Source organism: Lacrimispora sp. 38-1 (genome assembly GCF_049890855.1).
Classification (GTDB): Bacteria; Bacillota; Clostridia; order Lachnospirales; family Lachnospiraceae; genus Lacrimispora.
The window spans coordinates 114,218-229,560 of sequence record NZ_JBANEW010000027.1 but is presented as its reverse complement, the minus strand read 5'-3'; the positions used below and the strand labels follow the sequence as shown (position 1 = coordinate 229,560).

The window sequence follows — 115,343 nt, the reverse complement described above, 5'->3', positions numbered from 1 at the left end:
ATCTAGATATTTGATCGACAGATTGATCTATGTAATATAAAATGATACTAAAACTACAAATGTAAACTATTTTCTCTTATATTCTATTACAATGACGTTTCAGTCAAAAGCCTTTAAGCTTTAATTCCTCTGCATAATGACAGGCCACATAGTGGTCTCCTCCCATGTTTTTAAATTCCGGAACCTCCTGTCTGCACCGTTCCTTACAGTAACGGCACCGGGTATGAAAACAGCACCCCTCCGGTATGTTGGAAGGATTGGGAATCTCCCCTTCCAGCCTGATCCGTTCCCGTGTTACTGACGGATCTGCAACTAATACAGAGGACATGAGCGCTTCCGTATAAGGATGGAGGGGATGTTCAAACAGTCCATCCGTCTGACCAAACTCCACCATCTTTCCAAGATACATGACTCCCACCTTATCTGATATATGCTCTACCACAGACAAATCATGGCTGATGAATAAATAGGTTAAATGCATCTCCTTCTGAAGATCTTTTAACAGATTTATAACCTGCGCCTGAATGGATACGTCAAGGGCAGAAACGGCTTCATCACATACAATCAGCCTGGGATTTAAAATAAGAGCTCTGGCAATTCCGATTCTCTGCCTCTGCCCTCCGGAAAATGCATGAGGATACCTGTTTAAATAGCTTACATCCAGTCCTACCTTCCCTGCAATTTTCTTCACCTTCTCTTCCATTTCCTTAACGGACATTCCCCTGTGATTCGCTTTTAATGGTTCTTTGATAATATCCAGAACCGTCATTCTTGGATCCAGGGAAGAATAGGGATTCTGAAAGATCATCTGCAGATCCTTTCGGATTTCTTTCAATTCCTTTTTATTCATCCAGAGCACATCGTATTTTTTATTCTCAGTTCCGTAATACGTTACTGAACCGCCTGTTGCGGGAATTGCCCGTAAAATACACCGGCCCAGGGTGGTTTTTCCGCATCCGGATTCCCCTACAATTCCAACGGTCTCTCCCTCCATTACATCAAAGCTTACGTCTGAAACCGCATGTACCTTAACGCCTTTTGATATAAAATCCTTTTTAATGCCGCGCACTTCCAGTATTTTGCCAGCCATCACTGCACCTCCTGTTCCTCTCCTGGTATTGTATCCGGAATGCCTAAGGCAAAGCACGCTGCCTGATGATCTCCTCCCTGAGGCATAAGAGATGGTTCCTTTAAATCGCAGACACCCTTGATCCGTTTGCTGCACCGGTCATAAAAACCGCAGCGTTCCGGCAGATTCATGGCCGGAGGCACGGTTCCTTCAATGGAATACAGCCGTTCCCTCTTTGGCCCGCCTATTTTATGTACAGAGCCTATCAGTCCCTTTGTATAGGGATGTCTGGGATTTTCAAAGATCTCCCTGACTGTTGCTGTTTCAACAATTCTGCCAAGATACATGACAGCAACCCGGTCACACAACTGTGCCACAGTGCCCAGGTCATGGGTGATAAATATAATTGCCATACCCATATCCTTTTGAAGCTCCTTCATCAATTCCAGGATCTGGGCCTGTATGGTCACATCGAGAGCTGTTGTAGGTTCATCTGCAATCAGCAGCCTTGGATTGCAAACCAGTGCCATGGCAATTAATGCACGCTGCAGCATGCCTCCGGAAAATTCATGGGGATACTGGTCATAGCGTTTTTCCGGATCGGCAATCCCCACCTTTTTCATCATTTCTAAGGAAATTTTCTTTGATTTGATTTTATCTTTTACAATATGAAGCCTGGTGCATTCATTGATCTGATCCCCAATGGTATACATGGGGGAGAAGGCAATCATGGGTTCCTGAAATATCATGGAGATTTCTTTGCCTCTGATTCCCCGGATTTCCTTTCCGGCTGGTTTAAGAGATAGCAGATCTGTCTCTTTATTTTCCTGTGAATAATACAATATACTTCCTTCACTTTTGCATTTACGGTCATTGATTCCTAATATAGCCTTGCTGGTAAGGCTCTTTCCGCAGCCGGATTCCCCTACAAGCCCCAGAGTCTCTCCTTTTGCTACTGACACATTAATCCCCCGAACCGGCTTTAATATGCCCTCATCCATTTTAATACTGACGCTTAATTCCTTTATTTCCAGAATTGTATCTGATTCTCTCATCTATGTTCCTGCATCCTTTCCCGTTATTCTTTATTTGTAAGGATCTGCCGCATCTCTGAGACCGTCACCTAAAAAGTTAAATGCCAGCACGGTAATGATTACCGCTGCAAGAGGAATCAGCCTCCATGGGTACTGTGCAATGCTTGTAATATCCTGGGTTTCCTTAAGAAGAACTCCCCAGCTGGTGGCCGGAGAACGCATTCCCAGACCCAGAAAGCTCATGGATGTTTCGCCGATAATCATATCCGGAATTCCCAGAGTCAGGTTAACAATGAGATAGCTCATAAATCCGGGAACCATATGCTTTAAGATGATGGTTCCCGTGCTCACCCCTGCAAGCTGGGCAGCCATGATATAATCTTCATCTCTCATGGAGATAAATTTTCCTCTCACGATTCTTGCCAGACCGGTCCATGAAAGAAACGAGATAATAACTGTAATGTATAAATACATCCGGGCGACTGGGATATCGGCAGGAATTGCCGCAGATAATGCCATCCATAAGGGGATTGTGGGGAGAGAAGAAATCACTTCAATGATTCTCTGAATCACGTTATCCACAAAACCTCCGAAATAACCGGAAACTGCCCCCAGTAAAATCCCCAGAAAAAAGCTGATCAGGGTTCCTGCAAATGGTATGGTTAAGGATACCTGACTTCCGATCACAATTCTGGAAAATAAGTCATTTCCAAGGTTATCTCCGCCAAACAGCATGATCTTGCCATCTGTGCCTCCATGCTCCCCTTTCACGCCGAACAGATGAGTATCTGACGGGATCACCCCAAAAAGACGGTAAGATCCGCCCTTCACAAAAAAGTGCAGGTAATATTTTTCAGAAGTATCCTCTTTCCACTGGCGTTTAAAGGTTTCACGGCTGACAGAATATTCCCTTCGATACACGAAAGGCCTGCCCGGTTTTCCGTTCTCATCGGTCCAGTGAAGCTTTGACGGGGTGGAATTTTTGTATTTGCTGTCGTAATCCTCCAACGAGTAGGGAGCGATAAAATTGGCGAACAGCATGGTTATGTATAACACAGCGAGAACTGCCAGGCTGAACTTCGCCAGCTTATGCTTCATCAGCTTTCTTCCCATTAAAGTCCATTGGGAGGCCAGATAATAGTCTTCTTTTTTCATATTTAATTCCTCTTTTCAAAACGGATTCTGGGATCCAGCCAGGCCAGTACTATGTCGCTGATCAGCGTCCCGATTACCACTAATATCGCCTGCACCAACAGAATCGTACCTGCCAGATACATATCCTGACATTTTAATGCGTCGTACAGAACCGGCCCCTGAATGGCCAGATTCATGACAATTGCCGATATGGTAGATCCGGAAAATACGCTGGACAGAGATCCGGAAAGGCCGCTGACCACCGGATTTAATGCAACTCTCAGGCAATATTTGTAAATGATGGTGCGTTCTGATACTCCTTTTGCCCTGGCAGTGAGCACATATTGTCTGGTCATCTCATCAAGCATCTGTGCCCTCACCGTGCGGATAATTCCGCAGGTCCCTGATGTACCGATTACAATGGTGGGGATCACCATACGTTTTAAAAATTCTCCCAGATTATAAAGATGAACTCCGTTTTGCAGCATTTCATTGGAAAACAGTCCCAGCAGAGGATCTCCCGTCCACTGAAAGGATAAATACATTAAAATAATGGCCAGCAGGAAATTGGGTGTGGCCATACCTAAAAATCCAATTGCAGTAAACAGATAATCACCTGCAGAATATTGGTGTACCGCACTGTAAATGCCAATTGGAACCGAAACCAGATAGGTAAAAAGCAAAATAGTGACTGATACAGTCAAAGTAAGCGGAAGCCTGTCCATGATAACGCTCCACACCGGTCTGGAATAGGCAAAGGAATACCCGAAATCCCCGTGAGTTATGATTTTTGCCATCCAGCTGAAATATTGAAGATACCAGGGTTTGTCAAGACCATAATACTCCTTAAGTTTAAGAATATCCTGAGAGGAGAAGGATTCTCCCTGTGCAGTCATCTGGGCAATGTAGCTGCTTACATAATCTCCGGCAGGCAGCTGTATAATGAAAAAAATCACCGCTGACACAATTAATACTGTGGGAATAAGCAGTAAGAGCCTGTTCCTTAAATACTTTGCCATAAAAATAGTTCTCCCTTTCTTTTCTCGTTCAGACCTTCAAAAAGGACTGCCATCCTTATGAACAGCAGTCCAAACCAGGTGTTTTGTTATTTCTCAAAATAACACTGGTAAATATGCGCAAGGCCAAGTCCTCTGTATTCATCACAGAATATGCTTTCCTCAGGGAAATTCTTCAGCTTTTTATCTGCGACGATCAGCGTAGTGGGGGAACTCATATAACCAAGAATCCAGAGATTATCCTGATGCAGCTTCATCATTTCCAGGGCGATTTCTTTTCTCTTGTCTGTATTTACTTCAGAGTTCAGCTTTGTATACAGTTCGCACAGCTTCTTTAAATCTCCGGTGGGCTCTTCCCCTTCTTTTCCGCCGCTTACCTGCCAGGCACCGGTTTTTCCGTACCAGGCAGCATAATAGGTTCTCATGGGAACAATGGTATCCGGTCTTAACATGATGTTGACACACTCCGCAGGTGCAACCGGTCCAAGAACCACTTCATAATCATTGCTTGCAATATTATTATTGAATAAATCCAGAGCAACGGGTTTAAAGGTTGTCTTAACTCCTGCCGCATCAAAATATTTCTTTAATATCTGATAGGAAGCATCTGCACCGGAATCCGTAGAGGTTGTGATATTTAACACCAGATCTTTTCCGCCTGCAAAATCATAATAACCATCACTTCCCATTACAAGACCCAGACCCTCCAGAAGTTTCTTTGCTTCATCCACATTATAATCTGTCCATTTTTCTGTCCATTCCTTTGAGGCGCCCAGTGTGCCCTCAGGAGGAGCCGCCTGCTGCGGCTCAGAAATGCCGTTTGTTAAAAGAGATGCGACTTCCTTCCTGTCCACGCAGACTGATAATGCCTGTCTGAACTCCTTTGACTGGAACAGAGTTTTTAAATCAGCATCATTTACTGTCTGGTTTAACTGCAGCTGCGTGTCGCCGGAAGCCCATAAAGCATTGTGCCACTGATCAATCACATATCCTGCTTTGTCCTCATTTTCTTTTATCGTCTCAATATCTTTCCAGGCAATATCCGTTGTCAGCGTCACGTCTCCTGACAATACTTTAATCAATGCCTGATCGTTATCCGCAATTTTGGTATATTCGATTTTATCTATGTAGGGAAGCTGATTATTCTCCTGATCCACCTTCCAGTAGTACGGATTTCTTAAAAATTCATAGTAATCTCCCTCCACATTATTCTTACCTGTTTCTGTGGAAAGAACATAGGGATTTAAAGTTGGTTCTCCAGGTACATTCCAGAAACCATATCCGGTTGCTTTTAACATGGCAGTTGTGTCTGAATATCCCATTTCTGCTGCTTTTTTTGCTGCCGCTTCTTCTCCGATGAATTCAGGCATAATCGTCATCTGATAATGAGCCGGTGTAAAGAACCACTTTGCGTCAATGCAAAGCTGTTCAATAAAATTGGCCTTGGGATAATCAAAGGTAACTGTAAAGGTCTGATCATCCACCTTTTCAACCTTTGCCTTTGTATCCTCTCCTGTCTGTGGATTAACGGCACGAAAGCATCCCCACAATGACTTGCCGAATGTTTCCGGCAGACATAAATGATTATAGAAGAATACACAGTCCTCTGCTGTAAAATCCACACCATCAGACCATTTCATTCCTTTTCTTAAATAAATGGTATAAACAGTGGCATCCTCATTTACATCGTATCCCATTGCCACATTTGGTTCCACAGAACCATCTTCTTTAAACCGGAACAGTCCCTCTTCTATGAGCTTTCCGGTGCTCCATCCTGCTTTTGTAAGCGGAATTTTTATAGAACCGCCATAGCTTCCCACAGATGGAACCTGCTCTGTAAAGACCTGGCCTTCCCCTGGTATTCTTTCTTCAACAGCTTTTAAGGTGCCTGCCGAAACCATATCCTTTGTCATGGGTGATTCGCTGAACCCTTTATTTGGATCAGCCTGACCGGAAGCTGCCGCAGTTGTCTCCTGTCCGGTAGTTTCTGTTTCGGTCTGCACTGCCGGGCTGTCTGCATTTTTTTTGCCGCAGCCTGCTGCAGTAACCATCACTGCCATCAATAATGCCATCGTTAATATTTTCTTTTTCATGTCTTCCTCCAACGGATCCTATTTCTGTTGAATTGCAATCAAACATTAAAAAAATAGCAGGAAATCCACGGTTTCGCAAAGGATCTCTTGCTGTTTTTCATTTTTGTCTGTGCATAATTTGCGCTTTTTTGAAGGTTTTACCGGGGTTTTACAATGGCTTTACGTGCTCTGTGTGCGCCTGTGCTATGATAACTTTATATTAAAAACAGGAGTCATCGATGGAAACTTTAGAATATGGAATCTTTTATGAAAAAAATTTTAAGATCGGATCGCTGGAAAATGAAACTGTAAATTTTTATTTTTTCGACTACGATGACAGACATGCTTCCATTAATATGGATTTTCAGCATACCCATCCGTATTTTGAGATATTTATCCTTTTAGACAAAAAAGCGGTTCATTTTATTGAAGGGCGGCCTTTTCAGCTGCAGTTCGGGGATATCGTCCTGATCAGACCGGAACGTCTGCATAAAACGGAATATCCTGCAGGAAGAGATTATAAACGTCTGGTAATTAATTTTAATTACCTTTATAAAGAGGAAGAATTTCAGCCATATTATGAACAGATACTTTCTGTCTTCCACCAGGAGGTTCCCGTCTTCCGATTCGACCAAATTGAACGGGAGAAATTATTCTGGCCTCTCAATTCCCTGTTTCTGTCGGTCCATAATCAGGAAGATGCTCTTGACCTTGCGGCTTTTTATAAACTATTTGATTTTTTACGCACTCTTTATGTATCCAGGGATGGGAATATTTATGTCAACCAGATTGAATTAACCAAAGCAGAAAAAAAAATATATAATGCGGCTGCTTACATACACTCCCACTTTCAGGATAACGTGACCTTAACCGGGGTAGCCGGACATTTTAACATTCACCCCTGCTACTTATCACATAAATTTAAAGAGATAAACGGGTTTACGGTCCATGATTATATCACCATGACCCGCTTAAGCAATGCCAGGCATTTGCTTGCAGGGGAAGAACAAAGTATTACGGAAATTGCATTTTCCTGTGGATTTAAAAGCATTTCCCAGTTTAACCGCTCTTTTCAGAAATTCGTTCAGACCACTCCCTCCGATTACAGAAAAAAGCACCGGCTGCTAAAGCCTCCAGTGTGAGCGCACTGGTAAAAACTGTTTTTCACCCTTGTCTTACTGTATTTCCGTAAAATATCTGGTATAATTATAACAGCATTTTAACAACCAGTATAAGGGGGAAGCTTATGTCCAGTGCTATGTTTTTCAGTCTTCTATTAAATATCGGTCTTTTGGTCCTGATCGCAACTGTGCTGACCAAAATCCCCATCGTCCGGAACATGCTCCTTTATGATAAACATTCGGCCGGCTGCGGGATTATGCTTGCACTGATATTCGGCTCAATCAGCATCATATCAACTTACACGGGCGTCCGTGCCCAGGGAGCCATCGTCAACACCAGGGTAATCGGAGTGTTGGCTGCTGGTCTTTTAGGCGGTCCTTATGTGGGAATGGGTGCTGCACTGATCGGAGGAATCCACCGTTATCTGTTTGATATTGGAGGCTTTACCGCGGCAGCCTGTGCTGTCTCCACCCTGGTTGAAGGTGTTGCAGGCTCCTTATTCTCCAGCCGGTTTAAGGCAGGAAAAATAGGAAGTACCGGAGTCTTTATTCTTACATTTTTTGTGGAATTCCTTCAGATGGTGATTATCCTTCTCATTTCACGGCCATTTCCTGCAGCAGTCCAGCTTGTAAAGCTGATCTCACTTCCAATGATGACCATGAACGCGCTGGGAATGCTGGTATTTCTCGGTACATTTAATATGGTATTTTTAGAGGAGGACAGCCAGTTTGCTGAGCGGATGCGCCTGGCTCTTGGAATCGTGGAGCAAAGTCTTCCACATCTTCACAAGGGCTTACACAGCACCCGGGATATGCAGGCTGCTGCTGAAATTATCTTCCAGTCCGCCAGCTGCTCTGCCATCTTAATTACTGATACGGAAAAAATTCTGGGTATGAAAACAAATCCCGAATTAATGGATATGAAAACGGATTCTGTCCTTCCTCCCATCCTGGCCTCCACCCACGACCGGAAGCCAACCATTTTTCATTACGCAGGAAAAGGCGATCCGCTGTATTCCATTCTAAAAAACCATATCATTGTGGCAGCTCCCATCATAGAGATGAATCAGGTCACCGGGAGTCTGACCATGGTTATAAAAAAACACTGGCAGCAGTCCCAGTCCGACTTAAATTTTGCTTCGGAGCTGGCCAGACTTTTTTCTACCCAGTTTGAGCTGTCCGAACTGGAGTACCAGAAAAAATTACGGCGCAAAGCAGAATTAAAAGCGCTGCAGTCCCAGGTCAATCCCCACTTCCTGTATAATTCACTCAACACCATCTCCTACGTCTGCCGTGAAAATCCCGACAGAGCAAGAGACCTTCTCCTCACCCTGTCTTCGTATTACCGCCAGACTCTGGAGCATAACGCCTATATGCATACACTGGAAACAGAGCTTCATCATGTTACCAGCTATCTGGAACTGGAAAAAGCAAGATTCGAAGAGAAGCTTCATACAGAGATTAAGACCGGTGAAAAAATGAACTGTCTGATTCCTGCTTTCATTCTTCAGCCGCTGGTGGAAAATGCAGTCCGCTATGGCTTTGACAAAAATGGAAACCGTTATGTATCGATCTGTGCCTGTATGGAAGGAGAATTCATAAAAATCTCCGTTTCAGACAAAGGCTCCGGCATTCCTGAAACGATCATACACCAGCTTTATAACGGGGAACATTACGGCGGAGTAGGACTGGAAAATGTCCATAAACGGTTAAAAAGCATTTATGGACAGGAGCATGGACTTCATATCCAAAGCTCCGATTCCGGTTCCGACATCTTTTTTACCATCCCACCCGCTCCTGAATCCAGATATGAAGAGGAATATGCTGCTGCCCGGGAAAAAGATGTCTTAAAGGAGAACAGGAGGATTTACCTATGAAAATTGCAGTCATTGATGATGAACGCCCGGCACGAAAAGAACTGATACATCAGATATTATCAATCCTCCCTGACAGCGAAATCATGGAAGGAGACAGCGGCAGTTGTGCACTGGAACTGTTTGGACAACATCTTTTTGATATTCTCTTCCTTGATATCAGCTTAAATGATATGGAGGGAACAACACTGGCGGCGGCAGCCAGGAGAATGCTGCCTCACGCCCAGATCGTCTTTGCCACCGCATTTTCCCAGTATGCAGTCCAGGCATTTGAGCTGGGAGTGAATAACTATATTTTAAAACCATTTGATCCGGAACGGTTACGCCGGATTCTTGAAAAATGCAGACAGGATCTGGATCATTCTACCAAAAATAAGTTTTCCTTCCCTGCACATAAGCTTCCCATTAATGTCAGCAGAACCATTATACTTCTTGATATCAGACAGATCGTCTACGTAGAAACCTGCTGCCGGAGCTGCATAATCCATACAGTTACCAGGGATTATACGGAAAACCAGCTGCTGGGCGAATATGAGAAACGTCTATCTTCTTATGATTTTTACCGGATTCACAAAAGCTATCTGATTAATTTAAATTATATATGTGAAATGTTTCCATGGGCCAATAACAGTATGGCAGTTAAAATGCAGGGGTTCGAGAAAGAGATTCTTCCCGTAGGAAGAGAAAAAATCAAACAGCTCCGGCAGATCATTGGTGTTTAGCTGCTGTTTATGCATAAATACCTGCTTTTCATCCATTTTTCATTTATTATTGTGCACATTTCATTATAATTGATGGTGATGAGATGTTTTATCAATAATAGGAGGTAGGTATATGATAAGTTTCTTTCTATGTCTGTTACTTCTGGTTGCAGGGTTTTTCTTCTACAGCAGAATTGCAGAAAAAGTTTTCGGCCCCGATGACAGAGAAACACCGGCTCTTTCCATGACGGATGGCAGCGACTACGTTCCCATGGGGACCCCCCGGATCTTTTTGATCCAGCTGCTTAATATTGCAGGCCTTGGTCCCATCTTCGGAGCACTTGCCGGAGCCTGCTGGGGGCCAAGCGTATTTTTGTGGATCACCTTCGGAACTTTATTAGGCGGCGGTGTACACGATTACATGATTGGCATGATGTCCATGCGGCATAAGGGAGCCAGTGTATCAGAGCTGACCGGTTCCTATCTGGGCACTGCCATGAAGCAGATCATGCGTGTATTTTCAGTGGTTCTTCTTGTATTGGTTGGCGTGACCTTTTCTACCGGCCCGGCAAACCTTTTAGCCATGCTGACGCCCCATGTCTTAAACTCCAGATTCTGGCTGGCAGTTGTTCTGATCTACTATTTTATTGCAACCTTTGTTCCCATTGATAAGGTGATTGGAAAAATCTATCCTTTCTTTGGAGTCTGCCTGATTGTGATGGCATTGGGCGTTGGCGGTGCGATCCTGTTTAAAGGGTATCATATTCCGGAAATCACACTTTCCAATCTCCACCCTGCCGGAACACCGATCTGGCCTACCATGTTTATATCCGTTGCCTGCGGTGCCATATCCGGATTCCATGCCACCCAGTCCCCTTTAATGGCCCGCTGTCTTACGAATGAAGCGGACGGCCGGAAGGTGTTTTACGGTGCCATGGTTGCAGAAGGTGTCATCGCACTCATCTGGGCCGCTGCAGGAGTTGCCTTTTATGACGGAACCGGCGGTCTTTTAACCGCACTTGGAAATGGACAATCCAGCGTTGTTTACGAAATCTGCTTTAAGCTTCTGGGGCCCGTTGGTGCCGTTATTGCAATGATCGGAGTCATCGCATGCCCCATCTCTTCCGCAGATACGGCTTACCGGAGTGCACGTCTGACTTTGGCAGACTGGTTTAAACTTGACCAGAAACCGGTGAAAAACCGGCTGCTCCTTACCATACCGCTTCTGGCAGTTGGTTCTGTTCTGACCCAGTTTGATGTTCAGATCGTATGGAGATACTTCTCCTGGAGCAACCAGACACTGGCAATGATCGCGTTATGGACTGCAAGCGTCTATTTATACCGGAAAAAACGCTTTTACTGGATCACAGTGCTTCCTGCGACCTTTATGTCCGCTGTCTCCTGTACCTATATACTGATGGCAAAAGAGGGACTGCAGATTTCCACCAAAATTGCTTATCCAATCGGAATTCTTTTTGCAGCTGTCTGCTTTGGTACCTTTTACTATACCTCCGTTCTGGGAAAAGGCAGCCATGCCGGCGCTTCAGCCTGTGAGACGGAGTATGCTGCCGCAAAATCAGATTAAACATATAAATGAATGGAACTGCCGAGTGTTGGGCAGTTCCATTCATTTATTCTCTCATTGCTTTATTGCACAGGGAGCAGTTTGCGCAGTCAGAAGGACTGCAGTGCATACCGGGCCGTACAAAAGGTTCTATGGTAAATCCGCATGATTCCAGATTATATCTTTCATTTTCAATCATCACTTCGCCTGATTCCTGGAAAAACGCCACTTTCATTCCCGATACGGTGAGGATCTCATCGTAGAGCGGATGGGGTTTTATATGAGGAGAATATTTTTTCATCACTCCTTCCTCTGTCTGAACATAGATGGAGTGATCACAGGTAATAAGAGCCTTTATCTCTCCATTTTCCGTGAAAGACAGAGAATTGCTGTCTGCATTGATTCCGATCTGGTCCGGGTCATAAGCGGTTATCCTTCCGATTGGCGTCGATAACAGAACAGGCTCTGCCGGTTCTATTGATTTTAAACTCCCCGACTCAAATAAGGACAGCCCCACCTTTGTTTCCATAATTCCCGCAGGAGTCTGTATGGAAGCCTTTTCTCCCGGAAATAAGGTGATGCTTCTAATATCACCGCTTTTATAAAAACACAGACCATTGATCATTGCCTGAAATTCGGTAAAACCCAGATCAAAGGTCAGGGAAATGTTAAGCTCCCGCTCATCTTCCTCCGTCCAGAAACCGCTTATCTGCCCATCGAGGATAAATACCCGGTGAATCTCACCGGTGGGATAAAATTTAATCAGCTCAACCGGAAGCTCCCCAATGGGAGTAAGAACCTCCTGCTGCTCTTCCAGTGCCACACTGATCACCATTCCCTGCCTGTCAAACTCCACAGACGGTTTCTTTTTTCTTCTTCCGTTTTCCGTATAGGCCGGAATCAGCTCTCCTGCCTGGGTGACGATCATATTTTTTTCCGACAGGCTCACTCCTGAAAGCTCTCCGCTTGGATGACAGAGAAAGGAGTCCACTCCACCCAGGATTCCATAAGGAGTCTGAAGTGTCCGTGCGTCTAAAACCATATAATTTTGCATTGCTTTCACCTCCTGCTAACACTGTTTTCTGGTTACCGTTATATGTACTCCGCCCTCCCGCGGACGGACCTTTTTTTCATAGGCCGCATCTGTTTCCAGCCACGGGGGAATGTGGGCACATACAAGCTGCAATTCGAGAAATGGAATATTGGAAAGAAACGGCAAAAGTGCTTTTTTCGAAGAAATCTCCGGGCAATCTTTTTGAAGCTGCGCCAGGTCCAGAAAGTAGATTCCAGGCGTCTGCGTTTCCACAGGTCCGGCATTCTTAATCATCTCTTCTTTCCTTCTTCGCTTTTCATCACTTTCTTCCATATCCATTACCATTCCGTCAAATGTGTCCTGATCCGCTATTTCTGCGCAAAAGATGCAGCATCCCTTTTGGTTGAATACCGAAAAGGGGATTCCTGATAGTTCTCTGCACAGAACTGCTTTTGCATCCTCTGTGAGAGCCAGGACAGCTTCCGTTTCTTTTCTTAGTTCCTCAACTGTATTTCCTTTTATGGCGGAAAAGGGAGAGGTCCGCACCACCTGCCACTGTGCCCCCTCTTTTTTGAAAATTTCCACCAGATTACACTGCAAAAAAGGAACCAGTTCCTGATTTTTGCTGATCACCGCTATTTTTTCCACCTGCCTGCTCCTCCTTCACCCACATGGATCAGTTTTGCAAGAAACTCCTCCAGCTCAAGCCTTGCATCTTCTTCGTCAATATTTTTTTTCTCGGATAAAAGGGCGGTCAGTTCCCCCACTCCTGCCCCCCTCTCCAGGCTGTTCCATAAGAAGATACAGGTTTCATTTACCGATGGCAGACCGTCTAAGGAACCGTTCTGGCTGTCTCTTTCATCAAAAATGCAGAATTCTCCTCCAAGTTCCATTAATGCGAATCCAGGCTTCAGCTTTACTTTCCTGATGTTCATGTCAGCTCCTTAACCTTTCTATATCCACACCGCTTTTTATCAGCTCTAAGTCTTCTCTGTCATATCCGGTACTCACCATGACGGCTCCGGTTGTCAGCCACATGACAATCAGCCCGCAGATCTTCTGAATCATCAGGATAAGCAGATATGCGCTGATTTCCTCTTTTTTAAAGCTTTGCTTCATGGACTCTGTCAGGAACCTTTCTGCTTCTGATCCGGCTGGAAAGCTGTTTAAATCATCTTTTTTTAATACTCCATACTGCTTCACCGTCTGATAATAGGCCACTGCAGATTCGATTCTTCTTTTCTCTTCCTTCGCCTGGACTACGGTGTATCCGCCTGCATAGATCACAGGCGCACAGCCCATTAATCCTGCAATTCTTTCTCTCAGCTTCTGCTTATCATAATAATTGGTTTTCGGATCGCAGATGCGATCTTCTATTCCTTCAATCCGTCTGCAAATCCGGCTGTTATCCGTATTTCCCTCCATAATCGTATAGGAACCGGCAGCTGTCACCGCTTTTGCCCGCCCCAGCATGGCAGGAGAAACTTCTTCCATTCTGCATGGATAAATACCGTCAAAAACCACTGTATCCGTGTACACCGCAGCGTCCTCTAAAAGATCCTCTTTTCTCCTGCCCATTCCCGGCGCCTTCATGGCTCTTACATGAATGCGGTTCTGTTTCACATTTGTATTAAGTAGGGTCAGGGCTTCCCCCTCTATTCCGTCAGCCAGAATGAATAAATTCTGCTGTCCGGTCTTTTGAAGAAGCGGGTAGAGGCTTGAAAAGGAAGTGATGGGGGTTTTTACAATCAGAACAAGGGCATCCGATACCGTTCCTTCTGCCCCCACTGTCAAACCTCCATCAAGACGCATACCTCTGGTAATTTCCAGCCTTGTTTCCCCAGACATGGAATCTTTTACAACCACTTCCCCCACTTTTGATCCATCAACAACCATTTGGGCAGTCTCCCGGTCTTTGGTGATCGCTTCAACCAGATCTGTTTTTGCATCTGACAGGGGAATCGCTTTTTCACGAACAAATACTTCCAGGGTATTTGCAGCTGCTTTCAGCTCTCTGGCGAGAAGTACCGGACTGATTCCTGATGCTGATTTTCTTTCACAATAGGCCAAAAGCTCTGCAGTCAGACGTGCTGACTCCCCGGTTCCGCAGCCTGCATTCTGATTAATCTCACCGAAGGCTTCCGCCGCCAGACGGATTCCCTGGTTGAAAAATAAATCCGTTCCCTCAAGCTTTCCAGCCACCTCAGCGGCAGAAAAACTGTAAGTTCCGTTTACCAGCACCTGTCCTTCTAAGGAGAGAACGCGGCAGAGACTTAAAATTCCTTCCGCCAGTTTTTCTCTGCCATCTTCAAATTTAATCTTGCGAATCATTCTTCTTCCCTCCATTCATTATGGAATTTAAAAGATTTTCCCCTTTTTTGATGTCCGCACTGCTGACACTTAAATCAAATTTACGGGCTGCACTATGGACAAATTCATAGAGGTTGCAGTTGCCGGCACGCTCTCCGATTCCAAGCAGCGTTCCATCCACCATATCGGCCCCTGCCAGTGCCATGACCATGGAATTGGCCACTGCCATTCCAAAGTCATTATGTTCATGAACCTCAATCATGATTCCTGTCTGCTTTATATCCCGCACCAGCTCCCCTGCCCGTCTGGGAAACAACACCCCAACCGTATCTGCCAGACGAATGGTCTCCACTCCCTTCTGTTTCATCAGACGGATTAAAGAGACTAAAAATGCCACATCTGCCCTTGATGCATCTTCCAAACCTACCGTAATGGGTATGTTATAGTTTCTGGCAACTTCCATACATTCCTGAAGGGAATTTTCAATCCATTTTTTATTTTTTCCTAACTTATTATAAATTTGCGCATAGGACACAGGCGTCCCGATATGAATTAAGTCCGGTTTCTGCCTGGCTGATTCTTCTACATTCCCAGGGTTTAATTTAGACCATAGGGAGATGGCTGCCTGCTTTTTCTTTTTCATGATTTCGCTGATATAATGAACGCCCTCTGTACCCACGTCATAAATCCCCGCTTCAATTTCAGAAACACCGATGCTGTCAAGAAACAAAGCCAGACGCACCTTGTCAGAAGGAGAGAATACGACACCCGGACACTGTTCACCATCCCGAAGAGTGGTATCAACTATTTTGATTCGCCTTTTCATACTTATCACACTCACTCATAATTGTTAAAAACTCTTCATCAGTTACTTCTCCGCCCTTTTTAATGCTGAGCCGTTTTACCATTTCCAGAATATGCTCCACCGGATAACAGTCTTCCATATGGTACTGCTTCAGCTTATACCGAATGGACGTACCCCCGGAATGCTTTCCCAGGATCACCTTTCTTGATGCTCCCACAAGTTCCGGAGGAAAAGATTCGTAATTGGATGGTTTTTTCAAAACTCCATCCACATGCAGCCCGGATTCAATATAAAAGATCTTTCTTCCGATAACAGGTGTATGACCTGGTATCTGTGTATTTGTCATGGCTTCAAAGATGTTGCGTAAGTCGGCCAGCTTCTCAAAGCTGTTGTTGGGTTTATAGCGTTCCACCACTCTCATGGCCAGAATCACCTGCTCGGTGGCAGCCTTGTTGCCGATACCGGTAAAAGTGGTCATCACAATTCCGTTATGGTGATTTTGTAAGTAATCCGCCGCAATGGCAGAAGCACAATAGCAGGAGTTTTCCGGATACAGGATGGGAGAAGCCTGGATTAAAAGCTTCAGCCCCCGTTCATAAATATCGCGGCTTTCATAGATGAGTAAATCGTCCAGTCCCGTAAGCCTTAAATTAATGTCTGGTCTTGCACTTTCCAGCCCTTTTAACTCTGATACATCATTGACCTGAATATTGCGTATATACTTTCCAGTCCCATCGCAAAAAGAGGAAAGAAAGAAATGAATTCCGGGATATTTCCCGCTTTCCGATGGACTTGGAAGTTCCATATACCAGGTGATTCCCTGTGGTAAGTCGCCCTGCATCAGCTGGTAAACTTTTGGAGTTAACACAGCTCCCCATACGCAAAGACTTTCTAACGTCCGGGCAAACTCAAAAATAAGCTCCTTTTTTAACGGATATTCCTCCAGCATAGTCAGTGTGGCATCAATGATTTTAATCAACAGCAAACCCTCCTTTTTTCCGTGCTCCCTTCCGTGTCATAACAGGTACTAGATCATTAAATCACGAACCGGTTTCCCCCCTTCAAAATGTTCATCAAAGATGCGTTCCACATCGTCCACGGATACATTGCCGTACCAGACTCCTTCCGGATAAACCACCACAACAGGGCCCTTGTCACAGATTCCAAAGCATCCGGTATTGTTTATTACCACCTCTCCCGACAACTCCCTGTCTTCAATCTCCTGCATAAAAGCCTGGATTAAGTCAACCGCTCCTTTCTGAAAACACATCCCTTTTTGTGTTCCGTTGATTCTGCAGCTTGTGCAGATAAATACATGATATTTTGGCTGTACCATTTTTCTCCTCCTCTTACATGGCTTCCGCCGCTTTTTTTACCGCATCTTCAATCATGTCATAGGTATTCACCGGCTTGATCCCCAGCTTTGCCAGCTTTTTGGTTGGCTCCATGCCGATGCGCATGGCAATGACTCCGTTGCAGCCGTTTAAAGCTGCTATAATCCGTTCTATTTTATCCTCTTTTTCCCCGCATTCCTCTTCCCCCTGACAATACTGTTCCACATTTCGTTTTCCTGCAAACCGTACTTCCCCGTTCCGGTAGTCATATAAATAAAATTCCTTTGCATGACCGAAGTGGGTATCAACTACGACTCCGCTTTTGGAAGCGACTGCAAACCGGTAGCTTTTTGGAACAGGAACAAAAACCTGCTTTTCCTCCGCCAGGAATCCTTTTAATTGTATGGATTTATCATCCGTTAACGTTCCAACCGCATCTGCCCGGCAGTGCTGGCAGTGATACATCTGGGGCATGATCTCTTCACACTGCTTTCTGATCTCATTTAGCTGCTTGTTTGAAACAGGCTCCACATGCTCCAGTGCGCTTCCCTTTACCGGAATCATCTGCATAATATTGGTGATAAAGCAGCCCAGTGATTTCACCGTCTTTACCACCTCCGGTACATGACTGTCATTGATGCCCTTCACTGTTACGATATTGACTTTTACCAATATTTCATTGGCAATTAAAAGCCTGATTCCAGCAAGCTGGTTTGCCACCATGAGAGCGCCTGCCGCGTCGCCGGTGTATTCCCTGCCCATGAACCGGATATACTGATACATCTGTCCGCTGATATGAGGATCCACGGCGTTCATGGTTACTGTTACATGGGAAACCCCCAGTTCCTTTAGTTCCCTGGCATACTGGGGAAGCTTCAGTCCATTGGTAGAAAGGCAGAAGGTCACTTCCGGATTCTGCTTCCTGATGAGCTCAAAGACTTTTTTCACATTCTCCCAGTTTTCCAGTGCTTCTCCCGGTCCGGCTATTCCCACTACAGTTAAGTTCGGCATTTTTTCCTTAACTGACAGATACCGCTCAAACGCTTCCTCAGGCGATAAAATGGAAGAAGTGACTCCGGGACGGCTTTCATTTGGACAGTCGAATTTTCTCACACAGTAGCCGCATTGAACGTTGCAGGCAGGGGCTACCGGAAGATGAATTCTGGCAAACTGATGCGCCTGGCAGTTATAGCAGGGATGCTCCCTTGTCTTGCGTTTCATGATCTCTTCTGCAGACTCCGGCTCCTTTTTTTGATCAATGGCTGTTCCTTTGTAATAACTATCATATAAGGTCTCACGGAATGTGGTTTCAACGGTATCAATCAGCTGGTTTGCAATCTCATCCATATATTCCACAGAGCCCTCATAGCCCAGCGTCTTTAACCTCTGGCCGCCCACATGGTCATGAATGGGAAAGCCTCTGCGGACCAGGGGAAGATGTAAATCCTCTGCAATACGCCTGCCGTCAGAACTGCCTGCAAGGATATTGACCTTATAGGTAAGAACCATATCCTCAATATCCTTAAAATCTGCTTTATCTGCAATTTTATACTCATCCACCAGATAAAGACCGGCAAGTTTTTCAATCTCCGGTCTGATCAGTCCGTCAAGCTCCGGACTTGCCGATCCTGCTGCACAGACTACCGGCATAATTCCGCATTCACACATCATGCGCACTGTGGAATATACCAGATCCGGCTCCCCAAATACTGCGGCTCTCCCTGAAGAATGGTATTTGTGGGAATCAATCATGGCATCTAAGTAGCGCCCTCTCTCTTTTTTCAGCTCCTCTGGAATTTCATTTCCGGAAATACGGGACAGCGCATTTAAAAAAGTATCTGTATCTCTTAATCCCGTCGGCAGAGACAGCCGTTCATAAGGAACTCCATATGTTTCAGACAGATATTCTCCCACGGAATTCTTATGGTGAAATGCGGTTAATTCCATAGTAAATCTTGCTCCCCCCATCTGTTTTAGCCGGGCCAGGTCCGTTCCCTCATGAGGAAGACGGTTATAACGGGGATCGTGGGCACCATCTAAATTATCAGATAAGTCTGGCAGGAGAATGGCATCGATTCCAAAGAGAGAGAAAATCCTCTTTAGATATCTGGTATCTGCCGGACTGATGGGCGCTGTAATTACATTTACCAGATTATTCTTTTTAGTGTCCATTTTAATAGAAGAAACAATGGCAGAAAGAGCTGCGAAATACCCCTCATACTGGCTTCCGCCGTATCCGGGGGAATGGCAGGGAATCAGCGTAATGTCCCCGTACCCCGGATTTTCTTCCAGAAAGGACTGAAGTATTCCCGGAACGTCCTCTCCGATGGTCTCCGCCAGACAGGTAGTCATGACACCGATAATTTCCGGGTGGTAAAGCTCAATCAGATTTTTTAATCCCTTTTTCAGATTTTCACTGCCGCCATAAACCGTCCCCTGCTCTGTCAGGGATGAGGAAGCGATATCCACCGGTTCATTGTAGTGAGTCGCCATATGACGGCGGATGTAGGTTGCACACCCCTGAGAACCGTGAAGGATTGTCATACAGTTCTTCAGGCCGTAAAAAGCAGTTGCGCTGCCCATTGGCATACACATTTTGCAGGGATTGATATTTAGATTCACCAGAGGTTTTACTTCACTTTTCATCGTCACTCCGCCTTTCTGTCAGCTGATATAGCCCCATACCGGACTGTTTATGCTTTTATTGATTTCCATGGTGAAATTGACCACCCCTTCAAAACCAGCCAACGGGAACTTTCTTTCATGGTTGTGATCACAGAATGCAATCCCCAGCTTATAGGCAAGAGGTCTTTCCTTTACACCTCCCACCAGAATATCCGCTCCCTTTTCTTTCATAAAGGTTTCTAACTCTGCTGGATTGGCATCGTCCAGAATAATGGTGTCAGATTTTACCAGACTCTCAATCACTTCATAATCTTCCTTTTTCCCTGTCTGGGTTCCAACCACTACCGTTTCCATCCCCATAGCCTGAAACTGGCGGATGAGAGAGATCGCCTTAAATCCCCCTCCCACGTAGATAGCAGCTTTTTTTCCCTCCAGGTTTTTCCGGTACCGGCTTAAGAAGTTTTCCAGCTCCTCCCCCTTCTTTTTGCAAAATTCCACTGCCTTTTTTCTTGCCAGTTCATTTCCAAGTGCCTCAGCGGTCCTGATTAAGGAAGTGGTGGTATCCTCGATACCGAAGAAACTGACCTTTATAAAGGGAATGCCGAATTCTTCCTCCATCCGGTTTGCCAGATAGGTGCTGGAGCCTGCACACTGGACAATATTTAATGCAGCCTTCGGCGCTTCAATCATATCCTCATAGCAGGTGTCACCGGTAAAACCGGAGATCACATCAATCCCGATCTCCCTGAAATAATTTTTGATGATCCACATTTCTCCTGCCAGATTAAAATCCCCTAATATGTTAATGGCAGCCCTCTTCTCTTCACTTTTATGGGGCAGAAGCACGTTCATAATCGCATCACATGCCATCCGGTAGCCGGTGGATTTATTACCGGAGAAGCCGGGAGACTTTACAGGAACCACAGGAATGTGGTACTGCTCTGATTTCATCTTACACAGGGCCTCCACATCGTCTCCGATCACGCCGACAATGCAGGTTGCATAGATAAATATCAGCTTTACGTTATCTTCCTTCTCCATCAGCTCATCGACTGCTGCCTCAAGCTTTCTGATTCCGCCAAATATAATATCTGTTTCCTGCAAATCCGTAGAAAAGCTGTTTCTGTAAATATCCTCCCCGCTTGTTAAGGACCCCCTGATATCCCAGGTATAGCTGGAACATCCGATAGGACCGTGAACGATATGGTAAGCATCGGTAATGGGATTTAAAACAACTCTGGCTCCGCAGTATACACAGGCCCGCTGCGATACGGAACCGGATACACTGTTGCTGTCACATGAAATTTGGCCCCCCTGGCCACTGCACCCGTCTTTTACAACAATGGAACTTCTCCTGGCGTCCAATATATTCCTGCTGCTGTTCTCCGTTTCCATGATCATACTCCTTTCAAAGACCCGCCAATTTAAACAGAAATAGGGAGGGGTCGGTTCCCTCCCTGGTTCCATTTTCTTTCTGATTTACATCACTACATCAAAATCTTCGTCAGCCGCATCCCGGTCCTGCCGGTCCATCATGGCGTCTACGATCTTTTCCGTATACCGGATTGCACCTGCATATCCCACAGTCGCCTGTATAGGGTTTCCGTAGCGGTCCAGTACAGGAAATCCCATCCGCACCAGCGGAATATCTTCTGCTTTTGCGATCTGTTTCCCATAGCTGGAGCCTAAAAGAAGATCTACCGGCTCATTTTTAATCAGCTGATGGAGATAAAACAAATCCGTATCTGCCTTCACCACATATTCGCTTTCATCCACCCCATACTGATCCATCAGCTCTTTGATCTCTTTCTCCCAGTGAGCTTTCGGTGTACCGGTTATGATGTATTTGGGACTCATGCCCAGTTCCAGGCATAAGGCGGTAAAGCCGTACACAATGTCAGGATCTCCGTAGATGGCAGCTTTTTTCTTATATACATACTGATGGGAATCCAGCATTAAATCCACCAGTCTGCCCCGCTCATCCTCCAGCTCCTTTGGAACCTCTATCTTTGTAAATTTCTGAAGTTCCAGTATGTACTGATCTGTCAGCTTAACGCCTACAGGGACCGGAATATTGGAGAAAGGAACTTTATATTCCTTTTTTAAATGCTCCGATGGCTCCAGTGAACAGTAGATTCCCATGGAAATCAGCTTTTCACAATCTCCCAGCGCCGCAATATCTTTGGCTTTGGTTCCTGCATTATCATGGAAATACTCGTTTTTTCCATCCATGGGGTGATCTAATGTTCCGTCATGATCAGGAAAATAAATATATTCCGCACCCATCAGTCCTGCAATCCGTTTTAATTCCCTGTCATCTCCGGGATTGACCCAGCCGGGGAAAATGGCTACTTTTCCATTGGGCGTTCCGGTTTTCTTTGTCATATACTTCATGAATCCGATCATCATGTTGGAAAATCCCTGAATATGGGAACCTTCATAGGAAGGTGTACTGGCATAAAGGACTGTTTTACCCTCCGGCACTTCCATATCCAGTATATAGGAACCAACGTCATCACCAATTGTCTCAGAAAGACAGGTGGTATGAATGGCCATAATATCCGGTTTATAAATATCAAAGACGTTCTTCACTGCTGTGGTAATATTGCTGCGTCCTCCGAATACGGATGCACCCTCTGTAAAGGAGCTTGAAGAAGCAATGGCAGGCTCTTTAAAATGCCGGCTTAACACCGTTCTGTGATAGGAACAGCACCCCTGGGATCCATGGGAATGGGGCATGCACTTTTCGGCACCCAGAGCGCAGAACATTGCTCCTACCGGTTCACAGGTCTTACAGGGATTGATGGTCATGTGGCGGTTTTCCATAATTTCTTTTGGTGTTAATTCAAGCATCAGCCGGCACCTCCTAACGTTCCTTCTAACATCGGCATGGTTTTCCACGGTGGTTTTACCAGTGACCAGGCATTTGTATAAAGACTCATGGTTATATCTCTTCCAAAATTCACTGCTCCCCGAAAGCCTGCATACGGTCCGGAGTAATCATAGGAATGCATCTGACGGGACACTACTCCTCCATGCTGTATGGCATATTTATCTTTAATTCCGGAAAAGAAAATATCTGGTTTATACTCTTCAATCAGCTGGTCTGTTTCAAACATGTTGTAGTCATCCACCACCATGTAGCCTTCTTTCATATCTTTTATCATTCCGCTATAGGTATCCAGTTCCACGCCTTCCTTCCGCAGAACTTCCAACTCTTCCACAGAGTATCTGTCATCATACCCTACGGCTCTCTCCACCGTAATCTCCTCGATGTTTTTAGAGTCGGCATCTGCTTTGATCTGAGGAATAATCTCCCGCCCCTCATAATCATCCCGGTGGGCAAATTCATAGCCTGCAATGGTTGTTTCCATGCCAAAATCCCTTAATAGCATCTGATAATGATGAGAGCGGGAGCCTCCTACAAAGATTCCGGCTGTTTTTCCCTTTAATTTGGATTTGTAGTACTCCATATCCTCACTGATTTCCGCCAGCTCCTCTGCAATCACTTCTTCCGTTCGTCTGGTAAGCTCCGGATCATTGAAATATTTTGCCATCATTCGCAGAGATTTGGAAGTCGCTCCTACTCCGATAAAATTCACCTTCAGCCAGTCAACTCCATATTTTGTTTTCATCATTTCCGCTATGTAATTAATAGACCGGTGGCACATAACAAGATTCAAATCTGCCAGATGGGAATTTTTCAGGGTCTGATAAGATCCATCACCGGTAAACACGGAAACCACTTCATAACCAATCTTTTTAAGGATCCGTTCCTGTTCCCAGCCATCACCTCCGATGTTGTACTCACCTAAGATATTTACACTGTATTTTCCCTTAGGCGCCTCTTCCCCTTTTCCGATTACATAACGCATCAGTCCGTTGTTAGCAATGTGGTGACCGGAAGACTGGGAAACTCCCTTATATCCCTCACAGGAATAGCCAATAGCTGTAATGCCGTATTTTTCTTCCACTCTTCTTGCCACAGCCTGCACATCATCACCAATCAGACCGATGGGACAGGTAGAGCAGATAAAAATACACTTGGGATGGAACAGCTGCATAATCTCATCGATTCCAGCTTCCAGCTTCTTCTCGCCTCCAAATACAATATCCGAAGCTCTCATATCCGTGCAAAAAGAATAAGGTACAAAATTTTGCTCGCCTTCATAGGATGGTTTTGCTTTATTCCTTCTGGTTCCCCAGGAATAGAAGGCACAGCCAATGGGGCCGTGTGTAATAACGACGGAATCCTTCACTGGTCCAACCACAACGCCTTTACATCCTGCATAGCAGCAGCCTCTTGCAGTGATAATTCCCGGTATCGCCCTGGTATTAGCTGCAATCTCATCCGGATTTTCACCAAATTCCAGCTGAGTGATGTGACTTTTTCTATTTTTAAATACTCTGGATGAATATTTATCCAGTAATAAATCTCGTTCCTTTGACATCTCCCTCACCTCCTGTCAATATGCCTCTTTTGTGCGTTCACCGCTTCTGACGGTGTAAGCCTCATTGATCGGCAGCACAAATATTTTTCCGTCGCCGGGATTTCCTGTCTGGTTTGTTTTAATCAGTATATCCACCACATCCTTCACCTGCTGATCTTCTACAATCAGGGTGACCAGCCGTTTTGGAATCCAGCGGAAGGACTCTGTTAAATACTCTCCTTTGGGAGACATGGGAAGCTCTCCTGTTTCCAGAACCAGGGATAAAAGCTCCGGATCAATCCGTTTCTTTCCTCTTCCTAATACCGGCCTGCAGGTCAATGCAGGGAATCCGCCTTCTGCCAGAGCTTTCTTCGTGGGGTTTATTTTATTTACCCGGATAAATGCCATTACCTCTTTCATAGCAATCGTTCCTCCTAAAGTCCCTGCTTACCTGTACTGATCGTATAGGCATCCTCTACCGGAGATACAAAGATACGTCCATCTCCATAATTTCCCTCTCCAGTTCTGGCGGTTCTCATAATCACTCTCACCAGATCATCCTTATCTTCATCATTACAGAAAAATAACAGCATCTCTTTAGGAATCTCATCGTAATGGACATCTCCCACCGTGATTCCTTTTTGTTTACCCCGTCCATATACATCCATCTTGGTCACTGCCTGAAATCCCGCTTCTGAGGCTTCCTTCATAACATAATCCGCTTTTTCCGGCCTGATAATCGCTCTCACCAATAACATAATATTTTCTCCTCTCCCTGACCGCTTAGTCCATCACTCCGTACTGCATTAAAATTTCTTCCAGTTCGTCAATCTTCATGGGGTTCGGAATGACAAACATTTCATTGGAATCCACTTTTCTTGCCAGAGTACGGTATTCATCTGCCTGAGGTTCATCCGGGGAAAAATCGATAACGGTTCTTTTTCTGATCTCTGCTCTCTGCACCGCATTGTCACGAGGCACAAAATGAATCATCTGGGTGCCGATTTTCGCAGCCACAGCCTCTACAAGATCCTGCTCCTTATCTACTTTTCTGGAGTTGCAGATGAGACCTCCAAGCCGGACCCCGCCGGTTTTTGCATACTTGGTAATTCCTTTGGAAATGTTATTTGCTGCATAAAGCGCCATCATCTCGCCAGAGCATACAATATAAATTTCCTGTGCCTTTCCCTCGCGGATCGGCATTGCAAAACCTCCGCACACGACGTCGCCAAGTACATCATAAAATACATAATCCAGATCGTCGGTATAGGCTCCCAGCTGTTCCAGCAGGTTAATAGAAGTGATGATTCCGCGGCCTGCACAGCCCACACCTGGCTCCGGTCCGCCGGATTCCACTCCTTTGATTTTGCCGTAGCCTTCCTTTAAAACCGCATCCAGCTCAATGTCGTCGCCTTCATCACGAAGAGTATCAAGAACCGTCTTCTGCGCCAGACCGCCTAAAACCAGTCTGGTGGAATCCGCTTTGGGATCGCATCCCACAATCATAATGTGCTTTCCCATCTCTGCCAGACCTGCCGTTAAATTCTGAGTCGTTGTGGATTTACCGATACCGCCTTTTCCATAGATCGCAACCTGTCTCATAACCAATTCCTCCTTACATAAAAGAAGAGGCGGAAGGCAGATCTCTCACAGATCCTGCCATTCCACCTCTTTGTGAATAGAAAATGAAAAAGTAACCTTAAAGTTTTGTCGACGACTTAGGTTGCTATCACTATATATGTTTTCACCATTGAATTCAATACAACACAATGCACAAATATAAATCTTTAAATCTTTTATTTACAGTATTTTATACAAACTAATGCTTGTTATCTAAAAATTATTCCATCTAAAAAAATAACAGCCTGCCAGTCTGCCGCTGTAATAATGAAAAGGAGCCGAATTACCGGCCCCCTCCTCGATTCTGTCTTATGAATCAATTCCTACCATAACAGAAGTTGCCTTTATGATTGCATATGCATCTGACCCAACTTCCAGCTTTAAATCATTTACTGCTGCCATGGAAATCGTGGCAGATATAAAATTACCCCCTCCGATGTCAATGGTCACAATTGCATTCACTGCACCGGACTCAATTTCTACGACCTTCCCTTTTAACTGATTTCTGGCACTTATTTTCATATGACCATCCTCCCTCTCAATCGTATTATTTTTATTCATAATAATTATTCTCCTCCTATTTGTCAATCTATTTCATGAATACCTAATAAAATTAAGACAAAAGTAAAAGATCTTCCTTGGGGAATTTTAAATATAATGGGATTGTCTCCATTTCTTCCGCTTCGTATTCTTTCTTTTCCCTGATCCACCAGATTTTGGCTGATGACAGTCTGGAAGCGTTCTGAACTAAATATTGCCACTGAAAGGTTGTATGGGCACTTCCTGCAAAAGAAATTTTCATTGTATTTTCTTCCTCAGGATTGTCAACTGCCACCAGATTGTGACCTCTGATCCCGATATAGTGAATGGAATCACCAATCGGTTCGCCTGTTTTCAGTCTTATGTCCCACTCCTGTGCATAGAGTTCATATTCACTGATTCGTTCTATCGGTGAAATATTTTTGCAGCCAGTCAGTCTTGCAGCCTCCACTTTTAATGGTTTCCGAAATATATCCTTTGTAAGCCCTTTTACTACACTTTCTCCATTTGACAACAGTATCATATGGTCACAGAACCGGTAAATCTCGTCTCTGGAATGAGAAACAAACAGCACATCTCCGTTAAATTCTTTTAACAGTTCCAGCATTTCAAGCTGAAGGGTATCTTTTAAAAATCCATCCAATGCTGAAAATGGTTCATCGAGCAAAATCATTTCCGGTTTACATAAAAGCATCCGTGCCAGCGCCACACGCTGCTGCTGGCCTCCGGACAGCTGGGAAGGAAGACGTTTTTCCAGACCCTGAAGCTGAAAACGCTCTATCTGCTCAAAAACCGGAATCCGCTTTTCCTTCTCCTTACCTGTCAGGGAAATTTTTAAATTTTCCTCCACAGTCATGGTGGGAAACAGTGCATAGTTCTGAAACAGATATCCGACATGACGTTCTCTTGCCGGCAGATTGATGCCTTTTTCCGAATCAAAAAGCACCCTTCCATTGTGAACGATCCTGCCGCTGTCCGGCTTTTCAATGCCTGCCACACATTTTAAAGTCATGCTTTTTCCGCAGCCGGAAGCCCCTAATATTCCCATGCATCCGCCGTCTGTTTCCAATTCCACGTCCAGATGAAAGCCGTGGAATTTTTTTATAATCCTTGCCTCCAGCGCCATGTCAGGCCCACCCGCTTCCATTTTTTATATTTTTTCCGGATATTATGTTCATAGCAGCGACGATAAAGAAAGATAACAAAATAATAACCACTACCCAGAATCCTGCTGTGTCCCAGTTCCCCGCAGTCACTTCCGTAGCAATGGCAACTGACACGGTTCTTGTCTTACCCAGTATATTTCCTGCCAGCATGGTGGTCGCTCCGTACTCTCCTATGGCTCTCGCGAAGGAAAGCACCGTACCGGATGCCAGTCCCGGGGCTGCTATGGGGACCACGATTTTCCAGAAAATTCTGCTCTCCGACAGCCCCAGAGTCCTTCCTGCCTGTATCATGGTTACATCTACCTGTTCAAACGCGGCTCTGGCATTGCGGTACATAAGAGGAAAGGCTATGACAAATGCCGCCATAACGCATCCCGGCCATGTCTGTACCAGCTTGATATCAAAGTTTTCCAGAAGATATCTTCCAAATGGTCTGCGCAGGCTGAAGATCAGAAGGAGAAAAAAGCCTGCCACAGTTGGAGGCAGCACAAGGGGGAGTGTGAGAATCCCGTCCGCAATGGCTTTTGCCGTATTATTCAGCTTCATAATCTGCCTCGCTGCACCGATTCCCAAAAAGAAGGTCAGTACAGTAGCCACAATTCCTGTTTTCAAAGAGAGATAGAGAGGACTCCAGTCGATGGTTTTCAGTAATTCCCCCAATGCATTTCACCTCCTTCTTACTGTTGTTTTATTCTGTATATTTAGCAAATCCTGCATCTGTAAAGAGCTTCATTACACTCTCATCGCTGGTTAAATAATCCTTAAATTCTGCTGCTGCTTTTTTCTGGTCCTCACTGGCTTCCTTGTCCTTGATTAAACCTACCGGATAGACAGCCGGATCAATCTTTGCTTTATCCGCTTCTGCTATAATCTCCACTTTGTCCGGCATGGAAGCGGCGTCTGTGGCATAAACCACACCTACCTCATTGCTTCCTTCTGCAACTGCTGTTAAAACTGCGGTGACATTGGCGCCTTCATTAATTTCCATCTTCATAACCTGGTCCAGGATCCCCATATTAGTGAAAAGCGTTCTGGCATACTGTCCAACCGGCACATCCTCTCCTGCAAGTGCAAGACTGGAAGCTGACGTAATATTTTCGAATCCGGTAACTGTCGTCTTTCCGCCCTTTGGCTTAATAAGAACCACTTTATTCATGAGAAGGCTTGTGTCAGACCCTTCCTCTACGAAACCTCCGTCTTTTAACGCATTCATCTGCTTGGGTGCTGCAGAAAAGAAAATATCGCACTGGGCGCCTTCCTCAATCTGTTTCTGAAGCGTACCTGAACTGTCCGCATTGTAAATGATAGTTACTCCCGGGTGTGCGCTTTCATAATTTTCCTTGATTTTTTCCATGGTGTTTTTCAGACTTGCTGCAATAAATACATACACATCAACAGCCTTTGCTTCCTCTGCCTTAGTGGTTTGAACAGCAGTCGTGGTTTCCTCCGCCGTTTTTGATGACTCTGGCTCTGCCGCCGCAGACTGGGAAGCTGGAACCGTTTTCTGGCCTGCCTGACTGCAGCCTGAAAGCAGTCCTCCAATCAATGACACCGCCATCATAATCTTCAGTAATTTTTTTCCTTTTTTCATTTTTTTCCTCCTATTTTTAGACGGAGCAATCCACAAAGGCTGCTCCTGATTCTTTGGTACCCTGTTTTATTTTGTTTTGTTCTGTTTCGATCTGTTTTGTTATGATTAGTTTATTTTATATGATCCATAATTAAAAGTCAATATCCCTATATCTTCAGATTATTTCTTTATTTTCACATAAAATTAATTAATTTTTTCAACATACAAACCATTACGATTGATTGACAAAAAATAAACCATGTTATAACATAAGTAATAATGAGAACAGGGGAAAAGAGGATATGACATGGAAAAAATTTACAGACCCCAGGAAGTGGCGGATCAGCTTAAAATTAAGAAGGCAACCGTATACGAACTAATTAAGCGGGGAGAATTAAAATCTGCAAAAGTGGGCAAGCAGATACGGATCAGCCAGGATCAGCTGGATGAATATTTAACAAGAACAAATCAGACGGGACAACCCGCAGGTCTTACTGATGCGCTGCCTCCTGTCATGGACATTCCACGTTTTTCGGCCGACCAGGCCAGCAGGCAGATGGATTACCTTCTTCACACAAACGGACTTATTATAAACAGCCAGGAATCCAGAACTGTTGAACTGCTCCGCAGCCTGTTAAGCCAGAGAGAAAACAGCCTGCCCCTCCTTCATTCCTATATGAACGATTACAACAGCCTGTATTCCCTTTATTATGAAAAAACGCATATGGCACTCACCTGTTTTTGTTTTCGGCAGTTTGAGGAGCGGATCGGCCAGATCAGCCATTTTCTTCCCGGGAAAGAAGCTGCAGTCATCCATATCTGTACATTAAAAACTGGCTTTTTTGTTCAAAAGGGAAACCCGAAAAAAATAAACAGCTTAAAAGATTTATGCCGCTCCGATATCAGATTTTTAAACCGTGAAAAGGGAAACGGCTTACGGATTTATTTAGACCGGCTTCTGACAGAACAAAAAACAGACAGGTCCTTCATCCCGGGTTACGGTGATGAAAGCCTGTCCCATATGTCTTCTGCCAATACAGTTGCCTCCGGACTTGCTGATATCAGCATGGGAGATTTTTCCCATCTGTCTGCATATCCACAGCTGGATTTCATCCCGTTGACTAAGGCCTCCATGGATCTGGTTATTCTTAAGTCCGCTATGGAACAGCCTTATTTTACTTCCATCCTTGAGACAGTCAATTCCAGAGAGTTTCAGGACAGTCTCCTGCATTTTAACGGCTATGATACCCTTCATACAGGAGAAGTCCACTTTACCAGTCCTTAAATTTTTCCAGCCTCTCTTATACGGAAAATCACAAAAAACGTACCTCCGACGGCACACAGCAGCCCGCCACAGAGCATGGCAAAGGAAAGATCCGCTGCTGCCGCCTTCCCAAAGATCAGGTTGGTCCCTGTCCCGCAGGCCTCGCCGATTACCGCATAGATGCTAAGAACCGTGGCCCGGTCAGAAGAAGTGACCCGTCGGTTTTGCAGCTCTGCCTTTAATGGAGTAAACAGACAGGAGGCAAGTCTGAGAAGAATGATGCATAAAACGGAAATGACACCGCTATTCGTACTGGAAAGAATCAGACAGGAGATACTGCCGCAAAAAAACAGGACGATAGAAAAAGGAAGAATCCCCATTTTCCTGTTCAGCCGAAAAGACCACATGCCACCCGCCATGCCTGACAGGGTAACTACGATATAAACTAAGCCCATTGTCTTTGGCTCCATCCCGCATTTTACATACTGCAGCTGGTTTAAAAATACAGTAATTGTCTGGTTCGTTTCCTCAAGGAGTGTAATCCCCACCATACCAACAAGAAAATACCGGTCTTTTACCACGTCGAGAAAGGTATGAAAAAAATGCTTTCTGCTTTTTTTCTCTTTCTCCGGCTCCTTTACTTCTTTTAATCCAAAAACAAGAACAGCTGCAACACCATAAGCAGCCATGGTGAGAAATCCTGCCAGCCTGTAATTATCTCCAATGAAAATGGAATAGGAAAGGGAGGCAGCAAGAAGCCCTGCCATGCCGAAAGACTGATAAACACCAAATGTCTGCTGGCTTTCTCCTTCCCGGCTGGAAAGATAGAGTATGCTGGTATCACAGCCTGACATCCCGGCCATCACCACACTGAGCAGCACCCTCTCAAGCAAAAATCCTCCGAACCCATCCGCTCTCCAGAATACCGCCTTGGAAATAAAATAAACGGCACAGGTAATAATCATGGTCTTTCTGTACCCGATTCGGTCCGCAACCATTCCCCAGGGCACCTCCAGGGCAATGCAAAGAGCCAGGGAAATGCTCTCAATTACAGTAATCTCAAACACACTGACACCTGCTGCCTGTCTGTAAAGAGTCGCTACAGGTCCATAAAATACCAGTCCCTGTAAAAAGGAAATGGCATAAAGTAAATATATATTCTGTCTATATTTCATATTTTCTCCAATGATCTAAAATTAGTAGTATAATAGGCATCAAAAATAAGCTCTGTTTCAAACAGCGCTTTTTTAATCCGATATAAATATCAACTTTTTCTACGTGGGATCATATGATGAGAAAATAGATAATGGCATAAATCTGCCCTCCGGGTTCAGTGAAGAATTATTTCAGTCAGTATATCATGAAACCGGACTTCTGTAAAGATGAGACAAACTGTTAGTAACAATTGACAGTGTTATTAAAGAGGAGTAAGATAAATTTTGTTGATCTTACATAAATATAAGGAGGGGTTAGTATGGATTACAGATTTTTATTGAATCTCACAATTATTCTTTTAAGCACTAAGGTTTTAGGTCTTGTGACCAGAAAATTTCATATGCCTCAGGTGGTGGGTGCGCTGTTAGCCGGGGTCATTATGGGTCCTGCCGTGACAGGCACGCTGCATGAAACCGAATTTCTAGACAAACTGGCTGAAATCGGTGTGATTGTTCTCATGTTCTGTGCCGGTCTGGAGACGGATACAAAGGAATTAAAAAAGAGCGGTAAATCAGCGTTTATCATCGCTCTGATTGGTGTCATTGTGCCTCTGTTCGGGGGTTTTGCAGTAGCTTACTTTTTTAACCGCCCAGGAATGATCTCATCAGACGCTTCCTGTTCTCTGTTTCTTCAGAATATGTTTATCGGAGTCATTCTCACTGCGACTTCTGTAAGTATTACGGCAGAAACCTTAAAAGAAATCGGAAAAATAAAAACCCACTCGGGCAATGCCATACTGGGAGCTGCCATAATCGATGATGTGCTTGGTATTATCGCACTCACCGTCATCACCAGCACAACCGATCCAAACGTCAATCTGTTTGCTGTCTTATTAAAAATCGCTGCATTCTTTGTCTTTTCTGCCATTGGCGGTGTTCTGATCTATAAAGCATATTCCCGTTGGAGCAACAACGCGGAACGGGGCCTCCAGCGCCATGCCATAGCTGCCTTCTCTCTCTGTCTTCTTATGTCTTACATAGCGGAACACTTTTTCGGTGTAGCCGATATTACAGGGGCCTATATCGCCGGAGTCATTATATCCAACACACAGAAATCCCAGTTTTTAACTTCAAAATTTGACACTCTGTCCTATCTTCTGCTTTCACCGGTATTCTTTGCAAGCATTGGTCTTAAAGTGGAACTTCCTCCCATGACCCCTGCCATCGTTCTCTTTGCAGTTCTATTAACCCTCACTGCCATATTAACCAAAGTGATTGGCTGTGGTGTCGGTGCAAAACTCTGCGGTTATAAAAATTATCAAAGCATTCGGATTGGAGTTGGAATGATCTCCAGAGGTGAAGTCGCGCTTATTGTCGCTGGAAAAGGACAGCAGCTTGGACTCCTTAGCGGAGATTTTCTTGGACCAGTCGTTCTTGTTGTCATTATTACCACCATTATCACTCCCATTATATTAAAACCTGTCTTCCGTCTCGGACCCTCTGTCCCCTTTGCAGAAACCAGACTGGGAGAAAACTACGAGGAGGTTTCAAAGTACAGGTGAATTCTTACCGGTTTTGTTGACACTTAGGCTTTATGCTCTTATAATATATGTATTACACTTGTAAGAACAGGAGATTGAGTATGAGCCACCTTCCGCAAATTTCTGAAGCAGAATATGAAGTGATGAAGGTACTTTGGAGGTACGCTCCAATTAACACCAACGAGGTAACCGAAAAACTGACACAGACAACTGACTGGAATCCCAAGACGATTCACACCCTGTTAAAAAGGCTGGTGCAAAAGGGGGCTGTCACTTACACGAAAGAGAGCCGTGTATTCATTTATACTCCTCTTATTAAAGAGAACGACTATCTGAAGAAGGAAAACAGCCACTTTTTAAACCGGTTCTACAATGGCAGGATATCCGGCATGGTTACTAATTACATCAACAGCAATCATATATCTGACGAGGACTTAGCTGAACTGAAAAAGCTTCTTTTTAAAGATCATGAGGAGGAATCATAATGATGCTTTTTTCACTTATGACCCGTCTTATGTTAAACAGCGTTGTCATAATCACAATAGCCGGAGTCATCCTGCTGATGAAAAAGTTTCTTAAAAATCATCTTACCTGGAAAGCCCAATACAGAATCTGGTATTTACTGCTTTTTGTACTGATCTTTCCATTTCTTCCCTCTTTCATGATTTCTGCAGTTCATGGACTGGGGCTGTTTGGGAGGCTTGGAGACGGCATATCTCCAATAAAAACAGCTGCATCAGCCTCACCTTATGATGCTGACGTTTCCGGTATTATAGAAGACTTCTCAATATCCGTAAGCCGCAGGGCTGTCCTTCATTTTCCTTCCTTTCTGCCGTATATATGGGGACTTGGGATAGGTGTTATGTCAGTCCTGAATATTATTTCCGGATTTAAAATCAGACAAATCGCGAAGGCTTCTCTTCCTCTGCAAAACAGACAGATCAGACAGCTGTTTGACAACTGCCGGCGTGAGCTTGGAATAAAGAAGGATATTCCGGTATACAGCAGCGCATATTTAAATTCACCCATAGCTGCCGGCTTTATAAAACCGGTAATCATCATTCCCATTCATATGCTGTCAGAATTAACAGAGAAAGAAATGCGCTACATTTTTCTTCATGAGCTGTCGCATATTAAACGCGGAGATCTTTTCATTATCCGGCTGATGGCCCTCGCTCAAACTCTGTACTGGTATCACCCGGCAGTATGGTTCGGGCTAAAAGAGATGAGAAAGGATCAGGAAATTGCCTGTGATTTATCGGTGCTTTCCATGTTAGAAGAGAACAGCTATCTGGATTATGGCAGAACACTGATTCGTTTCGCTGAAAATATGTCCAGACGCCTCTCTACCGCTGCCCAGATCGCAGGCTCTGAAAAAGAAATCCGCAGGAGAATCCTCTGCATTGCTGCCTACCGGAAAGAATCCGGATGGGTTCGGTGGAAAAGCCGTTTTATTCTGGCCATTGCCGCTTCACTGCTGCTTGCCATTTTGCCCGTCACGTCTGCAGCTGCATCCGGCGGATCTTCTTATTCTTTTCATCCGGAACACGTAAATCAGCTGGATTTAGATTCTTATTTCCACGGATATGAAGGAAGCTTTGTCCTGTATGGAGTCAATTCCAATCAATACTATATTTACAATCAGGAAGGGGCAGCAACACGGATTTCCCCTGATTCCACCTATAAGATTTACAGTGCGCTGTGCGCTCTGGAACATGGAATCATTACCCCCGGTTCCTCATACATAAAGTGGGATAAAACCCCCTACCCCTTTCAAGACTGGAATAAGGACCAGACCCTTAATACCGCTATGAATCACTCTGTTAACTGGTATTTTAAATCTCTTGATGAAAAAAACGGCATATCTGCCTTAAAAGACTGCATGATGCGCCTGGAATACGGAAATCAGGATTTATCCGGAGGACTTGGAAGCTATTGGCTGGAATCTTCTCTTAAAATCTCCCCGGCAGAGCAGGTGGAACTCTTAACCCGCCTTTCCCAGGGAACGCTTCCTTTTAAACCGGATCATATAAAAGCAGTGGAAGATTCCATTTACCTTTCCGCCAGCCAGGGGGTCTCTTTATATGGGAAAACCGGAACCGGAACCATAGACGGTCAAAACATCAACGGCTGGTTTATCGGTTTTGCAAAATCCAGCAGTGAGACCTATGTGTTCTCTGCCAACATTCATAACGGCAGTTCCGCCAACGGACGTACAGCCGCAGCGATTACACTGGATATCTTAAATGACCGGAATATCTACATACAGTAAAACAGAGCTTAAGAATGGAGAAGTTTCTCCTGCCTTAAGCTCTGTCTTTTTATCTACTGTACTGGAAGATAGGAATCAAGTATCAGTTTATCCTTTCGCACTACATACCCGCTTCCGCCCCGGTTTTTCACATCCTCCACCATGCTGATAAGAAGCAGTGGCGATTTTGTATCCGGATCTGCGGTAAATACGGAAAACCAGCCAAGCTCCGTTCCCGTGGTATCCCCTTTGGAGGCCTTGATCTCCGCAGTTCCGGTCTTTCCTGCAAGCTTAATGTCAGATCTCATTATTGTATGACCGGTACCGTGTTCCGAGCTGACAACCTGAATCAAATCCTCACGGACCAGACTGGCATTCTCAGCAGAGCAGGCTCCCTGAAGCCATACGTTCGGTGCAGCATTCTGTTCCGCCTTAAGAACAGGCTGAATGACATTCCCTTCATTGGTAAACATCGTATAAAGGGCAGCCAGATGTACCGGATTCACAAGCATCTGTCCCTGGCCATAGCCGCTGTCAGCCAGCTGCACTTCTGACTCAATCCGGTCTGAATTGGAATACTGGGACTGGGCAACGGAAATCTCAAACGGTAAGGGCTGGTTAAATCCCAGCTTATCAAGTCCTGCCATAAAATCATCGTAGCCAATCTTTAAGGCCGCCTTTGCAAAATAAATATTATTGGAATATATAAAAGCATTTTCCAGATTGAGCGGACTGCTGTCATGAAGAGTGGTTACGTAATAATTCCCCCAGCTTTCATCCTTTCTCCAGCTTAATCCTGTGCTTCCATAATCTTCATTGGGATCAATGGCACCGCTTCCCAGTCCGACTACAGCAGTAATTGGCTTAAAGGAGGACCCTGGAGCAAACTTCTGACGGAACCGGTTATATAGAGGTTTTCTTTCATCGTTATTTAAAGAATCCCATTTATCTGCCGGCATACCCAGTATAAAATCATTGTCATCGTAGGAGGGAGTGCTCACAAGGGCCAGGATTTCTCCTGTGTGGGGATTCATGGCGACGCTGCAGCTTTTATCTTCCTGGAAAGCATCATAAATAGTGCTCTGAAGCGCGCTGTCAATGGTAAGTGTAATATCCGCTCCGTCCGTTCTCGGTTTTACCGCAAGCTTTTTCTTACTATTTCCTGACGCATCTGCAATGAATATGGTACGGCCGTTTGTTCCCTTTAATTCCTTTTCATACAGCCCTTCCATACCGCTTTTTCCAATGACGCTGTCTGTTAAGTAATCTTCTCCCTTATGCTTTTCCAGATCCTCTGACGTCACATTCTGGACGTATCCGATCAGATGGGCTCCTTTTTCCCCCAGCGGGTAAGAGCGCACGGAGGTGTCTGTAATCAGCACTCCGGGAATGGTCAGAAGCTGGTCCTGAAGCTCTTTGTTCTTTTTGTCTTCTTCACTGGCATGTTCCGACTGAAGTTTAAAGTCATCCGCCTTCTTTAAGGTTTTCAGCGGAACAAAGGAATCTTCCTTTACCCAGCCTGCAGACAGTTTTTTTTGTATGTTCTCCGGAGATATGGAAAGCAGTTCTCCCAGCTTTTCCACATCCTTGCCCGAATCCTGGCTCATTTTCCCCGGAACCAGACCAACAGAGGAGGCAGTTCCCTTTCCAGCCAGCAAAAAACCGTTCCGGTCATAAATATTTCCTCTTTCAGCTTTATCCGTTACTACTTTAACTTTATCGGTTTTAGTAAGCTCCGGAAATATCATGCTGTCATTCCATTCCAGTTTATAGCCGGCTTTTTTCTCTTTTTTAAAAACCGCCTGATTGGAAAAACTGATTTCACCTGCCAGACTGTTTAAACTCATCTGATAAGTGACTGCCGCTTCCTCATCTTTTAAGTCTACGCCTGTTATCTCAGCCTTGATATCCTCTGCTTCAATTCCTTCGTAAATGTTCTTATTTCTGGCAGTAAAATCCTCCAGACTGATATTTAGCTGGCTCTGCTGGTCAAGCATACCGTACATAGTCCCGTAATCTGCATTTTGTAAGCTGGAAACATACTCTGTAAGAAGTGCATCCGGCTTCTTTTTTGACTGATCCTTCTTATTCTCATACCGGAGAAATAAGATTCCTCCGGCCAGACCGGTCACCAGTATCAATAAGGTGCAGACAGTGCTGAATACAAATCGTTTCATTCTCCGACTCATTCCATTCCTCCTTTAATCCGTACGAAGGTTATTGGATACACCGGAAGCCGTACCGGTCAGAATATTTGCGGTATCTTCCAGATGGAAATAATAATTAAAAATATTTTTTCCCACACCTACCACATTACCGGAGCTGTATCCGTTTGCAATTCTCACAGTTATGGCAATCTGAGGATTGACAAGGGGCGCATATCCAATAAACAGGCCATGGTTGGGTTTTGTTTTTGACTCCTCTGCCGTACCGGTTTTTCCTGCCGCATCTATCTTTATATCTTTTAAGGTCGCATTGGATTTTACCAGCTCGTTCATACCTTTTGCCACATCATTCCATACAAATTCCGGTAAGTTAACCGTACTGCTTAAGGTAGGGGCAAAGGATTTCACCACCGTACCGTCTCCATCTGTAATCTTGCCGATCATGGACAGCTGATAGCTTTGTCCGTGATTTGCCAGAGTAGCCGTATAGCGGGCGATCTGGGAAGTAGTATAGTTATGGGTTCCCTGCCCAATGGAGGATGGAATCGCATACTGATCGGTCACATGAGGTTTCGCCTCCCCGATCTCAATTCCGGTATTTTTATCCAGATCCAGAAGCTGAGCATATTTAATTAAGCTGCCCAGTCCCTTATCTTCTGAAAAGCTTCCGTCTGCACCTGTTCCCAGCCTGTAAGTGATCTCCGACAGATATACATTACAGGAATTCTTCAGTGCATCCGCACTGGAAGAGATCACCCCGTGACCGGCACGCTTCCAGCACCGCAGAGGCGGCTCTACCTTATCAAATGCGCCGGTACATAAAACGCTGGTATCCGTCTGAATGACTCCTTCCGTTAATCCGGCAATTACTGTAACCGGTTTAAAGGTGGAACCGGGAGCCGTCAGCTGGCTGGTGGCCCGGTTGAAAAGAGGAAGGGATAAATCCTGTTCCAGCTGCTGGTAATAGGAGGTGTCCATCTGGTTCGCCAGCCGGTTATTATCATAGCCCGGATAGCTGACGCAGGCAATCACCTCTCCGTTCTGGGGATTTACCACAACTGCTGAACCGGAACATGGATTTAAAGCCAGCTGGGCCGGTGTAATCTCCAGATTTGTGATTTTCTTACGGATAAACTGCCAGGCACTTAACTGGCCATTCATCAGAAGGGGATAATCCGGATCATCCTTGGAAAGAACTCCCTGCTCATAAAGCAGCTGTTCCGTCTCCTTTCCGCTTAAGGATCCCTCCCCGATCATCGCCTGATAAATTTTCTGTTCAAACTCCCGGTTTTCCGTTATATCCTTCAGCATCTTTTCTTCTGCAAGACGCTCTGCATCCTGGATCTCCGTATACTTTTCATTGTTTTCCAGACGGCTTAGATCCATATGGCCTGCAGCGATGGATTCAGTCAGATACTGCCTCAGGCTCTTTTCCTTCCAGTCCCAGGTTCCGCTACCGTTCAATAGAAACTGGTCTTTCCGAGCCTGACTGACCAGGAAATCCAGATATCCCTGCACTTCCGGGCCAAGTGCCTGATAAGCAGCGCCGGTCGTATCGAAGGCAGCGGAAAGCTGACTGATCACTGCTTCCTTTTTCCGCTTAAAATCTCCGTATACCTTTTTTTCCAGATCCGATGCATTCTCTTCTTTTAACCGTTCCGTATCGATAACATGATTTTGAATCAGTGCATAGTAAACTTCGTCAGAGGAGATGCGGATCTGGGATGCATCGGCAGCTTTAGGCATCTCAGCCCTTCTGGTTTCCACCATATTAGCCAGAAGGATTCCCGCAATCTGCTGTTTTAACATCTGATATACCGCATCCTGCAATCCCTTGTCCACTGTCAGATAAACATCCTTGCCGGTGCCCGGACTGCTGGTGATAACCGGTTCTGTCTTGGGATTTCCAACCACGTCTGTATAGAATTCCTGGGTTCCGTCCTGTCCCCGCAGCCATTCCTCCATGGATTTTTCAATCCCGCTTTTGCCGATCACCGACTGATTGGAGTAAATACTATTGTTGTCACCAAGTGCCTCAAGCTCATCAGCTGATATTCCGCCTGTATATCCAAGTATGGAAGACATACTTTCTCCGCCATAGTACACCCGGATGCTGCTGTTCTCCACATCGGCTCCCTGGAGACTGTGCTTTTGCTCCATCACACCTACCATGGCTTTGTCTGATACATCAGAGGCCACAAGATAGGGTAAGTATTTCCGATAGGAATTTAAAGACAGACCGTAACGGATGTTGGCGACCTGTAAGATCTCCTTTGAGCTCATCGTCTCAGGCAGTCCGTACTTCTTTTGCTCCTCTTCCGGATAGGACGAGTCAATCATGAATTTGTTCTTTCCGCAAAGATCCTCCATGAGTTCTGCGGCTGTCTTCTGTGACTGCTCTTCTGTTAAATCCGTAACCTGGCTCTTTCCATAAAAATCTGCCTTAAACCTGCTCAGCTTCCAGCCGTCCACCGTATACTCATAGTTTCCTTCCTCATTCACCGTGATGGGAAGACTGACATTTAACTTATCCTCATCTCCTACAAGGCCAATGAGCTGATAGGCAATTCCGTTTAATGTTTTCTGCTTCTCCTTCTGATTCTTATAATTCCCGGAATCTTCCAGAGTGATGTTATAGGAAAGACGGTTGGATGCCAGAAGCGTTCCATTCCTGTCATAGATGTTCCCTCTGTTGCCGGGAAGCCTCTGTGTCTTCATAATGGAGGTGATAAATTCCTCCTGACTGGCTGCTCCCTCCATGATCTGTAAATGATATAACCGTACGATCAGTGCCGATAATAAAAATCCAAAAAACATTCCCAATATCAATAATCTGGGAATCTGAAAGGAAATGTCTGGAAAGCTCTTATTCTTAAATAAATGACTGCGGCGCATAATTCTCCTTATTCTTACGCTTGTAATATTTATAATATGAAAGGAACAGGGACCCCTTTTAAAACCTCCCTGCAGACTGCTAAATTACTACGTATGTAAGATTTGATTATACACCGGATTGTTTAAGATGTAAACCGTTTTTTCATCTTAATGCCATCTGAAGCCGCTCCATCTCATAGAATTCCCCTTTTAACTCCATCAGTGTTTCATAACTTCCCTCTTCCCTGATTTTTCCCTGGTCTAAAACCACGATCCGGTCTGCTCCTCTTACCGTTGAAAGCCTGTGGGCAACAATAAATGTAGTTCTGCCTTTAATCAGCCGGTCGAGAGCATCCTGAATCTCCTTTTCCGAAATCGTATCAAGTGCCGAGGTTGCTTCATCCAGTATAATCACCCGGGGATCTCTGATAATTGCTCTCGCTATGGAAATTCTCTGTCTCTGACCGCCGCTTAAATTGGCACCGTGTTCTCCAATCATGGTATCCAGCCCTTTGGGAAGTCTGGCAATGACTGATTTTAAGTTTGCGGCTTCTACCGCATGATTCACCGCTTCATCCGGTACATTTAAAAGTCCATACGTAATATTTTCCCTTACAGTACCAGTAAAGAGAACCGGAGACTGGGGCACTACCGAGATAAATCTCCGGTAGCTTCTTAAATTGATGTCACTCATATCCGTTCCGTCGATGAAAAGCCTTCCGCTGCCGGGTGTGATAAAGCCAATCAGCAGATTCAATATGGTAGTCTTTCCCGAGCCGGATTCTCCAACCAGCGCAATGGTCTCCCCTTCCTTTACTATCAGATCAATTCCCGAAAGAACCTGCTCACTGGAACCTTTATAGGAAAACTCAACCTGCTGAAAGGTGAAACTGCCCTTTAATTCCTTCAGCTCTAACTTTCCCTCATTATGCTCCACATCATCGGAAATTAAAACCTCGCCGATGGAAGTAACCGATTCAAGTCCCTTGGTCAGAATGGGGAGCAGATTAATAAGCCCCGTAAACTGGCTGACCACCGTGGTAAAACTTGCCTGATAAAAGGTTACATCGCCGATCTTTATGGCTCCCTTCCAGGCCATATATCCGGAAAATCCCAGACACAGAGCCTGAAACACCTGAAATACACACCAGCTGACTGCCCCAAAATGTGCCTGTACCATGTCCAGCCGGTATCCCTTGTCTGCGGTTTCTTCCAGCTGTTCCTTGATTTTTTCAACTTCCTGCTGTTCCAGCGCATGGGCTCTGGTGACAGGAACCAGCTCCACCATCTCCATTACCCGGGCGCTGGTCTCCTCCATCTCACGGCGGAATGCCCTGTTTTCGCTGTGGATTCGTTTGCGGAATGCAACGACTGTCACCGCAGTCACCGGAGCTACCAGCAGAAAAAACATAAGCACAGTCCTGTTTTTTACGGCTGTAATACCCAGAGTGATAACCAGATTCATCATAATGTTCATCAGATTAACAAACAGCTGGGAAGATAAGGTCTCCACTGCTTCCACGTCACGTATGATCTTGGACTGGAGCCTGCCTGACTGAATCTCCGTGTGATAGGGAATGGACAGTTCCTGAAGCTTCCTGACCAGAGCGCCCCTTAACCCGGCCTCCGTTTTACGTATTACCTGGTTTTTGTATTTATTATGAAGCCAGTTTGCCGGAAGATGAACAGCCAAAAGCCCCAGCCAGACTGCCACGTTTAAAAGGATTGCATGCTTTCCCTTTTCTCCTCCTGCTATGGCTCCGTTGATCACATTGGCAGTCAGCAGCGCAGCAAAGAGACTGGGGGCGTGTTTAATTACAAAAAAGAAGGTGGAAAGCAGAAACTTATGGTACTGTCCTCTATAAAATCCCAGCAGCACCATAACTGAACGATTTCCGTACCTCTTATAGCAGTCCACAAACCGGTGTTCCATTTTCTCATATTGATCCATTGTCTTCTCCCTAGGAAACATCAAGTCCCTGATTCTCGGCAGGAACATAGCCATTGTCTAACAGATCTGCATAAGGTTTCCCCAGTTTTCTCAGTTCTTCACAAAGGAAACCCGCCATGATAACTGCACCCTCCGGCTTTAAATGAGTATTGTCCTTAGGCCACATGAAATACGCTTTCGAGGCTAAGTCGCCTGCTGCTTCCAGATAAGCTTCCGTAACAGCTGTTAAATCGATTACCGGAACGCAGGCCTTTTCTCCGGTCTGCTTTACTGCCTCCGGATAAGCTCCATGGCTGCCAGGAAGAAATTTTCCCTGATCATTAAAAAGCCTTCTGGCAATCGGGGTAATGAGTACAGGATAAGCCCCTTTTCCTCTTGCAGCCCCAATGAATCTCATCAGATTTTCTTTAAATGTGGTATCCGGATCTGTATGGCGGGCCGGATCATCCTTCTCATCGTTGTGACCAAACTGTATAAAGAGAAAATCTCCCTCTTTCATCTCCTTTTCCATGAGAGCCAGACGCCCCTCATCCAGAAAAGATTTTGTGCTTCTCCCATTCTGGGCAAAGCTTTTCATCTCCACACCGTCTGCCAGATAAAGAAGCATCGCCTGTGATAACCCCGTCTGGGGGTATGTGGAGGCTTTATTAAATTTTACCGTGCTGTCTCCAGCATAAAAGATTGCTGCCATTTACGTACACTCCATAAGCTGCTCCTGTAAAGCGTTTTCCTTTTGTAAGGCCTTCCGAACAGATGGAAGTCACATCGGTCCACCGCCACAGGATTTTATTATTTAGTAGAAAGGTTCTGTTAAGACCGTCTGTCTCAACCCGTAACAGGACATGCCCATCAAAGGAGTACTCTTTACCTTCCGTCCTTACATAGGCGTTGTCCACATATTCCGATACAAATACCTGATTTTTTGACACACCAAATTTTATGTAGGTGTTTTCATCATAATAAAGAGTCATACCCCCATCAGAGGTATATTCTTCCTTCTCTTCTTCTGGTATCCACATCTCAAACTCTGCGTGGAAACAGAAATCCGGCTGAAATTTAACAAGCAGGCTGCTGCACTCTCTCCTGCATAAATCCAGTCCGTCTCCTCTGATCCACAGGGTTCCGTCTTTTGCAGTCCATACCCGGCTGCTGTCCCTGGTCCTTGGAGAAAGCCAGCCGTCCCCCGCTTTGCAGACAGCCATTTTCCCTGGTTCATGGGGAAACGGAAGGGGCGCCATATAGGAAGGACCTTTTCGTCCGTTTACCACAGGCCACCCATCTGCCGTCCAGGTAATTTCATCGAGACAGGTTTCTCTCCCAAGCATTCCCCAGGTCCCGTCAATAAACCGTGAGCATAAATATACCATAAACCATCTGCCGTCAGGCGTCTCAACCGGTTTTCCATGACCACAGCACTGGATAGCACCCATTTCATCCCATTGGTGCATAACAGGATTGTACGGACAGTTCTCATAAGGGCCATATAAGTTTTCAGATCTGGCAACCGTAATCATATGGCCTTTTCCAGTTCCGCCTTCTGCCAGAAAACAATAATAATACCCATCCTTTTTTATCAGATGGGGTCCCTCCGGCGCATGACCGGAATGCCCGTACCAGATCAGCTCCGGCAATGACAGCAGCTCTTTTCCATCCTCTGAAATCTCCATTATTCTGGCACCCCGGTTAATGAGCATATACCGTTTTCCATCATCGTCAGTAAAGATGGAAGGATCAATTCCCAGTACATTGTGAATAACCGGTGTTTCATAGGGACCTGCAGGATTCTGGGAGCTGGTAACCATCTGGGTCTGAATAAAGGGCGCATCATCATTATTGCGCAGGGTTGCACAGATATAAAATCTCCCGTTATGATAGCTGATATCCGGCGCCCAGAATCCCCGTCCGCCTTCCAGCTTTCCAAGATGCTCCTCTGCCCATTTCTCATCTGTGATCCCGTAACCGATGGTTTCCCAGTGGATTAAATCCTTTGAATGGGAAATGGGAATGCACGGAAAGAAAAGGAAGCTGGAATTCACCATATAATAATCCTCCCCCACACGTACAATACTGGGATCCGGGTGCATTCCTCTTAAAACCGGGTTGCGGTAGCATTCCTCACGGGAAAAACCGCATACACCTTTCAAATATTCTTCCAGCGGGGTTCCCTCCGCCAGGTCATAAGGTGAACACATGGACTGATTCGCCCATGTCGGGTCCATCCTGCAGCGCTCCACCATATACTTCACCAGCTTCTGATTTTTTCCTTCCACCGCATAGTGGAGAAGGCTGTTCCCTTCCTCATCACAATCCTCTGTATTGAAGCTGTGATCTATCAAACGGACAACCATGTCATAATCTCCCCGCTTCGCCGCCTCAAAGGCCTGCTTAGCTGCCGCTTCTGTCTTCAATGTGTATAAATTCATATTCCCCGTACCCTTCTGATCTTATGTTGTTTCTATTTGCACTCCAAAGACAGAGCTTTGCTCCTGTCCAGGTGGCCCGGCACAGAGGCTGTGGTTTTCCCATAAAGGTATACCGGATTCCATCTGCAGACCAGGAAAAGCGATACGTCTTGTCGGAGAAAAGCTCCAGGCGCAGATAAACCGTATCGTCCTCATATGGACAGGAGCTCTCAGGAATTTCCTGTGCCTCTCCAAGCAGCTCCTTATTGGTTACTTTTCCTGTATAGAGCATAAGGCAGTTTCTCTCACCGGTCCTTTGGATACCAAAATAAGCATAGGAATGTCCGATCATGCCAATGGAGGCCATATCTCCCTCCTGTTCCCAGTTAAGGCGTACCTTGGTGACGGCAGTAAATGACTTGTGCTGTGGAATCTGGGTCATGGCATTGGGCGCATACCACAGAAGATTTTCCCTGAAGGGATTTGTCAGACTAAACAGCCGGATTCCTTTATGCCCATCTAAGGAGTAAAAGGAGTCCCTGGGATTTGCCTGCCACTGCCACTGAAAACTAAGTCTTCCGCTTTCAAAATTATCCGACTGGGCAATTTTATACTGCGGCTGTCCCTCTGCAGGAACCTTCCACTCCTTAACCGGTTCCCCGATTCCATCCCCGTTCTGATCCGTTCCGATGAAGGGCCAGCCGTTGTGAAAGCACATGGGCTGCAGATGAACAATCCGCCCAAGCTCTGTCACATCCTGGAAATGGATAAACCAGTGCCTGCCGTCCGGCGCGATGACCCAGCCGCCCTGATGAGGCCCGTTTACGGATGTATTTCCCTGGTGCATCACAATCCGGTACTCATAAGGTCCCTTTATAGACCTTGCTCTTAAAACAGACTGCCAGCCGGCAGTCACGCCTCCTGATGGCATGAGTATGTAATAGTATCCCTGATCATAATACATTTTGGGGCCTTCCGTCGTAGGAGCGATCTGCTCGCCATCAAAGATGGTAACCGGCTCTCCTATGATTTCTCTGCACTGGGGATCGATTTCCACCAGATCCAGCCGGTGTTTGATCCCGCAGCGGCTGTTGGCGTAGGCAAATACCATATACGCCTTTCCGTCCATATCCCAGAAAGGACAGGGATCAATCCAGCCTTTCACCTCATGAAGGCAGTGAAGTTTAAATTCTCCATAGGGATCTTCTGATGTGGCTACAAAAATCCCCTCATCCGGAAGAGGAACAAATACATAAAAGGTACCCTCATGAAAACGGATGGAGGGCGCCCAGGTGCCGGAGCCGTGTGACGGCTGCTCATATTTTTCAAAAGGCAGGGAACTTACACAGTGATTGATTATTTCCCAGTGAACCAGATCCTTCGAATGCAGAAGGGGTACACCTGGAAGATAGGTAAAGGAAGAAGCTACCATATAATAATCTTCTCCCACCCGGATTACATCGGGATCTGAATAATCGGCATATAAAACCGGATTCTGATACTTTGACATTGACATCGCCATTACCTCCCATAATAATTACGCTAAAAAAGGAGCAGAAATTCTGCCCCTCTTTCTGCCTGACCGTTACTCTTTTACAGCGCCGATATTAACGCCCTGGATAAAATACTTCTGGCAGAATGGATATATGATCATGAAGGGAAGAATTGCTACAATAACAGCTGCGTTTTTTACTGTGTTCTCAGTTGCGCCGCCGATCGCCTGGGGCAAATCACTTCCCATTATAACAGATCTTAACTTCATTTGGAAATTATATAGATTTTCATTCGTAATATAAAGTTTATAATTGGTATAGTCATTCCAGTAAGATACCGCATACATCAGACCGATTGCGGTAAGTGCTGCCTTTGATAACGGAAGGACAATTTTTAGAAATATTCCCATGGGGGGGCAGCCGTCAATTTCTGCCGATTCAAATAAGCTGGCCGGAATTCCCTCAAAGAAATTTCTCATAAGCACCATATTATAAACATTAATAGCAGGAAGAAGGATTACCACAAATAAGGTATTGGTCAGATGAAATGACTTCATAATCAGATAAGTGGGAATCATACCGCCATTAAAGATCATGGTAAACAGCATAATATTTGCAAGCAGCGTTCTTCCTGGCATTTTCCACTGAATCAGCACATAAGCGCCCAGTGTTGCTACAGTAAGTCCCGTAATCGTCCCCACTATAGTCGTAAAAATAGATACCAGAAACGGTTTATACAAAGTCGGATTGGTAAATACAGAAATATAACCTGCAAAACCAAACTTTTCCGGAAACAGTTTCATACCATAAGCTGTCTTTAAATCAAACGAGTCAATTAAAACCTTGTAGATCGGGATAATCATGATAAGACTTATGAGTACGAATATGATCACCAGCATATAGTCAAATGCGGTTGCTTTCTTTTTCATGTTTTCTCCTCCCTACACAATTCCTCTTCCGCGAACTTTATAGCTGGCCTTGTTGCAGATAAGAACAAGGAAACAGCCTACCATCGAGGAAACAAGACCTACTGCTGTTGTATAGCCGTAATCAGGCAGAGCGCCGGAATTAAATGTCTGTGTGTAAATATAAGTCTGAAGTACATCTGCCTGCTGGCGTACCGCATCGTTTTGCAATACGAATACAGATTCAAACAAGTTCATAACCTTTGCCAGATTTAAGATCAGTACTGTAATAATGGTATTATTAAGAGCCGGTATGGTTATGTAACGCAGCTTGTTAAACCGGCCCGCTCCATCCATGGAAGCTGCCTCATAAAGCTCCGGATTAATTCCGGAAAGTGTTGCCATGAAGATAATTGTCCCCCAGCCTGTATCCTTCCAGACGTTAATGACATAATACATCGGCCGCCACCAGCTCTGGTTTCCAAGATAATAAATTCCCTCATTTAAAATTCCAAGTTTAATCAGCACAGCATTTAAAAGACCTGCACTGGTAGGAGAAAGAATCAGAGTAAATACAGATGCCGTAACAACCCATGACATAAAATGGGGCAGATACACAATTGTCTGTGTGATCTTTTTAAAAGTTACAGACCGCAGCTCATTGAGCATAAGAGAAAGCACAACGGCCATAATGGTATTTAACAGAAGCTTCACAATACTTAATGTGATGGTACTTCCAAATGCGTTCCAGAAGCCCGGCATATTCATCATCTTTTCAAAATGTGCCAGACCGATAAATACTGGCTCCTTAATTCCTTTATAGGAATAAAAGGCATATCTGATCCCCAGCATGGGAAGGTAATGAAACACCAGCGCAAAAATCAGAACTGGAAGAAACATCAGATAAAATCCCTTGTAATATCGGAGTGAAACAAGCAGCGGCCGTTTATTTTCGCCTGCAGCATTCGCTGCAGGCCCTTTCATCTTTTTATTCATAGGAAAACCTTTCTAAATCTATTTTGCTGATTCTTTCTTATTAAGTGAATCCACAATCATCTGTGACCATTTCGCTCCGCCATCGCTTTCGAAACGCTTAAATGCCTCTTCAACAGAAGTACCCTGTACCACAACATCTGCAATAATTGATTTTTTCAGTGTCATTAAATCTCCGTTATACGTAGCCATTTCTTCTGTAGAAGGGGTAATGGTCGCCTGACGGCAGTTTTCATTAAATACAGTCTGAGAGTTTTTAGCCTCTTCTTTAACCGCATCCTTTCCCGGATCACCCTCCCAGGTTGCGATGGCAAGCATCGGATCAAGATGCTGCTTGGTGTACTGTGTGCCAGGGTTTTCAAGGCTCTCTCTTAAATGGAACTCACCCTCTTTATAGGTCTTATCAAGAACTGTTTCCGCTTTCTTTGACCAGTGAACATCTTCTACACCATAGGACCAGAGCATTTGCAGATCACCGCCATCAAGCATGGATTCGATGAAATATTTGAATACGCCCTCAGGATTTTCACAGGAAGAAGTAATTGCCCATACCGGAGAAGTTCTTTCTACATAAGTACCAACTTCCTTGATCGGCTTTAATGCAATCAGCTCGCTGTCATGACCGTTTGATTCCAGATTGTTCTTTAAGTTGGTTCCCCAGGTACCTGCCCAGTAAGTAAACACACCGAACTTATCCTCATAAAACTTATTCCGGCAGTCTTTTGTACCATTGGTTAATGTTTCCTTATCAATATAACCTGCCGCATAGGCATCTCTCATACGCTGCAGTGCGGCCTTAAAATTATCCTTTGTAAATCCGTCGTACCAGACACCATCTTCTCCCTTTGCAAAGGATGGGTATGCGTCCTGATAAAACTCAGGCAGATAATTGGTCCACGGTTCTTCTGTTCCAATGAAACCGGCTGCCGATAAACCATAGGTATCCCCATTTACTCCATTGCCGTCAGGATCTCCTTCTGTAAACGCTTTTAGCATGTTTAAATACTCATCATAAGTTGTAGGTGCCTGTAATCCTACATTATCCAGCCATTTTTTCTTTACATACGTAACACAGCCGTTTCCTCTGGTAACCGGAAATCCATAAAGTTTACCATCAATTTTCATGTTATCAACAACTGCATCTCCTGTAAAACGGCCGGAGGATTTCAGTTCGGAATTATTCCATGCTTCTGTCATATCCCAGAGAGCACCTTCCTCCGCATATCCGGTATAGAAGCTTCCCTGAAGAAGTATTGCATCCGGCCAGTTCTCAGGACCGGAGGCGAATGTCTGACCCAGAACATCAAAGTACGCATCATGATCAGGCTGTATAATTTCTAAATCAATACCTGTCAGCTCTTCCCATCTTTTTTCAAATGCATCTCTGTTATTTGGTTTGGTTGTAACTGTTCCATTTACCATGATGGTAATCTTCTCAGGCTTTTTGATATCGCTCTCCGCCTTACTTTCTCCCGCAGAAGAACCGCTTTCCGTATTTGCCCCGGCACTTGTTGCCTCAGCTCCTGATTTTCCGGTTGAAGAACAGCCGCTTAAAGCCACAGAAGCAGCCATGGTAACCGCCATACCAGCTGCAAGCATTTTTTTAACTCTCATTTAGAACCTCCCAATATAATTGTTTTGTTATTTGGTGGTGCGCACCTTTTTTGCACTGCCATCATAGCACTCCAGACACACAATATCAACGCACATAATTTACTATCGTTGTTCATTTTTCTCTAAACAGCTTGTTTTCCATGTGGTTTATTATGCACATTTTATATTGCATATTTTAGTCCGTACGTGGTTTGACATAATTATATATGAAGTGACAGAGATCGTTTTTGAGTACATATTTTACGTTCTATGTACAGATCTTAATGTAAAGGGGTGAACCTCATTGATTTTAACACCATTTCATACTATAATTTTTAATATGAAAAAAGGAACGGTGCATATGAAAAATCGCAGACTTACATTAGAACACAATAAAAATATGTCCTACAAAAATCAGCTGATGCTGTCCTATACTTTAATCCTGGCGATCATTCTCGTGATTGGAGTTATCCTTTACTCACTTTCTTACCGTCAGGTAAAGACCGGTATCTATCAGCAGAACCGGCTCAGTCTGTCTGCTTCTGTCACGCAGCTTGACAATACGCTGGAACTGACGAATGCATCAGTGAAGCAGATAACGGCCAACAGCCTTTTTAATAACCTGATTAACAAAAAAAACAGTGAAGATTCTTCCTTTTATTATCTTGGTTATAAGACCCAGCAAAGTTTCAAGTCATCCATTACACCAGTGGAACTTCTGCTGCCAATCAACAACTCTTTTATTTATATTGAGAAATCCAGCTATGCCATCTCTCCCATCGTTTTTTCGGATTTCGATTTTTTCATCTGGCATAATACGAAGTATCCCATCGATCCGGCTCAGCTATCAAAAATACTGGTGGATCCGGCTTACTGGAACAAATTTATTCCATTTGATCAGCTCGGTGCCTCGTCAAAGAACTTTCTGTATATATACCCTCTGACGTCGCTCTCCCAGGTCGCCAATCACAGCAGCTCCGTGATCTGCTATCAGTTTGACCACGATAAAATTATGAATTATTTTTCCAATATCAACTTTTATAACGATGGATATCTGGTTGCCTATGACAAAAACGGCAATCAGGTGTTTCTTCTTTCCGGAGGCGGTCCTGTTATTGAGTATGACACACTGAAAAATATGGCCTTTGACCATAATATTGCACATTTTACCCAGGTAAAAGACAGGGAGGAAATGCTAATCACCACAGTGACTTCTTCTTATAATAACTGGAATTACTACCTGATACAGCCAGAAGAGAAGGCCTACTACTCCATTACCCCCTATCAGCGCTTCTTTACAACCGTTACTTTGGCAGCCATAATTCTTGGAGGAATTCTGGCAGTGATCTTTTCATCCTTTGGCAACCGCAAGGTTATAAAGCTGTCCAACGAACTGAACCTGAAGGAATCACTGGCCAGCTCTCTGAATCTTCTTGTGGAAAAGCAGAAGCCGGTTGTTGCGGAATCCTACATGAGACGAATCATGGAAGGAAGCATCACCAATAACATAGAGATGCAGTATATCATAGATGAGCTTGGTCTGGAACGGCCCGATACCAAATTTCACGTTTTATATACAGAAGTATCTCCGTCAGAGGAATCTGACATCTGCGCCAAGGATTTAGAGCTTTGCTTTGAAAATTACGATATGCTGGTAAGAGAAGCGCTACATCGCTATTATCCTGATACCGGGTATATTTACAAGCCTTCAGACCGGGCATTTGCCGTACTGATCGCCTCTGATAAATCCATGCAGGTTGAGCAGGTGTTAAACAGAGACAGAGACGTCTTCCTCGCCATGCACAGGGAACTTCTTGAAAAGTACGGAATCTGGATCAGGGGCGGATTAGGAGGCAGAAACGGCCTGATATCCTATACATGGAAATCCTATCAACAGGCAAAAGATGCAAAATCGATTACCACTACGGAAAAATATATTTTAAGCTGCAACGATTTTGCCAAATCAAATGATGTATATTATTTTCCCGAAAGCTTATCCATTCAGTTATGCGGCTTTATCTCTACCGGTAATAAAGATCAGGTAAGGGAGCTATTTAAGCTGATCCGGAATGAGAATTCTAACATACGCAGTCTTTCCTTCACCCAGCAGAAATGGCTTTTATCCGATATCCGGGCCACTGTCTTTAAGAAGAGGCATGCTATTTCGGAAGAGGGACTGGATGAAGAAAAACTCAGACTTTTAGATATGATTGACAAGCAGTTTGAAGGAGAGATGAGCCTTGACAGCTTAAAGACCATTTCCTTTGAGCTTTGTGATATCTGCGGCACAGATACAGAAAGTAACGAACTGATTATTAAAATACAGGATTACATCATCAATAATTACCATGATTCCGACCTTTGCCTGACTAAAATATCCGATGAATTTGGAATCTCAGAAAACTATTTCAGCTATCTCTTTAAAAAAGAGGTGTCCGAAAACTTCTCTACCTATTTAGAGCGGCTCAGAATGGCAAAAGCCAGGGAGATTATACTGGAGACTGATACCAGCCTTTCCACGCTGTACCAGTATCTTGGTTATAACAATGCTGCTTCCTTCCGTAGAGCATTCAAAAAGAACTATGGTGTATCTCCAAAAGAAATGAGGGATAAGATAAATGCTTAACAACAATCACGTACCATCTAAGGACCGCATGGAATGGCTCTGGCTCCGGCTGAAAGAAAGCGGTCTGCCCATTCACAGTTTTCTTGCTGAACAGGGCGGAAATCTTCTTACAGAGAACTATCAGGCCCCCTATACACAATCGGACTTACACCGCATGTTCTCCATCACCAAAAGCTTCTGCGCCCTGGCTGTGGGATACCTTCTGGAGGACGGACTGATTGCCCTTACAGATCCCATAACTGGATATTTTCCTGAATATTTAAGCGGGGAAGAAACAAGTCCCTGGCTTCTTAACATGACCATAAAGCACATGCTGACCATGCAGACCTGTCACTCTGCAACCACTTATAAGATTGACAGGAAGAAAAACTGGGTGGAGAGCTTTTTTAAAGTTCCTCCCACCCACAAGAGCGGAGAAATCTTTCTTTACGATACTTCCTCCGCTCATACACTGGCAGCACTTGTAAAAAAACTGACAGGCAAAGGAGTTCTTGATTATTTAAGGGGAAAATGTCTGAATGAACTGGATTTTTCCAAAGAGGCATATATCATAAAAGATCCGTTTGGAAGCGAAATGGGAGGCTCCGGTTTGATGGCCCTACCCGGAGATTTATTAAAGACTGGCAGATTCTGTATGGATACAATCCGGCATGGGAGCGGGATTTTTGCAGATTATTTAAGAGATGCAGTTTCCTTTCAGGTTCCCACCGTGCATTTTGGACAGACACTGGATGAAAAGCAGGGATACGGCTATCAGATCTGGCAGATCCGAAACGGCTTTGCAATGTACGGGATGGGCGGTCAGTATGTGCTTTTTTATCCGGAGCTGGATACGGTTTTAGTCATTACGGCAGATACCCAGAACATCAGAGGGGGACAGCAGAAAATACTGGATATCATTCATGATGAACTAAAGGAGTTTTTAAACCCTGTCCCCAATCCTCCTGCCTGTTTCTGTCCTTCCTTTCACGATGCTTCTTACCGGCTGCTGCCTGGAAGCCAGGGATTTACAAGACTCTCCCTTTCCTTTGATGCCAAAGAGGGCAGTCTTACCCTGTGGGGACCGGGTAAGACATACAAAATCCCATTCTCCTTTACAGAGCCTTATGTGAGCATCTTAAATGGCTATGAACAGAGGATTGCAGTAAAAGCTCTGTGGCCAGACTTAAGAACCCTTTACCTCCCGGTTTCCGTGGTGGGCGAATACGTCGGTTCCATACACATCCTTTTAAGTCTGTCGGAGAACTGCATAACCGTATGGATGAAAAAAGTGGAAGAATCTCTGTTCCATGAATTCACCGGATTTTTAACCGGCATAAAGGAGTAGGAATCTATTTCATTATATCTTCTCCCCTGGCCGCTCTTGCTACAATACCGGACGAGGCCAGTAGAGCGATCAGGTTTGGAAATACCATCAGTGCATTAAAGAGATCCGATAAATTCCATACTAGCTGAACCTTTAGAAATGATCCAAGAACCAGGAACAGCACAACAATCAAAGCATAGACTTTCGTTGCTTTTGCACCAAAAAGCGCTTTCACATTTACCTCTCCGAAAAAGTACCATCCGATGATTGTTGAAAATGCGAAAAACAGAAGACATATTGCTACAAACGTATTCCCGAAGAAACCAAATGCCTCACTGAATGCAGCCTGGGCAAGAGCAGTTCCCTGAGGCGCACCTTCCACTCCCGGAGCCAGTCTGCCGGAGGTAAGAATTACCAAAGCAGTGAGATTAAGAACCACAAAGGTATCGATAAATACAGCCATGATTGCCATGACACCCTGATCCTGGGGTCTCTCTACCTTAGCAATTGCATGGGCATGAGGAGTAGAACCCATACCTGCCTCATTGGAAAAAAGCCCTCTTGCAACACCATAACGCATGGCTTTCTGAACACCGATTCCTGCAGCACCGCCAAGAAGTGCCTGGGGACGGAATGCTCCAATCACAATGGACCTAAGAGCAGGCAGAAGAGCGCTGTGATTGATAACCAGCACAATCAGACATCCTATAATATAAAATCCGGCCATAACCGGTACAAGTTTTTCTGTCAGAGAAGCAATTCGCTTGACACCCCCCATAAAAGTAAATGCCGCAACCGCTGCAATCAGAATCCCCACAATCAGAGGATTCAGGCCAAAAGCTGTTTGAAAGGCCTGACCTATGGAATTTGCCTGAACCATATTGCCGGTAAATCCCAGGGCAAAGATAATTGCCAGGGAGAAAAATACCGCCATAACCTTACCGGCAGTTCCTTTAAAACGGGCTTTGATATAATAAATCGGACCTCCGGTTACTTCTCCCTGGGAATTGACTGTTTTATATTTTTGAGCCAGGACCGCCTCTCCATAGTTGGTTGCCATTCCAAAAAATGCACTCACCCACATCCAGAATATTGCTCCTGGTCCTCCGGAATAAAGTGCTGTTGCACAGCCTGCAATATTGCCCGTGCCTACCTGAGCGGCAATTGCCGTAGTTAAAGCCTGAAAGGAAGACATTCCATCTTTGCCTGCATTCTCGCCGTTCAGCTTAAAACTGCCGAACAGTCTCTTAAATCCTTCCCCGAATTTTCTGACCTGTACAAACCGTGTGCGCACAGTAAATAAAATACCTGTTCCCACCAGCAGATACAGTAAAATGCTGTTCCAGACAATGCTGCTGACTTTATCAACCAGCTGTGTAAATTGTTCCATGTGATAGATCCTCTCTTTTTTTTACTAAAAAAGCCAAACCATACAGGATGATTTGGCTCTGAAAGCAAACAAATAAGGGCGTCACTGCCGCTTTACGTTTGAACTTAAACTCTGTCCTTTTGCCTGAGAGATTAACGCGGTCTCCCGCGCCTTGCACCTTCGGCACTCATTCATGAGATTCTCCAGAGCCACATCCATTCATAGTCCTTATCCGGCAATCCGGATGCCTGAGAGTGTTACTCCTTCGGCAGACAATCGTCATTTTCCTACGAACTTCACTTGTTGGTATGGTACTTTTTTACTTTACCACATTAACACAGCCTCTTAAGAATGTCAAGCCGATACTTTACTTTCTTTTCTCCATGCACTTCATTTTCTTTTCTTTCTGTGCCAGAAAACAACTCCTACTTTTGAATTTTTCTTATGGAGACATTGTATAATAAGAACCTGAAATACAGCTTAAATAATTATTTTCATTCTGTGAAAGCCTTGTGATCAATCTTTGTACTGGTGATTGCGTATATAATTTGTTACAATGTATTAAATAATACTTATAAAGGAAGGAGCTGTCATTTTGATTATTCAAACCCATAAATTTAATGAAAATGAATCCGCCGGATTTTTTACTGCATATCTGATCGAGGATTCCAAAGAGCTTTTGCCTGGCAAAAAACGTCCTGTGATGGTAATTGCGCCTGGCGGAGGGTATCTCTTTACCTCGGACCGGGAAGCAGAACCGATTGCTTTTAAGTTTTTATCCATGGGATATCACGCAGTTGTACTAAGATATACAACAGGTGATCCGGAAGGAAAACGAACCGGCGTAGCCAGTACCGCTCTAAAAGAACTGGCTCAGACTGTCCGGTACTTAAGAAAGAATTGCGAACGCCTGTTTATTGATCCTGATAAAATTGGGATCTGCGGTTTTTCTGCAGGCGCACATCTGGCCGCAAGCCTTGGCGTACACTGGCATGAAAAAGAACTGGGGGAATCTCTTTTACCCACTCCATGCAGTCCTGATGAGATCCGTCCCAATGCGCTGATCCTTGCCTATGGTCTGCTGGATTATCAGGTGATGAAGGAGAAATCGGCCGAAGAAGCCGGAGATGAGTCAAAAAAAGAGATGTTTGCTTTTATGGACCAGGCAAATACGGCTCTGACCGGAGAGACAGAGCTTACGGAGGATGTCATTCACACCTTCAGCCCCAGCCGCTTTGTCTCTTCAAAGACTCCGCCTGCCTTTCTGTGGCATACATCAAAAGATGGGCTGGTATATTCCGAGAATTCTCTGGTCTTTGCCCTGGAAATGGCCAGACACCATGTCCCCTATGAACTCCATATCTTTCAGGAAGGCGAACATGGGCTGGCTTTGGCAAATCATGTAACAGCCAACGCTCCAAACCAGATCCTTCCCGAGGATGAAGTTTGGTTTAACCTGGCCGAAGCCTGGCTGAAAAAATTGATTCCTCTTTCATAAGATTTAGATCATGTCTAAAGCCTCACAAAGTGCTAATATCACTAAAGCCTGACCATAGGCCATGGGGGAAATAAGGATATTTTTATAATGTTCCCTGTCTTCCCCCATTCCTGTCCCTCCGGAAACAGAAAAAACCGTTCCATCCGCCCCTATATTTTGAAGAATGCCTGCCACTGCAGACCTGGCACACTCTAAATATTTACTGTCGAGAATTCCCATACGTATTCCTTTTATAATTCCAGCAGCAATGGCTGCTGAACCAGAAACTTCCTCATAGCTGTCCGGATCATCTAAAACAGTATTCCATAAACCGCTTTTGCTTTGCAGCGCGGTCAATGCCTCAACCTGGTTCCTATAGGTTTCTGTAATAATTCTCTTTATTCCCTCTTCCATTGTTCCATGGAACATTTCAATATATTCCAGACTTCCCACTGTAAACCAGCTGTTGCCTCTGCACCAAAACACTTTGCCAAAATTATGGCTGCCATTAAAATTCCAGCCATGATAAAACAAACCGGACTTTTTGTCACACAGATATTTAATATGAATCAGCATCTGATAATTTGATTCACTTACCCAGTCACTCCGTCCATATTTTAAGCCCATTCGGTTTAAAAAGAGGACAGTCATGAAAATGGTATCGATCCATATCTGGTTATCATTGAGGCGGACACCCTGACGGTCTCCGTTTGCGCTGGTTACATGCTGAAAGCCTCCTTCTCTGGTCCTTGGGAGGCTTTCCATCAGCCACTTGGCCCAGTTAAGTGTAAGCGCTTCAAATTCCGGATTATTCCAAGATTCGTTTAGTTCAATAAGTGCCAGCAATGGAGCCGTTGTATTGATATTTTTTGAAGGCAATCCGTTTTTTAAATTCAGCTGATACCAATTCAGAAGAAACTGCCTGCGTTCCTCATCTTCCTTGGATTTCAACATCTTAGTAATTCCATAAAGTCCTACACCCTGAGGCCAATCCCATTCCTGAATGCCAAAATCTCTTTTAAAATATCCCGTGGTCTCACTTTCTTCTACCGTCTTTTCCTTATCCTCTTCCAAATGAAGAAGCTTTTCTACCACCAGATTTAATTTCATTTTGATTTCCTGTTTCGTCAGATTATCCATTCGTTTCTCCTGATCTGTTTCTGATTATATGAATGAAGCTTCTTCTACCATATATCAATGGCATGCTGATTGATCTTAAGAACTGCTTCAATAAAATAAAAATCACCGTATATGATCGGATACTCATGCACTGCTTCTTTATAAGAAGCGGAGCAGCAATCCAGGAAATAATCCACCTCTGTTTCCCATCTGCATCGTTGTTGGGAAAGAACCTCTAAAAGTCTGACAGCCGCCTCTTCATACCGTTCCTGATCACTGGCCTGAACCAGACCAGACAATTCCAAAAGTCCTGAGGCAGCAACTGCAGCGGCAGAAGAATCTTCCCATGTACAGGAGTCTGGCTGATTAAAATCAATGGGAATCAACCCGTTCTCTGGTATGTGATCCAGAAAATAATCCGCAATCCTGCATGCTGCTGTCAGATATTCCTGTTTTTTTGTATGCCTGTAACTGAGTGCAAATCCGTAAATTCCCCAGCCCTGACCTCTGGTCCAGGATGATCCATCTTCATATCCCTGACCTTTATGACTTCTGATCCGCCTGCCGGTGACCGGATCGAATTCTACAATATGAGCCACTGACCCGTCAGGCCTGATAAAACTATTCACGACTGTATCTGCATGATTTACTGCAATCTGCAGGAATCGTGGATCTCCTGTACAGTCAGAAGCCCAATAGAGCAGGGGAAGATTCATCATACAGTCAATGATCGCATATCCTCTGTGATCCTGACCAGCCCGGTCATTCCACGCCCGGATAAATTTTCCTTCGGGATTATATCTTCCTGCCAGATTGGAAGCTGCAAGAAGCCCCCGGTTCAATGAAGCTTCTGATCCTGTAAGCTTATAATCAAACACTGCCGTAGGAAGCCATTTGAACCCGTTGTCATGATCCATAAAATCATAAACCAGAAAACTGGCATCCAGTTTTTCTTCTATCTCCAATGCATTTTTTAATGCCTGGCTGTTTTTTCTCCTGTCATATAAAAACCACATCATTCCGGCAAAAAAACCATTGGTCCACCAACCGATCTTTTGACCAGAGCAATCATCAAAACTCCCATCTGCTGCTGAATAAGGGATTTTATGTACGCTCCTCTCTGCAACCTGCTCCAGCTTATCAAGTATCTTCGTTTCCACCTCATTTGCCCAGTGCTGAATTTCCGATCTCATGTTTTTTCCTCCATCTCTCCTATACAATCTTTATAAACTTCCCATTCCATTCCACAGTGATGTTCTCTTCCTGCCAATTCACTTCTGGCATCTGACTCCATCTAAGCTCCCGGTCTTCTGACATATCGCCAAATACACAGCTGACCAGTATATGACTTCCCTTTTTCAGATGATGCTTCACCAGAGGCATAACCGTAAGAGGATATAAAAGATTCGTATTAGGAAAGCACTGAAGTACCTCTCCATCGCCTCCGGTCAGACTTACAACTCCTGAAATTCCCCAGGGCAATACAGCAGCTGCTCTGCCTTCCCCCTGATACAGCTGGCTCTTATCATACCGTTTTCCGGATTCATCCTCTGCAGGGAGACAGAATCCTCCTTCTGATACATCAATCTCCTGTTCGCAGGTAATCCGATGAATTCTTACATGCCATGGGGAACAAGGTACAATTATACTTTCCGCTGTTACTCCGTTTATGGGATTATATTTTACACGAAGAGAGTCTTCCTCTGCTTCATAGCATAAACAGCCATTCATCATTGTATAGCGATTCTCTCCACTATGGGAAAAAGCAATCGTATTATCAAAAGCACCATCGTTTAACTCATGACCTCTTGAAATGCTAAATCCAAATCGGTTGGAATAAACAAACTTTTCATACTTTTCACACACATGACCATGATTCCCCGGACAGTGCTGACCTGCCACATAAGCCATGACTGTTTCATCCTGGTCATGAGTCACAATCATATGTGGAATAGAAAGTTTTTTCTGTTTTTCATAAGGAAACGATATCGGTTCCGCTCTCCAGAATTCATGATCTTCCGGCAATGCCAGCACGAGGAAGGCTTTCAAAGCCCAGAATGGTGATCCGCCCCCATTGTAATGTTCACTCATAATCAGATTGGGGTATTGATACCCCACTGTCATTACTCCTCCATGATCTGTAATGGACGACTCAAACCAGTTTTTTAAATTCCCGCAAATCAGATTTCTTATTACTCCATAATCCAGAGAACCCCCGCCCAGAAATGCATAGGCACTAAAAAAGCTGACATGGGCAAAGCGGTAAGTCAGACTTCTTCCAAAAGGAACGCTGGTACCATCATTGGCAAACATATATATATAATCCCGGAAAAATATTTCCCGGCGTTCCTTTAAAATACGGGACCATTCGGGATCCAGTTCTTCCATAAAAGAAGCATAAATCTGGCCATAGAAATGAAAGGCAAAGGCAATGTAGTAATCCATCTTGTCCTTTCCTCCATCCACATACCAGCCATTTCCCACATAGGAATTTTCTATCAGCTCCTTGTCCTCACTTACCCGCTCCTCTGAATATGGAAGATTTAAAAGGCGGAAAATCATATTGGTGAGGACTCGGAAAAACCTCCAGTTATTTTTCGGCATTTCACAACAGTTCATCTGATTTAACCAATGGTAGATATTTTTTTTCACAGAATCCGGAAATTCGTTCCACATTTCCTGATTTAAGGCAAACATTACGACAATCGCAGCTGCCTCCACGATTCTCTGGTCGAAATCGGTGATCTCTCCCCAATATTCTATGTGTTCTGGATTTGTTCCTGCAGAAATTCCCTGCAGAACTATCTCTTTCCATTCTGCTGCCTCATTACAGATCTGATCATTCTGATAAGAAGCAGCACAGGAAAAAAGGGGACCGAGTCCCCAAAGAATTCTTGCAAATCCCTCCATTCCAGCTACTCTGCTGCCGTAATGCACTCCGGTTTGACAAATATTTAAGAATCCCCGTCCAGGGCTTAAATATTTTTTTAAGGGACGAATGAGGACTAAAAGGCTTAATGCCGTTTCTTCCCTTGTATTAAAACCCGCAAACCTCTCCATCATCCTTTCACACCTCCTGAAGTAATTCCTTCCACGAAATATTTCTGAGCAAAAAAGTAAAGAAGTATGGGTGGTATCATTGATACGAATGACATGGCAAGCACCTGATTCCACGGAGTTGATGACCCCTGACCATCTATTGACATCTTTAAAGCCAGCGACAGGGTAAAATTCTTAACACTGCTGATATAGACCAGATTATTAAAATAATCATTCCATCTCCAAAGTGTCTGGAAAATGACTACGGAAAAAACAGCCGGTTTCATTAATGGAAAAAGGACTTTTATAAACACCATCAGAGGGCTGCAGCCATCTATATATGCTGATTCGTCCAGTTCTTTTGGAATTCCTCTTAAAAACTGAATCTGCATAAAAATAAAAAACGGATAGCAGGCCAAAAGTGCAGGCGCCCAAAACGGCATATAGGTATCCACCCAGCCAAACTTATTAAAAGCCACATATCTTGGTATGACAACAACGGAATCCGGCAGCATAAGGGTGGAAATCATCAGAAGAAAGAATAGCTTTTTCCCAGGGAACCGGAATCTGGCAAATCCATATGCAACCACTCCGGTTGATAAAACGGTCAGAACTACCGTAGGAACTACCAGTTTCAGTGTATTCCAGTAGAAAGTGGAATACGTGAACTGACCACTCCCTCTAAAGCCTCTCAGATACGGTGACATGGAAAACTGCCGTGGAAAAAGAGTGAGTTTTCCAAACAGTTCCTGATTATCCTTAAAAGAGGCAAAAAACAGCCAGATTAGCGGATAAATCATAAATATACCGATGGAAATCAGGATGATATAAGCAATCGTATTATTTTTGTTTTTTATTTTCATCAGTCTGTACCTCCGTCATTATAAAATACCCAGGCATCTGAAGACTTAAATACTACCAGTGTAACAGCAAGTATTGTTAAAAATAGAATCCATGAGGATGCAGATGCATATCCCATCTTCAGATTTTTAAATGCGTCTTCGTATATCTTTACTCCCATCAGGTAAGTACCGTGATTGGGACCGCCATTGGTAATAATAAAGGCTGAGGTAAACTCCTGAAGAGCATGAATAATCTGCATCATAAGATTAAAGAAAACAATTGGAGTAATCATGGGCAGGGTAATGGAAAAAAACTGTCTCCATTTTGTCGCACCATCTACGGACGCCGCTTCATACAGTTCTGTAGGAACGTTTTTTAATCCTGCAAGAAACAGTACCATTGAAGATCCGAACTGCCATACCACCAGAAGACTGATAGAAACCAAAGCAATATCAGGACTTCCCAGCCAGTCTACAGCCGGTATACCAATAACAGAAAGAGCCTTATTTACCATGCCTTCCTTCATAAACATAAATTTCCACAGAATTGATATTGCCACACTTCCTCCCATAATTGATGGCAGGTAATAAACAGTTCTGAAAATGTTAATTCCCTTCAATTTCATATTCAGTATCATGGCAATGGCCAGTGCCATAATCAGCTTCATGGGTACAGACATGAGTGAGTACTTAATGGTAATTAAAAAAGCTTTCCAGAAATATTTATCTTTGGTGAATAAATCCCTGTAATTTTTAAACCCGATCCATTTTCCGTCTTTTAAAATAGAAAAATCTGTAAATGAATAATATAAGGACATTATCAGCGGGTATGCCTGAAGCAGTGCAAATCCAATAATCCAGGGAGCAATAAAGATGAGACCCCACTTCCAGTTTTTCGGATATTTTCTTACAGTGCAGGGGGCATTTGTGTGATTCGAATATGAGTTTTTCATGAATTTCCTCCAACAAAAAAGGGATACCGGCCAGTCAATACACTGACAGAATCCAGTATCCCCTGATTCAATTGCCTAAGCGTCTGTTATTTCTCGGCTTTCAATGTAGAAAGCACTTCCTGATACTGATCAACAATGGATTTTGCACCTTCCTCAGGTGTAATATCTCCGTAAATTACCTCCTGGATGATATCCTTACGAATGGTTTCCAGTTCGGTATTAGCGCTTATAGTGTTGATATTATATGAATCAGGCTGGCACAAAGCCACCGCTTTTTTCTGTGTCTGATTGAGCAGTCCTTTTTCTTCCAGAGTTTTTTCAGCAATCTCAGTCGGACAGTAGCCTCTTGTCGTTTGTAAAATCTCAATTGCTTCCGGGTCATTCTGCATAAAGTCTAAGAATCTGGCCGCTTCTTCCTTTGCCTTGGAATTATCATTAATGCAGAACCCCATATTGCTTGAAAAATCCACACCACTGGAAACTGCCTGTTCCTGTACTGGTATCTTCATGACATCAATTTTGCTCGTTGTGGAGGATTCGTATTTGGGTGCGGAACCGGTGTTGTCTAATAGCATACCGATTTTACCATTTACCCATTTGTTATTCTGATCCATCTGTCCCACAAAAACAGCTGCTTCACCAAATGGCTCCAGTGTATTTGTTTCATATAGTTCCAATACATTTTTTAATGAAGCTGCCATCTGCTCTTCGGTAAAATTCAGTTCATAGGTATCCTGGTTTACCAGACTCTCTCCTGTTTGCTGAGCAATGTACTCCAGTACAATCAGACGATTTAAAACATCAATATCAGCTGTCATGAGATATGAATCCGGATCCTCTGTATGAACTTTGCTACCAAGCGTCTTTAATTCATCCCACGTCAGTTCCTTTGTGGTATCAATACCAAATCTGGAAGCAAAATCTGTATTGACATAAAGAACCTGACCGCCTACCGTGCAGGGAAACATTACCGGCTCTCCATTGTACATTCCTGATTTTTCAATCGTATCCTTTTTTAATGTTTTAAGATCAACGGGAAGTGCAGACAAGTCTGCGAGATAATGCTTTGCATCCTGTACATCTGCAATCCAGTCTCTGGAAAACTGAAAAATATCCGGAGCAGTCCCACTTGATAAGGTAGTCATCATCTTTTCATAGTATCCGTCATATCCCTGGTACTCACCTTCAATTGTTACATTTGGATGCTTCTTTTTATAGAGTTCGATAGCTTTTAAAGTTGCCTCGTGCCTGGAATCCCCTCCCCACCATGCAAATCTTAATGTGACCGGCACACTGCTTTCTCCTGACTGTGATTCTGTCTGTGAAGCACTGCTGTCAGCCACAGTGGTAGTTGTACCGTTTCCTGACGATGAGCTGCAGGCACTTAAGGATACAGTAAGAGCTGCTGCCGCGGCCAGTGAAAGAACCCCTCTCCATTGTTTTCTCATAAAAATCCTCCTCTTAATCTTTAAGATGTATTTCTAAATAATCATACCATAAACCGGCATAATTAAAACTACGTCGCCTATTGCTGTGGATATCCTGATATTCTATCTTTATTTTACAAAACTATCATTATTTTATAGATTCTGCTCCCTTCTTGCAAAGAATTTTCTTCTTTGTTATACTAAGATTTCAAGAACTGTAATGAAAGTCAGACAAACAGGGGGATTTTATGTATCAGTTACTGGTTGTAGATGATGAAGTGAGCTCCCGTAATATTCTGGCTACCTGTTTTCCATGGGGTGAGCTGGGATTTGAACTATGCGGACAGGCCGGCAACGGGAAAGAGGCATTGGAAGCTATCCTGTCTGGAATAGTGCATGTTGTATTTACAGATATCAGCATGCCTGTTATGGATGGAATTGATCTGGCAAAAGCCATATCTGATATGAAAGGACACAAGCCATTGGTGGTTTTCTTAAGTGCCCATGATGATTTTAAATATGCACAGGAGGCAATTAAATATGGCGTCCGCTATTACGCTTTAAAACCGTCAAGCTTTGGAGAATTAAAAGAAATTTTTGGAAGAATCAGGGAAGAGCTGGATGAAAAATATCAGGTTAATACCTCCTTCACAGGTGATCACAGCGATAAAACCATGAAAAAAGTATTGGAGTACTGTACAAAAAATTACAGAGACGGGTCACTGGCAGATTTATCCCAGTCTATGTATTTAAATCCATCCTATCTCAGTCAGCTGATCAAACAGAAAACGAATAAAACGTTTTCTGACCACATACTTGAAATTAGAATGAAGCAGGCTGCGGTCTTCCTTAAGGATCCGTCCATAAAAATTTATCACGTCAGCAGTATGGTAGGGTATGTTAACTCCAATAATTTTACCCGGGCTTTCCGGGCGTATTTTGGAATCACTCCTACGGAATACAGAAACAGAATGGGGAACCAGCAATGATATATAAAATATTATGGAAAAAAAAACGTTCCATTCGTTATAAATTTTTCTCCAAAAGCCTGCTTACAAACAGTCTGCTCCTTTTAATACCTATCATGATGATCGGTCCTTATAGTGTGGTACAGTCCACCAGAGACAACACAACTGCCATCGAAAAAAGTACCTATCAGACACTACGGCAACTGGAAAAAACCATGGATTTACTATATTCACACATTGACAATGCCAATATATTTTTTTCTTCTAACCCAAGAGTCACTATTCAGTTAAAAAAAGCTTTTAACGAGCATTCCCTATCTCTGGATTCTATAAAAAACATTGAAAACCTGTCCCTATATTTCCAAAATCTGATTTATACGGATCAGTATATTGAAAATATCTATGTCTACTATGAAAATGATAACAACCGGATCTATCTTCCTCAGAAAGGTGCGATTCAGACCGTCACTTCCCCCGATGAGAAAGGGTTTATACAGACCTATGAGCATTCAGGAAATAAAGACATATGGATGGAGGTTCATAAAAAGCAGACCTCTTATTCCTCAAACTCTGTTGATTCTCTGATGATCTACCAGCGGCTTTACACCCGCTCAGGCCTAAAACCAGCCGGACTTATCGCTTTTGAGTATAATTTAACGAAACTGGATCAGTATTTTAAAACTATGCTGCAATACGAGAAACAGAGCGTCTATATCGTTGACTCCAGCCGGAATGTTATTTATACCAACAGCCAGTCTTCTACCCCAGGACAGGAGCTCAATACCCTTTTTCCGGAACTCACCCAGGAAAAGGAAAACCACCTGTTTGATTTAAAGAACGGGAACGTATACAATAAAGCCGCTTATTTAAAATCTCCCCGGACCAATGGCCTCACCTATTTTACGTTTACTCCCTCCAGTGAAATCTACAAAACAACCAGAAATCTGTCCGGTACTTATCTTCTTCTGACATTTTCTGCCATTATATTGTCCTTTGCTTTGGCTTTTTACAAAACCAACCGCGAGTATTTATATATCAACCGCATAATTGATATATTCAGCAATCCAGATGAAGCCCAGAAGTATTTTGACCAGATGAATGGAAACGCTGCTAATCCATTTGAATATATTATGCTCAACATCATCCGCCTGTTTCTTGACCAGAAATACCTGAAAATTCAGGCTTCAGAACGGGATTACCGAATGCAGACTTTAAAAATGCAGGCACTTCAGCACCAGATCAACCCTCATTTCCTCCATAATACCTTAAACATTATCTACTGGGAGGCGGTGCGGCTGACTTCATCGGAAAATTCCTGCAGTTCCATGGTATCAAACCTTTCCTCTGTCATGCGCTATTCCTTAAGCGATCCCCAGGAAACTGTTACCATAAGGGAAGAAATCGGCTATCTAAAGACCTATCTGGATATTATGAAAAGCCGTTATACCGATCGTTTTAACATTCATTACCGCATTGATGAATCCTGTACCATCTACTCCATAAAAAAGATGATTCTTCAGCCTCTTGTGGAAAATTCCATCTATCATGGAATTAAGGAAAAAGAAGGCAAAGGAACCATCTGGACAGGAATTCGTAAACTGAAAAATTCCATTTTAATCTATATTCTGGATGATGGAGTTGGTATTACTCCGGAAAAACTGCAGGATATCCACAATCGGCTTGGAAACGCTTCCGGAGATTGTGCAGACCACATTGGTCTTACCAATACGAATCTCCGGCTGACACTGGCTTATGGAGACAAAGCAGGTTTGCAGTTAAAAAGCGTCTATGGAAAATATACTCTGGTATACTTCCTGCTTCCCCTGAATTAAAAGCAGTTCCTTAACCTTAGCAGGTGGCACCGCCCACCAGATGCAGCTTTGCATCCAGGATTTCCTGCTTCCTGCTTAAAATGTCATCGGAAAGAAGCTGGGCTTCTACATTCTCAAAGCCAATCCTCTCAATGGTATCTGCAAACCGTTCCCCAGTCTGCCCCTGTTCCCGAAACAGAAGAATGGTCTTCTCAACCACAGACAGCACTTCCTCCTCGCTCTTAAAAATCCTGCCAAGAGCTTTGCCGTGGTTTATCTTTTTCCCCCATCTTCCTCCGATGTACACAATAAATCCAGGTGTCCCCTCTTCAATCACATCAAAGGGGCATTTTCCTATGCATCGTCCGCAGTTGTTGCAGATCTCCTGGTCGATTTCAATCAGGCCGTCGGAAAGCTTTGCCGCTTTCATGGGACATGCCGTTTCAACCTGGCATTTCTTGCAGCCATTACACATATCTTCGTCTACACTGGGAATCATCTGACCGACGATGCCCAGATCATTTAAATTGGGCTTTACGCAATTATTGGGACAGCCTCCTGTGGCAATCTTAAATTTGTGAGGCAGCTTTACCGTGTGATAACCCTTGTAGAACCGCTCATGAATCTTTTCCGATAAATCAAAGGTATCATACAGCCCATACTGGCAGGTGGTTCCCTTACAGGATACAACCGGGCGCACCAGTGATCCGGTTCCTCCTGTCTCCAGTCCCGCTTCTGCCAGACAGCTGCGAAATGCCTCGATGTCATTAAAATGAATTCCTCTTACCTCTACTGTTAAACGTGATGTAAATTCTACGTCTCCGTTGCCGAACTTTCTTGCTGCCTTAGCAATGGCAGCTGTCTGATCTGCTGTTATTTTACCATTTACCGTAATTACACGACCGTTAAATAAATCCGTTCCCTTATTATTTAAAAAACCCAGCGCTTTAACCCTCTTAATCTCATCCGGTTTTAATGTGCATGACATAATTCTACCGCTCCTGTATTCTTTTTATTTATGAACCTTCCACTTCTGTAAAAGTAATTCCGCCTTCCAGCACCCTCGTATGTTTGTAGCCGTAGTAATCAAGCCGGTTTTGAAGCAGATAGGCACGCTTTCCCCTGTTGCAGACCAGAAGAATATGATCCTCCTTATCAAGGTCTTCTATAAGTCCGTCTACCTCTGTTAATTCCACATGCATCGCTCCTGGAACAGAAGGAACCTGCCCGGCATCCACCAGCTTATAACCTTCTGCCATTCCCTTTGCGTATTCCGCAGGAGTCATGGATTTTAAATCGCCCTTTAACTTATTAAGTAAAATATTTAAGGTATGTACAAATGGATGGATTGCTGTAGAAAATGGAGGCGCATATGCAAGATCCATATCAGCAAGATCATTTAAATCCGCTTTGCACATGATCGCAGTCACTGCCATATCCACAATTTTATCAACTGCCCCGCTGCCAACTGCCTGAACACCCAGAAGGCGGAGCGTTTTCTTATCAGCGATCATCTTAATAATAAAATAGGAAGCACCCGGCATATAATGCGCCTTGTCATCCACCACCGTGATCACACTGGCTGCATCAAACCCTTCCTCTATGGCCTGAGCCTCTGTCAGTCCGGTTCTGCCGGCATTCAGTCCTGGAAGCTTACACACTGCCGTACCCAGAACGCCGCGGTAGGTGTGCTCTTCTCCTGTAATATTCTGCGCTATGAGCCTTCCGCTGATATTGGCCGTTGATCCCATGGGTGACCATGCCGGTTTTCCTGTGATGGCATTTCTCACCATGGCACAGTCTCCTGCCCCATAAATATCCTTATCATTGGTTCTTCCCTGAGAATCGGTGATAATGGTTCCCTTAAACATCTCGATTCCGGTACCCTCCAGGAATTCTGTATTGGGTCTGATTCCTGCACAGAAAACAACCATATCTGCTTTATAGGCACGTTTATCCGTTACTACCTTCTCAACTTTTCCATCGCCCTCTAAAGCGGTTACCTTCACCCCTGTCACAACAGGAATTCCTGCATCAGCAATTTTACGTTCCAGATAATCAGAAACCTCCGGATCAAAACCGGGAAGAATCTGAGGCGCCATATCCACTACAAATGGCCTGATCCCTTCCGCTGCCAGATTCTCTGCCAGTTCCAGACCGATATAGCCTGCACCAACCACAACAGCCTTCTTTATTCCTCCATTTACCGCAAGATCCTTAATCCGAATGGCATCCTCAGGCGTTCTCATGGTAAATACATTCTGAAGTTCGCTTCCCTCAACAGGCGGAATAACCGGACTTGCTCCGGTTGCAATTACAAGCTTGTCATAGTGATAAACCGTTTCTTCTCCAGTCTCCAGATTAACCGCTGTCACCGTTTTTCCTTCACGGTCCACTTTTGTTGCCTCTGTGCGAACGAATACCTTTGCCCCTGTGAGTTTCTCAAACTTCTGAGGGGTATTGACGATCAGCTGCTCCTTCCCGGGAATCACATTTCCTACAAAATACGGAAGTCCGCAGCCTGCATAAGAAATGTTTTCTCCTTTATTCAAAATGATCACTTCATTTTCTCTGTCTTCCCGCATAAGCTTTGCAGCTGCCTTTGTTCCTGCAGCAACACCGCCAAGTACAATCACCTTCATCGTTTTTCTCCTTATAATTTATTTCTGAAAAAATTGATTATTTATTATCAATATCATAGCACTTGTTTTTTGTACCGTAAAATAGTATTATCTAAAGCATGATATTGGTTTTTTCTATACCAGATGAAAGGGGGGAATAAAATGGCAACATTAAAACAGCTGAGAACTTATATAGCGGTGGCGGAGACATTAAAAATGAGCGAAGCGGCCAAACGTCTCTACTTATCTCAGCCTACGGTAAGTCAGATTATTGCAGATCTGGAGAAGGAATACGAAACGACATTTTTTAAGAGATATCCCAGGCGGCTGGAGCTGACACCCATGGGAAAGCTTTTCTGGGACAGAGCTCTGAATGTATTAAACAGCTATGAGACTTTAAACCAGTCCATGAAAAATACTGCTGTCATCCGTCCTCTGCGGGTCGGTGTCACCTTAACCATAGGAGATACCATGATCAGTGACATTATACAGAAACTGAAAAAAAGCCATCCGGACATCTCCTGTTCTGTTTTTATAGAAAATACAAAGATACTGGAACACCGCCTGATTCACAATGAGCTTGATATCGCACTTGTAGAAGGTGTGATATTAAATGATAAGATTCATACAGAACCGATTATGGAAGACGAACTGCAGCTGATTTACAGCAAAGATCATCCTTTTTCAGGAAAGGACGTGATCAGGGCCGAGGATTTATATAACTGCGAATTTATTTTGCGGGAAATTGGCAGCGGAACACGCTCCATTTTCGAAAACCTCATGCAGACCCGCCACATTCCCTACTGTGTAAAATGGGAATCCTACAGCGGATCTGCCATTCTTGACGGCGTAGCGCGCAACCTCGGAATCGGAGTTATCTCCACCCGCTATGTAAAGAGCACTTCCCTGTCTGAAGTTATCCATGCCCGTCCAATTAAGGATATGCCCATGAACCGGTACTTTTATCTTTGCTATAATGTGTGTCACTCCTTTAACTCCCAGATGGCTGATTTCAAGGAGGCTGCTAAGTCCATGAAATAGAGAGCCAGCGGGAGTTTCCTGCTTTCTATGACGTAGGAAGCAGGATTTCCATGCCGTCATAGGCAAATTCAATCCCATCATACTGTTTTTGCAGCCTTAAGTAGTCATCGTAGGATTTTCCCCAGTCTTCTTCTAAATGGGTAATTATCACTCTTCCTATCTGATATTTGTCCTTCAATTCAACAATCTCTTTCATAACAAATAATTCTTTACGCAGATCATTTGTTTCTTCAAGCACAAACCCATCCTTTAACTGATCTCCCACAATGGTATTGCCAATAATCAGAACTTCGGCTTTATAAAAAAGGAGATGATCCGGAAATGGTTTCACGTCGCAGGGTGCATATATCACTTTCTGATGATGATTTCCTATTACAAAAACCGTTACTGTACCGCTTTCATCAACCGGTACAAGCTCAATATGTATCCCGTTTTTGTCCATATGGTTCATATTCCCGACTTTTGCAAGTCCCATGTCTTCATAATATTCCAGCATGGAACCATACTTGCTGCACTGGCGTCTCAGCTCCTTTATAATCTCAGGCATTGCCCCTACTGTCAGAGGATGGCCGCAGGTTATCCCCACAGACCGGGCCAGCCAGTCCATCTTCAACTGTTCAATCACCCGGATTCCCATGGTATGATCCGGATCTGCGTGACTGAATAATATGGTATCAATTTCTTTTACATCTGCATGGTTTAATGCTGCATTGATATCTTCCGGCGTATCAATTAATAAGTTTAAATCTTCTAGATACAGACTGCAGCCACATCTTGCATAGGGAACACCTTTTATTCTGGCTTCTCTGCATATTCTGCATTGGCATAATGGTCTCGGAATGCTGACACATCCCCCTGAACCGATTATTTTAATTTTCATATTTCTCCTCTCAGTTATTGAAAATTTTTCTCATCTCGTGTGATGTTGTTACAGACATCATGCTTCACTTTTTTTATAATAGGAACGTAAACAACCCACTCATGGAAAGAAGGAAAAACAATGAATACACAAACCCTTGTTGTTATAAAAGAAAACTGCCCCCAGAATCACCCTTGCCCCTCCGTCCGTATCTGTCCGGTTGGTGCCTTAAAGCAAAACGGGTTCCAGGCTCCCACCGTGGATATGGAAGCCTGCATCCGCTGCGGTAAATGCACCAGATTTTGTCCAATGAATGCGCTGCGATTAGCCTGATTTTCATATTTAGAAATCATTTGGACTTAGGAGCAGATTCTCTTGAAAGAAACTTTCCCCCGCATTACAAGATGCGAGTTTCATTTATGAAGTCTGCTCTTAAGTCCTTCTGATATCAACCTGTTTTGTACATATTTGTATTTACGATGTTAGTTATTTTACCCCTTACTTTATTAACTCTTTATATCTTTCCCTTTTCTATCAAACGCTTTACTTCCATATCAAAGTCAGAAATTATCTTTTGATTTTTATTGAACTCATCATATTCTTTTTCTGCTCTTTCCTTTGCTGTTTTGCTTGATACTTTTCCCAAGTCTGGTAATATATCATACCTTCGAAAAGCCAAAAATTCATTAATACTTGACGCAAATTCTTCCATTGTAAATGTATTTTCACGTTCAATAAGATCTTCAATATAGTCAAAGTATCCTGAAACTGCACGTTCCAGACTTCGGATTTGTTTCTCATCCAAATAATTTTTCGCAACGGATACATCCGACTTGAGCACACGGCCATCAGGTGCATTTTTCCATGTAGTTAGCCCCATATTGTCTTTGCTATGATCTGCTTTTGTATAAACAATTTCTGCTGCAGTTTGTCCAGTAATAGCATAATGGAACTTATTTTGCACCATTGCATAGAAATGATGTGTGATCTCAGCGTTTTTATCATAGTCTATACTGCATTCAGCAAAAATATCAGTAACCTGCTGCCAAATGCGACGTTCACTCGCTCGGATGGAACGAACTCTATCAAGCAACTCTTTGAAATAATCTTTTCCAAAGGCAGTTTTCCCTTGTTTTAATCGTTCATCATCCATCGCAAACCCTTTGGTCATATATTCCTTCAATACACCAGATGCCCATATTCGGAAATTGGTGGCTCTTTTAGAATTCACTCTATATCCTACGGATATAATTGCATCTAAATTATAAAAATTCGCTTCTCCTGTCTGTGTTTTTCCTGGAATTGCGCCATGTGAAGTGGTTATTTCCATTTTGGAAACAACCACTTTTTCATCCAATTCGCCTTCTTCAAATATCTTTTTTAAATGTTTACTAATTGCTGGTGGCTGTACTCCAAACAAATCTGCCATAGCCTTTTGAGTCAGCCAGATAGTCTCATCTTTAATAACTGCATTGATTGAAATATCCTCCTGCTCCGCACGATAAAGTAAAAATGGAAATTCTTTCATTACACATCCACCTCGATTTCTGCTATTAAATCTTTTTCTACTATAATATCATTTGATTACTTACGTCTAAATGCTCCGGCAATTCCCCACACAGCTCCAAACAAAACCGCTGCACAGGGCCAGATAATCCAGGTCCTGCCCCAGTCCTGAGTAAAAAAGCTGATCCCCAGATAAACAGCAGTCACAATACACCAGTAAATGGCCGGAACACGTTCTGTTTTTTTCTTTTCCAGTTTTTTCGCTTCCGTGTAATCTCCCTCCTGAAGAAGAATCTGAAAACAGGATTTCTTCTCCCCCGCCAGAATCAGCAGGTAAACAGCTGCTGCCACAATAACAAACAATACTTCCAGGCAAATGGTCTGTATGAATTCAGAAGCATCTAAGGAAGATGCAATCAGCAGCGGACATACGGAAATAATACACAGAAACACACCTGTGACCGTATAGATCCGGTTGATCCCTTCATACTCTGCCATTTTTTTACGAACAATTGCTTCTACTCCATATTCCAGCCGGAATACTTCTTTTTCAAGACCTCCAAATCGTTCCATTTTCATCCCATTTAATATGAAAAACACGGTAGAAAGTCCAACAATCAGAAGCAGAACAATGACACCAGCACCCCCTGCCATTCCTTCACTGATCACATTTTCTTTATATTCTGCCAATGCGCCAAGATAAATAAGAACAACCGGCGACAGGATACAGGCTGAAACAGCCCCAGCTACCTGCTTCGATGCTTTGATCTTATTCTCCATAAATTCGCCTGCAACTTCCATGGTGATTCGTTTCATCCCGTTTTCACAATCAGGAACCTCTGACGAAACCGCCGGTAAGTCTTCCAGCTCCTCCTTCAGCAGATAATCCGTTGATACACCAAATAACTGGCTGAGCTTTAAGATCCGCTCCAGATCCGGAATGGAAGCCCCTGATTCCCATTTGGATACTGACTGTCTGGACACATCCATCTGGAATGCAAGTTCCTCCTGGGACCATCCGTTTTTCTTTCTGAGTTCCATAATTTTTTCTGCTAAAATCACAATTATCCATCCTCTCATCATTCATTTTGATCACCCCGCCCACCCTTTGCTTCATGGTTTTATTATTGCCTCACCAAGAGCTGACGATGTCTGATGACTGTCTCTATTATAAGATTTTCATCGGTTGTCAACTACCAAGTGCACTGTATGATCTGACAACCAGCGGTTGCAATTGGCAAAAAGCGGAGGTTAAATAGATAATTAAGACTCAGATAATCAGAAAACGGGAACATAATATGGCTCCTGCCGTACTCATTAAAGTCCCAAGCAGATAATATTCTGCGAAATCCTGATCTTTGGATATCCGGTCATATCTGGCTATGGATTTGGCCGTTAAAACAAACCCCGCTGCGGAATACTGTCCTCTGGATATCAAAATCAACATGATTATTCGTTCCAGTGTACCAATCAGCCTTCCTGCATTGCGGTTTCGTTTCATCTCCCCCGGCCTGTCCATGGGTTTATAGATCAAAAGCATTTTCTGAATTATTAAATTCATGGGTTTATGTACAAGGAGTAAAGCAAGAATCCAGGCTGCAGTGACCTCAAAAGAAATACCGGCGGTATCAAAAAAATCAGTGACTATCTGCCACTTCCATGACTGAAAATGCAGAGAAGCCGGGATATAAGAAATCACCAGAAGACTGGTAATATGCAAAATCTGATCCACGCAAAAAATATTCCGTTCCTTTTCCGGTGTTTTTTTCTTTTGACTGGTCAATGACTTCAGATAAAAAAACTTCCCTGCATCAATGACAAAATGACAAAAAGCCGCAGTCATACTTAAATATATCGCATTTGCCGGTGAAATCAGCAAACTGATTAACACCATGGTACCCAGATAGCTGAAACTATGAATCAAGACCCAAAGGAACCTGTTCTCCTTCTTTTTTACAGTCTCCTCTGTCTGTGTATAAAAATCCCCCAAAACGTGCCCTAAAAGGAGCACAATCATATATTGTTTCAAATTCTAATCACCCAATTTCCCCAAATGCCTTTTCTACAGTATCAAAAGCTTCTTTATAAGCATAGTAATTTCCGGTCACCAAAACCCTGTTAACAGTTGGCTGTTTAATATTCAGTCTTTCAGCTGTATCCGTCTGGTTATCCCGATGCTCCAGCATATCCTGAATAATCTCTCTACGTCGCATTGTCCAGGTTGATTTTAAGGCTGTCATCAGGCCAAATATTACGTTTATGAGTGCCTGTGATTCCTGATTTTCGCCCTCCACCTCCAGCCGGATATCGGAAGCACTGGTCTGCTTCTTCTTTTCATTCTCCTTTAAGTATTCAATGGCAGCTCTCGCCCTGTAGTACCCAGGTCCATCCGCGCCGATGGCCATATACGGATTGATTTCTGTAGTAATCTTCCCCACACCGATTCCGAACCGGATCTTAACCGGATACATTCTGCCTTCTATTTTTGATATAATCTGCATTATTCTGGTTCCATTTGATAATAAGCCCTGAAATTCGTCACCCAGAGTGATCATAAATCCGGACGCAATATCCTCTGAATATTGCTCATTAATTTCATTCAGGACCACTGCCAGTTTTTCCTGAACTTCTTTTCTTCTTTCAATTGCTTTGGATCCCTTTATATCACCGATAATTGCGATATAAGGCTGATAATTTATTAAAAAATGCATTCTGATACCTCCAATGGCTATAATCATATTATATAGCTTATTATAGCTATAATCAACAATTATTTACCAGAGAAGCTATATAATTATGATCTTCATTTAAATTTCCTTTAACATCTGCGCGGGATTTTCAGCCGCCTTTACTTTTCCCAGCGCCTTTTGAATCACTCCCTGTTCATCAATTAAATACGTGGTACGCACCACACCCATGGTCTTTTTTCCATACATATTCTTTTCCTGCCACACATCATAGGCCTGAATCGCAGTCAGTTCTGTATCAGACAGAAGGGTAAAAGGCAGTCCATTCTTTTCTTCAAATTTCTTATGAGAAGCCACACTGTCCCTGCTGATGCCGATAACCACTGCATCCTTTTCAATGAACTGGGGATAAAGCTGTGCAAAGGCGCAGGCCTGGCTGGTGCAGCCCGGCGTCTGGTCCTTGGGGTAAAAATAAAGAATCACTTTCTTTCCCCTGTATTCTTCTAACGTATGGATCACTCCATTCTGGTCCGGCAATTCAAATGACGGTGCTTTTGTTCCTGTTTCTAACATCTTTATTCCCCTTTCCGTCTGTCTGTTCTTATTATTTCAAACAGCGAGACAATCCATTTTATGTATTTATATTATCATGAATATAGAATTTTGTAGATAGAAAGGGCAAATCAATTTCTATTTATTCCGCGGTCCGGCAGGGAATTTAATCTCCGAAATAATCAGCCCTGCCAGGGTAAGTAAAATACCCAGTGCTGCAATGCCTGTAATCGTCTCGTGAAGTATAAGCACAGAAGTGATAACCGTAATCACCGGTACCATATATATATAAACACTGGTTTTAACAGCCCCCAGTATCTTCAGCGCATAATTCCAGGTTACGAAACAGATAGCGGATGCTCCAAGTCCAAGAAATAAGATGTTAAATAAATTAACCGGCTTTATGATCTGGCTGATGTCCGGTTCAAACTGAACGAAAAATAATACAGGTATCATAAATAACAGCCCGTAAAAGAAAATTCTTCGTGTTACTAAAATGGTGTGATAATGATACCCGCTGATTTTCTTTGTGAGAACGGAATAGATGGCCCATACCACTGCAGCCAGAACTGCCAGTATGTCTCCCAATGGATTTAATTTCAGATTACTGCTCCCGTTAAAGCTGATAAGAAATATCCCCGCCACTGCCACTGCAAACCCGACGAAAAACTGGACTCTCATTTTTTCTCCGTCCAAAAGCAAATGGGCGAAAATTGCAGTGAAGAACGGTGCAATGGAAATAATGACTCCCACATTTGAAGCAAACGTATAGGTTAATGCTATATTTTCCAGCAGAAAGTAAAGAGTGATGCCGCATAATCCTGCTCCTGCAAAATAGAGCTCCTGTTTCCTTTCCTTCACGTTCAGCCGGTGGGGATATAACACAAGCAGTGCAAGAAAGCCGATTACAAATCTTATAAACAATATTTCAATCGGAGTAAATGCCTTTAAAAGTATTTTAGTCGATATGAATGTGGTCCCCCAGATAAAAATTGTAAACAATGAAAACAAATGTCCCTGAATCTCTTTTCTTCTTTCCATGAAAACCCTTTCTGTATATCAGCCAGCTTTAAGTATCTTTAAATATTTTACTGTACTGTTTCGGTGTCAGCCCTATGTATCGCTTAAAAAAGTTGGAAAAATGGCTTTGATCGCTGAACCCCGTCTGCATTGCCGCTTCAACAGGCATTGCTCCCTGCTCCAGCAGCTTCTTTGCTCTGTCAATTCGTATCGTCTCCAGATAGCTGTAAGGCGAAATTCCCTTTTGCCTGGTAAATGACCGAAGCAGATAGTACTTACTCAATCCTGTCATTTTGCAGAGATCATTAAGGGAAATATTCTCCATATAATGAGCTTCCAGGAATTCACAAATCGTCCTTGCCTCCGTGCTTTGTTCTGTATGTTCTTTCGGTATATGCTGTTTTGTGTGTTCTTCAACCAGCTGCCCCAGAAGGAAGAAGTATAATTCCTCTTTTTTAAAATCCGTTTCTTCCTCCATAATCATCTGATGCAGTTCCTTTAGTATACCAACCAGTTCGCTATGAAAAATCACCTGAGGAGTAAAATAAGGCAGATATTCTTTTCCCGTTATTTCAAGCATTACCCTTTTCATCATTTCAGGCTGGATATTAATACAGCGATAATCAAAAGGGTTTCCGTCGATTTGCTCGCAGGCGTGATTATCCCGAGGATTAAACAGCAGTAAATCCCCTGGTTCTACGGTGTAATCCCTGTTTTTACAGTGTAAATACCGCTGGCCATTTTCAATAAATCCTATTACATAATAATCATGAAAATGGTTGGGAAACTTTTGCATGACACCTTGAAAATGATATGCCTCAACATTTAATTCCCCATCATATTTCACAGTCCGTATTTCCTTCTTCATAAACTGAGTCCTCCTTTCTCCCCTGTCTGAAGCATAGTATAACATAAATAATGGTAACTTTCTTGTATGATATTGCCTCTGACAGTGCTAAAACACACCTGTTACCACTGATAACCCACCTCTTGCCTGAAACATATTTACAACGCTGTTGTTTTCAGATAGAATTAGCGCATATTATAAATCAGGCGCAGGCAGCTGATTATAAAGAACAGGAGGATTGATATCATTTTATTATGAAAATACAAATAGAAATCGATACGACTTTGCAGGAAAGTGAATTACGGATCCGCTGTCCGGAAATCAATGAAGAGATTACCCTGATTCAGAAAATGATTTCGGAACTGGATAACAGCCAGAAACAGATGGTTTTCTATCAGAATGATACGGAATTTTATTTTCATGTAAACAGAGTCCTGTTTTTTGAAACTGCCGACAAGGGCATTTTTGCCCATACTGCCGATGACGAATTCCTGGTAGAATATAAGCTTTATGAGCTGGAAGAGCTTCTCCCACCTTATTTTATGAGAATCTCCAAATCTACCATATTAAACACCACAAAGGTTTACAGCATTACACGCAGCCCCACCGCCTCCAGCAGGGTGGAATTTCAAAACTCCTATAAAAAGGTCTATGTATCAAGAAATTACTATAAGATTTTAAAATGGAAGCTGGATCACCAGCACATGGAACGATAAAAAGAGAGGTAAAATCAATATGCAAAAAAACAGATTATTTTGGGGAATTATGTTTCTCCTGGCAGCCGCATTTGTAATAATCGGAAAGCTGGGCTATCTGGGCAGCTTCAGCCCGTTTTCCTTAGTCTTTACTGTATTTATGCTGGCCATCATTGCTAAAAGTATCCCACGTTTAAATTTTGGGGGAATCTTATTTCCTATTGCATTTCTCTGCATCACCTATGACAAGGTTCTGAATATAGAGAACCTGACTCCCTGGACAGTTCTTGCCGTAGCACTCCTTGGAAGCATCGGCTTATCTCTGCTGTTTCACAGGAAAAACCATTGCTGGTATTCTCATCATCATAACTGCAGAGGCATTGATCACGATCCAGTTGAAATTATTGATGTGGAAGACAACAACCATATAAAACAAAGCACCACTTTTGGATCCAGCACAAAATATATTAACACGGATAATTTTAAACAGGCTGATTTAGAGTGCAGCTTTGGCTCCATACAGGTTTATTTTAATAAAGCACATGTGGAAACAGAGGCCATTGTCCGCATTGAAGGCAATTTCTGCGGTATCGAACTCTACGTTCCAAAGGAATGGCGGGTAGAAAACCAGATTGAAACAGTAGTTGGTGGAGTGAGCGAGAAAGGAAGAGGGAGTATCAGCAGCGATACTGCTCCTGTTTTAAAACTGGTTGGCGAGCTTAATTTCGCAGGAGTAGAAATTATTTATATCTGATGTCAAAAACGGGCTTCAGTCAATTATGACTGGAGCCCATATAATTATTATCATTATCCTTTCAGCAATCCATGAACTTCGCATAAATCATTCTTCTGCAATTCAACCAAATCAAAGCTTACAGAAAGACCATCATAATTTAACATCTTACCATAAAGAACATCATCCAACCCCAGCAATATTTTAATACATTCCACTGCCTGTAAGGAACCGATCACACCAACTACCGCTCCCAGTACCGGACCTGGCCGTTTCAGCTTTGTATTGCCATAGCCAATGCATTCCAAACATGGAAAATCTCTTTTTACTGACATAACAAAACCATAAAAACCATATACGCCCCCTTCAACCAAAGGAATATCCTGTTTTATGCATTCCCTGTTCACAATTAATCTTGTTTCTACATTATCAACACAATCAATCACTACATCTGCACCACTTATTATCTTCCCAATATTCTCTCCGTCTATCCTTTCAGAGACAGGATTGATTGTGATTTGAGAGTTTAAACTGTTTAAGACATCTCCTGCCAGCTCTGCTTTATTCATTCCCATATCATTTTCATGGTAGAGGAATTGCCTGTTTAAGTTGGATTCTGATACGGTATCATAATCAATCAACGTTATTGATCCGACTCCGGCACATGCCAGATAAGTCAGAACCGGTGAAGCAAGACCTCCTGCACCAATCACTGTGACTTTTGAATTTTTTAATGCATTCTGTCCCTCTTCACCAATTTCTTTCATTAAAATCTGACGTTCATATCTCATAATCAGCCTCCTCCTACCGGTGGAAACAGGGCCAGAACATCCTCATCCGTTACAGATGCATCTAACTTGGAGTGCCTTCCGTTAATTAAGCAGATTGCCACCTCTTCATGAGGTATGTGAAAATAATCTATTACCTGAGCAGCTGTCTGAAACTGACCGGCCTCCAGGAAGGTAATCTTTTGCCTGCCTTCACGGAACGTAGCAAATAATCTTACTTCTATCATCATAACCTCCATTGTTGATTTGCAGTGTTTTATACTGTCGTATTCTTTAATATATAAATACAGGAAGGATTTTATAAATGAAGCATCGCTTGCACTTAAAATCCTTCCTGCATATAATAGTGACACGACTAATTTTATTGTTTTTTTGTTACCGGTATGGAAACTATAAGCCCAGACGTGCTAATGTTTCCTCAGTCGGAAATGCATTTTCCCAACCGCGTACTTTATAATATTCCGGTAAAGTAATTTTAATCTGGCTTACCTGACCTTTGGATGGGCCATCCGGAATCGGCTCCTCTGTCAGACGTTTTGGAAGTCTGTCATCTTCCGGCTTCATACCCGCAGCTTTGTTAAACAACCGTTCAATATTATAGATCCGCTCTCCTACTTCTAAAAGTTCCTCAGCAGTATAGCTGGTTCCAGTACCGGCATTTAACATGGCGGCATATTCAAGTGCTCCCAAAGCAAATGAGGTGAACAGGCAAAGTCCCATAGAATCAATGACAGCAGTCAGGTCCTGGAATATCTTCGTCCACAATGCCTTTCCTTCGATTTCGGTGCGGTCTAACTGCTGGGGTAAGCCAAGGATCTCCGGTGAGATTAAATAACCTCTTACATGGCAGCCGCCCCGGTTACTTGTTGCATAGGTGATACCAATTCCCTGGATGGCACGTGCATCGTATGCGGGCATCTCCTGTTTCTTAACACTCATGGAAATTTCAGGATGTCCATAGTATTCACATAAGCGGTAAGAACCCTGGGCCATAAGCCTGGCTAACGGAATATCTGACTCACCCATCCGCTTGGTCCACTCTATGATTGCCTCTGTATTGCCCCACTTTAACGGCACGCCTTCACATTCTTCTTCCTTAATCAAACCCTTTTCATACAATTCCATGGCTGCCGCGATGGTACAGGGAGTAGAGATCGCATCTAATCCATATTCATTGCACCAGTAGTTGGCTGTATTAATTGCATTTAAATCATTAATTCCACAGTTTCCGCCATATGCCCATAATGGTTCGTATTCCGGTCCGCCTGCAACCTTACCTTCAACATTGATAACACGGCCGCAGCCGATGGGACATCTATGACAGAAACTCTGTTTTACAAGATACTGGTCTTTTAAGCTTTCGCCGGAGGTATCGTCCGCTTCCTCATAATAGGACTCCTGCCAGTTTCTGGTTGGAAATGCTCCTGTATTATTAATAATGTTAACAAGTACTGCTGTTCCGTATGTGGGTAAACCGCCTCCGGTTACACCATTCTCTTTTATCGCTTTTAAGCATCCTTTTGTCACTTCCTGCAAAGCTTCCGGATCATATGATTCAATGGCTGACCTGGTTGCTGTAGCAGTAATGGCTTTTAAATTCTTTGACCCCATAACTGCGCCGACACCGCTTCTGCCTGCTGCACGGTCTTTATCATTCATAATTGCGGCTAATAAGGATAATTTCTCGCCTGCCGGTCCGATATTTAAAACGGAACACTTCTCATGTACTTTTTTTAATTTCTCATCAATTTCTTCACTCATCATGCCAACATATTCATCTGCCGGCAGAATCTCTATCTTATCATCCACAACATTGATATAAACTGGTGTCTTTGCCTTTCCTTCCACTATAATGGCATCCCACCCTGCATATTTGAGCTTTGCGCCCCATACACCACCGGAGTTAGAACTTGCAATCATACCGGTTAACGGTGACTTCGTTACAACCATATAACGGCCGGAAGTCGGTGTCTTTGTTCCGGTCATGGCACCTGTTATATAGATTAATTTGTTGTCTTCCGACAAAGGATCAACTGTTGCAATACCTTCATCGTATAGCATCTTGGTTCCGAGACCGCGGCCTCCGATAAACTTTCTGGCCAGATCCATATTAAGTTCTTCTACCCTGATCTCTCCAGTTGATAAATTAATTCGGGCTATCTTTCCATTGTACGCTGTCTGCATAATAACACCCTTTCCTTTCATTGTTTAAAAGTAAACAGTAACGAAATAGAAAAGGAGTCCTTTCCAAACGCGGGAGGCACTAATTCTTAGGTTAGTACCCATAGGTTTTATCTACTCAAGATAAAACTCGGATCCTTAAATTTATTGTACATTATTCGACAAAAAATTGCAATTAGTTTTTTGTTTATTGCTTTTTAAACAAATTTATCCATTTATAACCAGTATTTTTGTAACATATTTCTTTTTTCAGGTTTTTTAATCTGTCTGCCTGATTTGATCACCAGTTTGTATTTTTCCTGACTTTTTGACTTTTCCGAAGCATGTACCCGAAGTTAATACACATGGGCGATCCGTCTGCCTCAGTGTGCATTCAGGAAAGCAGCGTTTGGTATATGGCCCTATTTCTATGGCTGCATGATCTGTAATTAAAATATCACCTTCATTCAGCCGGGTATAATCGATCCCCCGGGTCACAATATTTTCCTGAAATTTCCGGAAACACAAACCTTCTTTTTCCTGTTCTCTGATCCACTGCTTTGATTTTGATGAAATAAGAGCTATCTGTTTCTCTCCTCCTAAAGCATGGCAATCCCCAACAATCCCTTTACCCGCTTCAAGCTCTACGAATGTTACGCATTCAAATGGCTGACCCTTTTTCCTTTGTATCTGAAGTGATTCTACATATCCTGACTGCAATTTTGTACCCCGTTATTCTTCATCTAAATAGCATATGTTTCCCGCCTCTTCATACTGGTAACCTCCGGCATTTGCCAGACGTATATGAAGCTCTTTACTTTTTAATACCTCAATAAATGCTTTGATTTCAGGAAGTTTCAGATATTTTACAGGAACAGCGAAATCATATTCCTCCTGTCCGACTTCTATGAAATCCAGCTGCATTGCCTTTGCTGCCGCGAATATCCCCATGGCTGCATCTGCACTGCCCCCGGCAACAAGAGCCGCCACAGCCATATGGGTGGCTGCCTCTCTGTCGTAGCCAGTAATCTCAGAGGCGTCCATACCAGCCTGCTTCAGCTTATAATCAAACAATACTCTTGTCCCTGCACCTCTTTGCCGGTTCACAAACCGACATTGTTTTAAGTCTGCTATTCCTTTCATGTTCAAAGGATTTCCTTTTTGTACAATGAGTCCCTGAATGCGTTTCACCCCTTTGATCAGCGCCATGGGTTCTTCAAACATTCGTTTTATATAAGGTATATTATAGATACCAGAGTCTTCATCCAGAAGATGGACAGGTACGATATGAGCTTCTCCTCTTTTTAGTGCCATTAATCCCCCCATACTTCCAATATGAGTACTGGACAGATATACACCCGGATAATGTAATGCCATCAGATCAGCAGCCAGATCAAGAAGCAGGTCATGACTGCCAATGCAGACAACCGTATGTCTTATTTCCTGCAGGCTTCTGTACAATTCAATTCTGACCGGTTCTCCGGCTTCGATTCCTTCACAATTCTGTTCAATCACACAAAAACCGTCGGCACGCACAAGGCTCATGGCTGCGCCTGCTCCTCTGGCAAGGGGAGATGCTACCAGCTTATCACCTACCTGTCCCACCTTCACCCTTACGTATTCTTTATGCTTTAAAGAAGATATCATTCTCTTTGACAGCACCGCCTCTGCCACATTATTTTCACAGTAGGTTTCTCCTGTTAACAATGCCAGGACCGGCTTTACAAAATTTTCAAAATCAATATAAGCAGAGACTGGATAACCAGGAAGACCGATCACCGGTTTTCCATTTACGACAGACAGTATCACCGGTTTTCCGGGCTTAATAGCGACCCCATGCACCAACACTTCACCCAGTTCTCTTAAAATATGCACGGTATAATCTTCTGTCCCCGCACTGGAACCCGCATTGATTATTACCATATCGTAGTTGTCCACTGCTTCTGAAACAGCCGTCTTTATTTTATTGTAGTCATCCGGGGTAGGCGGAAAACGGTCTGCTAATCCTCCATACGAGGTCACCATTGCCTCAAACATTCTGGAATTTGATTCGATAATTTCTCCTGCTTCCGGCGTTTTGGTTGGTTCTATAATTTCCGTTCCGGTAGGAAAGATTGCGGCTTTGGGCTGCTTTACTACCATGATTTTAATAATTCCGCCGGAAAATAATACGCCGATATCAATCGGCCGTATTTTGTGCATGCTGGGAAGCAGCATCTCTCCGGATACGATATCTTCGCCAATTGGTCTGATATGCTGCCAGGCTGTTGCTGCCTCCAGAATTTTAACAGTTCTTTCGTCTATTTCAATTACGTCCTCTGCCATGATTACTGCGTCATAAGGATCATTAACAGGATCTCCGGTATCAACCACAATAAAATCCTTATTTTTTTCTAAAATAAGAGGCGTCCTATCCGAGGCGCCCTTTGTTTTTTCTGTTATTACTGCTATTCCATCCATGGCTGCAGCATTAAACAGAGGTGACGAGCATCTTGCATAAACAGCCTCTTTTGTTATCCGGCCCAGACTTTTTTCTACCGGAATTTCCTCATATTGCATTTTTACTATTTCTTTCAGCGCTTTTTTATAAATGTCCAGCGCTTCATTCACAGGTGTATTATTTAAATATAGATTTCTGTTTGCCATAGATTTTATGCCTTTCTATGTTATTTTATATATAAAACACTTCAACAATTTCGTCTTTTTTCAGCCCTTCTTTATTCTCATCAATTAAAATATAGCCATCAGCTCTTGTCATGGTTGTAATAAGGCCCGACTTTCCGAAAACAGGTTCTGCATGGAATTCATTTTCCTGCCTTATCAGTTTAACAAGCTGGCATGTCATTTTTCCAGGCGCTCCTGCCAGATTTGATGTGATGCGGGCAAATAAAGAGCTGTCTTCAGGCTGATCTGTCAAATGCTTCCAAACCCATATGACCAGCAGCTCAAAAACCAGCATGGCTGCTACCGGATGACCAGGCAGTCCTGTCAAAAGTGTACTGCTGTTTTCATCATATCCTACAATAGATGGTTTTCCCGGTTTTAATGCTAATCCATGAATGAATGACCCCTCACTTGCTACTTCGTCAATAATATCATTGGTTGCATCCTTTTTCCCCTGGGAACTGCCGCCTGATATGATAACCACATCACTCACCTGCATTGCCTGTATCACGGCTTCTTTTAACTTCTGTTCATCATCCTTTTGGACCACTGTATTCAGTACTGTAAGACCGTGTTTTTGTGCCTGAGCACAAAGTGAATAGGAATTAATATCTCTTATTTCTCCCGGAGACGGTGTGATATGAGGGGGAACCAGTTCATCCCCTGTGGATATAATCGTTATTTCCCATGGTTTAAAAACCACGACCTCTGTAATACCCAGGCTTGCCATAGCTCCAATTTCCTGCGGGCGGATTCTGGTTCCTTTCTTTATAACTATTTCACCCTGGTTTATGTCTTCACCAGCTAAAACCATATTCTTCCCATAGGAAACCGGACTGTAAACAGCAATATGACTGCTGTCAAAGGCTTCACAGTATTCAACCATTACCACTGCATCTGCTCCTGGCGGAATCATTCCGCCGGTGGGCACATAAGCGCATTCCCCGGCATGTATCTCTTTCAGTGCTGAAGAACCCATGTTAATTTCATCCACACATTCCAGAAAAACCGGCAGATTCTCCGATGATCCGGCGGTATCACTGGATATAACAGCATATCCGTCTACGGCAGATCGGTGAAAGGCCGGTACTGGTTCCTTCGAAATAATATCCCTGGCTAATATATATCCCCGGGCTTCAAGTAATTTTCTGCATTCTGTCTTAAGCAGCTTATTCTGGATGACATTTGCTGTCTTATCCCTTGCTGAAGCTATGGTATCTACCTTTAATAATTTCATTCTTATCTTTGCCTTTCCTGATTCAGTTTCCAATCATATATTTTGACAAATATTGTCTGATAACAGGATTATCAGAATTCAGTAAAATCTCATCCGGAGTTCCTGATGCGAGAATACTTCCTGCGTCCATAAAGTGGATGCATTGACAAAGCTTATAAATATGCGTCAGCTGATGGCTTACAATGATCCATGTAGCCGGCTTCTTTAACTGAATTTCAGAAATTATCTGCTCAAACAGTACAACACTGTCCGGATCCATATTAGCCATGGTTTCATCAATAAAAATCACCCTTGGCTCAAAGATCAATGCTCTTGCTAATGAAAGCTTCTGGCGTTCTCCGCTGGAGAGGCTGGGAGCATATTGCTTTTCTTTGCCGGAAAGCCCGCACCTGTCTATCCATTCCATGATTGTCTCTTTCTTAACAACCTGCTTTCTTATCTTTAATGGATAAGTGAGATTATTATATACCGTATCATGAAGCATATAGGGTCTTGGTACCGTAATTACAATATCCTGCTTCGTTAATGTGCCAAAATCCATTACCTCCGTATCGGGCTTTAACAGCCCTGTCATCAGTTTAATCAGTGTAGACTTGCCGCTTCCGTTATTTCCTATGATACCATGTATTTTTTTCTCTTCCAGACATAAATTATTCACATTTAACTGAAAGTCACCTATTTTTTTTTCCAGCTTAATTATTTTCAACATTCTCTTCGTACCTTCTGAGAAAATCTACAAAACATTGGATTATAAAAGAAATTGCAAGCAGAACAAAACCCAAAGTAATCGCTTCGCCAAAATCGCCTTTATTTCTCATTAATGATATTGCAGTTGTCATTGTCCTTGTCTTATACTTTATATTACCGCCTACTATCATCACAGCACCAACTTCACTGATGGAGCGTCCAAAACCGGTTATAAGGATAAAATAGATATCATTTTTCATTTCCTTTATCACAAGCACAAATGTCTGCCACCGGTCAGCACCCATGCTTATTGCGAAGTTTCTTATCTGAGGCGCCATATTTTTACAGGATGTGTAAACCATCCCGCTGATAATAGGGGCGATGATCACTGTCTGTGCAATGACCATCGCCGGAAATGTGAATAATAACTCCCATCTGCCCAGGGGTCCCCTTCTCATTAAAAGCAGATAAACAGCTAAACCCACGACCACGGGCGGAAATCCCATTAATGTCCGGTTTATTCTGATCATTACCTTTTTTCCGAAAAAATCAACCCGTTCTAAAAACATACCAAGCGGGACACCAAGTAAGGCAGAGATAAAAGTAGAGACAATCGCAAGTTTCATTGTCAGTAGGATAATATCCATGATTTCCTGATTTATTTCAATGCCCATACTTGTCCAAAACTGCATTCATGCAGACTCCTCTTTATTTATTTGCTGCCGCGTTTGGAGTAAATAAAGATTCTCCATACTCTTTTACACCAAAATCTCCGATGAGCTTCTGGGTATCATCTGAAAGTATCCAGTTAATGAAATCCTGTGCACCTTCCCCATTGATTTTAGAATTCTTTTCCGGATTTACCGCGATTACACCATAATAATTGAGAAGCTGTTTATCCTTTTCACATACAATATCCATGGTTGTCTTTGATTTAGTTGCTAACCAGGTCGCTCTGTCTGAAAGCGTATAGGCCTTTTTTTCTTCTGCCATCAGCAAAGTAGCTCCCATTCCCTGACCTGCACTGATATAATTTGGATTATCCCCAGGCGTTATATTCAGATTTTTCCAGATAGAGAGCTCCTTTGTGTGGGTACCGGATTCATCCCCCCTGGATACAAAGGCATCCTTATTATCAAATATGGTCCGAAAAGTCACCTGAACATCACCATTCTTTTCTATTTTCCCCTTCGGTCCAACAACTACAAAATCATTATACATAACATCAAAACGTTTTAAACCATGTCCGGCTTCGATAAAAGCTTCTTCCTTTGCCTTTGCATGCACAAGCAGAACATCCGCTTCTCCGCTCTCGCCCATCTTTAAGGCTTCTCCTGTACCAACTGCTATGGTATCCACTTCCCAGCCTGTTTTTTTAGTAAAATCCGGAAGTATTTCATCTAACAGACCCGAATCCTGTGTGCTGGTAGTTGTTGCCAGAATTATCTTTCCCTTCCCGGCTGTTTCTGATGCCTGGGTTTCAGTTGAAGTGTTTTTTGCGCTGCTCTCTGTGGTGGCCTCCGTTTTTGAGGTATCGCTCTGCTTCTGAGTATTGCTGCAGGCTGATAAGGCTGTGATTAACATAATACAGGAAAAAATTGCAATAATTTTATTTTTCATCCTTTATATCCCTTTCTTCGTTTATATATGAACTGCCGCCTTCTTATCTTGCGCAATTATTAGCAGTTCCAATCAGGATTTTCAGACCATGATCAAGTTCAGTAATCACATAGGTAAGGCATTCTTCCACAGCTTTCGGACTGCCTGGCAGATTCAGTATTAATGTGGATTTTCGGATACCGCAGGCAGCTCTTGACAACATGGACCGTTTTGTCATCTGCATGCTATAGGCGCGCATTGCCTCGGGGATTCCGGGAACCATTCGTTCAACGACTTTTTGGGTTGCCTCCGGCATGCAGTCTCTTTGAGAGAAACCGGTTCCACCTGTGGTTAATATAAGATCTGCGGTATGATTGTCACAGATATATTTCATCTCGTCGCATAACATCGTCATATCATCAGGAAGAACCGTCTGGTGAACAACTTCATAACCATATTCCTTCACAATTCTGCATATAACAGGTCCGCTTATATCCTCTCTTTCTCCTGCAAAGCCGGAATCGCTGGAGGTTATCACCGCCACCCGCAATTTACCAGTTTCCGTTTTCTCCACCGCAGCTTCCAATACGACCATATCATCCCCTTCCCGAATGATACCGCCTGATAATACACGGGCAAATACGCCTTCTCTTGGCATAATGCAATCTCCCATTTTGTGATAGATCTCACATCCGGTATGACATTCTTTTCCAATCTGGGTAAGCTCTAAAAGAACGTCATTGCATTGAAATCTGGTGCCTACCGGCAGGGAACGAAAATCAATACCATCGACGATAAGATTTTCACCAAATGCACCTTCTGCCACTTCTGCTCCCCGGTTCTTAAATGCTTCAATTTTATCATTGGACAAAAGGCTGACCTGTCTGTGCCATTTGCCTGCATGAGCATCTCCTTTTATTCCGTATTCCTTTATAAATTCTGCCGAATGTACATTTTTCTTTTGAGTTCCTTTTTTTTCACTGATGCAGACTGCGATTATTTTTCCCATAAGTATTCTTTTCTTATCCTCCTATTTTTGACATACCATCGAGTTCATACGTTCCCTGGGGATTGTCCCCTTTAAAATTGTGGCTGACTGGCTTTTCATAAATCGTCTGCTCAATCATCTGTTGCAGAAAAGAATCCTCTTTGCTGCCTCTTAAAACAGCTTTTAAGTCCGTTCCATGTTCATATTGCAGGCAGGTTTTTAAATAGCCATCGGAAGTAAGCCTTACCCGGTTGCATTCGTTGCAGAATTTGTGGGAAATCGCACTGATAAAACCAATTTTCCCTTCAAAACCGGATACCGAATAATAATGGGCCGGTCCGTTTCCAAGAACAGTATCAACTGGTTCTAATGGACCATAAGCTTCTTTCAGAATTGCAATGATGTCCTCTTCACTATAATAAGAGTAGTTTTTTCCAAGCCCGATCGGCATCATTTCTATAAAGCGGACACCCAGTCTGGAATTCTTTGCCAGACCGGCAATCTCTATTATATCTTCCTTGTCTGTATCAAGAACCGGAACACAATTTATCTTTACTTTCAGGTTCTGATAATTAAGCGCATCCTGTATTGCTGAAAGTACCTCATTTAGAGCATCTTTTCTTGTGATCTTCTCATATTTTGAAGGATTCAGCGTATCCAGACTGATATTAACCCCATCTAATCCGGCTGCCACAAGATCAGGAAGATATTTCCCCAGTAACAGACCATTGGTTGTTAAGGTAACGTTTTTCATTCCAACCTGTGTTTTCATCTGTCCAACGAGAGATGCAATATCTTTTCTTACCAGCGGCTCGCCCCCTGTTATCTTTACTTTATTAATACCTAACTTTAAAAAGCATCTGCAAAGTCTGAGGATTTCATCATAAGTCAGGATTTCCTCATGGGGTAAAGATGGAACGCCCTCCTCTGGCATACAATAAATACAGCGAAGATTACATCTGTCTGTTACTGAAATCCGAATATAATCAATCTTTCTATCCCATCTGTCAATCATCGCATGTCCTTTCCGTTGAAAATATCTCCGCTTTTTCCTCCGCTCTTTTTCTCAAGAAAAATATCTGTTATCTCCATATTCTTATCAATTGCTTTGCACATATCGTAAACGGTAAGCAGAGTTACCGTAACTCCGGTGAGAGCTTCCATCTCAACGCCGGTTTTTCCTTCCGACTTAACCAGGCAGATCGCTTTAATACTCCCTGTTTCCCTGCTTACTTCAAAGTCTATCTGACATTTGTTTATAGCAAGCGGATGACACATAGGGATAAGCGAAGAGGTGTTTTTTACCGCCATGATCCCTGCTACTCTGGCAACCCCAAGAACATCTCCCTTTTTCACGGTATGATTTAAAACGGCCTCCATAACCTCAGGATTTACAATGATCTTACCTTTTGCAACTGCTGTACGTACAGTGATATCCTTCTTTGATACATCAACCATAACCGCATTGCCATGTTCATCAAAGTGTGTCCATTCTCCCATAATATTACCACCTCATCTTCTGGAATTTTAAAATAGCTGTGAATTAGTAAATTTTCAAACGCTGAACGCCTGCGGATATCACTAAAGTGTATCATTTCATGCCCTAAAAACAATATGCAATTTATGAAATAAATATATATTATAAAGACTATTTTGTCAATAATTATCGTTTTACATGTCGCTTATTTGTTTTTTTTGTCACATTTTACTAATTTATTTTTTTTATGTTAATCTATCTTTTTACTATGCAAAAATCAATAGTGAATATACAGCCCCAGGCAATAAATACAAACCAATATTTTGAAACAAAAGGAATGATTCCAATAGTTATATTCCCAGACAGTCTTAAGGCAAGTACAATCATATATATTATTAGCAAAAAAGTATTTATCATTTTAAAAATTTTCATTTTTTTAGAAATCTGAATCTTAAATGATTTAATAAATATAGTTGTAAGACAAGCAGATATTAAAAAATAAAAAAGTGGAATTGCTATAAAGCCGTATAATGTATCAAATATCAGATTTATATAACGGTAATAAAGTACCCTCTCATAATACCTCATAAATAACAAACAGCATATAGCACCTAATGCCAATGACGTTTCACTGCTGGTTTTATATTTTTTCAACCTTCTTTCATCTCCTTACTCTGATATCTCCAGAAACAACTTCTTTTCAAATCCCCCCCGTTTTATAAACTTTTCTCTCCTCTTTACCTCCAGCTCTTCTTCTGTATATCCCCTGGCCTTACATATTGCATATAAAACCTCCAGAACATCGGCCATTTCCTCCAGACTTTTGTCTTCCTGATATTCTTCCACTTCCTCCAGAAGTTTTTCGTCCAGAGCAGCCAGGTATTCTTCCTCTGATAAAATATGATATTTTGCCTTACGTCCCTCTCTCTCAATCAGTTCCGGGATTTTGTCTCTTACCAGTTTATTATGTTTTTCCATCTGTTACTTCCTTTCTTGTTCAAATTCACTTTTATACTGCTTTTATTATACTACCAGAGGCAGACAAATTTCTACAGAAAACAACTTTTGTAGTAATTACTACAGGCATGCTAATCTGTTTCTTGTTTTTATAGTCTTTATCAAATAAGATGTGTGCATAGTTAAGCGCTGACTAAATATAAAGCAATGAGAGGACGAGTGAAATGGAGCAATCAACAAAAAAATCTCTTTTAGAAAATATGCAGACACCTACAAAAGGATTAACACCACTGGTCTATCCGGTAAAAGATCTGATCTATAAGAAGGAATACAATGTCAACTCCTGGTTTGCAATTGGGCATTTTCAAGCAGAAGGGCATAAAATAAATTACCTTTTTCATTTGATGACACTTGAAAATCCCGGAACGCAACCGCTTATAGCGTCTATTATCTCATTCACTGATGAGACTACCGGCTGGTATTACGGAGAGGACAAAGTATATCCGCTTTCATCCGTTACCATTTCAGACTCAGAATTTAATATTGAAGTTCCCAATGGATTCATGCGTGGTAATTTAGAAGAAATGCAGCTTTACGCCACAGCTCCCAACCTGGAACTGAATGTAAAACTAAAGCCTGTGGGCTTCCCGATTTACAATGGCGGTACAGGCTGCTTCCCATTAAATAACATGACGGTATATCAATACTCCATTCCGGCAATGGAAACGGACGGAACCGTGACTGTGGAAGACAAAACCTACCAGCTTAACGGCCTTACCTGGTTTGACCGTCAGTGGGAAAATATTGAAAATAGTAATAACAGCAATATCAAATGGAGCTGGATGGATTTAAATTTAAGCAACGGCGAAATCATCAGCCTGTGGTGTGGGGTTAACAATGAGGTTGAAACTTCATGGGCGACTGTTTTGCATCCGGACGGAACACAGACGGTTACCTATGCTGAGCCATTCTCCAAAGGAGAATCCGATTACTGGCTGAGTGAAAAATCCGGGCAGTGTTATCCGACACACTGGGTTATTGAACTTCCGGAATACGAGGCACGCCTGGAGGTAACGCCCTCCCCGAAGCAGCAGGAAATTGTATCTGTGATTCCGATGCTGCACAAATACGAGGGAGCAAGCGCTGTCACCGGCACTTACCACAAAGAAAACGTGACCGGATACGGATATGTTGAGCTGGTAGGAAACTGGTCTAAATAATCGGTCAGAAAAAGCAGCACCGCCAATTCCTGTAGAATTGGCAATGCTGCTTTTCCTCATTGGTTCCTTACTTAATACAGCTATGCTTTATCAGCTGTATAATTTCATCAACCTGGCTTTTTAATTCTTCTTCACTCATATCCCGGTTGCTGACCCACCAGTACAATAATTGGGATAAGCCCGCACAGTAGAATTTGGCTGTCACATGGATTGGAATGTTTAAAGAGTAAGCATCTTTTGCTGCTGCAATTGTTTTATACAGATAGTTCTCAAATGCTTCATCTGTTATGGAAAGTAAATGATCCTTTAAACCCGCTCTTGTTATATTAGCAAGTACGTTCCGGTACCTGCTGATATAATGAGTAATGTTGGCAGACATGGCATCGGTATTAAATTCCAGAATATCCTCCGGAATCAATCCCGAAACCATCTGCTCTGTACCATACCCCAGCAAATCATAAATATCATAAAAATGATTATAAAAAGTAGTCCTGTGAATCTTCGCCGTATCACAGATATTCTGTATGGAGATTTTTTCAATGGGTCTGTTCTCCAGTAATATAATAAGCGCATTCCATATCTGATCTCTTTTTAACTGTTGATTATGCTTTCTTTTCACTGAACAGTCTTCTCTTGGCACAATTTATCCCATCCATCATTTATTCATTAAAAGAATAGTATATTCCCTCTATTACTGGAAATTATATTTCAAAAGATTTGCGATGATTGCCTCATATTGGGTAACCAGTTCTTTCATGATCATTTCCACGCTCTCTCTTTTGTTCAGGCTTCCAGCAATCTGACCTACAACTACCGTTCCTTCTTCCATTACATCGCCGTTTACAGCTGCCTTGCGTAAACATCCGGAGCATAATTCCTGGATTTTTTCAGCAGCTTCCTTACCTTCATACTGCTTTTCAATTTTCAGTACTTTTTCTGTCAGATTATTGGCAAGTCCTCTGACTGCATCCCCCACAGAAGCACCCGTGATTGCAGTATCACCTTCCTTTGATTCAATAATCGCTTTTTTATAATTATCATGAACGTTGCATTCGTCTGCCAGTAAAAAACGGCTTCCGATTTCCACACCGTCTGCTCCAAGCATAAAAGAAGCAGCAATTCCTCTGGCATCACCTACTCCGCTTGAATTGACTACCGGAATATTTACTGCATCAACAACCTGAGGAATCAATGAAAAGGTTCCGGTAAATCCGTATATATGTCCGCCGCCGTCTGCCCCTTTTACAGAGATAATGTCAACTCCAGCCTTTTCAAAAACCACTGCATCTTCAACCGATGCCGTTTTGCCGATCAGAATAACTCCGGCATTTTTTAATTTTTTTGTATACTCTGGCAGAGTATGATAAAACTCACGCATTGTCTCTAATTCTACAACCGGTACCTTTTCTTCCAATATTACATCTAAAAGCTCATCTGCATAAGGAACTGCGGTAATCAGATTGCAGCCATAGGGCTTATCGGTCAATTCTTTTACTTTTTTAATTTCAGCTTTAAAAATTTCCACCGGGGAAAATCCAATTCCCATGATGCCTAAGCCACCAGCGTTTGAAACTGCAGCCGCAAGTCTGCTGTCGGAAGCCCATGCCATTGGACCCTGCAGAATTGGATATTGAATGCCTAAAATGTCACATACTTTATTCTTCATTTTTGTACCTCTTTTTCTTTTATTATTGCATTCTATCATTTTCGTGTATAATGATTATATCAGCACAATATAGAAAAGTATTCGTTTGAACTAACTCAAAATGTCTATCATTTTTAGATACTTCATACAAGTAAGGAGACCTAATTATGTTACTTACACTTGAAAAACTGATAAAACAGCTCTCCCCCTTCCAGCCTGTTTATCAAAATAACAAAATGATCTCTATCCCTGCAGAATCGATTACCTTCTTTACCAGAAGTACGGACTACAGTGCAGGGGAATCTCTTTATCTTGGATACGCCTCTCAATTTACTCCTGATATTAAGGCGGTTCAATCACCGATGCTAATAATCTGTATTGAAGACATCCCTCTTTCAGATGAATCTCTTACTATTGCAGGCATAGTCAGGCTTCCTAAGGATACGGATCCTTTTTTGGCATACAATGCCATCAATGCTTTATTTCAGGAAGAGATACACCTTAAAAATTTTACGGAAAAGCTGTATGAAGCCGTGATTCAAAATTATAGCATTCAAAAAATCTGTGATGTGGCAGCCGTTTTTTTTAATAATCCGCTTATTCTTATGAACGGAATACTGAAGCATATAGCAATTTCTTCAGACATCGAGCTTGAAGATTATGTATGGCTGGATCAGAAAAAGAACGGAGGTTATATTTCAGATACCTCTTTGGATTTGCTTACAAAGCAGATGGTATATGAAAAAAATATCAGTTACACAGAACCCATTTTATTACCGGAAGGAGATTTTAAATACCGGAGGATTATTGAACATATATTTATTAATAATCAGTTAGCCGGAACGATCGTCGTCTTTGAAATCCAGAAACCCTTCCAGGATGTGGACATGCAGCTGGTTAAAATGCTTTCCGATGTGATTACTTTAAAAATGAAATCAGAAACCTGTTCCATACAGTCAAAAAACGCTGCTTATGAGCATTTTTTTAATGATTTATTAAATGGTGTAATTTACGCAGACAGTTTATACGAAAGGCTTCAGACTCTTAATATAACCATTCTTGACAATATTTTTATCATCACGATTGATATTAATGAATACGATCAGACACACAGAACCATACAATATTTAAAAAATTCTCTGGTTAAAACGTTAAACGAGGGAACCTCTTTTATTTATGATAACTATATCGTTACAATTATCATGCTTGAAAGCGGTCATTCCATATCCGATACCCTGATTGGCAAGATTGAACAGTTCTGCCAGAAACGGAGACTCTTTGCCGGTATCAGTAAATGTTTTCATGATATATCAAAGCTGAAATTGTATTTTGAACAGGCAGTTACGTCACTGGACTTAAACCGCCGGCTGACGAAGACCAGCCACCTGGCATTTTATAACCAATTTATAACGGAGCATATGATAGATATTGCTTCTCATCATACGGATCTAAGACTGCTTTGCAACGAAGACCTTATAAATCTGCTTCATTACGATGAGCTGAATCGTACCTCTTATGCCAGCAGTCTGTATGAATTTTTGAATCATGAAAGAAATCTTGCCCGTACGTCTGAAGTCCTGCATGTTCACCGGAATACTTTAATCTACAGAATCAACCGGATTAAGGAGCTGTTAAACCATGATTTGGATGACGTCCAATACCGTTTCAGCTTACTGCTTTCGTTCAAAATTATATCCTTTTTGGAAAATGCACCGGAGAAATAATCTAAGTTATCCTGTATCTGTCGCTGCGGAGGTCAATCACCGGCTCAATTTCAAAATCCTCCAGCAAGGTAGGAAAAATACCATTCACCATAAACCCTTTTGTCATACTGAGCATTTCTTCAGCAGAAAATACATCGGTATCTGCCCATTGTATAAACATATCAACGAAAACAGATATCGTCATGTTAATTGCTAAATTAGTCTTGGAGTCATTGCTTTTTGAACGGAATACATTAGGGAATATACTTTTTAGTTTGTTTTTATATTTTAATGCAAAAAGAGGCTGCTTATTTTCAATAACAAGATCATGAAGGTAATCCCCATTGTCGTGGAATATTTTAAAAAGTGCCTTGGCGTAATTATCAAGATCCCGGGCTGTTTCAAAGTATTCCCTGCTGATCTGTTCCAGTGATTGAATCAGCATATCTTCTATTTCCTCTAAAACGGCATATACATCCTTATAATGCAGATAAAAAGTAGCCCGGTGCATCTGACAGTCATCGGTGATACTTTTTACTGTAATTTTTTCAATTGGCTTTCTTTTATATGCCCGCCAAAACGCTTCAACAATTTTTTTTCTTGTTTTTTCTCTTGCATTTTCATATATCTGCATCTCGTTCTCCTCTTTTCAAAATACGACATATTGTCTATAATTGTAAATTGCTTTTTCCTATCTGCTGTTTTATACTGATTTCAAGAAATACGACACAGTGTTTATATTTTTATATTAAAAGCATTTTATACAATGTCAATAAAAATATCAGAAAAGAGGTATTCTTATGAAAAAAAATTCAATGAACAACAGCGGCTTTCCCATGTCAGTTAACCCGTCAGAAGATCTTAAGCCCTTACCGCACGCACAGATTGATTCCTGGTATATCAAAACGGAATTTGAAGCGGATGGAAAGCAGCTGGGCTTTACCTGGCATCAGATGTTACAAGCCTATGGAAATGAAAAAAAGGTCAGTGCAGAAAGTCTTTTAATGAATGCATCCGATCATATCTGGCTGAATAACCGCATTCTTTCTTCTGTAAATGAAGAAAACGGCTTTGACTCTGATTGTATGCATTGCTACTCATCCTGGGGCGATCTAATCGGAGATGGGAACCACATGTCTCTTGATTTAATCATAGATGAAAATGAAATTCATATGACTTTCATACCCAATGGTGAAATTCTGTATAATGGCGGAACCGGTCTGATTGAAATCGGAAACACCGGCTCCTATCAATACTCCTTTCCGCAGATGAAAATGGAAGGCACGTTTATTCTCAGGGGCCATGAATATAAAATAAAGAATGCCCACGCATGGTTCGACAGACAATACGGTATTCCTGCAAGCCGTCCTTCTGACTTAACATTTGCTCCGGGTCAAAACAGCTGGCTGTGGATTGGTTTATCACCCCTGCAGAACAATCGGGGGGCCGTATCGCTTTGGGATATTTATTCCTCAGATAAAAGATTCGCCTTTGGAACATTTTTGCATCAGGATGGTGTTATGACAAATGCATCAATAGATATTTCATATGATGATATCTGGATAAGCAGGAAAACCGGACATTCATATCCTAATACCATAAACATCACTATCCCTTCAGAAGATTTTAATGCAACACTTACCAGTCTTGCCGAGGGACAGGAAGCTGAGTTCGTTCATGAAATCAAATTATTATCCGGCTGCCAGTGTCTCTATCACATAACCGGAACATACAGAGAAGAAAAAATAGACAGGATCGTTGATGTAGAAATGATTGGAGACGTGTGCGGCGAGATCTAAATGATAGAAAGCAGGCTGACTATGGATGAAATGGGTCAGCCTGCATTTATCTACATTCATTCATTAACGAAGCATTTTTTCTATCTGATCTGCTGCATCTTTTAAATAATCACAGGAAAATCGTTCAAACTCTCCCTTATCTACCAGGCTTGCAAGCGTTGGATCAATGGGTATTCTCCCCAGTATATCAACGCCGGTTTCTTTTGCAATATCCCCCAGCTTGCTCTGTCCAAATATTGGTATTTCTTTTCCGCAATCAGGGCACTTTACATAACTCATGTTTTCCACATATCCAAGAATAGGAATATTCATTAATTTAGCCATGTTATAAGCCTTTTTCACAATCATGGAAACCAGATCCTGGGGGGAGGAAACAATCACGATTCCATCCAGCGGAATGGACTGAAATACTGTTAAAGGAACATCACCGGTTCCTGGCGGCATATCAATCAAAAGATAGTCTAATTCTTCCCATACGACCTCAGTCCAGAACTGCTTTACTGTACCGGCGAGAATTGGACCTCTCCATACAACAGGAGAATCTTCTTTATCCAGCAGCAGATTCACTGACATTATTTTTATGTTATTTACCGTTAATTCCGGAAGTATTCCTAATTCATTTGCGGCAGCTTTTCTCGTTATTCCAAACATTCTTGGGATGGATGGGCCGGTAACATCTGCATCCAAAATACCCACACGGTATCCTTTTCTATTTAACAGGACTGCCAGCATGGCTGTTACAAATGATTTTCCCACACCGCCTTTTCCGCTCACTACACCAATTACATTTTTTATGGAACTGTACTGGTTTAATTGTTCCAGCATACTTTCTTTGCTGTGTTCACACCCTTCACAGGATTCCTTTGTACAACTGCTGTCTGAACAACCCTTTGAATTTTCGCTCATATTCTTTACTCCTTATTATTGTTTCAAAATTATATTACCTGGATCTTCGAAAAATCAATGCTTCCATCTTCATTTAGTAAATTCTCATTCGCATGAACATACTCAACTTTTCCAACAAACATTTCATGGGAACCGGTTACTATGGAATCAACCACGGTGCACTCAATGTTGACAGGGCAGTCTGCTAAGATAGGAGCATTCACAACTTTTCCATTTTCTATTCTGACATTCTTATCCTTTAGTTTGTCCGCATCCCGCTTACTTACGCTTCCCAGGTAATCAAATACTTCCTGATAATCTTTTTCTGCAATGTTTACCACAAAACACCCTGATTCCTTAATCATTTTATAAGAGTATCTGGTTGGGACAATGCCCACCATTATCATTGGCGGTGCATAGCTGCAATTCCCGCAATAAGCTACAGCCAAAGCGTTATCCTCTCCATTTAATCCCCGGCAGGAAACCAAAACCCTGGGTGCAGGCCAAAGTGAACCCTTTTTATTTGCTTCCTTCTTTATCATGATGAATTCTCCTTTTTATTTGTTTTTTGATCTTATGCCCATTAAAACATTTTAATCCCATTTTGAGCATATGTCAATATCTGTCAAAAAAAGTGTCTGACTGCAACAGCTATGAACTGTGCATTCAGACACTTTTACTTTAATAATCAATATCCCGATGGCGCCAGCAGTTCTTACGGCAAAACTTATTCCTGCAGCCAGCCTGGCAAATCACATTGACAGAACCACAATCCGGGCACACATACGCTCCGCTCTTAATCGCATCCAGGTTCTCAAAGCTTTCTTTCCACTCTTTCCCGCAATCCTTGCAGATAATCGGACAGATATTCCGTGTGAAATTACCGCCTTCGATCCGGATCATCTTCCCATGTATCAGACTGTCCGCTACCTTCTCCCTGGCAGAAAGTAAAATACGCTGAAAAGTAGGTCTTGAAACCTCCATTCTCTGTGCGCACTCCCCCTGCTCCAGCCCCTCTAAATCTTTCAGCCGGATTGCTTCCAGTTCCTCTAATTTTAAAATATTTTCAGGCAGCTGTTCTACCTCCGTTTCTGAGGGAACAAAATACGGAACGACTGGAACGTGCTCTATTTTTCTCCATTTTGTTGGTCTTGCCATCGAATCACCATTCTTTCACACCCGTTTTTACAGGCTTATTCTGTCTTAAGCAAAAGACATAATCATTGACATTTACATGAAACTTCCTTGCTATCGCCGGACACTTTGCTTTCAGGAGGAAAAACAGATTCCCCTGTTCTTCCGAAAGCGCTTCAAAATTCCCCTGTCCTTTACTAATAATAATATCGGATTTATTGTAAATGTCAACAAACTCATCACTGCAATCAGACAGAATTGCTCCAGGTGCGCCGCAGCCGGTGGAAACAACGCGGGCTATCGTATTAAGTCCCGATGCAATTGCTTCTTTTTCTGTTACATCGTTAATAATCGGTTCATTCCTCACGCCATAGGTAATTGTAACGTCAGGAAAACTCTCCAGCATAACCCTGTCAAATATTGTTTCACCAGTATTGTCTCCAATAATCAGTATATTTTCTGCCCTATGTAATTTTTCAGTAAATACATCCAGATCGCATACGGAGAACTCCTTTTCCAGTTCATTCCCTACACATGTCTCCAGCTCCAGATCACTGTAAACAGCCGAGTCCAGATTATTCCCGGTTGCTGCGATTTTCAAGGCCCAGTAAATACTGTTTTTTTACTTTGGAGAAAATTCTTTAAATATGGGTATAAATTCTCTGCAGCCTGCAAATCTCTTTGTTTTACCTGCAGATATGGATCCTGACTGCCCGTCTCATTCCTCACAAGCTTATGTATTTCCCTTGCAAGCTCTGGTGAATTTTTATAGTTTTCATAGTCTGACAGTAGTTTTATGGTTTCTTTCATGATTTTATTATGACTTTCAGCCCTGTCCGTCGCCATTCTGGCCGCTTCCAGAGACTGGCGCAGCAGGCATGGGATGCAATCAATTAATAATTCCATTATATTTCCCCCGTTTCTTTCATGACTTACTGTCATTATAACAGATATTCTCCCATTTTCCTGCATCCAGTTTACTTATTAATCATTACAGTGACCTTCATGGGCATGTTCTGTACAAATACTTCCACTAGACTGCAGATTGCCTTCCAGATACAGTTTTACTGCATGATCCATATTTCCCTGCGCACCAACCACCACTTCTATGCCGTTTTCGTTAAAAAGTGTCTGTGCGGTCTCCCCCATTCCACCGGCAATAATAACTTCTGCCTCATGCTCCTTTAAAAATACGGGAAGAAATCCCGGCTTGTGACCTGGATTTGGTAAAAATGTTTTACCCTTGATTTCCTTATGATCAACATCATACATTGTAAAACCCTGACAATGTCCAAAATGTCCGCTCACCATTGTGCCTTCACTTGCTACTGCTATCTTCATTTTGAATCCTCCATTTCATTTATATAATCATTTTATAGTTACCAGTTTTTATATCACATGCGTGATAAAATTCCACATGTCTTCTATTGCTTTTCTGGCCGTACTTTCCTCAAAATCCGTAATTGGCTTTAAAGCATTAACCGCTTTCATCACAAGGGGATCAAACGGTACTTCCCCCGCTACGAAAAGCTTTTTTTCTTCTGCAAAGCGTTTAATCTGAGCAGTCATATCCAGATTAATATCGTACTTATTTATGCAAATCAGGACCTGTGTTTCAAAATGTTCCGATAATTCCAGGATTCTTTTCAGATCATCAAGGCCGGATCTGGTCGGTTCCGTTACAATGAGGGCAACATCCGTATCTGTGATCGAAGCAATCACAGCACAGCCAATTCCAGGTGAACCATCAATAATCTGGAGACTATCCTTTTGTGTAATCTTCTTTGCATTGGTTCTAAGCTGTGTCACCAGTTTTCCGGAGCCATCACTTCCAATTTCCATTTCTGCCCTTGATATAATTCCTTTTCCTGTTTCAGTAAGAAAGGTGTCCGCTGTCTTTTCCTCTTCCAGGCAGATTGCATTCTGACTGCAAACCAGCGTACACGCACCGCAGCCCTCGCATTGAAATTGATTTACTGTTAAATCCCTGATTGCTCCAAACTTACAGATCTCCTCACAGCGCCCGCAAAAGGTACAAAGATCTTTGTTAATCCGGGCCTTCATGCTTCCATAGAAATTTTTTCTTTCCACATCGGTCCCCCGGTGAAAAAGAGAAAGATTGGGTGCATCCACATCACAGTCGATCTGCGTTACATGCTGTGCTAATTCAGACAGTGCTGCTGCCACAGTTGTTTTCCCGGTTCCGCCTTTACCGCTCAGTACTGATATTACCATGAGAAAACCTCCTTTATCTGAAAAGAGATCTCTTCCAGATTCTTTCTGTAACTCTCACTTTCACACAGCATATTCCCTTTGGAATACAGCATGGCAGCTTCCCTGCTGTAGGGAATGACTCCAAGAAGGGGGATTCCTTCCTTTTTGCAGTAATCTTTTATCCTATTTTCCATGCTGTCATCCTTATTTATAATGATTCCGTAAGGGATATGGAAAAGAGTTACAAGTTCAACCGCCATCTTAAGATCATGAAGACCAAATTCCGATGGTTCTGTCACTAATACCGCCGCATCTGCTTTTTTTAATGAATTCACAACATTACAGGAGGTTCCGGGAGGGCAGTCAATGAGATGGTCTTTATCTGAAAGTCCGTTTAACAGCTCACGGATTACCGGCACCGCCATTGGCTCCCCCACATTTAACACTCCCCGGCTGCAGAGAATGGATTCTGCCAGCCCATGCTCCACAATTCCAATGGGACGCTTTTGATACGTTAATGCCTTTGACCCGCAAACCAGGCTGCATGCCCCGCAGTTATGGCATAATTTATCAAAAACCACAATTTCTCTTCCTGCTTTTGCAAGTGCATGAAACTGGCATACTTTTGCACATGCTCCGCAAAGAGTACAGCTTTCCGGATCTATGACAGGGAATTGGGTAAATACGGTCTCCTGCGTTGTAATGGAGGGCTTCATAAAAAGAAATCCATTGGGCTCTTCTACATCACAGTCCACATAGCTGATCCCCAAAATCTTTGAAAGATTGGTGCTCACTGTTGTTTTCCCTGTTCCACCTTTACCGCTAAGTATTGCTATATTCATGCCATTCTCCTATAAACCCTTAATTCATTCCATGATGGGCTTTTCCGGCCAAAGCAATCTCTGACAGCTGATTTTTTTGAAACCGTTCTATTGCACCGGTTACAGGAATTTCTTCACAGCTATAAGCCTTGATCCCCGATTTTTCCAGAAGTTCAAATGCATTCGGTCCCAGGTTCCCTGTTATAACTGCAGTGATCCCCTCTTCCATCACCTGGCTTGCTGAAGCAATACCAGCACCCCCTCCAGCAGATACTCCCTTATTTGAAATTACATGAAATTCTTCTGTTTCGGTGTCATAAATTTGGAAATAATCGCATCTTCCAAACCTTCTGTCCAGCATGTCTTCCCGATTTTGACCAGTTGCTGAGACTGCTATCTTCATATCATTTACCTCTCTTTTCTCATTATGAGCATATGCTAATTAAATAATACTACATTGGCGAGTTATTGTCAAATGCTCATAATTATTTTTTGTTTTAATGCTTTCTGCAAAAAAAATTGAGGCACAAAATGTGTCTCAACCTTCTTCTCTCTTCCTTGCACTGGCAATATAAAAATATTCGTTAAAATCCATGATCTGTATATCAATAAAACCAGTTTTCTGAAGATTTCTCTTTAAAACATCCGAACCCAGCCGGTGATCAGCCGGCGGCCCGAAATCACTGTCCTTTTTGATCCATTCAACGATAATAATCCGTCCGTCCGGATACAGAATACGGTTTACTTCCTTTAAAAACTTCTGCCGCATCTTCACCTCATGCATGACTGTGCATAAAAAGGCTGCGTCAACGGATTCATCCTTCAAAGTCAGTTTGTATTCCTGCGTAACAATTGGACGCACATTTTTAATATTGCGTTCCAGCATTCCTGCTTCCACGTCATCAAGCATCTCTTTTTCAATATCCAGAGCATAAACAGTCCCCTCATCCCCAACTGCCTCAGATAACGGGAATGTAAAAAAACCGATTCCGCAGCCGATGTCAGCGACGATATCCGACTTATTAATGCCACAGACCTCCAGAATCTTTTTGGCAGGCAATACCTCTCTGCGTTTCGGACTGTCCAGTTTACTTTTATTTATTACTTTATATTTATGTGTCATAGATTTGCTCCCATCTTATTCCTGTTTTCCAGAAATATTTTTTCGAAATCACCTTTATTAACCGGTCTTCCAAAATGATATCCCTGGTACATATCACACTGCATTTCTTTTAATATCTTTAATTGATCTTCATTTTCTATTCCCTCTGCTATGACTTTCAGCTGAAATCCATGGGCCAGATGAATGATATTTTCCAAAAGCACCTTATCTTTTTCATTGTAACTGACAGAATCAATAAATGATTTATCAATCTTTATTATATCAATCGGCAAAGATTTTAAATAATTTAAGGATGAGTACCCGGTACCAAAGTCATCCATACTGACCCTGATCCCATACGACTTCAGCAGTGCAATGTTTTCAACCGCTTTATTAAAATCTTCTATAACCATTGACTCTGTAATCTCAAATTCTAGATACTTCGCCGGTACATGAAAAGAGTCAATTTTTTCCACCAGCTTTCGGATCAGTTTCCTGTTGGTAATATGCTGGGATGTAATATTAATTGAAATAATAAAATCACTTTCTCCCTTTTCTATCCAGGAAAGAATATCCGTACATACTTCTTCCACAATCAGATCCGTTATTGCCACAATGAGACCATTTTTTTCTGCAAATTCAATAAATTCTGACGGGGGGATCACCGTCTTGTCCTCTTTCACCCACCTTGCCAATGCCTCTGCACCGGTAAGCTGTCCGTCTTTCGAATATTTTGCCTGGTAGTAGACTTTAAATTCCTTTTGTTTAATCCCTTCTTTTATCTCCTTCTTCTTAATTGTTTCCTCGTAAAGATTCAGGCTCATATTCTCGTCATAAAACGTATAGCTGCTTTTTCCAAGCTTTTTCGACATATACATGGCATCATCGCTGCAATTATACAGGGTCTGAAAATCTGTTCCATCCTTTGGCATAAGTGCTATGCCAAGACTTGCACTCACGTAGTCAACCTTACTGCCATTCACGTAAAATGGTTCCGAAAATAAACCCATTATTTTCTTAGCCATTTGCTCCGTCTGAGCCTGATTTCTGACAGATTTAATAAAAAATAAAAATTCATCTCCCCCAATATGGCATACACAGTCCTGCGCTCCGACCACATTTTCAAACCTCTCACCCGCAAGCTTTAGTAATTCATCACCCGCAAGATGGCCTAATGTATCATTGACCGCTTTGAAATCATCCATATCCAGGCTGATTAAAGCTGCAAACTCCCTGTCTGAAGAAATTTCATTGATTAAATTATTCATCATATAATTTTTATTCGGCAGTCCTGTTGTACAGCTGTAAAAAGCATAATTATTAATTTTCTTAAATATCCTGGATACCAGCATCACAATAAGCCCGAACAGTAAAATCATACTGATATTTATGAATACTATTTTTACCATAAACAGCTGTATGTTTTCATTATCCGGACTGATATTTAATTTTCTCAGCAGATTCATAATAATAAATGATACGGAAATAAACTCTGCCATTGCCACAATGATCAAGATAAGCAGTACCATCTGAATTGGTAAGCGGTTTATTTTCAGGTTTAATTTTTTCTTAAGCAGCATCATAGGAACGCCCAATCTTATTTTTTATATTAATGTATACGGCCTGAATCATCCCTGGCCGCGCATAGAATAAAAGACAGAGATTCCAGCCTCTGCCTTTTATTATTTACTGGAGCATTGATAAAAGCGTCTGCTTTGACTGTACTCCAACTGTGCTTTTTACCACTTTTCCATCTTTCATCACAACTAAAGTCGGAATGCTCATTACCTTGAATGCCTGGGCAAGCTCCTGTTCCTCATCTACATTAATCTTACCGACTCTGGCTACATCAGCCGTCTCTTCAGCCACCTGCTCTACAATGGGTCCCACCATCTTGCATGGTCCGCACCAGGATGCCCAGAAGTCCAGTAGAATTGGTTTATCTGACTGCATTACCTCTTTTTCAAAATTATCCTTCGTTATTTTTAATACACTCATCGTATATTCTCCTTTCTGTTGAAACCAAACATGTTCTTGATGATGTTATTCTAACTCATAATTATTTTTATTTCTGTGATGATGTCACGGAGGTATTTTTAAACTTTTCTTGCATTCTGTAATGATTGATGGTACTATAATATCATAATACGATATCGTATATCAATATCGATATTCAAATATCGGAGGACCGAAAATGAAAGACAAAATAATGAGAAAATTTTTACTGGGATTTATTCAGATTCACATACTTCATCATGCAAAAAAAGAACCATTTTATGGTGTCTGGATGATAGAAGAACTTAAAAGTCATGGATACGATATGAGTCCCGGAACCCTTTATCCCCTTCTTCACAGTATGGAATCCAGCGGGCTTCTGGAAATGGAAGAAAAAACGGTTGAGGGGAAAATCAGAAAATATTATAAAATAACAAGTTTGGGCGCCGACGTATTGGAGGAGGCGCGAAAAAGAGCCCATGAACTCTTTAAAGAAATTAAGGATTAAGGAAAGGAGACAGGATTTTTATGTTCTCACTCAGGGAAGTAAAATATAAACAGATTCTTGACATTAAGGAACTGAATATCGAAAAATCCAAAGTTACGTGCATCATCGGAGAAAGCGGCAGCGGAAAATCCACACTCCTGCGTCTGCTGAATAAACTGATCAGCTGTGACAGCGGAACGATCATGTACAACGGACAGGATTTAAACTCCTGTGATTCTGTGGAATTAAGAAGAACTGTTGTCATGCTTTCTCAGCATCCCGCCATTTTTCCGGGAACGATAAGAGATAATCTGCTGATTGGCCTTAAATTTGCAGAAAAGCCTGCTGCGAATGATGATAAGCTTCTCCAGATTTTAAATATGGTCCATTTGAATAAGAGCCTGGATGAGGAAAGCGATCCGTTATCCGGCGGCGAAAAGCAAAGACTTGCGTTAGGCCGGGTGATCTTACTTGATCCGGAAGTCTTTTTACTGGATGAGCCCTCTTCTGCATTGGATGAAGAAACAGAGCGCTTCATCATTGAAAATCTGGTTGCATACACAAAGGAAACCAGCAAAACTTTAATTATGGTTACTCATTCAAAGAAAGTTGCACAGACTTATTCCGACGAAACCATAGAACTTTCACAGGGTAAAATCGTAAGAGCCAGGGAGGTGTAGTATATGAATCAGGTCATTGATCTGCAGATATGGCAAATGCTTGCCGCATATATCTTTGTTCTCATAGTAATGCTGATTGTTAAATTAAAAGGGATTCCAAGAGAAAAGGAACTGCTTATTTCTTCCGTAAGAATGACAATCCAGCTTATTCTAACCGGGTATCTGCTGATATACCTCTTTGATACCTCATCACCTCTGTATACAATCCTGGTATTAATTGGGATGGAGGTATTCGCTGTTCATAATATTATGAAGAGAACGAAACAAAAGCTCTCATCAAGGCTGACCCGCATCATTGCATTTTCAATGGCTTCAGGCACCATTTCCTGCCTGTTATATTTCCTGCTTATAGTTGTACGGATAACCCCCTGGTATAATCCCCGTTACTTCATACCAATTGCAGGAATGCTGATCGGCAATTCCATGACGGGCATCTCCTTAGGCGTAAGCCGGTTGACAGAGGGTATGGAATTGCAGAAAAATATAGTCGAAGGTGCGTTGATGCTGGGTGCAACTCCGAAAATGGCAGCAAAACAAATCGTTGATCATGCATTTGATTCAGCCATCCTGCCTACCATAAATTCAATGGTTGGTATGGGAATTGTATTTTTACCGGGCATGATGACAGGTCAGATTTTATCCGGTACCTCACCGGTCACTGCGATTGAATACCAGATTGCAATTATGCTGGGAATACTGGGCAGTGTGGCACTGTCCGTTATTTTATTTGTGCAGCTGGGGTATCAGACATTTTTTAATGAACAAGGGCAGTTAATGGACGGCTATAAATAAAATACAATAAGGCGGGTAAGAATAGGTGCCGGAAAACATGCCATTCTTACCCGTCTATTTAAAATATCGGCGGCTCTAGCCTCTCCAAATATTAAATAACTTATGTTATAATATTAGAAATGACGACATATATATCCAAATATTTATTTAAGAAATCTATCAACTATCAGTCAGGCAGTTGATCAGAAAGGTGATTTTAATGAAAAGTAAAGCTATGATAATGATTGTCTTAAGTTGTCTAATCCTGTCCGGCTGTGGGAAAAACAATACCAGCCAGGAAGCGGACATAAAGACTACTCAAACGAAAGAAACGACTGCAGACAAGAAACCGGAAGTTGAGAGTCAAACCAGCGTAACTGCAGTTTCTCAAACAGAGACTGAAAATTACGAAGGATATTCCGGACTTTGGACGGAAAGCAGCTTCAATCATGAAGAAATCATTTCCTATGGCGGATTGGAATTTTCCATTCAGGTTACAGAACAAAATAATTTAAACGGCTACTTATTTATGCAGCAGGGCACCAGCGAACGCATCGCAGAAATTGATAATATTAACGGGAAGATAAATAACGGAGAATTAAACTACAAATATAATGATGACGGCTGGGGCGGTTCCGGAATTCTTCATATCACATTCAGCAATGATGATGCCATTCAGATCGAGGTACAGGATTATAAAATGAAAGATACTAATTTATCCGGGTATGGATTTTCAGGTGTATACCAGCTGCAGCGGTCGAAACAAAATAAAGAGGAGGAAAAAGAAAGCAAACGTGCAGATAACCAGACATCTGAACAGGATTTGCTTCATGCGGTACATGAAAAATATTATTCTCAGTGGACGGAAGACGGAATGCAAAATGCAATCGCAGAAAGAAAACAATACCGCGATCAATGTTCTTTTTATCCAGAAGTAGAGGAATATCTGGAAAATGTTCGGGAAGTAAGGGATATTTCTTCTCTTGTGGAACCTTTATATTATACAGACCTGAAAATTTATCAAAAAGAGGACTTTGATGATGTTCCTCCATTAATCATTCATTTGGCTAAAAATGAGATTTATGCAAGACATGGCTATATATTTAAAAATGAGGATTTGAATAATTACTTTAACGGACAAATTTGGTATGAACCTGCAATAACTCCTGAGAATTTTAAAGACAGTCTGTTTAATAAAAACGAGCAGGAGAATTTAAAACTGCTATCCAGTCTTGACACTTACAAATAATAGACGATGAAACGATGAAGAATGGGATGCCGCAGGCATCCCATTCTTCATCCTCTTTTATGGAGTATTAATTCCAAAACCAGTTAAGCCGGAAGCTGTCATTGATCTAGTGAGCGACTTAACTGTGTCGTCCGAAGTATTTCCTTCAATTGTAGTAAATGTTTTTGCAGAAGAATCATAACCAGTTACAATTCCCACATGGGATGCTCCGTTTGACTTATTAATAAAAACATCCCCCCGCTTTGGAGTATAAGTTGATTTTTCCCCAAATCGGTTTTCTGCCTGATAAAATGAGAGATACTGGGATACTGCCACGCTTTTGGGTACAAGTCCTAACTGGCCCCCTACATTTAATAAACCGGCTTTATTGGCACACCAGGAGACAAAGCATGCACACCACGCATTTCCCTGGGCACTGGGAAACCATCTATTATATTTATTGTAATTTTCCTTCCCCCGGTCTGATTCGGGCAAGCCTTCAAAACGATCCTGTGTAGCTTCATATAATGCGTATTTTACCATATTTTCTACATATTCCCCCAGAGTACTTCCATTGGAGGAATTATATGCCCCGGCTTTCTCATAAACTAAATTACGACGTTTGGAATATAAGCCCAGGCCGTAACTGGTTCCATTTTTCACATAAATATCTTTGAGGGCGTAATTATGAAATTCTTCCAGAGTTAAAGTATTCCACTGTCCGTTAATCAGATCGCCGATTCTGCTGATTCCCTTTGGAGATTGATTATAACAATCACAGAAATAAATTAAAACCTTATCATCGCTGATTCCCAGACCTTTTCCATGTTCAATATAGCTGTTTACATCATTACGTTTCAGACTTTCCTGTGCCTCATGGGATTCTTCAGTGTCCAGAAGATTCTTTAATAACCCAAGTTCAGCTGATGAGATCGAAGCAGGAGTCAGTGTTTCAAACGGTTCCCCATTTCCATTAATAATATATTTACCAATGGCAGTTTCAGACATAATGGAATCAAAGCTCTTTGTATTTCTGTTTCTGATATCAACTAAAAGGTTATATGCTCTTGATGCACGCCATTGAAGGAGTCCAATAGAAAGCACATCGGTTGGATTTACGGAGTTATAATCTCCCTCTTCCGCACTGATCACCTCGACCGTGTATTCTAAAAGTGAGCCTGTAACAGGAATGGTGGGGAACTCAGGATTATCTGCGGAGCCATCATTTCTTTTGGCAGAATCGGAATACAGACTGCTTAAAGTTTTAGGACCTGCTATCCCATCAGGTGTCAGGCCATTAATTTTCTGAAACTTAATCACTGCAAGCGTTGTATTGCGGCCGAATTTTCCATCTGCTCCGGAAGATCCGCAGTTATAATTCAGGGAAATAAGCCTTTCCTGCAGTCTTTTCACCGCCTCTCCGGAACTGCCTTCTCTTAAAACGTCACTGTTTGTACCCGAGCCTTTTACCGCATTTAAAGAATTCAGCTTATTCCAGGTTTTTGTTCCGACCTTACCATCTGGTGTAAGACCATTGTTCTTCTGAAATTTGATAACAGCATTTTCCGTAGCATGTCCAAAACTTCCATCTGCTCCGCTAACACCGCAATCGTAATCCAGCTCCAAAAGGCGCTTTTGAAGCTTAATAACAGCCGTTCCCTTACTTCCCAGAACAAGAAGGGGAGTTTCTGTCTGATCATTGTGAGGCGCTGTATCAAGCTTGGCCCAGGTATTGGAGCCAACCTTTCCATCAACACTTAACCCATTGTTCTGCTGAAACTGTCTCACAGCCCGGTAAGTATCGTCTCCGAATATTCCGTCTGCACCGTTTTCTCCACATGAGTATCCCAGAAGAATTAACTTTTTTTGAAGCGCGATAACTGCATCACCTGTGCTGCCAAGCTGAAGCAGGGGTCTTTCCTGTGTTGGATCGGAAGCATATAATTTACTGAGAGTGCTGCTCCCAGCCATTCCATCTGCGGTCAGCCCATTTGCTGACTGAAATTTAATCAAACCATTGTAAGTGCCGTCTCCTGCTACCCCGTCAACAGTTCCGGTATAATACCCCTTTTTCTTTAGTGCCGTCTGAATGGGAGTTATGTCTGTTTTTATTTTCCCCCAGGTTCCATCGCCGACAATTCCATCCGGTGTCAGCCCTCGTGCAGATTGATACTTTTTTACGGCAGTAACTGTGTTATCATCAAAAACACCATCCAGCCGTTTTGGATTAAAGCATAAAATTCTTAATCCCTGTTGTAAATACCTTACGTTGTTTCCTGAATCTCCTTTTTTTAGTAACATTCCTTTCTCCTCCTGAAATTATTTTTTTAATCTTCATTCAGTGAGAAAGAAAAATGAAATTGTTTTGTAAACTTGAAAATGGCAGAATGTTATTTCGTTTTTTCCGGAACCGTCCGGTTTACAACTATTCGCTTTCACTCTTTCTACATAATAGATAATCGATTATCTAAATAATTTAAAAGGAGTGATTTTATGTCGAATTATTTTTGCATTAACAAAAGCGGCAAATCTGTGCCAGTATATTCTGATACAGATAAGAAAAACAAAATAGGTACAATCTATAACCGGGAGGCATTTGGTTATAATTGGAACTGGGGCGGCGATGATTATTTTTGTCAGATCGTTTTCCGCAATTCCAAGGGAACTCTTTCAGCCGGTTTCATCATTGATCCGCCTAATGGCGCCATGACAAACTGTACCGACTATCCTTATGGAAATGCAACCATCAAGGGAAAGTCCTACATAACATTCATCATGCGCAGCTCAAAAACCGTGTACACGTTTGGCGGCAGCAGATGGGGAGCCGTTGCAGCAAATTGCCGGGTTGCCTGCCAGACAGCAATGGCCGGCGACAGCCACCCCGAATGGAAGGGTATTAACTATGTAGAAAGTTCCAAAGGCGGCTGGGTTGCAGTTACTGGTGACGGTAAAAGTTATGGATTTGTTGATGCTGGATTAAGTACAGCTTCCGACTATAATTCCATACCTATGTACGGCAGCTGGTAAAGATCAAACAGAGATAATTTAAGAGAACAGTATTGAATATGTACTAATAAATATTCAATACTGTTCTTTTATATTGATAGGTGGTATAATTTGGTAATGAAAAAGACCATTACTTTTGTATTAACAATACTTATATTATTCACAGCATTCCCAACGCAAAGCTATGCAATGTCAGATGCCCAGTCTGCTGCCATACAGACGTTGCTGAATGATGCCTGCCGTATATCGGGTGTTCCGGGAATGTCAATGTCAATCCTTGATAAGGATGAGGTGTTCTTCTTTTCTTCCGGGTATGGAAACCGTGAAAAGGGAGTCCCTGCAAATGAAAATACACTATATGAACTGGCTTCAGTCAGTAAGGCTTTTACCGGTATGGGAATTCTGCTGCTGGAAGAGCAGGGACGGCTGTCAATGACTGATCCAGTCCAAAAATATCTCCCCTGGTTTACTTTAAATTATCGGGGTAAGGCTGTTGATATGCAAAGCCTTACACTCAACAACTTTCTTCACCATACCAGCGGTCTGACAAATATCAGGCATACACAGAATATTCCCCAGGGAAATGCACCGGATTTGCTGTATAAGACAGTAGAAATGCTGGCAGGTGCTGAATTAGCGTTCCCCCCCGGCGAACAGTATTGCTATGGTACCGTTAATTATGATGTATTGGGTCTGGTTATTGAGACTGTGTCTGGACAAAGCTATGAAGACTTTATGAGGGAGCAGGTATTTCAACCTTTAGGGCTTTACCAGACGTATGTTTATAAAGAAGATGCCAAAGCCACCGGTCATTTGGCACAGGGCTACCGTTCTTTCTTTTTTATAACAACACCATACAACGCGCCGGATTATGCCGGAAATAAGCCTGCAGGCTATCTGATTTCCTGTACAAAAGACATGGCTCGGTGGATGGGCATACAGATGGGAACTGTGCAGGACATACCTGAAATATTCCGTGCAGTGATTGAAAAATCACATCAGGGTGACCGGACCGTTCCTACCGTCAACAACATGTTTTATGCAGCGGGCTGGTCGGTAAATGATGATCAAACGGTACTAGAACATACCGGAGGCAATCCAAATTTCAGAACGGAAGTGGTCATACTGCCAAACGAGCAAAAAGCCGTTTGCTTACTGACTAACGGAACAAATACCAATGTAAATATGGTACTAAAAATCAAAGATATACTAGACGGCAATCTAATACAGTCATATGATATAAGCAGCACACAGCTTATGGACATCATTTTGTCATCTGTGACTATGATCTGCTGCCTATTCACCGTTCTGTTCTTTTGCTCAGGATTTCACAGAAGGAAAATGAATGAGCGGCAGCCAGTGAATAAAAAGAGAATCATTGCTTCAGTTATTCTGCTCATTGCCACGATTGCCCTGAGTACCGTTTTATTGTTAATAGGATCTAACTGGTTAACGATACTCATATGGCAAACATATAGTATCCTTACCGCTTTGATATCCTCGGTATTATTAACAGCAAGCATTACCTATTATACATGGGCATAATGTCTCACTCCGGAAATGGCTAACGGAAAACCCCGGATTTTGTGCCCCGTTTGATGGTTCCATCGCTATTCCATTCTGTATAGACATAAGGTCCCTTGTCCGTGGTTCCATTTTCAGTAAAATAATATGTTTCATTATTATAGTTGTAGGGTCCGGTTACCATTTTCATAGAACTTGTGTTAAAGTAGTAGACATTCCCATTGATTTTCATAATGCCTCCCTGAAGCTCACCGGTATCAGCTGCGTAATACCAGGTGTTATCCCTTTGAATCCACCCAGTACGCATAAGCTGATCATTGCCAAAGAAGAACCAATGGCTTTTATAATTGACCCAGTTATTTGTACAGTAATCGCCAGATCCCCACCTATATTTCATCCCCTGTGGAGTACTCTCGAATCCTGCAGCAAATGCTGGAATAGCACTTCCTATCGCTATAGCCATTGATAATAATGTAACCATTAAATGCTTTTTTTTCATAGATCTTTACCTCCTTAAAATTGCGTTAAGCTTTTTTGGGGATCTGGCTAGAGTATATATTCGAAAGCAGCTATAAGTCAATGAAGTTTATTTTATTGTAAATATATGTAAATTTAATGTAAATATTTGACATTAAATTGTAATTATATTAAGAAACTGATTTTTGTAAGCATTCAACTTGTTCACCCTAAACTCTGTTCACCCTAAACTCTTGACATCTTCCTAAAAACATGTTAAGATTTTTACCATTCATCGGAGGAAGCTTACTCCATAGAGATAACTCTAAGAAGTAATTTTGCCGGATAAGATGGTATGTCGAGAGACATACTGTTTTGTCCGGCTTATTTTTTTGCAAAGAAAGGGAAATTTAATGAAAGAAATAACTAATTTTACAGAGGGTAAAATTCTGTCACCCTTGTTAAGATTTGCAGTACCTGTTCTTCTTGCTATGTTTTTACAGGTAATGTATGGTGCTGTTGATCTAATAATTGTCGGGCAATTCGGTTCAGTTACCGATGTCTCAGCAGTAGCCACAGGAAGTCAGGTGATGACGACAATTACTTCTATTATTAATGGCTTTGCAATGGGAATCACAATACTTATGGGGCAAAAACTGGGACAAGGGAAATCGAAGGAAGCCGGAAATGTAGTAGGCAGCGGTATCTGTCTTTTCTCCGTACTTGCAGCAATCATCACTGCTATTATGCTCATTTTTGCTGTGCCAATTTCAAGATTAATGCATGCACCAGCGGAGGCGTTTGACGATACGGTGTTATATTTGCATATTTGCTCCTCAGGTACTATTTTTATTGTTGCTTATAATGTAATCTGCGGTATTTTCAGAGGACTTGGAGATTCTAAAACTCCACTTATCACAGTCGCAATTGCCTGTGTTACTAATATTATAGGAGATGCTCTTTTAGTTGGTGGATTTCATCTGGGCGTTACTGGTGTGGCCATTGCAACTATAT

General features: G+C 42.7%; 109 protein-coding genes and 3 riboswitches (2 of these 112 running past the window's edge). Of the genes, 28 read left to right on the top strand and 81 right to left on the bottom strand.

What is annotated here, in order from left to right; genetic code table 11:
* Positions 1–14: the 3' end of a hypothetical protein gene (locus tag V7D18_RS06290; RefSeq protein ID WP_426152519.1), read on the top strand. Its footprint begins 343 nt before the window's first position; only the last 14 of its 357 coding nucleotides appear in the window; its start codon lies off the left edge, out of view; it ends in the stop codon at positions 12–14.
* Positions 15–103: 89 nt separating this feature from the next.
* Here the strand turns inward: V7D18_RS06290 and V7D18_RS06285 are convergent, their stop codons facing one another.
* From V7D18_RS06285 to V7D18_RS06265, 5 genes are all read right to left on the bottom strand, one after another.
* Positions 104–1,090: an ABC transporter ATP-binding protein gene (locus tag V7D18_RS06285; protein WP_426152517.1), complete on the bottom strand. Its 987-nt coding sequence runs from the start codon at positions 1,088–1,090 to the stop codon at positions 104–106.
* A complete protein-coding gene (locus V7D18_RS06280) occupies positions 1,090–2,124 on the bottom strand; it encodes an ABC transporter ATP-binding protein (protein WP_426152515.1) in 1,035 nt (344 codons plus the stop codon). The genes V7D18_RS06285 and V7D18_RS06280 overlap by 1 nt, the downstream gene beginning before the upstream one ends.
* 30 nt (positions 2,125–2,154) lie before the next feature.
* Complete coding sequence (locus V7D18_RS06275) at positions 2,155–3,258, bottom strand: ABC transporter permease (protein WP_426152513.1); 1,104 nt, start codon at positions 3,256–3,258, stop codon at positions 2,155–2,157.
* Between the two features lie 2 nt (positions 3,259–3,260).
* Positions 3,261–4,256: an ABC transporter permease gene (locus V7D18_RS06270; protein ID WP_426152511.1), complete on the bottom strand. Its 996-nt coding sequence runs from the start codon at positions 4,254–4,256 to the stop codon at positions 3,261–3,263.
* A gap of 86 nt (positions 4,257–4,342) precedes the next feature.
* A complete protein-coding gene (locus V7D18_RS06265; protein WP_426152509.1) occupies positions 4,343–6,346 on the bottom strand; it encodes an ABC transporter substrate-binding protein in 2,004 nt (667 codons plus the stop codon).
* 218 nt (positions 6,347–6,564) lie between these two features.
* Here V7D18_RS06265 and V7D18_RS06260 point away from each other — a divergent pair, with 218 nt between their 5' ends.
* The 4 genes from V7D18_RS06260 to V7D18_RS06245 all read left to right on the top strand — a co-directional run bounded on the left by V7D18_RS06260 (position 6,565) and on the right by V7D18_RS06245 (position 11,606).
* Positions 6,565–7,467: an AraC family transcriptional regulator gene (locus V7D18_RS06260; RefSeq protein WP_426152507.1), complete on the top strand. Its 903-nt coding sequence runs from the start codon at positions 6,565–6,567 to the stop codon at positions 7,465–7,467.
* A 104-nt stretch (positions 7,468–7,571) separates the two neighbouring features.
* Entirely contained in the window at positions 7,572–9,323 is a 1,752-nt protein-coding gene (locus V7D18_RS06255; protein WP_426152505.1) for a LytS/YhcK type 5TM receptor domain-containing protein, read from the top strand.
* Complete coding sequence (locus V7D18_RS06250; protein WP_426152503.1) at positions 9,320–10,042, top strand: LytR/AlgR family response regulator transcription factor; 723 nt, start codon at positions 9,320–9,322, stop codon at positions 10,040–10,042. The genes V7D18_RS06255 and V7D18_RS06250 overlap by 4 nt, the downstream gene beginning before the upstream one ends.
* 112 nt (positions 10,043–10,154) lie before the next feature.
* Positions 10,155–11,606, top strand: coding sequence for a carbon starvation CstA family protein (locus V7D18_RS06245; RefSeq protein WP_426152501.1), 1,452 nt, complete (start codon positions 10,155–10,157; stop codon positions 11,604–11,606).
* Between the two features lie 46 nt (positions 11,607–11,652).
* Here V7D18_RS06245 and V7D18_RS06240 read toward each other — a convergent pair whose 3' ends face one another.
* From V7D18_RS06240 to modA, 18 genes are all read right to left on the bottom strand, one after another.
* Positions 11,653–12,639 carry a hypothetical protein gene (locus V7D18_RS06240; protein WP_426152499.1) on the bottom strand — a complete coding sequence of 329 codons (987 nt, stop codon included), beginning with the start codon at positions 12,637–12,639 and terminating at the stop codon, positions 11,653–11,655.
* Positions 12,640–12,654: 15 nt separating this feature from the next.
* Positions 12,655–13,266 carry a Fe-only nitrogenase accessory AnfO family protein gene (locus tag V7D18_RS06235; protein ID WP_426152497.1) on the bottom strand — a complete coding sequence of 204 codons (612 nt, stop codon included), beginning with the start codon at positions 13,264–13,266 and terminating at the stop codon, positions 12,655–12,657.
* The gene (locus V7D18_RS06230; protein ID WP_426152496.1) at positions 13,254–13,553 is read right to left on the bottom strand and encodes a PqqD family protein; all 300 of its coding nucleotides are present in this window, start codon (positions 13,551–13,553) and stop codon (positions 13,254–13,256) included. The genes V7D18_RS06235 and V7D18_RS06230 overlap by 13 nt, the downstream gene beginning before the upstream one ends.
* A 1-nt stretch (position 13,554) precedes the next feature.
* Positions 13,555–14,949: a hypothetical protein gene (locus V7D18_RS06225; RefSeq protein ID WP_426152494.1), complete on the bottom strand. Its 1,395-nt coding sequence runs from the start codon at positions 14,947–14,949 to the stop codon at positions 13,555–13,557.
* Complete coding sequence (locus V7D18_RS06220; RefSeq protein ID WP_426152492.1) at positions 14,933–15,754, bottom strand: homocitrate synthase; 822 nt, start codon at positions 15,752–15,754, stop codon at positions 14,933–14,935. Before V7D18_RS06220 ends, V7D18_RS06225 begins: the two co-directional genes overlap by 17 nt.
* The gene (locus V7D18_RS06215; protein ID WP_426152490.1) at positions 15,729–16,712 is read right to left on the bottom strand and encodes a homocitrate synthase/isopropylmalate synthase family protein; all 984 of its coding nucleotides are present in this window, start codon (positions 16,710–16,712) and stop codon (positions 15,729–15,731) included. The genes V7D18_RS06220 and V7D18_RS06215 overlap by 26 nt, the downstream gene beginning before the upstream one ends.
* 48 nt (positions 16,713–16,760) lie before the next feature.
* Positions 16,761–17,069: a 2Fe-2S ferredoxin gene (locus V7D18_RS06210; RefSeq protein WP_426152488.1), complete on the bottom strand. Its 309-nt coding sequence runs from the start codon at positions 17,067–17,069 to the stop codon at positions 16,761–16,763.
* 13 nt (positions 17,070–17,082) lie between these two features.
* The gene (locus V7D18_RS06205) at positions 17,083–19,713 is read right to left on the bottom strand and encodes a nitrogenase component 1 (protein WP_426152486.1); all 2,631 of its coding nucleotides are present in this window, start codon (positions 19,711–19,713) and stop codon (positions 17,083–17,085) included.
* A gap of 18 nt (positions 19,714–19,731) precedes the next feature.
* Positions 19,732–21,087: a nitrogenase iron-molybdenum cofactor biosynthesis protein NifE gene (gene nifE / locus V7D18_RS06200; protein ID WP_426152484.1), complete on the bottom strand. Its 1,356-nt coding sequence runs from the start codon at positions 21,085–21,087 to the stop codon at positions 19,732–19,734.
* 84 nt (positions 21,088–21,171) lie between these two features.
* Positions 21,172–22,545 carry a nitrogenase component 1 gene (locus V7D18_RS06195; protein ID WP_426152482.1) on the bottom strand — a complete coding sequence of 458 codons (1,374 nt, stop codon included), beginning with the start codon at positions 22,543–22,545 and terminating at the stop codon, positions 21,172–21,174.
* Positions 22,545–24,143, bottom strand: coding sequence for a nitrogenase component I subunit alpha (locus V7D18_RS06190; RefSeq protein ID WP_426152480.1), 1,599 nt, complete (start codon positions 24,141–24,143; stop codon positions 22,545–22,547). Before V7D18_RS06190 ends, V7D18_RS06195 begins: the two co-directional genes overlap by 1 nt.
* 15 nt (positions 24,144–24,158) lie before the next feature.
* Positions 24,159–24,542, bottom strand: coding sequence for a P-II family nitrogen regulator (locus V7D18_RS06185; RefSeq protein WP_426152478.1), 384 nt, complete (start codon positions 24,540–24,542; stop codon positions 24,159–24,161).
* A gap of 14 nt (positions 24,543–24,556) precedes the next feature.
* Entirely contained in the window at positions 24,557–24,880 is a 324-nt protein-coding gene (locus tag V7D18_RS06180; RefSeq protein WP_426152476.1) for a P-II family nitrogen regulator, read from the bottom strand.
* 25 nt (positions 24,881–24,905) lie between these two features.
* On the bottom strand, positions 24,906–25,724 hold the full coding sequence (gene nifH, locus V7D18_RS06175; protein WP_314463753.1) for a nitrogenase iron protein: 819 nt from the start codon (positions 25,722–25,724) through the stop codon (positions 24,906–24,908).
* Between the two features lie 327 nt (positions 25,725–26,051).
* Entirely contained in the window at positions 26,052–26,303 is a 252-nt protein-coding gene (locus V7D18_RS06170; RefSeq protein WP_426152473.1) for a TOBE domain-containing protein, read from the bottom strand.
* Between the two features lie 52 nt (positions 26,304–26,355).
* On the bottom strand, positions 26,356–27,408 hold the full coding sequence (locus tag V7D18_RS06165; protein WP_426152471.1) for a sulfate/molybdate ABC transporter ATP-binding protein: 1,053 nt from the start codon (positions 27,406–27,408) through the stop codon (positions 26,356–26,358).
* Between the two features lies 1 nt (position 27,409).
* Positions 27,410–28,108 carry a molybdate ABC transporter permease subunit gene (gene modB / locus V7D18_RS06160; RefSeq protein ID WP_426152469.1) on the bottom strand — a complete coding sequence of 233 codons (699 nt, stop codon included), beginning with the start codon at positions 28,106–28,108 and terminating at the stop codon, positions 27,410–27,412.
* A gap of 28 nt (positions 28,109–28,136) precedes the next feature.
* Positions 28,137–29,039, bottom strand: a complete 903-nt coding sequence (modA, locus tag V7D18_RS06155; RefSeq protein WP_426152467.1) for a molybdate ABC transporter substrate-binding protein — start codon at positions 29,037–29,039, stop codon at positions 28,137–28,139.
* Positions 29,040–29,325: 286 nt separating this feature from the next.
* Here modA and V7D18_RS06150 point away from each other — a divergent pair, with 286 nt between their 5' ends.
* Entirely contained in the window at positions 29,326–30,303 is a 978-nt protein-coding gene (locus V7D18_RS06150; RefSeq protein WP_426152465.1) for a substrate-binding domain-containing protein, read from the top strand.
* Here the strand turns inward: V7D18_RS06150 and V7D18_RS06145 are convergent.
* Positions 30,300–31,457: an MFS transporter gene (locus V7D18_RS06145; RefSeq protein WP_426152463.1), complete on the bottom strand. Its 1,158-nt coding sequence runs from the start codon at positions 31,455–31,457 to the stop codon at positions 30,300–30,302. The two genes, V7D18_RS06150 and V7D18_RS06145, sit on opposite strands and share 4 nt — an antisense overlap.
* A gap of 299 nt (positions 31,458–31,756) precedes the next feature.
* Here V7D18_RS06145 and V7D18_RS06140 point away from each other — a divergent pair, with 299 nt between their 5' ends.
* From V7D18_RS06140 to V7D18_RS06130, 3 genes are all read left to right on the top strand, one after another.
* Entirely contained in the window at positions 31,757–32,998 is a 1,242-nt protein-coding gene (locus V7D18_RS06140; RefSeq protein WP_426152461.1) for a cation:proton antiporter, read from the top strand.
* Between the two features lie 80 nt (positions 32,999–33,078).
* Entirely contained in the window at positions 33,079–33,462 is a 384-nt protein-coding gene (locus V7D18_RS06135) for a BlaI/MecI/CopY family transcriptional regulator (RefSeq protein WP_426152459.1), read from the top strand.
* Complete coding sequence (locus V7D18_RS06130) at positions 33,462–35,249, top strand: BlaR1 family beta-lactam sensor/signal transducer (protein WP_426152457.1); 1,788 nt, start codon at positions 33,462–33,464, stop codon at positions 35,247–35,249. The genes V7D18_RS06135 and V7D18_RS06130 overlap by 1 nt, the downstream gene beginning before the upstream one ends.
* Positions 35,250–35,302: 53 nt before the next feature.
* Here the strand turns inward: V7D18_RS06130 and V7D18_RS06125 are convergent, their stop codons facing one another.
* The 9 genes from V7D18_RS06125 to V7D18_RS06085 form a co-directional block, all read right to left on the bottom strand.
* Entirely contained in the window at positions 35,303–37,417 is a 2,115-nt protein-coding gene (locus tag V7D18_RS06125) for a penicillin-binding transpeptidase domain-containing protein (RefSeq protein WP_426152455.1), read from the bottom strand.
* Positions 37,418–37,429: 12 nt separating this feature from the next.
* On the bottom strand, positions 37,430–40,288 hold the full coding sequence (locus V7D18_RS06120) for a penicillin-binding transpeptidase domain-containing protein (protein WP_426152453.1): 2,859 nt from the start codon (positions 40,286–40,288) through the stop codon (positions 37,430–37,432).
* Between the two features lie 142 nt (positions 40,289–40,430).
* Positions 40,431–42,218: an ABC transporter ATP-binding protein gene (locus V7D18_RS06115; protein ID WP_426152451.1), complete on the bottom strand. Its 1,788-nt coding sequence runs from the start codon at positions 42,216–42,218 to the stop codon at positions 40,431–40,433.
* 10 nt (positions 42,219–42,228) lie between these two features.
* Positions 42,229–42,909 carry a rhamnogalacturonan acetylesterase gene (locus tag V7D18_RS06110; protein WP_426152449.1) on the bottom strand — a complete coding sequence of 227 codons (681 nt, stop codon included), beginning with the start codon at positions 42,907–42,909 and terminating at the stop codon, positions 42,229–42,231.
* A complete protein-coding gene (locus V7D18_RS06105) occupies positions 42,866–44,641 on the bottom strand; it encodes a family 43 glycosylhydrolase (protein ID WP_426152447.1) in 1,776 nt (591 codons plus the stop codon). The genes V7D18_RS06110 and V7D18_RS06105 overlap by 44 nt, the downstream gene beginning before the upstream one ends.
* On the bottom strand, positions 44,604–46,130 hold the full coding sequence (locus V7D18_RS06100) for a glycoside hydrolase family 43 protein (RefSeq protein WP_426152647.1): 1,527 nt from the start codon (positions 46,128–46,130) through the stop codon (positions 44,604–44,606). The genes V7D18_RS06105 and V7D18_RS06100 overlap by 38 nt, the downstream gene beginning before the upstream one ends.
* Before the next feature lie 75 nt (positions 46,131–46,205).
* Positions 46,206–47,042 carry a carbohydrate ABC transporter permease gene (locus V7D18_RS06095; RefSeq protein WP_117416657.1) on the bottom strand — a complete coding sequence of 279 codons (837 nt, stop codon included), beginning with the start codon at positions 47,040–47,042 and terminating at the stop codon, positions 46,206–46,208.
* Positions 47,043–47,054: 12 nt separating this feature from the next.
* Entirely contained in the window at positions 47,055–48,014 is a 960-nt protein-coding gene (locus V7D18_RS06090; RefSeq protein WP_426152445.1) for an ABC transporter permease, read from the bottom strand.
* Between the two features lie 18 nt (positions 48,015–48,032).
* Complete coding sequence (locus tag V7D18_RS06085) at positions 48,033–49,625, bottom strand: extracellular solute-binding protein (RefSeq protein WP_426152443.1); 1,593 nt, start codon at positions 49,623–49,625, stop codon at positions 48,033–48,035.
* A gap of 340 nt (positions 49,626–49,965) precedes the next feature.
* Here V7D18_RS06085 and V7D18_RS06080 point away from each other — a divergent pair, with 340 nt between their 5' ends.
* Together V7D18_RS06080 and V7D18_RS06075 are read left to right on the top strand one after the other, a co-directional pair.
* Positions 49,966–52,230 carry a helix-turn-helix domain-containing protein gene (locus tag V7D18_RS06080; protein WP_426152441.1) on the top strand — a complete coding sequence of 755 codons (2,265 nt, stop codon included), beginning with the start codon at positions 49,966–49,968 and terminating at the stop codon, positions 52,228–52,230.
* On the top strand, positions 52,223–53,557 hold the full coding sequence (locus V7D18_RS06075) for a serine hydrolase domain-containing protein (RefSeq protein ID WP_426152439.1): 1,335 nt from the start codon (positions 52,223–52,225) through the stop codon (positions 53,555–53,557). Before V7D18_RS06080 ends, V7D18_RS06075 begins: the two co-directional genes overlap by 8 nt.
* A 4-nt stretch (positions 53,558–53,561) precedes the next feature.
* Here V7D18_RS06075 and V7D18_RS06070 read toward each other — a convergent pair whose 3' ends face one another.
* On the bottom strand, positions 53,562–54,926 hold the full coding sequence (locus V7D18_RS06070; RefSeq protein WP_426152437.1) for an alanine/glycine:cation symporter family protein: 1,365 nt from the start codon (positions 54,924–54,926) through the stop codon (positions 53,562–53,564).
* Between the two features lie 101 nt (positions 54,927–55,027).
* Positions 55,028–55,122, bottom strand: a riboswitch (glycine riboswitch).
* A gap of 9 nt (positions 55,123–55,131) precedes the next feature.
* A riboswitch (glycine riboswitch) is annotated at positions 55,132–55,205 on the bottom strand.
* A gap of 295 nt (positions 55,206–55,500) precedes the next feature.
* Between V7D18_RS06070 and V7D18_RS06065 the strand changes: the two genes are divergently transcribed.
* Positions 55,501–56,403, top strand: a complete 903-nt coding sequence (locus V7D18_RS06065) for an alpha/beta hydrolase (RefSeq protein ID WP_426152435.1) — start codon at positions 55,501–55,503, stop codon at positions 56,401–56,403.
* Positions 56,404–56,406: 3 nt separating this feature from the next.
* Here V7D18_RS06065 and V7D18_RS06060 read toward each other — a convergent pair whose 3' ends face one another.
* The 6 genes from V7D18_RS06060 to V7D18_RS06035 all read right to left on the bottom strand — a co-directional run bounded on the left by V7D18_RS06060 (position 56,407) and on the right by V7D18_RS06035 (position 63,783).
* Positions 56,407–57,522, bottom strand: a complete 1,116-nt coding sequence (locus V7D18_RS06060) for a glycoside hydrolase family 88/105 protein (protein ID WP_426152433.1) — start codon at positions 57,520–57,522, stop codon at positions 56,407–56,409.
* Between the two features lie 44 nt (positions 57,523–57,566).
* Positions 57,567–58,694 carry a glycoside hydrolase family 88 protein gene (locus V7D18_RS06055; protein WP_426152431.1) on the bottom strand — a complete coding sequence of 376 codons (1,128 nt, stop codon included), beginning with the start codon at positions 58,692–58,694 and terminating at the stop codon, positions 57,567–57,569.
* Positions 58,695–58,713: 19 nt separating this feature from the next.
* On the bottom strand, positions 58,714–60,564 hold the full coding sequence (locus V7D18_RS06050) for a DUF2264 domain-containing protein (RefSeq protein WP_426152429.1): 1,851 nt from the start codon (positions 60,562–60,564) through the stop codon (positions 58,714–58,716).
* A complete protein-coding gene (locus V7D18_RS06045; RefSeq protein ID WP_426152427.1) occupies positions 60,561–61,403 on the bottom strand; it encodes a carbohydrate ABC transporter permease in 843 nt (280 codons plus the stop codon). Before V7D18_RS06045 ends, V7D18_RS06050 begins: the two co-directional genes overlap by 4 nt.
* A complete protein-coding gene (locus V7D18_RS06040; protein WP_426152425.1) occupies positions 61,403–62,335 on the bottom strand; it encodes a carbohydrate ABC transporter permease in 933 nt (310 codons plus the stop codon). Before V7D18_RS06040 ends, V7D18_RS06045 begins: the two co-directional genes overlap by 1 nt.
* Positions 62,336–62,421: 86 nt before the next feature.
* On the bottom strand, positions 62,422–63,783 hold the full coding sequence (locus V7D18_RS06035; protein WP_426152423.1) for an ABC transporter substrate-binding protein: 1,362 nt from the start codon (positions 63,781–63,783) through the stop codon (positions 62,422–62,424).
* 227 nt (positions 63,784–64,010) lie between these two features.
* Between V7D18_RS06035 and V7D18_RS06030 the strand changes: the two genes are divergently transcribed.
* Together V7D18_RS06030 and V7D18_RS06025 are read left to right on the top strand one after the other, a co-directional pair.
* Complete coding sequence (locus tag V7D18_RS06030) at positions 64,011–64,751, top strand: response regulator transcription factor (protein ID WP_426152421.1); 741 nt, start codon at positions 64,011–64,013, stop codon at positions 64,749–64,751.
* Positions 64,748–66,562 carry a cache domain-containing sensor histidine kinase gene (locus V7D18_RS06025; protein WP_426152419.1) on the top strand — a complete coding sequence of 605 codons (1,815 nt, stop codon included), beginning with the start codon at positions 64,748–64,750 and terminating at the stop codon, positions 66,560–66,562. Before V7D18_RS06030 ends, V7D18_RS06025 begins: the two co-directional genes overlap by 4 nt.
* 16 nt (positions 66,563–66,578) lie before the next feature.
* On the opposite strand, the gene V7D18_RS06020 is transcribed toward V7D18_RS06025, so the two are convergent.
* Positions 66,579–67,529 carry a 4Fe-4S binding protein gene (locus tag V7D18_RS06020; RefSeq protein WP_426152417.1) on the bottom strand — a complete coding sequence of 317 codons (951 nt, stop codon included), beginning with the start codon at positions 67,527–67,529 and terminating at the stop codon, positions 66,579–66,581.
* 28 nt (positions 67,530–67,557) lie between these two features.
* On the bottom strand, positions 67,558–69,183 hold the full coding sequence (locus tag V7D18_RS06015) for an FAD-dependent oxidoreductase (RefSeq protein ID WP_426152415.1): 1,626 nt from the start codon (positions 69,181–69,183) through the stop codon (positions 67,558–67,560).
* Between the two features lie 141 nt (positions 69,184–69,324).
* On the opposite strand from V7D18_RS06015, the gene V7D18_RS06010 reads away from it, so the two are divergent.
* Positions 69,325–70,203, top strand: a complete 879-nt coding sequence (locus V7D18_RS06010) for a LysR family transcriptional regulator (RefSeq protein WP_426152413.1) — start codon at positions 69,325–69,327, stop codon at positions 70,201–70,203.
* A 25-nt stretch (positions 70,204–70,228) separates the two neighbouring features.
* Here V7D18_RS06010 and V7D18_RS06005 read toward each other — a convergent pair whose 3' ends face one another.
* On the bottom strand, positions 70,229–71,083 hold the full coding sequence (locus V7D18_RS06005) for an MBL fold metallo-hydrolase (RefSeq protein WP_426152411.1): 855 nt from the start codon (positions 71,081–71,083) through the stop codon (positions 70,229–70,231).
* A 120-nt stretch (positions 71,084–71,203) separates the two neighbouring features.
* Here V7D18_RS06005 and V7D18_RS06000 point away from each other — a divergent pair, with 120 nt between their 5' ends.
* Positions 71,204–71,395: a 4Fe-4S binding protein gene (locus V7D18_RS06000; RefSeq protein WP_426152409.1), complete on the top strand. Its 192-nt coding sequence runs from the start codon at positions 71,204–71,206 to the stop codon at positions 71,393–71,395.
* A 181-nt stretch (positions 71,396–71,576) separates the two neighbouring features.
* Here the strand turns inward: V7D18_RS06000 and V7D18_RS05995 are convergent, their stop codons facing one another.
* The 7 genes from V7D18_RS05995 to V7D18_RS05965 all read right to left on the bottom strand — a co-directional run bounded on the left by V7D18_RS05995 (position 71,577) and on the right by V7D18_RS05965 (position 77,695).
* Positions 71,577–72,590: a virulence RhuM family protein gene (locus tag V7D18_RS05995; RefSeq protein WP_426152407.1), complete on the bottom strand. Its 1,014-nt coding sequence runs from the start codon at positions 72,588–72,590 to the stop codon at positions 71,577–71,579.
* A 56-nt stretch (positions 72,591–72,646) separates the two neighbouring features.
* The gene (locus tag V7D18_RS05990; protein ID WP_426152645.1) at positions 72,647–73,648 is read right to left on the bottom strand and encodes a helix-turn-helix domain-containing protein; all 1,002 of its coding nucleotides are present in this window, start codon (positions 73,646–73,648) and stop codon (positions 72,647–72,649) included.
* Positions 73,649–73,838: 190 nt separating this feature from the next.
* Positions 73,839–74,597, bottom strand: coding sequence for a DUF3307 domain-containing protein (locus V7D18_RS05985; RefSeq protein ID WP_426152406.1), 759 nt, complete (start codon positions 74,595–74,597; stop codon positions 73,839–73,841).
* Positions 74,598–74,604: 7 nt separating this feature from the next.
* Positions 74,605–75,279: a SatD family protein gene (locus V7D18_RS05980; protein ID WP_426152404.1), complete on the bottom strand. Its 675-nt coding sequence runs from the start codon at positions 75,277–75,279 to the stop codon at positions 74,605–74,607.
* 96 nt (positions 75,280–75,375) lie between these two features.
* Positions 75,376–75,828 carry a peroxiredoxin gene (locus V7D18_RS05975; RefSeq protein ID WP_426152402.1) on the bottom strand — a complete coding sequence of 151 codons (453 nt, stop codon included), beginning with the start codon at positions 75,826–75,828 and terminating at the stop codon, positions 75,376–75,378.
* A gap of 117 nt (positions 75,829–75,945) precedes the next feature.
* The gene (locus tag V7D18_RS05970) at positions 75,946–76,848 is read right to left on the bottom strand and encodes a DMT family transporter (protein ID WP_426152400.1); all 903 of its coding nucleotides are present in this window, start codon (positions 76,846–76,848) and stop codon (positions 75,946–75,948) included.
* A 28-nt stretch (positions 76,849–76,876) separates the two neighbouring features.
* Positions 76,877–77,695, bottom strand: a complete 819-nt coding sequence (locus tag V7D18_RS05965; RefSeq protein WP_426152398.1) for an AraC family ligand binding domain-containing protein — start codon at positions 77,693–77,695, stop codon at positions 76,877–76,879.
* A 233-nt stretch (positions 77,696–77,928) separates the two neighbouring features.
* On the opposite strand from V7D18_RS05965, the gene V7D18_RS05960 reads away from it, so the two are divergent.
* Together V7D18_RS05960 and V7D18_RS05955 are read left to right on the top strand one after the other, a co-directional pair.
* Positions 77,929–78,390: a LytTR family DNA-binding domain-containing protein gene (locus V7D18_RS05960; RefSeq protein ID WP_426152396.1), complete on the top strand. Its 462-nt coding sequence runs from the start codon at positions 77,929–77,931 to the stop codon at positions 78,388–78,390.
* A 19-nt stretch (positions 78,391–78,409) separates the two neighbouring features.
* Positions 78,410–79,123 carry a LiaF transmembrane domain-containing protein gene (locus V7D18_RS05955; RefSeq protein ID WP_426152394.1) on the top strand — a complete coding sequence of 238 codons (714 nt, stop codon included), beginning with the start codon at positions 78,410–78,412 and terminating at the stop codon, positions 79,121–79,123.
* A 53-nt stretch (positions 79,124–79,176) separates the two neighbouring features.
* Here the strand turns inward: V7D18_RS05955 and V7D18_RS05950 are convergent, their stop codons facing one another.
* From V7D18_RS05950 to V7D18_RS05885, 14 genes are all read right to left on the bottom strand, one after another.
* Complete coding sequence (locus V7D18_RS05950) at positions 79,177–79,893, bottom strand: HesA/MoeB/ThiF family protein (RefSeq protein WP_426152392.1); 717 nt, start codon at positions 79,891–79,893, stop codon at positions 79,177–79,179.
* Positions 79,894–79,895: 2 nt separating this feature from the next.
* Positions 79,896–80,120 carry a MoaD/ThiS family protein gene (locus V7D18_RS05945; protein WP_426152390.1) on the bottom strand — a complete coding sequence of 75 codons (225 nt, stop codon included), beginning with the start codon at positions 80,118–80,120 and terminating at the stop codon, positions 79,896–79,898.
* 160 nt (positions 80,121–80,280) lie between these two features.
* Positions 80,281–82,074, bottom strand: a complete 1,794-nt coding sequence (locus tag V7D18_RS05940) for an aldehyde ferredoxin oxidoreductase family protein (RefSeq protein ID WP_426152389.1) — start codon at positions 82,072–82,074, stop codon at positions 80,281–80,283.
* Positions 82,075–82,114: 40 nt separating this feature from the next.
* Positions 82,115–82,219: riboswitch (molybdenum cofactor riboswitch) on the bottom strand.
* 110 nt (positions 82,220–82,329) lie between these two features.
* Complete coding sequence (locus V7D18_RS05935) at positions 82,330–82,770, bottom strand: MOSC domain-containing protein (RefSeq protein ID WP_426152387.1); 441 nt, start codon at positions 82,768–82,770, stop codon at positions 82,330–82,332.
* Positions 82,771–82,782: 12 nt separating this feature from the next.
* Positions 82,783–84,696 (bottom strand): molybdopterin biosynthesis protein, encoded by a 1,914-nt coding sequence (locus tag V7D18_RS05930; protein ID WP_426152385.1) that lies wholly within the window; start codon positions 84,694–84,696, stop codon positions 82,783–82,785.
* A 25-nt stretch (positions 84,697–84,721) separates the two neighbouring features.
* On the bottom strand, positions 84,722–85,951 hold the full coding sequence (gene glp / locus V7D18_RS05925) for a gephyrin-like molybdotransferase Glp (RefSeq protein ID WP_426152383.1): 1,230 nt from the start codon (positions 85,949–85,951) through the stop codon (positions 84,722–84,724).
* A gap of 22 nt (positions 85,952–85,973) precedes the next feature.
* Complete coding sequence (locus tag V7D18_RS05920; RefSeq protein ID WP_426152381.1) at positions 85,974–86,660, bottom strand: ATP-binding cassette domain-containing protein; 687 nt, start codon at positions 86,658–86,660, stop codon at positions 85,974–85,976.
* Positions 86,644–87,330 carry an ABC transporter permease gene (locus tag V7D18_RS05915; protein ID WP_426152379.1) on the bottom strand — a complete coding sequence of 229 codons (687 nt, stop codon included), beginning with the start codon at positions 87,328–87,330 and terminating at the stop codon, positions 86,644–86,646. The genes V7D18_RS05920 and V7D18_RS05915 overlap by 17 nt, the downstream gene beginning before the upstream one ends.
* Before the next feature lie 16 nt (positions 87,331–87,346).
* Positions 87,347–88,258: a substrate-binding domain-containing protein gene (locus V7D18_RS05910; RefSeq protein ID WP_426152377.1), complete on the bottom strand. Its 912-nt coding sequence runs from the start codon at positions 88,256–88,258 to the stop codon at positions 87,347–87,349.
* 43 nt (positions 88,259–88,301) lie between these two features.
* Entirely contained in the window at positions 88,302–89,246 is a 945-nt protein-coding gene (locus V7D18_RS05905) for a molybdenum cofactor synthesis domain-containing protein (protein WP_426152375.1), read from the bottom strand.
* A 13-nt stretch (positions 89,247–89,259) separates the two neighbouring features.
* Complete coding sequence (gene moaA, locus V7D18_RS05900) at positions 89,260–90,240, bottom strand: GTP 3',8-cyclase MoaA (protein WP_426152373.1); 981 nt, start codon at positions 90,238–90,240, stop codon at positions 89,260–89,262.
* The gene (moaC, locus tag V7D18_RS05895; protein ID WP_426152371.1) at positions 90,237–90,725 is read right to left on the bottom strand and encodes a cyclic pyranopterin monophosphate synthase MoaC; all 489 of its coding nucleotides are present in this window, start codon (positions 90,723–90,725) and stop codon (positions 90,237–90,239) included. Before moaC ends, moaA begins: the two co-directional genes overlap by 4 nt.
* A 232-nt stretch (positions 90,726–90,957) precedes the next feature.
* Entirely contained in the window at positions 90,958–91,356 is a 399-nt protein-coding gene (locus tag V7D18_RS05890; RefSeq protein WP_426152369.1) for a hypothetical protein, read from the bottom strand.
* Between the two features lie 15 nt (positions 91,357–91,371).
* Positions 91,372–91,680, bottom strand: coding sequence for a phosphoribosyl-ATP pyrophosphohydrolase (locus V7D18_RS05885; RefSeq protein ID WP_426152367.1), 309 nt, complete (start codon positions 91,678–91,680; stop codon positions 91,372–91,374).
* 203 nt (positions 91,681–91,883) lie between these two features.
* Between V7D18_RS05885 and V7D18_RS05880 the strand changes: the two genes are divergently transcribed.
* Positions 91,884–92,879 carry a lipocalin family protein gene (locus V7D18_RS05880; protein ID WP_426152365.1) on the top strand — a complete coding sequence of 332 codons (996 nt, stop codon included), beginning with the start codon at positions 91,884–91,886 and terminating at the stop codon, positions 92,877–92,879.
* A gap of 67 nt (positions 92,880–92,946) precedes the next feature.
* On the opposite strand, the gene V7D18_RS05875 is transcribed toward V7D18_RS05880, so the two are convergent.
* Together V7D18_RS05875 and V7D18_RS05870 are read right to left on the bottom strand one after the other, a co-directional pair.
* Complete coding sequence (locus V7D18_RS05875) at positions 92,947–93,498, bottom strand: hypothetical protein (RefSeq protein WP_426152364.1); 552 nt, start codon at positions 93,496–93,498, stop codon at positions 92,947–92,949.
* A gap of 72 nt (positions 93,499–93,570) precedes the next feature.
* Positions 93,571–94,545 (bottom strand): NAD(P)H-dependent flavin oxidoreductase, encoded by a 975-nt coding sequence (locus V7D18_RS05870; protein WP_426152362.1) that lies wholly within the window; start codon positions 94,543–94,545, stop codon positions 93,571–93,573.
* A gap of 146 nt (positions 94,546–94,691) precedes the next feature.
* On the opposite strand from V7D18_RS05870, the gene V7D18_RS05865 reads away from it, so the two are divergent.
* On the top strand, positions 94,692–96,248 hold the full coding sequence (locus tag V7D18_RS05865; protein ID WP_426152360.1) for a PucR family transcriptional regulator: 1,557 nt from the start codon (positions 94,692–94,694) through the stop codon (positions 96,246–96,248).
* A 1-nt stretch (position 96,249) separates the two neighbouring features.
* On the opposite strand, the gene V7D18_RS05860 is transcribed toward V7D18_RS05865, so the two are convergent.
* A complete protein-coding gene (locus V7D18_RS05860; protein WP_426152358.1) occupies positions 96,250–96,861 on the bottom strand; it encodes a TetR/AcrR family transcriptional regulator in 612 nt (203 codons plus the stop codon).
* A gap of 166 nt (positions 96,862–97,027) precedes the next feature.
* Between V7D18_RS05860 and V7D18_RS05855 the strand changes: the two genes are divergently transcribed.
* Complete coding sequence (locus V7D18_RS05855; RefSeq protein WP_426152356.1) at positions 97,028–98,026, top strand: lipocalin-like domain-containing protein; 999 nt, start codon at positions 97,028–97,030, stop codon at positions 98,024–98,026.
* Positions 98,027–98,089: 63 nt separating this feature from the next.
* On the opposite strand, the gene V7D18_RS05850 is transcribed toward V7D18_RS05855, so the two are convergent.
* The 12 genes from V7D18_RS05850 to trxA all read right to left on the bottom strand — a co-directional run bounded on the left by V7D18_RS05850 (position 98,090) and on the right by trxA (position 106,180).
* The gene (locus tag V7D18_RS05850; RefSeq protein WP_426152354.1) at positions 98,090–98,932 is read right to left on the bottom strand and encodes a P-loop NTPase; all 843 of its coding nucleotides are present in this window, start codon (positions 98,930–98,932) and stop codon (positions 98,090–98,092) included.
* Positions 98,933–98,961: 29 nt separating this feature from the next.
* Positions 98,962–99,453, bottom strand: coding sequence for a flavin reductase family protein (locus V7D18_RS05845; RefSeq protein ID WP_426152352.1), 492 nt, complete (start codon positions 99,451–99,453; stop codon positions 98,962–98,964).
* Positions 99,454–99,592: 139 nt separating this feature from the next.
* Positions 99,593–100,069 (bottom strand): DUF134 domain-containing protein, encoded by a 477-nt coding sequence (locus V7D18_RS05840; RefSeq protein ID WP_426152350.1) that lies wholly within the window; start codon positions 100,067–100,069, stop codon positions 99,593–99,595.
* 4 nt (positions 100,070–100,073) lie between these two features.
* Entirely contained in the window at positions 100,074–100,646 is a 573-nt protein-coding gene (locus V7D18_RS05835; protein WP_426152348.1) for a damage-control phosphatase ARMT1 family protein, read from the bottom strand.
* A complete protein-coding gene (locus tag V7D18_RS05830; protein WP_426152346.1) occupies positions 100,643–100,951 on the bottom strand; it encodes an ARMT1-like domain-containing protein in 309 nt (102 codons plus the stop codon). Before V7D18_RS05830 ends, V7D18_RS05835 begins: the two co-directional genes overlap by 4 nt.
* Before the next feature lie 78 nt (positions 100,952–101,029).
* Positions 101,030–101,386, bottom strand: a complete 357-nt coding sequence (locus tag V7D18_RS05825) for a NifB/NifX family molybdenum-iron cluster-binding protein (protein ID WP_426152344.1) — start codon at positions 101,384–101,386, stop codon at positions 101,030–101,032.
* A 48-nt stretch (positions 101,387–101,434) separates the two neighbouring features.
* Positions 101,435–102,280: an ATP-binding protein gene (locus V7D18_RS05820; RefSeq protein ID WP_426152342.1), complete on the bottom strand. Its 846-nt coding sequence runs from the start codon at positions 102,278–102,280 to the stop codon at positions 101,435–101,437.
* Complete coding sequence (locus V7D18_RS05815) at positions 102,274–103,101, bottom strand: ATP-binding protein (protein ID WP_426152340.1); 828 nt, start codon at positions 103,099–103,101, stop codon at positions 102,274–102,276. The genes V7D18_RS05820 and V7D18_RS05815 overlap by 7 nt, the downstream gene beginning before the upstream one ends.
* Before the next feature lie 19 nt (positions 103,102–103,120).
* Entirely contained in the window at positions 103,121–103,483 is a 363-nt protein-coding gene (locus V7D18_RS05810) for a NifB/NifX family molybdenum-iron cluster-binding protein (protein ID WP_426152338.1), read from the bottom strand.
* Positions 103,484–103,618: 135 nt separating this feature from the next.
* Positions 103,619–104,203 (bottom strand): class I SAM-dependent methyltransferase, encoded by a 585-nt coding sequence (locus V7D18_RS05805; RefSeq protein ID WP_426152336.1) that lies wholly within the window; start codon positions 104,201–104,203, stop codon positions 103,619–103,621.
* Positions 104,200–105,765, bottom strand: coding sequence for a putative bifunctional diguanylate cyclase/phosphodiesterase (locus V7D18_RS05800; RefSeq protein WP_426152334.1), 1,566 nt, complete (start codon positions 105,763–105,765; stop codon positions 104,200–104,202). Before V7D18_RS05800 ends, V7D18_RS05805 begins: the two co-directional genes overlap by 4 nt.
* Positions 105,766–105,868: 103 nt before the next feature.
* Positions 105,869–106,180, bottom strand: a complete 312-nt coding sequence (gene trxA, locus V7D18_RS05795) for a thioredoxin (RefSeq protein WP_426152332.1) — start codon at positions 106,178–106,180, stop codon at positions 105,869–105,871.
* Between the two features lie 196 nt (positions 106,181–106,376).
* Between trxA and V7D18_RS05790 the strand changes: the two genes are divergently transcribed.
* The 4 genes from V7D18_RS05790 (at position 106,377) to V7D18_RS05775 (ending at position 109,364) form a co-directional block, all read left to right on the top strand.
* Positions 106,377–106,685, top strand: coding sequence for a PadR family transcriptional regulator (locus V7D18_RS05790; protein ID WP_426152330.1), 309 nt, complete (start codon positions 106,377–106,379; stop codon positions 106,683–106,685).
* Positions 106,686–106,705: 20 nt separating this feature from the next.
* The gene (locus tag V7D18_RS05785; protein ID WP_426152328.1) at positions 106,706–107,344 is read left to right on the top strand and encodes an ABC transporter ATP-binding protein; all 639 of its coding nucleotides are present in this window, start codon (positions 106,706–106,708) and stop codon (positions 107,342–107,344) included.
* A 3-nt stretch (positions 107,345–107,347) separates the two neighbouring features.
* Complete coding sequence (locus V7D18_RS05780) at positions 107,348–108,136, top strand: ABC transporter permease (protein WP_426152326.1); 789 nt, start codon at positions 107,348–107,350, stop codon at positions 108,134–108,136.
* Positions 108,137–108,335: 199 nt separating this feature from the next.
* Positions 108,336–109,364, top strand: coding sequence for a YARHG domain-containing protein (locus tag V7D18_RS05775; protein ID WP_426152324.1), 1,029 nt, complete (start codon positions 108,336–108,338; stop codon positions 109,362–109,364).
* Between the two features lie 57 nt (positions 109,365–109,421).
* Here the strand turns inward: V7D18_RS05775 and V7D18_RS05770 are convergent, their stop codons facing one another.
* Complete coding sequence (locus tag V7D18_RS05770) at positions 109,422–111,644, bottom strand: peptidoglycan-binding protein (protein ID WP_426152322.1); 2,223 nt, start codon at positions 111,642–111,644, stop codon at positions 109,422–109,424.
* Positions 111,645–111,836: 192 nt separating this feature from the next.
* Here V7D18_RS05770 and V7D18_RS05765 point away from each other — a divergent pair, with 192 nt between their 5' ends.
* Positions 111,837–112,370 (top strand): hypothetical protein, encoded by a 534-nt coding sequence (locus V7D18_RS05765; protein ID WP_426152320.1) that lies wholly within the window; start codon positions 111,837–111,839, stop codon positions 112,368–112,370.
* Between the two features lie 96 nt (positions 112,371–112,466).
* Positions 112,467–113,894: a serine hydrolase domain-containing protein gene (locus V7D18_RS05760; protein WP_426152643.1), complete on the top strand. Its 1,428-nt coding sequence runs from the start codon at positions 112,467–112,469 to the stop codon at positions 113,892–113,894.
* A 19-nt stretch (positions 113,895–113,913) separates the two neighbouring features.
* Here the strand turns inward: V7D18_RS05760 and V7D18_RS05755 are convergent, their stop codons facing one another.
* On the bottom strand, positions 113,914–114,372 hold the full coding sequence (locus V7D18_RS05755) for a hypothetical protein (protein WP_426152319.1): 459 nt from the start codon (positions 114,370–114,372) through the stop codon (positions 113,914–113,916).
* Between the two features lie 370 nt (positions 114,373–114,742).
* Between V7D18_RS05755 and V7D18_RS05750 the strand changes: the two genes are divergently transcribed.
* Positions 114,743–115,343: the 5' portion of an MATE family efflux transporter gene (locus V7D18_RS05750; protein ID WP_426152318.1), read on the top strand. 770 nt of this gene lie beyond the right edge of the window; 601 of the gene's 1,371 nt are visible here — the first part of the coding sequence; its start codon is at positions 114,743–114,745; its stop codon lies off the right edge, out of view.

Bases quoted from the DNA above. Each gene is read 5' to 3' on its own strand.
- V7D18_RS05965 (WP_426152398.1), bottom strand. From the start codon at position 77,695: ATGAAGAAGGAAATACGGACTGTGAAATATGATGGGGAATTAAATGTT.
- V7D18_RS06135 (WP_426152459.1), top strand. From the start codon at position 33,079: ATGAGCCACCTTCCGCAAATTTCTGAAGCAGAATATGAAGTGATGAAG.
- V7D18_RS05920 (WP_426152381.1), bottom strand. From the start codon at position 86,660: ATGTTGAAAATAATTAAGCTGGAAAAAAAAATAGGTGACTTTCAGTTA.
- V7D18_RS06220 (WP_426152492.1), bottom strand. From the start codon at position 15,754: ATGAAAAGGCGAATCAAAATAGTTGATACCACTCTTCGGGATGGTGAA.
- V7D18_RS06205 (WP_426152486.1), bottom strand. From the start codon at position 19,713: ATGAAAAGTGAAGTAAAACCTCTGGTGAATCTAAATATCAATCCCTGC.
- V7D18_RS05980 (WP_426152404.1), bottom strand. From the start codon at position 75,279: ATGCATTTTTTAATAAATTATCAGCCTTATATCGCAATTATCGGTGAT.
- V7D18_RS05770 (WP_426152322.1), bottom strand. From the start codon at position 111,644: ATGTTACTAAAAAAAGGAGATTCAGGAAACAACGTAAGGTATTTACAA.
- V7D18_RS06035 (WP_426152423.1), bottom strand. From the start codon at position 63,783: ATGAGAAAACAATGGAGAGGGGTTCTTTCACTGGCCGCGGCAGCAGCT.
- V7D18_RS06165 (WP_426152471.1), bottom strand. From the start codon at position 27,408: ATGGCGCTGGAGGCAAGGATTATAAAAAAATTCCACGGCTTTCATCTG.
- V7D18_RS05820 (WP_426152342.1), bottom strand. From the start codon at position 102,280: ATGGTAATATCAGTACTGAGCGGTAAAGGCGGAACCGGGAAAACAACT.
- V7D18_RS06040 (WP_426152425.1), bottom strand. From the start codon at position 62,335: ATGAAAAACTCATATTCGAATCACACAAATGCCCCCTGCACTGTAAGA.
- V7D18_RS06080 (WP_426152441.1), top strand. From the start codon at position 49,966: ATGAAAAATCGCAGACTTACATTAGAACACAATAAAAATATGTCCTAC.
- V7D18_RS06130 (WP_426152457.1), top strand. From the start codon at position 33,462: ATGATGCTTTTTTCACTTATGACCCGTCTTATGTTAAACAGCGTTGTC.
- V7D18_RS05805 (WP_426152336.1), bottom strand. From the start codon at position 104,203: ATGACACATAAATATAAAGTAATAAATAAAAGTAAACTGGACAGTCCG.
- V7D18_RS06025 (WP_426152419.1), top strand. From the start codon at position 64,748: ATGATATATAAAATATTATGGAAAAAAAAACGTTCCATTCGTTATAAA.
- trxA (WP_426152332.1), bottom strand. From the start codon at position 106,180: ATGAGTGTATTAAAAATAACGAAGGATAATTTTGAAAAAGAGGTAATG.
- V7D18_RS05955 (WP_426152394.1), top strand. From the start codon at position 78,410: ATGCAAAAAAACAGATTATTTTGGGGAATTATGTTTCTCCTGGCAGCC.
- V7D18_RS06090 (WP_426152445.1), bottom strand. From the start codon at position 48,014: ATGAATAAAAAGATGAAAGGGCCTGCAGCGAATGCTGCAGGCGAAAAT.
- V7D18_RS05990 (WP_426152645.1), bottom strand. From the start codon at position 73,648: ATGAGAGGATGGATAATTGTGATTTTAGCAGAAAAAATTATGGAACTC.
- V7D18_RS06285 (WP_426152517.1), bottom strand. From the start codon at position 1,090: ATGGCTGGCAAAATACTGGAAGTGCGCGGCATTAAAAAGGATTTTATA.
- V7D18_RS05970 (WP_426152400.1), bottom strand. From the start codon at position 76,848: ATGGAAAGAAGAAAAGAGATTCAGGGACATTTGTTTTCATTGTTTACA.
- V7D18_RS06045 (WP_426152427.1), bottom strand. From the start codon at position 61,403: ATGAAAATAAAAAACAAAAATAATACGATTGCTTATATCATCCTGATT.
- V7D18_RS05865 (WP_426152360.1), top strand. From the start codon at position 94,692: ATGTTACTTACACTTGAAAAACTGATAAAACAGCTCTCCCCCTTCCAG.
- V7D18_RS06195 (WP_426152482.1), bottom strand. From the start codon at position 22,545: ATGCTTGAATTAACACCAAAAGAAATTATGGAAAACCGCCACATGACC.
- V7D18_RS05905 (WP_426152375.1), bottom strand. From the start codon at position 89,246: ATGGGAAAAATAATCGCAGTCTGCATCAGTGAAAAAAAAGGAACTCAA.
- V7D18_RS05945 (WP_426152390.1), bottom strand. From the start codon at position 80,120: ATGATGATAGAAGTAAGATTATTTGCTACGTTCCGTGAAGGCAGGCAA.
- V7D18_RS05880 (WP_426152365.1), top strand. From the start codon at position 91,884: ATGGAGCAATCAACAAAAAAATCTCTTTTAGAAAATATGCAGACACCT.
- V7D18_RS05950 (WP_426152392.1), bottom strand. From the start codon at position 79,893: ATGAGATATGAACGTCAGATTTTAATGAAAGAAATTGGTGAAGAGGGA.
- V7D18_RS05765 (WP_426152320.1), top strand. From the start codon at position 111,837: ATGTCGAATTATTTTTGCATTAACAAAAGCGGCAAATCTGTGCCAGTA.
- V7D18_RS06120 (WP_426152453.1), bottom strand. From the start codon at position 40,288: ATGCGCCGCAGTCATTTATTTAAGAATAAGAGCTTTCCAGACATTTCC.
- glp (WP_426152383.1), bottom strand. From the start codon at position 85,951: ATGAAATTATTAAAGGTAGATACCATAGCTTCAGCAAGGGATAAGACA.
- V7D18_RS06270 (WP_426152511.1), bottom strand. From the start codon at position 4,256: ATGGCAAAGTATTTAAGGAACAGGCTCTTACTGCTTATTCCCACAGTA.
- V7D18_RS06180 (WP_426152476.1), bottom strand. From the start codon at position 24,880: ATGTTATTGGTGAGAGCGATTATCAGGCCGGAAAAAGCGGATTATGTT.
- V7D18_RS06265 (WP_426152509.1), bottom strand. From the start codon at position 6,346: ATGAAAAAGAAAATATTAACGATGGCATTATTGATGGCAGTGATGGTT.
- nifE (WP_426152484.1), bottom strand. From the start codon at position 21,087: ATGGAAACGGAGAACAGCAGCAGGAATATATTGGACGCCAGGAGAAGT.
- V7D18_RS06095 (WP_117416657.1), bottom strand. From the start codon at position 47,042: ATGAAAAAGAAAGCAACCGCATTTGACTATATGCTGGTGATCATATTC.
- V7D18_RS05870 (WP_426152362.1), bottom strand. From the start codon at position 94,545: ATGAAGAATAAAGTATGTGACATTTTAGGCATTCAATATCCAATTCTG.
- V7D18_RS06085 (WP_426152443.1), bottom strand. From the start codon at position 49,625: ATGAGAGTTAAAAAAATGCTTGCAGCTGGTATGGCGGTTACCATGGCT.
- V7D18_RS06105 (WP_426152447.1), bottom strand. From the start codon at position 44,641: ATGAATTTATACACATTGAAGACAGAAGCGGCAGCTAAGCAGGCCTTT.
- V7D18_RS05780 (WP_426152326.1), top strand. From the start codon at position 107,348: ATGAATCAGGTCATTGATCTGCAGATATGGCAAATGCTTGCCGCATAT.
- V7D18_RS06050 (WP_426152429.1), bottom strand. From the start codon at position 60,564: ATGATGGAGAGGTTTGCGGGTTTTAATACAAGGGAAGAAACGGCATTA.
- V7D18_RS06255 (WP_426152505.1), top strand. From the start codon at position 7,572: ATGTCCAGTGCTATGTTTTTCAGTCTTCTATTAAATATCGGTCTTTTG.
- V7D18_RS05815 (WP_426152340.1), bottom strand. From the start codon at position 103,101: ATGAATATAGCAATACTTAGCGGTAAAGGTGGAACAGGGAAAACAACA.
- modA (WP_426152467.1), bottom strand. From the start codon at position 29,039: ATGAAAAAAGGAAAAAAATTACTGAAGATTATGATGGCGGTGTCATTG.
- V7D18_RS06060 (WP_426152433.1), bottom strand. From the start codon at position 57,522: ATGGATAATCTGACGAAACAGGAAATCAAAATGAAATTAAATCTGGTG.
- V7D18_RS06225 (WP_426152494.1), bottom strand. From the start codon at position 14,949: ATGATTCGCAAGATTAAATTTGAAGATGGCAGAGAAAAACTGGCGGAA.
- V7D18_RS06245 (WP_426152501.1), top strand. From the start codon at position 10,155: ATGATAAGTTTCTTTCTATGTCTGTTACTTCTGGTTGCAGGGTTTTTC.
- V7D18_RS05960 (WP_426152396.1), top strand. From the start codon at position 77,929: ATGAAAATACAAATAGAAATCGATACGACTTTGCAGGAAAGTGAATTA.
- V7D18_RS06190 (WP_426152480.1), bottom strand. From the start codon at position 24,143: ATGTCAAAGGAACGAGATTTATTACTGGATAAATATTCATCCAGAGTA.
- V7D18_RS06185 (WP_426152478.1), bottom strand. From the start codon at position 24,542: ATGAAAGAGGTAATGGCATTTATCCGGGTAAATAAAATAAACCCCACG.
- V7D18_RS06000 (WP_426152409.1), top strand. From the start codon at position 71,204: ATGAATACACAAACCCTTGTTGTTATAAAAGAAAACTGCCCCCAGAAT.
- V7D18_RS06250 (WP_426152503.1), top strand. From the start codon at position 9,320: ATGAAAATTGCAGTCATTGATGATGAACGCCCGGCACGAAAAGAACTG.
- V7D18_RS06275 (WP_426152513.1), bottom strand. From the start codon at position 3,258: ATGAAAAAAGAAGACTATTATCTGGCCTCCCAATGGACTTTAATGGGA.
- V7D18_RS05755 (WP_426152319.1), bottom strand. From the start codon at position 114,372: ATGAAAAAAAAGCATTTAATGGTTACATTATTATCAATGGCTATAGCG.
- V7D18_RS06230 (WP_426152496.1), bottom strand. From the start codon at position 13,553: ATGAACATCAGGAAAGTAAAGCTGAAGCCTGGATTCGCATTAATGGAA.
- V7D18_RS06210 (WP_426152488.1), bottom strand. From the start codon at position 17,069: ATGGTACAGCCAAAATATCATGTATTTATCTGCACAAGCTGCAGAATC.
- V7D18_RS06010 (WP_426152413.1), top strand. From the start codon at position 69,325: ATGGCAACATTAAAACAGCTGAGAACTTATATAGCGGTGGCGGAGACA.
- V7D18_RS06100 (WP_426152647.1), bottom strand. From the start codon at position 46,130: ATGTCAAAGTATCAGAATCCGGTTTTATATGCCGATTATTCAGATCCC.
- V7D18_RS05975 (WP_426152402.1), bottom strand. From the start codon at position 75,828: ATGTTAGAAACAGGAACAAAAGCACCGTCATTTGAATTGCCGGACCAG.
- V7D18_RS06015 (WP_426152415.1), bottom strand. From the start codon at position 69,183: ATGAAGGTGATTGTACTTGGCGGTGTTGCTGCAGGAACAAAGGCAGCT.
- V7D18_RS05830 (WP_426152346.1), bottom strand. From the start codon at position 100,951: ATGGAATTATTAATTGATTGCATCCCATGCCTGCTGCGCCAGTCTCTG.
- V7D18_RS05785 (WP_426152328.1), top strand. From the start codon at position 106,706: ATGTTCTCACTCAGGGAAGTAAAATATAAACAGATTCTTGACATTAAG.
- V7D18_RS05855 (WP_426152356.1), top strand. From the start codon at position 97,028: ATGAAAAAAAATTCAATGAACAACAGCGGCTTTCCCATGTCAGTTAAC.
- V7D18_RS05790 (WP_426152330.1), top strand. From the start codon at position 106,377: ATGAAAGACAAAATAATGAGAAAATTTTTACTGGGATTTATTCAGATT.
- V7D18_RS05995 (WP_426152407.1), bottom strand. From the start codon at position 72,590: ATGAAAGAATTTCCATTTTTACTTTATCGTGCGGAGCAGGAGGATATT.
- V7D18_RS06280 (WP_426152515.1), bottom strand. From the start codon at position 2,124: ATGAGAGAATCAGATACAATTCTGGAAATAAAGGAATTAAGCGTCAGT.
- V7D18_RS05825 (WP_426152344.1), bottom strand. From the start codon at position 101,386: ATGAAGATAGCAGTAGCAAGTGAAGGCACAATGGTGAGCGGACATTTT.
- V7D18_RS06030 (WP_426152421.1), top strand. From the start codon at position 64,011: ATGTATCAGTTACTGGTTGTAGATGATGAAGTGAGCTCCCGTAATATT.
- V7D18_RS05910 (WP_426152377.1), bottom strand. From the start codon at position 88,258: ATGAAAAATAAAATTATTGCAATTTTTTCCTGTATTATGTTAATCACA.
- V7D18_RS05930 (WP_426152385.1), bottom strand. From the start codon at position 84,696: ATGGCAAACAGAAATCTATATTTAAATAATACACCTGTGAATGAAGCG.
- V7D18_RS05850 (WP_426152354.1), bottom strand. From the start codon at position 98,932: ATGAGCGAAAATTCAAAGGGTTGTTCAGACAGCAGTTGTACAAAGGAA.
- nifH (WP_314463753.1), bottom strand. From the start codon at position 25,724: ATGAGACAGGTTGCGATCTATGGAAAAGGCGGTATCGGTAAATCCACA.
- V7D18_RS06005 (WP_426152411.1), bottom strand. From the start codon at position 71,083: ATGAAAATTAAAATAATCGGTTCAGGGGGATGTGTCAGCATTCCGAGA.
- moaA (WP_426152373.1), bottom strand. From the start codon at position 90,240: ATGATTGACAGATGGGATAGAAAGATTGATTATATTCGGATTTCAGTA.
- V7D18_RS05760 (WP_426152643.1), top strand. From the start codon at position 112,467: ATGAAAAAGACCATTACTTTTGTATTAACAATACTTATATTATTCACA.
- V7D18_RS05775 (WP_426152324.1), top strand. From the start codon at position 108,336: ATGAAAAGTAAAGCTATGATAATGATTGTCTTAAGTTGTCTAATCCTG.
- V7D18_RS05810 (WP_426152338.1), bottom strand. From the start codon at position 103,483: ATGAAGATAGCAGTCTCAGCAACTGGTCAAAATCGGGAAGACATGCTG.
- V7D18_RS05915 (WP_426152379.1), bottom strand. From the start codon at position 87,330: ATGCAGTTTTGGACAAGTATGGGCATTGAAATAAATCAGGAAATCATG.
- V7D18_RS05840 (WP_426152350.1), bottom strand. From the start codon at position 100,069: ATGGCAAGACCAACAAAATGGAGAAAAATAGAGCACGTTCCAGTCGTT.
- moaC (WP_426152371.1), bottom strand. From the start codon at position 90,725: ATGGGAGAATGGACACACTTTGATGAACATGGCAATGCGGTTATGGTT.
- V7D18_RS06110 (WP_426152449.1), bottom strand. From the start codon at position 42,909: ATGGCAGCAATCTTTTATGCTGGAGACAGCACGGTAAAATTTAATAAA.
- V7D18_RS06115 (WP_426152451.1), bottom strand. From the start codon at position 42,218: ATGGATCAATATGAGAAAATGGAACACCGGTTTGTGGACTGCTATAAG.
- V7D18_RS06055 (WP_426152431.1), bottom strand. From the start codon at position 58,694: ATGAGATCGGAAATTCAGCACTGGGCAAATGAGGTGGAAACGAAGATA.
- V7D18_RS05885 (WP_426152367.1), bottom strand. From the start codon at position 91,680: ATGGAAAAACATAATAAACTGGTAAGAGACAAAATCCCGGAACTGATT.
- V7D18_RS06240 (WP_426152499.1), bottom strand. From the start codon at position 12,639: ATGCAAAATTATATGGTTTTAGACGCACGGACACTTCAGACTCCTTAT.
- V7D18_RS05860 (WP_426152358.1), bottom strand. From the start codon at position 96,861: ATGCAGATATATGAAAATGCAAGAGAAAAAACAAGAAAAAAAATTGTT.
- V7D18_RS06125 (WP_426152455.1), bottom strand. From the start codon at position 37,417: ATGAGTCGGAGAATGAAACGATTTGTATTCAGCACTGTCTGCACCTTA.
- V7D18_RS06140 (WP_426152461.1), top strand. From the start codon at position 31,757: ATGGATTACAGATTTTTATTGAATCTCACAATTATTCTTTTAAGCACT.
- V7D18_RS06020 (WP_426152417.1), bottom strand. From the start codon at position 67,529: ATGTCATGCACATTAAAACCGGATGAGATTAAGAGGGTTAAAGCGCTG.
- V7D18_RS06145 (WP_426152463.1), bottom strand. From the start codon at position 31,457: ATGAAATATAGACAGAATATATATTTACTTTATGCCATTTCCTTTTTA.
- V7D18_RS06150 (WP_426152465.1), top strand. From the start codon at position 29,326: ATGGAAAAAATTTACAGACCCCAGGAAGTGGCGGATCAGCTTAAAATT.
- V7D18_RS06260 (WP_426152507.1), top strand. From the start codon at position 6,565: ATGGAAACTTTAGAATATGGAATCTTTTATGAAAAAAATTTTAAGATC.
- V7D18_RS06070 (WP_426152437.1), bottom strand. From the start codon at position 54,926: ATGGAACAATTTACACAGCTGGTTGATAAAGTCAGCAGCATTGTCTGG.
- V7D18_RS06170 (WP_426152473.1), bottom strand. From the start codon at position 26,303: ATGAATAAAAATAATACGATTGAGAGGGAGGATGGTCATATGAAAATA.
- V7D18_RS05800 (WP_426152334.1), bottom strand. From the start codon at position 105,765: ATGATGCTGCTTAAGAAAAAATTAAACCTGAAAATAAACCGCTTACCA.
- V7D18_RS05940 (WP_426152389.1), bottom strand. From the start codon at position 82,074: ATGCAGACAGCGTACAATGGAAAGATAGCCCGAATTAATTTATCAACT.
- V7D18_RS05845 (WP_426152352.1), bottom strand. From the start codon at position 99,453: ATGATAAAGAAGGAAGCAAATAAAAAGGGTTCACTTTGGCCTGCACCC.
- V7D18_RS06075 (WP_426152439.1), top strand. From the start codon at position 52,223: ATGCTTAACAACAATCACGTACCATCTAAGGACCGCATGGAATGGCTC.